Origin of the sequence: Ruminococcus sp. D54t1_190329_F1, assembly GCF_015551645.1 — a bacterium.
GTDB classification, from domain to species: Bacteria; Bacillota; Clostridia; order Lachnospirales; family Lachnospiraceae; genus Blautia_A; species Blautia_A faecis.
The window spans coordinates 1-97,945 of the sequence record NZ_JADNDC010000016.1 but is presented as its reverse complement, the minus strand read 5'-3'; the positions used below and the strand labels follow the sequence as shown (position 1 = coordinate 97,945).

108 protein-coding genes, 2 tRNA genes, 1 pseudogene and 1 riboswitch are annotated in these 97,945 nt (G+C 42.7%); of the genes and pseudogenes, 86 read left to right on the top strand and 25 right to left on the bottom strand.

Annotated features, from left to right (window positions below):
- The first annotated feature begins 240 nt into the window (after positions 1-240).
- Together I2D69_RS09350 and I2D69_RS09345 are read left to right on the top strand one after the other, a co-directional pair.
- A tRNA-Arg gene (locus I2D69_RS09350) sits at positions 241-312 on the top strand.
- Between the two features lie 52 nt (positions 313-364).
- Complete coding sequence (locus I2D69_RS09345; RefSeq protein ID WP_227199258.1) at positions 365-1,291, top strand: SH3 domain-containing protein; 927 nt, start codon at positions 365-367, stop codon at positions 1,289-1,291.
- A 203-nt stretch (positions 1,292-1,494) separates the two neighbouring features.
- Here I2D69_RS09345 and I2D69_RS09340 read toward each other — a convergent pair whose 3' ends face one another.
- Positions 1,495-2,928: a polysaccharide deacetylase family protein gene (locus I2D69_RS09340; RefSeq protein ID WP_173769527.1), complete on the bottom strand. Its 1,434-nt coding sequence runs from the start codon at positions 2,926-2,928 to the stop codon at positions 1,495-1,497.
- A gap of 411 nt (positions 2,929-3,339) precedes the next feature.
- On the opposite strand from I2D69_RS09340, the gene I2D69_RS09335 reads away from it, so the two are divergent.
- Together I2D69_RS09335 and I2D69_RS20460 are read left to right on the top strand one after the other, a co-directional pair.
- Positions 3,340-3,936, top strand: a complete 597-nt coding sequence (locus tag I2D69_RS09335; RefSeq protein WP_118581340.1) for a zinc dependent phospholipase C family protein — start codon at positions 3,340-3,342, stop codon at positions 3,934-3,936.
- Between the two features lie 344 nt (positions 3,937-4,280).
- Entirely contained in the window at positions 4,281-6,485 is a 2,205-nt protein-coding gene (locus I2D69_RS20460) for an NlpC/P60 family protein (protein WP_264294296.1), read from the top strand.
- Between the two features lie 226 nt (positions 6,486-6,711).
- Here the strand turns inward: I2D69_RS20460 and pduL are convergent, their stop codons facing one another.
- Positions 6,712-7,350, bottom strand: coding sequence for a phosphate propanoyltransferase (pduL, locus tag I2D69_RS09325; RefSeq protein ID WP_173718604.1), 639 nt, complete (start codon positions 7,348-7,350; stop codon positions 6,712-6,714).
- 130 nt (positions 7,351-7,480) lie between these two features.
- On the opposite strand from pduL, the gene I2D69_RS09320 reads away from it, so the two are divergent.
- Both I2D69_RS09320 and I2D69_RS09315 read left to right on the top strand, forming a co-directional pair.
- Positions 7,481-8,368 (top strand): leucine-rich repeat protein, encoded by an 888-nt coding sequence (locus I2D69_RS09320; RefSeq protein ID WP_173718603.1) that lies wholly within the window; start codon positions 7,481-7,483, stop codon positions 8,366-8,368.
- Entirely contained in the window at positions 8,365-9,825 is a 1,461-nt protein-coding gene (locus tag I2D69_RS09315) for a VWA-like domain-containing protein (RefSeq protein ID WP_173718602.1), read from the top strand. Before I2D69_RS09320 ends, I2D69_RS09315 begins: the two co-directional genes overlap by 4 nt.
- Here I2D69_RS09315 and I2D69_RS21005 read toward each other — a convergent pair.
- Complete coding sequence (locus I2D69_RS21005) at positions 9,785-9,991, bottom strand: DUF6783 domain-containing protein (protein ID WP_308768481.1); 207 nt, start codon at positions 9,989-9,991, stop codon at positions 9,785-9,787. The two genes, I2D69_RS09315 and I2D69_RS21005, sit on opposite strands and share 41 nt — an antisense overlap.
- Here I2D69_RS21005 and I2D69_RS21000 point away from each other — a divergent pair.
- The 4 genes from I2D69_RS21000 to I2D69_RS09300 are packed head-to-tail and all read left to right on the top strand — an operon-like array spanning position 9,923 to position 13,842.
- The gene (locus tag I2D69_RS21000; protein ID WP_308768409.1) at positions 9,923-10,081 is read left to right on the top strand and encodes a DUF6783 domain-containing protein; all 159 of its coding nucleotides are present in this window, start codon (positions 9,923-9,925) and stop codon (positions 10,079-10,081) included. The genes I2D69_RS21005 and I2D69_RS21000 overlap by 69 nt on opposite strands.
- Positions 10,078-11,589: an AAA family ATPase gene (locus I2D69_RS09310; RefSeq protein ID WP_173718601.1), complete on the top strand. Its 1,512-nt coding sequence runs from the start codon at positions 10,078-10,080 to the stop codon at positions 11,587-11,589. Before I2D69_RS21000 ends, I2D69_RS09310 begins: the two co-directional genes overlap by 4 nt.
- Positions 11,590-11,598: 9 nt before the next feature.
- Complete coding sequence (locus I2D69_RS09305) at positions 11,599-12,843, top strand: transglutaminase domain-containing protein (RefSeq protein WP_173718600.1); 1,245 nt, start codon at positions 11,599-11,601, stop codon at positions 12,841-12,843.
- 21 nt (positions 12,844-12,864) lie between these two features.
- Positions 12,865-13,842 carry a DUF4203 domain-containing protein gene (locus tag I2D69_RS09300; protein ID WP_195379802.1) on the top strand — a complete coding sequence of 326 codons (978 nt, stop codon included), beginning with the start codon at positions 12,865-12,867 and terminating at the stop codon, positions 13,840-13,842.
- A 147-nt stretch (positions 13,843-13,989) separates the two neighbouring features.
- On the opposite strand, the gene rfbD is transcribed toward I2D69_RS09300, so the two are convergent.
- From rfbD to I2D69_RS09280, 4 genes are all read right to left on the bottom strand, one after another.
- Positions 13,990-14,931, bottom strand: coding sequence for a dTDP-4-dehydrorhamnose reductase (gene rfbD, locus I2D69_RS09295; protein ID WP_173718598.1), 942 nt, complete (start codon positions 14,929-14,931; stop codon positions 13,990-13,992).
- A 14-nt stretch (positions 14,932-14,945) separates the two neighbouring features.
- Complete coding sequence (gene rfbB, locus I2D69_RS09290) at positions 14,946-15,965, bottom strand: dTDP-glucose 4,6-dehydratase (protein ID WP_021926781.1); 1,020 nt, start codon at positions 15,963-15,965, stop codon at positions 14,946-14,948.
- Positions 15,966-15,992: 27 nt separating this feature from the next.
- Positions 15,993-16,889, bottom strand: coding sequence for a glucose-1-phosphate thymidylyltransferase RfbA (rfbA, locus tag I2D69_RS09285; RefSeq protein WP_118581363.1), 897 nt, complete (start codon positions 16,887-16,889; stop codon positions 15,993-15,995).
- A gap of 195 nt (positions 16,890-17,084) precedes the next feature.
- Positions 17,085-18,281 (bottom strand): methyltransferase domain-containing protein, encoded by a 1,197-nt coding sequence (locus I2D69_RS09280; RefSeq protein WP_177969034.1) that lies wholly within the window; start codon positions 18,279-18,281, stop codon positions 17,085-17,087.
- Between the two features lie 300 nt (positions 18,282-18,581).
- On the opposite strand from I2D69_RS09280, the gene I2D69_RS09275 reads away from it, so the two are divergent.
- From I2D69_RS09275 to I2D69_RS09250, 7 genes are all read left to right on the top strand, one after another.
- Positions 18,582-19,322: a DUF3825 domain-containing protein gene (locus I2D69_RS09275; protein WP_118581369.1), complete on the top strand. Its 741-nt coding sequence runs from the start codon at positions 18,582-18,584 to the stop codon at positions 19,320-19,322.
- Between the two features lie 294 nt (positions 19,323-19,616).
- Entirely contained in the window at positions 19,617-20,342 is a 726-nt protein-coding gene (locus tag I2D69_RS09270) for a hypothetical protein (RefSeq protein WP_195379801.1), read from the top strand.
- A 331-nt stretch (positions 20,343-20,673) separates the two neighbouring features.
- Positions 20,674-20,835: a hypothetical protein gene (locus tag I2D69_RS09265; protein WP_195379800.1), complete on the top strand. Its 162-nt coding sequence runs from the start codon at positions 20,674-20,676 to the stop codon at positions 20,833-20,835.
- A 4-nt stretch (positions 20,836-20,839) separates the two neighbouring features.
- Positions 20,840-21,076 carry a hypothetical protein gene (locus I2D69_RS09260; RefSeq protein WP_173735146.1) on the top strand — a complete coding sequence of 79 codons (237 nt, stop codon included), beginning with the start codon at positions 20,840-20,842 and terminating at the stop codon, positions 21,074-21,076.
- A gap of 169 nt (positions 21,077-21,245) precedes the next feature.
- Positions 21,246-21,368, top strand: coding sequence for a hypothetical protein (locus I2D69_RS20455; RefSeq protein ID WP_255610631.1), 123 nt, complete (start codon positions 21,246-21,248; stop codon positions 21,366-21,368).
- Positions 21,365-22,933: a recombinase family protein gene (locus tag I2D69_RS09255; RefSeq protein ID WP_195379799.1), complete on the top strand. Its 1,569-nt coding sequence runs from the start codon at positions 21,365-21,367 to the stop codon at positions 22,931-22,933. Before I2D69_RS20455 ends, I2D69_RS09255 begins: the two co-directional genes overlap by 4 nt.
- Before the next feature lie 131 nt (positions 22,934-23,064).
- The gene (locus I2D69_RS09250) at positions 23,065-23,562 is read left to right on the top strand and encodes a GNAT family protein (RefSeq protein ID WP_173716238.1); all 498 of its coding nucleotides are present in this window, start codon (positions 23,065-23,067) and stop codon (positions 23,560-23,562) included.
- Positions 23,563-23,668: 106 nt separating this feature from the next.
- Here I2D69_RS09250 and I2D69_RS09245 read toward each other — a convergent pair whose 3' ends face one another.
- Together I2D69_RS09245 and I2D69_RS09240 are read right to left on the bottom strand one after the other, a co-directional pair.
- Complete coding sequence (locus I2D69_RS09245; protein ID WP_195379798.1) at positions 23,669-24,367, bottom strand: ABC transporter permease; 699 nt, start codon at positions 24,365-24,367, stop codon at positions 23,669-23,671.
- Entirely contained in the window at positions 24,360-25,127 is a 768-nt protein-coding gene (locus I2D69_RS09240; RefSeq protein WP_173718588.1) for an ABC transporter ATP-binding protein, read from the bottom strand. Before I2D69_RS09240 ends, I2D69_RS09245 begins: the two co-directional genes overlap by 8 nt.
- Before the next feature lie 146 nt (positions 25,128-25,273).
- On the opposite strand from I2D69_RS09240, the gene I2D69_RS09235 reads away from it, so the two are divergent.
- The 6 genes from I2D69_RS09235 to asd all read left to right on the top strand — a co-directional run bounded on the left by I2D69_RS09235 (position 25,274) and on the right by asd (position 31,637).
- Positions 25,274-26,308: a lysylphosphatidylglycerol synthase transmembrane domain-containing protein gene (locus I2D69_RS09235; RefSeq protein ID WP_179962534.1), complete on the top strand. Its 1,035-nt coding sequence runs from the start codon at positions 25,274-25,276 to the stop codon at positions 26,306-26,308.
- A gap of 24 nt (positions 26,309-26,332) precedes the next feature.
- Positions 26,333-26,971 carry a CDP-alcohol phosphatidyltransferase family protein gene (locus I2D69_RS09230; protein ID WP_330386377.1) on the top strand — a complete coding sequence of 213 codons (639 nt, stop codon included), beginning with the start codon at positions 26,333-26,335 and terminating at the stop codon, positions 26,969-26,971.
- Between the two features lie 177 nt (positions 26,972-27,148).
- Complete coding sequence (locus I2D69_RS09225) at positions 27,149-28,030, top strand: phosphatidylserine decarboxylase (protein ID WP_118581411.1); 882 nt, start codon at positions 27,149-27,151, stop codon at positions 28,028-28,030.
- Positions 27,999-28,658, top strand: a complete 660-nt coding sequence (locus I2D69_RS09220) for an epoxyqueuosine reductase QueH (protein WP_173716235.1) — start codon at positions 27,999-28,001, stop codon at positions 28,656-28,658. Before I2D69_RS09225 ends, I2D69_RS09220 begins: the two co-directional genes overlap by 32 nt.
- A 290-nt stretch (positions 28,659-28,948) precedes the next feature.
- Positions 28,949-30,328, top strand: coding sequence for an argininosuccinate lyase (argH, locus tag I2D69_RS09215; RefSeq protein ID WP_118581414.1), 1,380 nt, complete (start codon positions 28,949-28,951; stop codon positions 30,326-30,328).
- 223 nt (positions 30,329-30,551) lie between these two features.
- Positions 30,552-31,637 carry an aspartate-semialdehyde dehydrogenase gene (gene asd, locus I2D69_RS09210; RefSeq protein ID WP_118581417.1) on the top strand — a complete coding sequence of 362 codons (1,086 nt, stop codon included), beginning with the start codon at positions 30,552-30,554 and terminating at the stop codon, positions 31,635-31,637.
- Here the strand turns inward: asd and I2D69_RS20995 are convergent.
- Together I2D69_RS20995 and I2D69_RS20990 are read right to left on the bottom strand one after the other, a co-directional pair.
- The gene (locus tag I2D69_RS20995) at positions 31,540-31,815 is read right to left on the bottom strand and encodes a DUF6783 domain-containing protein (RefSeq protein ID WP_334286069.1); all 276 of its coding nucleotides are present in this window, start codon (positions 31,813-31,815) and stop codon (positions 31,540-31,542) included. The two genes, asd and I2D69_RS20995, sit on opposite strands and share 98 nt — an antisense overlap.
- 73 nt (positions 31,816-31,888) lie before the next feature.
- Positions 31,889-32,032: a DUF6783 domain-containing protein gene (locus tag I2D69_RS20990; protein WP_308768408.1), complete on the bottom strand. Its 144-nt coding sequence runs from the start codon at positions 32,030-32,032 to the stop codon at positions 31,889-31,891.
- Between I2D69_RS20990 and I2D69_RS20985 the strand changes: the two genes are divergently transcribed.
- The 4 genes from I2D69_RS20985 to I2D69_RS09195 all read left to right on the top strand — a co-directional run bounded on the left by I2D69_RS20985 (position 31,982) and on the right by I2D69_RS09195 (position 36,151).
- Positions 31,982-32,092, top strand: a complete 111-nt coding sequence (locus I2D69_RS20985; RefSeq protein WP_308768407.1) for a DUF6783 domain-containing protein — start codon at positions 31,982-31,984, stop codon at positions 32,090-32,092. The two genes, I2D69_RS20990 and I2D69_RS20985, sit on opposite strands and share 51 nt — an antisense overlap.
- Before the next feature lie 4 nt (positions 32,093-32,096).
- The gene (gene selD, locus I2D69_RS09205; protein WP_226855143.1) at positions 32,097-33,245 is read left to right on the top strand and encodes a selenide, water dikinase SelD; all 1,149 of its coding nucleotides are present in this window, start codon (positions 32,097-32,099) and stop codon (positions 33,243-33,245) included.
- An 88-nt stretch (positions 33,246-33,333) separates the two neighbouring features.
- Complete coding sequence (locus tag I2D69_RS09200) at positions 33,334-34,089, top strand: formate/nitrite transporter family protein (protein ID WP_118581426.1); 756 nt, start codon at positions 33,334-33,336, stop codon at positions 34,087-34,089.
- 1 nt (position 34,090) lies between these two features.
- Positions 34,091-36,151, top strand: coding sequence for a DNA topoisomerase (locus I2D69_RS09195; RefSeq protein ID WP_195379797.1), 2,061 nt, complete (start codon positions 34,091-34,093; stop codon positions 36,149-36,151).
- 707 nt (positions 36,152-36,858) lie between these two features.
- Here the strand turns inward: I2D69_RS09195 and I2D69_RS20980 are convergent.
- Positions 36,859-37,185, bottom strand: a pseudogene (locus I2D69_RS20980) (DUF6783 domain-containing protein); the annotation flags it as partial.
- Here I2D69_RS20980 and I2D69_RS20975 point away from each other — a divergent pair.
- Complete coding sequence (locus I2D69_RS20975; protein WP_306797080.1) at positions 37,123-37,284, top strand: DUF6783 domain-containing protein; 162 nt, start codon at positions 37,123-37,125, stop codon at positions 37,282-37,284. The pseudogene I2D69_RS20980 and the gene I2D69_RS20975 sit on opposite strands and share 63 nt — an antisense overlap.
- A gap of 59 nt (positions 37,285-37,343) precedes the next feature.
- Here I2D69_RS20975 and I2D69_RS09185 read toward each other — a convergent pair whose 3' ends face one another.
- A complete protein-coding gene (locus tag I2D69_RS09185; RefSeq protein WP_195379796.1) occupies positions 37,344-38,087 on the bottom strand; it encodes a TraX family protein in 744 nt (247 codons plus the stop codon).
- 271 nt (positions 38,088-38,358) lie between these two features.
- Between I2D69_RS09185 and I2D69_RS09180 the strand changes: the two genes are divergently transcribed.
- Positions 38,359-39,051 carry an iron-sulfur cluster assembly scaffold protein gene (locus tag I2D69_RS09180; RefSeq protein WP_118581434.1) on the top strand — a complete coding sequence of 231 codons (693 nt, stop codon included), beginning with the start codon at positions 38,359-38,361 and terminating at the stop codon, positions 39,049-39,051.
- Between the two features lie 27 nt (positions 39,052-39,078).
- A complete protein-coding gene (locus I2D69_RS09175; RefSeq protein ID WP_118581437.1) occupies positions 39,079-40,089 on the top strand; it encodes a GGGtGRT protein in 1,011 nt (336 codons plus the stop codon).
- 208 nt (positions 40,090-40,297) lie between these two features.
- Here I2D69_RS09175 and I2D69_RS09170 read toward each other — a convergent pair whose 3' ends face one another.
- The 3 genes from I2D69_RS09170 to I2D69_RS09160 all read right to left on the bottom strand — a co-directional run bounded on the left by I2D69_RS09170 (position 40,298) and on the right by I2D69_RS09160 (position 42,701).
- Positions 40,298-41,362 (bottom strand): tyrosine-type recombinase/integrase, encoded by a 1,065-nt coding sequence (locus I2D69_RS09170; RefSeq protein WP_173771049.1) that lies wholly within the window; start codon positions 41,360-41,362, stop codon positions 40,298-40,300.
- Between the two features lie 163 nt (positions 41,363-41,525).
- On the bottom strand, positions 41,526-41,723 hold the full coding sequence (locus tag I2D69_RS09165; protein WP_173771048.1) for a hypothetical protein: 198 nt from the start codon (positions 41,721-41,723) through the stop codon (positions 41,526-41,528).
- A 204-nt stretch (positions 41,724-41,927) separates the two neighbouring features.
- Entirely contained in the window at positions 41,928-42,701 is a 774-nt protein-coding gene (locus I2D69_RS09160) for a type II toxin-antitoxin system PemK/MazF family toxin (protein ID WP_173771047.1), read from the bottom strand.
- A 192-nt stretch (positions 42,702-42,893) separates the two neighbouring features.
- Between I2D69_RS09160 and I2D69_RS20450 the strand changes: the two genes are divergently transcribed.
- Positions 42,894-43,019 (top strand): hypothetical protein, encoded by a 126-nt coding sequence (locus I2D69_RS20450; protein ID WP_255610567.1) that lies wholly within the window; start codon positions 42,894-42,896, stop codon positions 43,017-43,019.
- Between the two features lie 14 nt (positions 43,020-43,033).
- Here I2D69_RS20450 and I2D69_RS09155 read toward each other — a convergent pair whose 3' ends face one another.
- A complete protein-coding gene (locus tag I2D69_RS09155) occupies positions 43,034-43,405 on the bottom strand; it encodes a helix-turn-helix transcriptional regulator (RefSeq protein WP_195379795.1) in 372 nt (123 codons plus the stop codon).
- A gap of 326 nt (positions 43,406-43,731) precedes the next feature.
- The gene (locus I2D69_RS09150) at positions 43,732-44,397 is read right to left on the bottom strand and encodes a DUF4145 domain-containing protein (RefSeq protein WP_173771046.1); all 666 of its coding nucleotides are present in this window, start codon (positions 44,395-44,397) and stop codon (positions 43,732-43,734) included.
- A 117-nt stretch (positions 44,398-44,514) separates the two neighbouring features.
- On the opposite strand from I2D69_RS09150, the gene I2D69_RS09145 reads away from it, so the two are divergent.
- Positions 44,515-44,676 carry a hypothetical protein gene (locus I2D69_RS09145; protein WP_173718580.1) on the top strand — a complete coding sequence of 54 codons (162 nt, stop codon included), beginning with the start codon at positions 44,515-44,517 and terminating at the stop codon, positions 44,674-44,676.
- A 51-nt stretch (positions 44,677-44,727) separates the two neighbouring features.
- Complete coding sequence (locus tag I2D69_RS09140) at positions 44,728-45,081, top strand: hypothetical protein (protein WP_173718579.1); 354 nt, start codon at positions 44,728-44,730, stop codon at positions 45,079-45,081.
- On the opposite strand, the gene I2D69_RS09135 is transcribed toward I2D69_RS09140, so the two are convergent.
- Positions 45,046-45,207 (bottom strand): hypothetical protein, encoded by a 162-nt coding sequence (locus I2D69_RS09135; RefSeq protein WP_173718578.1) that lies wholly within the window; start codon positions 45,205-45,207, stop codon positions 45,046-45,048. The genes I2D69_RS09140 and I2D69_RS09135 overlap by 36 nt on opposite strands.
- Positions 45,208-45,313: 106 nt before the next feature.
- Here I2D69_RS09135 and I2D69_RS09130 point away from each other — a divergent pair, with 106 nt between their 5' ends.
- Complete coding sequence (locus I2D69_RS09130) at positions 45,314-45,460, top strand: hypothetical protein (protein ID WP_173771043.1); 147 nt, start codon at positions 45,314-45,316, stop codon at positions 45,458-45,460.
- Between the two features lie 178 nt (positions 45,461-45,638).
- Here the strand turns inward: I2D69_RS09130 and I2D69_RS09125 are convergent, their stop codons facing one another.
- Complete coding sequence (locus tag I2D69_RS09125; protein ID WP_173771042.1) at positions 45,639-45,797, bottom strand: hypothetical protein; 159 nt, start codon at positions 45,795-45,797, stop codon at positions 45,639-45,641.
- Between the two features lie 124 nt (positions 45,798-45,921).
- Here I2D69_RS09125 and I2D69_RS09120 point away from each other — a divergent pair, with 124 nt between their 5' ends.
- The 43 genes from I2D69_RS09120 to I2D69_RS08890 all read left to right on the top strand — a co-directional run bounded on the left by I2D69_RS09120 (position 45,922) and on the right by I2D69_RS08890 (position 81,546).
- The gene (locus tag I2D69_RS09120; protein ID WP_195409008.1) at positions 45,922-46,095 is read left to right on the top strand and encodes a hypothetical protein; all 174 of its coding nucleotides are present in this window, start codon (positions 45,922-45,924) and stop codon (positions 46,093-46,095) included.
- Positions 46,096-46,218: 123 nt separating this feature from the next.
- Positions 46,219-46,422: a hypothetical protein gene (locus I2D69_RS09115; protein ID WP_173771040.1), complete on the top strand. Its 204-nt coding sequence runs from the start codon at positions 46,219-46,221 to the stop codon at positions 46,420-46,422.
- A gap of 21 nt (positions 46,423-46,443) precedes the next feature.
- Positions 46,444-46,665 carry a hypothetical protein gene (locus tag I2D69_RS09110; protein ID WP_173771039.1) on the top strand — a complete coding sequence of 74 codons (222 nt, stop codon included), beginning with the start codon at positions 46,444-46,446 and terminating at the stop codon, positions 46,663-46,665.
- Positions 46,666-46,834: 169 nt separating this feature from the next.
- Positions 46,835-47,596 carry a hypothetical protein gene (locus I2D69_RS09105; RefSeq protein WP_173771038.1) on the top strand — a complete coding sequence of 254 codons (762 nt, stop codon included), beginning with the start codon at positions 46,835-46,837 and terminating at the stop codon, positions 47,594-47,596.
- 19 nt (positions 47,597-47,615) lie between these two features.
- Complete coding sequence (locus I2D69_RS09100) at positions 47,616-48,041, top strand: hypothetical protein (protein ID WP_173771037.1); 426 nt, start codon at positions 47,616-47,618, stop codon at positions 48,039-48,041.
- Positions 48,031-48,255 (top strand): hypothetical protein, encoded by a 225-nt coding sequence (locus tag I2D69_RS09095; RefSeq protein ID WP_173771036.1) that lies wholly within the window; start codon positions 48,031-48,033, stop codon positions 48,253-48,255. The genes I2D69_RS09100 and I2D69_RS09095 overlap by 11 nt, the downstream gene beginning before the upstream one ends.
- An 18-nt stretch (positions 48,256-48,273) precedes the next feature.
- Entirely contained in the window at positions 48,274-49,080 is an 807-nt protein-coding gene (locus tag I2D69_RS09090; RefSeq protein ID WP_195379794.1) for a ParA family protein, read from the top strand.
- Positions 49,056-51,155 carry a ParB/RepB/Spo0J family partition protein gene (locus I2D69_RS09085; protein ID WP_207741805.1) on the top strand — a complete coding sequence of 700 codons (2,100 nt, stop codon included), beginning with the start codon at positions 49,056-49,058 and terminating at the stop codon, positions 51,153-51,155. Before I2D69_RS09090 ends, I2D69_RS09085 begins: the two co-directional genes overlap by 25 nt.
- Positions 51,152-51,607 carry a hypothetical protein gene (locus I2D69_RS09080; RefSeq protein WP_195379792.1) on the top strand — a complete coding sequence of 152 codons (456 nt, stop codon included), beginning with the start codon at positions 51,152-51,154 and terminating at the stop codon, positions 51,605-51,607. The genes I2D69_RS09085 and I2D69_RS09080 overlap by 4 nt, the downstream gene beginning before the upstream one ends.
- 3 nt (positions 51,608-51,610) lie before the next feature.
- Positions 51,611-51,907, top strand: coding sequence for a hypothetical protein (locus I2D69_RS09075; RefSeq protein WP_195379791.1), 297 nt, complete (start codon positions 51,611-51,613; stop codon positions 51,905-51,907).
- Positions 51,904-52,152, top strand: coding sequence for a hypothetical protein (locus I2D69_RS09070; RefSeq protein ID WP_195379790.1), 249 nt, complete (start codon positions 51,904-51,906; stop codon positions 52,150-52,152). Before I2D69_RS09075 ends, I2D69_RS09070 begins: the two co-directional genes overlap by 4 nt.
- 93 nt (positions 52,153-52,245) lie before the next feature.
- The gene (locus I2D69_RS09065; protein WP_195379789.1) at positions 52,246-52,641 is read left to right on the top strand and encodes a hypothetical protein; all 396 of its coding nucleotides are present in this window, start codon (positions 52,246-52,248) and stop codon (positions 52,639-52,641) included.
- Positions 52,642-52,644: 3 nt separating this feature from the next.
- The gene (locus I2D69_RS09060; RefSeq protein ID WP_195379788.1) at positions 52,645-52,989 is read left to right on the top strand and encodes a DUF551 domain-containing protein; all 345 of its coding nucleotides are present in this window, start codon (positions 52,645-52,647) and stop codon (positions 52,987-52,989) included.
- 34 nt (positions 52,990-53,023) lie between these two features.
- A complete protein-coding gene (locus I2D69_RS09055; RefSeq protein ID WP_195379787.1) occupies positions 53,024-53,293 on the top strand; it encodes a hypothetical protein in 270 nt (89 codons plus the stop codon).
- Entirely contained in the window at positions 53,290-53,730 is a 441-nt protein-coding gene (locus tag I2D69_RS09050; protein ID WP_195379786.1) for a YopX family protein, read from the top strand. The genes I2D69_RS09055 and I2D69_RS09050 overlap by 4 nt, the downstream gene beginning before the upstream one ends.
- Positions 53,731-53,978: 248 nt before the next feature.
- The gene (locus tag I2D69_RS09045) at positions 53,979-54,410 is read left to right on the top strand and encodes a single-stranded DNA-binding protein (protein ID WP_195379785.1); all 432 of its coding nucleotides are present in this window, start codon (positions 53,979-53,981) and stop codon (positions 54,408-54,410) included.
- Between the two features lie 34 nt (positions 54,411-54,444).
- The gene (locus tag I2D69_RS09040) at positions 54,445-54,780 is read left to right on the top strand and encodes a hypothetical protein (RefSeq protein WP_195379784.1); all 336 of its coding nucleotides are present in this window, start codon (positions 54,445-54,447) and stop codon (positions 54,778-54,780) included.
- Entirely contained in the window at positions 54,777-55,025 is a 249-nt protein-coding gene (locus I2D69_RS09035; RefSeq protein ID WP_195379783.1) for a hypothetical protein, read from the top strand. Before I2D69_RS09040 ends, I2D69_RS09035 begins: the two co-directional genes overlap by 4 nt.
- Positions 55,026-55,123: 98 nt before the next feature.
- The gene (locus I2D69_RS09030; RefSeq protein ID WP_195379782.1) at positions 55,124-55,444 is read left to right on the top strand and encodes a hypothetical protein; all 321 of its coding nucleotides are present in this window, start codon (positions 55,124-55,126) and stop codon (positions 55,442-55,444) included.
- Positions 55,416-55,841, top strand: a complete 426-nt coding sequence (locus I2D69_RS09025; RefSeq protein ID WP_195379781.1) for a DUF1492 domain-containing protein — start codon at positions 55,416-55,418, stop codon at positions 55,839-55,841. The genes I2D69_RS09030 and I2D69_RS09025 overlap by 29 nt, the downstream gene beginning before the upstream one ends.
- A gap of 107 nt (positions 55,842-55,948) precedes the next feature.
- Positions 55,949-56,020 (top strand) — tRNA-Ile (locus I2D69_RS09020).
- A gap of 162 nt (positions 56,021-56,182) precedes the next feature.
- Positions 56,183-56,545 carry an HNH endonuclease gene (locus I2D69_RS09015; RefSeq protein ID WP_233456074.1) on the top strand — a complete coding sequence of 121 codons (363 nt, stop codon included), beginning with the start codon at positions 56,183-56,185 and terminating at the stop codon, positions 56,543-56,545.
- A gap of 97 nt (positions 56,546-56,642) precedes the next feature.
- Complete coding sequence (locus I2D69_RS09010; RefSeq protein ID WP_173718553.1) at positions 56,643-57,125, top strand: phage terminase small subunit P27 family; 483 nt, start codon at positions 56,643-56,645, stop codon at positions 57,123-57,125.
- A complete protein-coding gene (locus I2D69_RS09005) occupies positions 57,122-58,888 on the top strand; it encodes a terminase TerL endonuclease subunit (protein ID WP_195379780.1) in 1,767 nt (588 codons plus the stop codon). The genes I2D69_RS09010 and I2D69_RS09005 overlap by 4 nt, the downstream gene beginning before the upstream one ends.
- Positions 58,889-58,890: 2 nt before the next feature.
- Complete coding sequence (locus I2D69_RS09000) at positions 58,891-60,147, top strand: phage portal protein (RefSeq protein WP_195379779.1); 1,257 nt, start codon at positions 58,891-58,893, stop codon at positions 60,145-60,147.
- Position 60,148: 1 nt separating this feature from the next.
- Positions 60,149-60,967 (top strand): head maturation protease, ClpP-related, encoded by an 819-nt coding sequence (locus I2D69_RS08995; RefSeq protein ID WP_173719574.1) that lies wholly within the window; start codon positions 60,149-60,151, stop codon positions 60,965-60,967.
- Positions 60,968-60,994: 27 nt separating this feature from the next.
- Positions 60,995-62,236 carry a phage major capsid protein gene (locus I2D69_RS08990; protein ID WP_347708391.1) on the top strand — a complete coding sequence of 414 codons (1,242 nt, stop codon included), beginning with the start codon at positions 60,995-60,997 and terminating at the stop codon, positions 62,234-62,236.
- Positions 62,237-62,246: 10 nt separating this feature from the next.
- Positions 62,247-62,534 (top strand): hypothetical protein, encoded by a 288-nt coding sequence (locus I2D69_RS08985; protein WP_195379778.1) that lies wholly within the window; start codon positions 62,247-62,249, stop codon positions 62,532-62,534.
- A complete protein-coding gene (locus tag I2D69_RS08980) occupies positions 62,524-62,871 on the top strand; it encodes a hypothetical protein (protein WP_195379777.1) in 348 nt (115 codons plus the stop codon). The genes I2D69_RS08985 and I2D69_RS08980 overlap by 11 nt, the downstream gene beginning before the upstream one ends.
- A complete protein-coding gene (locus I2D69_RS08975) occupies positions 62,859-63,293 on the top strand; it encodes a hypothetical protein (RefSeq protein ID WP_195379776.1) in 435 nt (144 codons plus the stop codon). The genes I2D69_RS08980 and I2D69_RS08975 overlap by 13 nt, the downstream gene beginning before the upstream one ends.
- Positions 63,290-63,637: a phage tail protein gene (locus tag I2D69_RS08970; RefSeq protein WP_173771011.1), complete on the top strand. Its 348-nt coding sequence runs from the start codon at positions 63,290-63,292 to the stop codon at positions 63,635-63,637. The genes I2D69_RS08975 and I2D69_RS08970 overlap by 4 nt, the downstream gene beginning before the upstream one ends.
- 3 nt (positions 63,638-63,640) lie before the next feature.
- Complete coding sequence (locus tag I2D69_RS08965; RefSeq protein ID WP_195379775.1) at positions 63,641-64,228, top strand: major tail protein; 588 nt, start codon at positions 63,641-63,643, stop codon at positions 64,226-64,228.
- Between the two features lie 17 nt (positions 64,229-64,245).
- On the top strand, positions 64,246-64,638 hold the full coding sequence (locus I2D69_RS08960; RefSeq protein WP_195379774.1) for a hypothetical protein: 393 nt from the start codon (positions 64,246-64,248) through the stop codon (positions 64,636-64,638).
- Positions 64,639-65,106: 468 nt separating this feature from the next.
- Entirely contained in the window at positions 65,107-71,379 is a 6,273-nt protein-coding gene (locus I2D69_RS08955) for a phage tail tape measure protein (RefSeq protein ID WP_195379773.1), read from the top strand.
- Complete coding sequence (locus I2D69_RS08950; protein ID WP_173719566.1) at positions 71,376-72,134, top strand: phage tail domain-containing protein; 759 nt, start codon at positions 71,376-71,378, stop codon at positions 72,132-72,134. The genes I2D69_RS08955 and I2D69_RS08950 overlap by 4 nt, the downstream gene beginning before the upstream one ends.
- 11 nt (positions 72,135-72,145) lie before the next feature.
- Positions 72,146-72,598 (top strand): hypothetical protein, encoded by a 453-nt coding sequence (locus I2D69_RS08945; RefSeq protein WP_173719565.1) that lies wholly within the window; start codon positions 72,146-72,148, stop codon positions 72,596-72,598.
- Between the two features lie 14 nt (positions 72,599-72,612).
- On the top strand, positions 72,613-77,262 hold the full coding sequence (locus tag I2D69_RS20970) for a phage tail spike protein (RefSeq protein ID WP_243243790.1): 4,650 nt from the start codon (positions 72,613-72,615) through the stop codon (positions 77,260-77,262).
- 12 nt (positions 77,263-77,274) lie between these two features.
- On the top strand, positions 77,275-77,535 hold the full coding sequence (locus I2D69_RS08915) for a hypothetical protein (RefSeq protein WP_173719457.1): 261 nt from the start codon (positions 77,275-77,277) through the stop codon (positions 77,533-77,535).
- A 97-nt stretch (positions 77,536-77,632) separates the two neighbouring features.
- Positions 77,633-77,890: a hypothetical protein gene (locus I2D69_RS08910; RefSeq protein ID WP_173719456.1), complete on the top strand. Its 258-nt coding sequence runs from the start codon at positions 77,633-77,635 to the stop codon at positions 77,888-77,890.
- A gap of 4 nt (positions 77,891-77,894) precedes the next feature.
- Entirely contained in the window at positions 77,895-78,248 is a 354-nt protein-coding gene (locus tag I2D69_RS08905; protein ID WP_179988308.1) for a ribonuclease, read from the top strand.
- A 15-nt stretch (positions 78,249-78,263) separates the two neighbouring features.
- The gene (locus I2D69_RS08900; protein ID WP_173719455.1) at positions 78,264-79,055 is read left to right on the top strand and encodes an N-acetylmuramoyl-L-alanine amidase; all 792 of its coding nucleotides are present in this window, start codon (positions 78,264-78,266) and stop codon (positions 79,053-79,055) included.
- A gap of 953 nt (positions 79,056-80,008) precedes the next feature.
- Entirely contained in the window at positions 80,009-80,491 is a 483-nt protein-coding gene (ybaK, locus tag I2D69_RS08895; protein WP_118581456.1) for a Cys-tRNA(Pro) deacylase, read from the top strand.
- Between the two features lie 224 nt (positions 80,492-80,715).
- On the top strand, positions 80,716-81,546 hold the full coding sequence (locus I2D69_RS08890) for a hypothetical protein (protein ID WP_173719454.1): 831 nt from the start codon (positions 80,716-80,718) through the stop codon (positions 81,544-81,546).
- A gap of 154 nt (positions 81,547-81,700) precedes the next feature.
- On the opposite strand, the gene I2D69_RS08885 is transcribed toward I2D69_RS08890, so the two are convergent.
- The gene (locus I2D69_RS08885; RefSeq protein WP_118581462.1) at positions 81,701-83,341 is read right to left on the bottom strand and encodes an ATP-binding cassette domain-containing protein; all 1,641 of its coding nucleotides are present in this window, start codon (positions 83,339-83,341) and stop codon (positions 81,701-81,703) included.
- A gap of 296 nt (positions 83,342-83,637) precedes the next feature.
- Here I2D69_RS08885 and I2D69_RS08880 point away from each other — a divergent pair, with 296 nt between their 5' ends.
- The 6 genes from I2D69_RS08880 (at position 83,638) to I2D69_RS08855 (ending at position 90,145) form a co-directional block, all read left to right on the top strand.
- A complete protein-coding gene (locus I2D69_RS08880) occupies positions 83,638-84,159 on the top strand; it encodes a shikimate kinase (RefSeq protein WP_148462237.1) in 522 nt (173 codons plus the stop codon).
- 154 nt (positions 84,160-84,313) lie between these two features.
- Positions 84,314-84,703 carry an Rrf2 family transcriptional regulator gene (locus I2D69_RS08875; RefSeq protein ID WP_195379772.1) on the top strand — a complete coding sequence of 130 codons (390 nt, stop codon included), beginning with the start codon at positions 84,314-84,316 and terminating at the stop codon, positions 84,701-84,703.
- 226 nt (positions 84,704-84,929) lie between these two features.
- Entirely contained in the window at positions 84,930-88,472 is a 3,543-nt protein-coding gene (nifJ, locus tag I2D69_RS08870) for a pyruvate:ferredoxin (flavodoxin) oxidoreductase (protein WP_195379771.1), read from the top strand.
- 337 nt (positions 88,473-88,809) lie between these two features.
- Positions 88,810-89,259, top strand: a complete 450-nt coding sequence (locus I2D69_RS08865; protein WP_237926004.1) for a hypothetical protein — start codon at positions 88,810-88,812, stop codon at positions 89,257-89,259.
- A complete protein-coding gene (locus I2D69_RS08860) occupies positions 89,250-89,498 on the top strand; it encodes a hypothetical protein (protein WP_243243789.1) in 249 nt (82 codons plus the stop codon). Before I2D69_RS08865 ends, I2D69_RS08860 begins: the two co-directional genes overlap by 10 nt.
- A gap of 122 nt (positions 89,499-89,620) precedes the next feature.
- Positions 89,621-90,145 carry a hypothetical protein gene (locus I2D69_RS08855; protein WP_195379770.1) on the top strand — a complete coding sequence of 175 codons (525 nt, stop codon included), beginning with the start codon at positions 89,621-89,623 and terminating at the stop codon, positions 90,143-90,145.
- Positions 90,146-90,357: 212 nt separating this feature from the next.
- Here the strand turns inward: I2D69_RS08855 and folK are convergent, their stop codons facing one another.
- The 4 genes from folK to folE all read right to left on the bottom strand — a co-directional run bounded on the left by folK (position 90,358) and on the right by folE (position 93,206).
- Positions 90,358-91,191: a 2-amino-4-hydroxy-6-hydroxymethyldihydropteridine diphosphokinase gene (gene folK, locus I2D69_RS08850; RefSeq protein ID WP_173716184.1), complete on the bottom strand. Its 834-nt coding sequence runs from the start codon at positions 91,189-91,191 to the stop codon at positions 90,358-90,360.
- 114 nt (positions 91,192-91,305) lie between these two features.
- Complete coding sequence (gene folP, locus I2D69_RS08845) at positions 91,306-92,115, bottom strand: dihydropteroate synthase (protein WP_195379769.1); 810 nt, start codon at positions 92,113-92,115, stop codon at positions 91,306-91,308.
- A 39-nt stretch (positions 92,116-92,154) separates the two neighbouring features.
- A complete protein-coding gene (locus I2D69_RS08840; RefSeq protein ID WP_195379768.1) occupies positions 92,155-92,652 on the bottom strand; it encodes an HD domain-containing protein in 498 nt (165 codons plus the stop codon).
- Positions 92,649-93,206 (bottom strand): GTP cyclohydrolase I FolE, encoded by a 558-nt coding sequence (folE, locus tag I2D69_RS08835; RefSeq protein ID WP_118581498.1) that lies wholly within the window; start codon positions 93,204-93,206, stop codon positions 92,649-92,651. The genes I2D69_RS08840 and folE overlap by 4 nt, the downstream gene beginning before the upstream one ends.
- Before the next feature lie 251 nt (positions 93,207-93,457).
- Positions 93,458-93,554: riboswitch (THF riboswitch) on the bottom strand.
- A gap of 133 nt (positions 93,555-93,687) precedes the next feature.
- Between folE and I2D69_RS08830 the strand changes: the two genes are divergently transcribed.
- The 3 genes from I2D69_RS08830 to I2D69_RS08820 all read left to right on the top strand — a co-directional run bounded on the left by I2D69_RS08830 (position 93,688) and on the right by I2D69_RS08820 (position 97,362).
- Positions 93,688-95,475, top strand: a complete 1,788-nt coding sequence (locus I2D69_RS08830; RefSeq protein ID WP_195379767.1) for an aminopeptidase P family protein — start codon at positions 93,688-93,690, stop codon at positions 95,473-95,475.
- A gap of 96 nt (positions 95,476-95,571) precedes the next feature.
- Positions 95,572-96,033 (top strand): 8-oxo-dGTP diphosphatase, encoded by a 462-nt coding sequence (locus tag I2D69_RS08825; protein ID WP_195379766.1) that lies wholly within the window; start codon positions 95,572-95,574, stop codon positions 96,031-96,033.
- Between the two features lie 108 nt (positions 96,034-96,141).
- The gene (locus I2D69_RS08820; protein WP_148462226.1) at positions 96,142-97,362 is read left to right on the top strand and encodes a serpin family protein; all 1,221 of its coding nucleotides are present in this window, start codon (positions 96,142-96,144) and stop codon (positions 97,360-97,362) included.
- The last annotated feature ends 583 nt before the right edge of the window (positions 97,363-97,945 follow it).

The following is a 97,945-nucleotide window of genomic DNA, read 5'->3' as shown; positions in this document are numbered from 1 at the left end:
TTTAGACATAAAATATGCTCCCTCCTAAGTGACAAGTTTTTATTATTTCACTTGTCTACCTAGAAGGGAGCATATCATCCCGACAGCCCCTTTTCAAAACTGACATAACTATTCCGTCAAAAGAAAAAACTTTACATCCAGTCGATATTGTGCTATAATTTTTTAGTCGAAGTGGTTGTATATGAGGTTGCTGTTTAAATGTTAGACAGTAACTAATGATAATGCAGCTTTCGAATTTATGCACCTGTAGCTCAGTGGATAGAGCAGTGGTTTCCGGTACCATGTGCGGGGGTTCGATTCCCTTCAGGTGTATTGCCTGGAACGATCGGGCGTTCCGGTGCGTTGTATTAAGGAGGACAAGAACTTGGATAATTTCAGAGAATGGTTATCAGATAACCTTCGCTATTTTATGCTTGGCGGAGCGATTCTGTTAATCGTGGTTGTCCTGTTTTTCGGTATCCGTGCATTTATGGGAAGCGGGAAGGGCGATTCCAGCAAGGATACAGCCGATGAGCAGGTAACAGCAGACAACGACCAGGGAAATGTTCCTTCTTCTCCGGCAAATGATGGGGAGACTGACGGGAAGAAAGACGCCAATCCCATGGAAAAAGCTAATGAAGAGATTACTTCATTGATCAAGAGCTATTACACAGCTCTGGGGGATAAAGATATTACCAAATTGCGTACATTGGTAGATAATCTTGCACCGGCAGACGAGTCTAAGATTACCAATGCCAAGTACATTGAAGGGTATGAAGCTGGTGATATCTACACGAAAAAGGGGCTTGATGACGATTCCTATGTAGTATATTCCTGTTTTTACTACATCTGTCAGGGAATTGATACAAAGGTACCTGCGCTTGCTGAGTTCTATGTGGTAAAGGACACAGACGGGAACTGGAAGATTGACGGCGCTGCTCACGATGACAGCGACGAGATAACGAAATATGAAGTTTCTTTGCGTCAGGATGACGACGTGAAGGAGCTGAAGGCCAAGGTACAGAAGCAGTATGAGGATGCACAGACTGCAGATCCTGCACTTGCTGCTTTCCTTGATGGTCTTGGTGAGGATGTCACAGGATCTGCAGAGACAGCCGATGGAACTACGCTGGTAGTGACAGAGGATTGTAATGTCCGTGCAGCAGCCAGCAGTGATGCAGAAGTGATTGGTGGATTGTCCGCTGGAACAGAAGTAGTCAAGAAAGGTGAGAGCGGAGACTGGATCCAGATTGACTATGAAGGCTCTGAGGCGTATGTTCACAGCAGTCTTCTGGAAGAGAAAACTGAATAAGTATAAAAGAGGAATTGTCATGATGGAAGTTCCTTTTTTGCGTGTTTGAAAAAATATATAGAATAAAACCAGAGTATAGTTGATGATTTCCTGAAAACGATACTCTGGTTTTTATGTAGTGCTATATTATGATACCAGTGTCAAAAGGTCAAAAAGCCGTTCGTGCTTGCACGATAAGGCGTTTGAACTTGGGACACGCCAAATCAAAACGATCCATAAGCGGTTCCGTTTTCCAATGTAATTCCCTTTGCAGCAGCCAGCTCGCTTACTGTTACCAGCTGATAGCCCTCCTGCAGCAGCTGCGGAATAAAAATTTCAGCAGCATCCACAGATTCTTTGAAAATATCATGCATTAAAATAATCTGTCCATCACTGGCGTTGTCCATTACATTCTGTACTGTGGAATCTGCATTCTGTGTTTCCCAGTCCAGAGTATCCACAGACCACAAAATCAGAGGCCTTGCTGCAGTCTCTGCTACGGTGTCATTGTAAGAACCATAAGGGGGGCGCACAACAGTGGCAATGTGCCCTGTGAGATCCTGGATCAGCTGATCTGTGCGGGAAAGCTGACTTGCAGCATCATCGGCGGAAAGCGTGGTGAGATCCGGGTGATCATAAGAGTGGTTTCCAATCTCGCATCCAAGCTCCTCCATACGCTTTACAGGTTCCTGAAAATATTCCACTTCCTGACCTGCCAGGAAAAAAGTAGCTTTTACATTGTTTGCTTCCAGACAATCCAAAAGACGGTCTGTAAAATCACTGGGTCCATCATCAAAGGTGAGGGCAATCATCCCCTTTGGCTCCGGAGAAACAGTCGGTTCCGAAGTAACGGAGGCTTCCGGTACAGGGGAGACTTCTGATGCTGCAGAAGAGGCTTCAGAAGGATCATCGACTTCGGAAGAAGCTTTTCTGGAATCTTCATTTCGATCAGAAGAAATATCAGCTTCTGCAGCCGGTGTGGAAGCACCTGTCGCAGAAGCTGTGAGATTGTCAGCATTCGAAGAATCTGATGTAGTATTCATGTAGAATACAAGATCCTGATTGGAACTATCATCTGCCGTCGTCGGTTCACCCTGTTGTGCACCGTCAGCGCCAAAGTGATAAATTTCGCCGTCTATTGTCACGTCACCAGTCTGAAGAACTCCATCTGCATTGAGGTAGTAGCGCTTGCCATCAAGCTCAAGCCATCCGGTCTGCATAACGCCTTTGTCATTGAAGTAATAGCGGTGTCCGTCTGTATCTGTGAGCCAGCCTTTATAACCTTCTCCGTTTACCATGAAATACCAGTTACTGTCAACTGGCGTCCACACCCCCTGGGAAGCTTCCGGAGAGACTTCGAAAGAAGTGTCTGAACCTGAAAGGGTATCAGGTGCCGGGGTATCTGCGGCAGGCGTTTCGGTGGGAATGACATCCTCCGGTGTGTTCTCCTCTTCTGCATCGGTATTTTCAGCTGCCGCACCACCAGATTGAATCTGGGAATCATCTGTATTTCCAGCTACGAACATGTCCGGGATCTGGGTATCTGTAATGGGTGAGTGCGAAGCGGAAGACTGGGTAAAAGAAACTCCGCATGCAAGACACATAAGAACAGCAGCTATAGCCAGCCCTTTATTCGTCCGTGGTTTATGGCCAGGCATATAATTCCTCCTTTATGTAATGATTTCATGCTGCCAGTGTGTTTCATTACTGTTCACTGGCAGCATTTCATTTTTGGGATCATGTTACGGTTCATTTCGTGACCAGCAACACGCTTTGTAATGTACAGAAATCATGGGTCTGCATGATTTTCAGCTGTACAGTAACCTAATAATACAATATATGACGAAAAAAAACAAGACCGGCTTACACGCAGGATATAATTGTGCAATTTAACGATATATTGGAAAATATTTCACAGAAAATCAGAAAATGTTTATTTGAAATTTGACAGAGATTCTGCTATATTAAGTTGTGATAACGATGATTTGAAAAGCAGATACAAAAGCTTTTTACAGTTTATTGTTTTTTATCTGTTACAATGGATAAGAACAGGAAAGAAGAGGAAGCGGTTGCGTAAAAAATCCCATATACTGGTAGCCAGATATCTGGCAGACCAGATGCCTGCCACTAAGAGTCTGCAGTCCCACAGAAAGGCGTTCTGCCTTGGAAGCATTCTTCCGGATATCAAGCCATCTTTTCTTACAAAGAAGCATGAATATTTCGGCACCTTCGAGGAAATCCAGGGTAAGATGAAAGCTCTTATTGACAATGATCCCAAAGAAAGCAAGGAGCGCGTTTACTGGCGCAGGTTTGGCGAAGTGATGCATTATATGGCAGATTATTTTACTTTTCCCCATAATAAGAACTTTACCGGGAATCTGTACGAGCATAATAAATACGAGAAGCATCTTAAGAACCATCTGAAGCGCTACATAGAGAGTGGGGCAGCAGATCGTATGGTCATTCTTCCAGTGAATTTCGGAAGCTTCAGGGAACTGGTGGAGTATATTGGAAATGCCCATGAAAGATATCTTCTTAAGGAGCGTAATATTGCAGAGGATGTTCAGTATATTCTCAGAATCTGTTCACAGGTTATTCATGGAATCCTGCAGCTGGCTGCGAAGCAGTTTGGCAGAGAGGATATTCTGATTCCGGCTGCATGCTGATAATGGGAAGAGCCAGTGCCGGGAGATCACAGCAGCTTGTCTGTGAGTACCGGGACTGGTATTTTTTTGTACAGCAGAAAAAATGAATTATTCGCTGCTGCGATAAAAACGGTATTTAGCAAGTGGGAAACGCTTTCACTTAAATCTGTACAGAAATTGTGAAGAAAAAATGAAAAATCACGAAAATACGTCTGTATATTTTGAGGATAGTTGATTTAGAAGGGTTAGTATGCTACAATAATGCATGTTAATACTTAATGCGAACTGTCTTTAAGGTAAGAATGCATACCTTTATATAGGGGAGTAAAGGGATGTTCATGAATAGAAGGGAGCATCTTTTGAATATGAAAAATAAATATCTGACAAAATGTTTATGTATTACTATGGCAGCTGCGATATCCTTTACAGGAACGGCCAGTGTTTTTGCCTCAGAAGAGACAGCCTTGTCAGAAACAGAAACAGCTGCCCGGGAAGCGGCAGCAGAGCCGATTTCATCAGAGCAGGCATCGGCAGAGACGCCTTCCGCACCTCCGGAGACAACGTCAGAGCCGGCACAGGTACCAGCAGAGTCTGTACAGACGCCATCAGAGCCCACAGAAACACCAGCTGAGCCTACACAGATCCCATCAGAGCCTACTACACCAGATCATATACCTACAGAGACACCGGCTCCAAGTGAAACACCAGATCATACATCTACAGTGACACCGGCTCCAAGTGTGACGCCAGATCATACACCTGAGGTGACACCAGAACCAAGTGCGACACCAGAACCAAGCGCGACACCAGAACCTAGTGCAACGCCGGACGATACCCCCACAGTGACACCAGAGCCTAGTGCTGCACCTGAGGTGACCCCCACTGTGACTCCTGGACTTTCAGCAGAGAGCCAGCAGAAGGTAAGTGCCCTGATCAAAGACATTGATAAAACCTTCAAGCAGGAATTAGATAAGAAAAAGAAGAAAAAAGTCAAAGCCCTGAGAAAGACCTATAACAGCTTTTCAGACCAGGAGAAGGCTGCTGTTACTAATTACAAGCTTCTTATCGATATGGAGAAGACGATCAGCCAGCTGTCCGGGGCAGCAGACGATAAAGATGCAGATAAGATTGACAGCACCACAACGCAGGCACTTAATGGAACCCCAGTCTACTATGCATCTAATCTTCATGCAGGCAAGGAATTTTATCTGAACAGCCTGCAGGAGAACTATCAGCTGTCATTTTCTGATGATTTTGCAGATGTTATGGAGCAGATTGAGACAGAGTATAAAGCTGCCAATCAACTGACAGATGTATCTGATTCCGAAGGTGGTGTTACCACATCCGCAGATACCCTTCTTGTACGCAACTGGCAGGATATACTTGCCATATATGTCTATGAGAAGAGCCTTGATGGTGCCACTTCTTTTACGCTGGATTCTTCCTGTAAGGATGATCTGGCAGCTATTTTTGCCAGGATGAATCCTGTTGTGAAGGACGAAAGTAATTCTAACAGAGTTACATATGGAAATTACCATATTAACCATTACATTAAAGAGAATAAGATCCCCAAGGATGAGAGGGGGATTTTGAAGAAATATCTTGAAACAGACTGCAAGCTTCTTTGTGCAACCGTTACAGCAGCCAAGGGCTTTGTAAGACAGAGTGTTGGCGATGACGTTTCAGAAGAGCGTGTAAACGTAATTGCAGCTGCTTATTCACTGGTTGGTAAGGTGGGATATTTCTGGGGCGGCAAATCTACTGTGATCGGAATGGACCCAAGCTGGGGCGCAGTACAGCAGGTAAGCGCAGAGGGAAGTCAGAGTACCGGTACTTTACGTGCGTATGGCCTTGACTGCAGCGGTTTTGTTACCTGGGCAGTGATCAATGGCTATGAGAATCAGGCTATGATCGCAGCTGTAGGAAGCGGTACCTCAGACCAGTGGGGCAGAGCGAACGTGGTAAGTGAGGCGGATGCCCAGCCAGGTGACCTGGTTTTTCAGAGAGGACCAGAAGCAGGAAGTGCCAACCATGTTGGTATTATCTGTGGAAAAACTGACGCAGGAGACTGGATCGTCGTACATTGTTCTTCCAGCAAGAATGGTGTTACAGTAGGAGAGGCTTATAGTGCAAGCTTTCGTTACATCCGTCAGCCATCCTTCTATCCGAACGCACAGCAGGTAGAGGAAATGAGACAGAGTGGTAAAACTATAGCCAATACCCAGTATATCACAGGAATTGACGTATCCAATAACCTTCAGGATCTGATCAAGGCGAACCTTGTTACAACAGGAGATATGGATACGGTTACCATAGATGCTTCCGGAGACGGAACTGTTTCACCGGGAAGCCTCTATGTCGCAAACAGCCTTCAGGAACTGTTTGATGCAGGACAGCATGTAAGTGTATTTAGTCAGGTGACATACGGAGATGCCGCAGAGATGGAAGCTGGCAGTAATGAGGCAGCAGGTACTGCGGGAGTTAATAAAGCCCAGACAGTAGATTTTTCCAGAATTATGGTTACCAATTCTCTTCAGGAGCTGTTGGCGGCGACAATTGGAATTCAGTGACGCAAAAGTGCTTCCACACCCGGATTCGGGCAGGAAGCACTTTTCATTTGTATAGACTGAGTGAACAGATTACAGAATTGATTTTCAGACAGGCTCCGGGAGGCTGTGACTGGCATATGCTGCTGCAAGAAAATGGAATTACTGTTCACTCTGTTCACAAAAAACACCTTGCGGAATGTCACCAGTGAACAATAATAAAATGGAGTCACAGAGTATGCCCTGACATTTAGCGGTTAATACCGGACAATACGTCTTCAATCCATTTATCCGTATTATAGTTATCATCAAAGAATTTTACGATTACCCCATAAGGCTCTTTTTCATTGGAAAAAGCATTGGCCTCATCGGTATCTACGTGCATGGCAAGGCGGTAACTCCAGTCTACACGTACTACCACATCTGCATAAATAAGAGCGCGGCCGAAGCTTTTGGTCAGGACAAAAACTTCGTCATTATCTTTGACCTTCAAAGTAACAGCATCTGCCGGAGTCATGTGAATGTGACGTTTGGCAACAATGACACCGTGATCAAGGATAAGTTCGCCCTTGGGTCCGATGAGAGTGCAGCCAGGGGAGCCGACAGTATCACCAGACTGGCGGATAAGACCGGGAAGACCGATCTTGCGGGTATCTGTAAGGGAAAGCTCAATCTGGGTTTCTTTACGAAAAGGACCTAGAATGGCCATATTCTTATACTCACCTTTAGGCCCCTTTACGGTAAGACGTTCCTGGCAGAGATACTGTCCAGGTTGGCTTAATTCCTTTATGTAATGAAGCTGGGCATCCTCTCCAAACAGGAGTTGGAAATCCTCCTGGGAAACATGAATATGCCGTGCTGAGGTTTCAATCGGTATTTTAATGCTCATGGAAATTCCTCCGATATTATATAGAGTGTGAACATCAGTACTGTTTTAACACTGCAATAGATTAAGTTTAATATTAATGAGAAAAAATAGCAAGCCTTTTTTTACAGGCACATATACAGGAGTGTATGAAATGAAAAAACATACAGACAGCGGTTTTACCTTTGATATTAAGGAAGATCATGCTGCAGTAATGGAAATTGATGGGGATCCCCAGATTGTGGAAATTCCGGAACAGATCGACGGAGTACCGGTCACAGAACTGGCTGAATATCTTTTTTCCGGGAAAAGCTGTCAGGTCATACGGATTCCCTTGGGAGTTCAGAAAATAGGCCGTTACGGTTTTTATAACTGTCGGAATCTGGAAGAGCTATGGTTTTCCAGTGATTTTACTGATCTTGGAAGTGGAGCTTTTACAGGGTGCCACAGGATCCGAAGAATGGAAGTTTTGATGAATGATGAACAATCCGGGCTGAAAGAGATCCTTTCAGAAGTTGGGGAGGAGCTGCGGGTACATTTATATGGAAAAGTGGAAGCCATGCTTTGGTTTCCGGAATATTATGAGGAAGGTGTGGAAAATACTCCTGCCAGGATATTGATGACTGAGGTGCATGGAAGCGGTCTGTATTACAGAAACTGCTTTCAGGGAAAAGTATTTCATTTTCTGGAGTATGACAAGCGTTTTGAGATGGCGAGAGCCCAGGAATCATCAGATTTCCTGAGAGAAATGGTATATGGCAGACTGAACTGGCCGACAGGGCTGACAGAACAGGCGAAAATACAGTACGAGCAGTACCTGAAGGAGCATATAGAACAGATTGCTTCTGATTTTATCCGTCAGAAAAGAGGAGAAGAGCTGGAATGGCTTCTTCACACGTATCCCCTGGAACCTGGGCAGAAAGAACTGTTTACAGGTCTGGTAAATCTGGCAGACAAAGTGAAATCTCCGGAGATTTTAAGTATGCTTATGGAGTACCAGAGACTGCATTTTCCATCGAAAAGGAGAAGTTTTGAACTATGAGTGGTTCAGAAGAGAAAAAATTGAATTCATTACATGAGGAAGATTCGTTATATAAAGCGCAGGGGGGAAAAGCTGCTTACCAGATAAGTCCGACATATGGGCAAAATACTTTGTACAAGGTAAATCCGGTACATGACGCCTGGGATCGTGCGTTGGCGGCAGAAAGCATCTGCCAGGATATTTTGTCCAGTGCCAGAAACCAGTTGTACCTGAATATGCGCTTTATGGACTGCGCATTGTCAGCACTTTTCTTTCAGGGAGATATGGGCGTTCATCCTGTTGGAACGGATGGAACTGTCCTGTACTATCAGCCGGAAGAACTGATGGAACAGTTCAGGAGAAGCCAGGAAAAGGTGAATCGAATCTATCTTCACAGCCTTTTACACTGCATTTTTCTCCACTGTTTTCCAGAGAAGGATGAAGAAGGAAATCCTGCTGTGGATGTCCAGTACTGGAATCTTGCATGTGACATTACAGTGGAAAATATCATTGACGGGCTTTATCTGAAATGTGTGCATCAGCCGGCATCTATGGTGAAGAGGCAGGCGTTGAAGCTGATACTGGAAGAGGGAAAGGTAATGACGGCTCAGAGAATTTACCGAAGGCTTCAGACTCTTCATTTGCCGGAAAATAAAATGCAGGAGCTGCGCCGTGAGTTTACTCAGGATGACCATGGTAAGTGGTATGAAAACCATCCAAACAGTCCTCAGATGTCCCAGCGGAAAAAGAACTGGGACGACATCCGCAACCGCATGCAGACAGAGATGGAAACTTTTTCAAAAGAAGCGGGAGAAGGCGGAGAAACTCTGGTAGACCAGCTGCGTGCCCAGAATCAAAATCGCTATGATTATAAAGAATTTCTGCGGAAATTTTCTGTTTTGAAAGAAGAAATGAAAGTTGATATGGACACTTTCGATTATATATTTTACAATTATGGAATGAATCTGTATGGCAATATGCCGCTGATCGAGCCCTTAGAAACGAAAGAAGAGCGGAAGGTGGAAGATTTTGTGATCGTTATTGACACTTCCATGTCCTGTAAAGGAGAGCTTGTCCGGAAGTTTCTGGAGGAAACCTACAGTGTGCTCAGTGAATCTGAGAGCTTTTTCAGGCGGATTCACGTACACATTCTTCAGTGTGACGAGAAAATCCAGTCTGATGTGGTGATTGAAAATGCCATGCAGTTGAAGGAATATATGTCCCATTTCACAGTGAAAGGAGGGGGCGGCACAGATTTTCGCCCTGCTTTTGCCTATGTGGAACAGCTTATGAGAGCGAAGAAGTTTACAAAACTTCGGGGACTGATTTATTTTACAGATGGTTATGGAATTTATCCGGCAAAAATGCCTCCGTATGAGACAGCTTTTGTATTTATGAAGGAGGATTATCAGGACATTGATGTGCCGCCATGGGCGATCAGGCTGATCCTTGATGAAGAGGATCTGGAGTCTGTTTAAAAAGTCTTTCTGTGTCAGATCTCATGTAAAGCAGGATATGTAGATTAGAGCCTGTTTGAAAAATCATTCCCGCAATCTGCACGCCCCACTTTGCGGTATATTTTGCCCGAATTCGGTTGCCGTAGCCCGCTACGGCGCCCTCATCCGGACAAAATCTCCCACAAATTGTGACGCACATCTTGCAGAAAGCCTTTTTCAAACATGCTCTAGAATAGTACAGCCAATCTGTAAAGACGAGGAGAATATAATATTATGAACATCAAGCGAGCGAAGGAAGAAATACGCAATACAATAGAAGCTTACCTTTTGAAAAATGAATACGGGGAGTATGAGATACCGGTTATGGCCCAGCGCCCTGTTTTTCTTATTGGCGCCCCTGGAATCGGCAAGACACAGATCATGGAGCAGATTTCCCGGGAATGTAAGGTGGGACTGGTTTCTTACACCATTACCCACCATACCAGACAGAGTGCAATTGGACTTCCTTTTATTTCCAGAAAGAATTTTGACGGAAAAGAGATGGCAGTTACAGAATATACCATGAGCGAGATCGTAGCATCCATCTATGAGAAAATCCAGGAATCCGGCCTTCGAGAGGGGATTTTGTTTATTGATGAGATCAATTGTGTTTCCGAGACACTGGCACCTGCCATGCTGCAGTTTCTTCAGTGTAAAACCTTTGGAAGCCACAAGATCCCGGAAGGCTGGCTGATCGTAGCTGCCGGGAATCCGCCGGAGTACAATAAATCGGTCCGTGAATTTGATGTGGTGACCATGGACCGTGTGAAGAAAATCCAGGTGGAGCCGGATTTTGACGCATGGAGAGAGTATGCTTACGCAAAAGGCGTTCACCCTGCAGTGATTTCCTATCTGAATACAAGACCGGCTAATTTTTATAAGATGGAGAGCACAGTAGATGGCAAAAATTTTGCTACTCCAAGAGGATGGGAGGATCTGTCCAGACTGATACGGGTATATGAAAAACTGGAGAAAACCGTGGATAAGGACGTGGTAGTCCAGTATATCCAGCATCCGCAGATTGCAAGAGATTTCGCCAGCTATTTGGAACTTTTCTACAAGTACCGTACGGATTATCAGATCGATGAGGTTTTAAGCGGCCATATTGATGATATTCTGGTAAAAAAGGCGGCACATGCTTCCTTTGATGAAAAGCTGAGTGTCACCGGACTTCTTCTTTCCAGACTGAACAAAGCCTTTGGAAAGGTGAAGGAAGAGGAAGAAAAGCTTGTCAGCATTTTTGATATTTTAAAAGAGGCGAAAGAGCCTCTTATGGGAGCGCAGAAGGAGCAGCCGTTGGTTTATCTGGAGGATGTAAAGAACCGCTTCCAGTCAGACTCATTGGCAAAGAAGAAAGCAGGGCTTTTGTCCAGGGAGGACCTCCATCATGACCAGCAGGTTCTGGATACCCTGGAAAAATATGTGATGGATCTGAAGAAAGAGAATGTACAGGATGGCCAGTCTGCTTTTTCCCTTCTCAGAGGCTGGTTTAATGCGGAAAAAGAAGAATATGACAATGGTTTTGACAAGGCGGCGAAGCAGCTTGAATATGCTTTTGATTTTATGGAGAGTGCTTTTGCGGGTGGACAGGAACTTGTGGTATTTATTACAGAACTGAATACCAGCAGTCCTGCAGTGGCTTTTCTTCAGGAATATTCCTGTGAAAGATATTACCGCTACAATAAGGAACTTTTATTCCGGGAAAACACCAGAGATATTCTGGAACGGATCCGGCAGCTTGGGTAAGGAGGCTGAATGAGAAAAAGAAAACCATGGAAATTTATTTTTATTCTTCTGTTTGCAGTGGCAATTTCCCTGGGAGTCTATGTTTATCAGCAGCAGTATGAGCCGGACGATTTGTTTGTAAAGGTGGGAGAGGGAATTCTGGATAACGCTCCGGAGATTTTTTCCGGAGAGCCGAAAGAAGTCCAGGAACTGCGGAAGCAGGAGGTGGCAGATACCGACACACAGGGACTGCGCCAGGAATACTATTTTAGTCAGCTGAATGAAGAAGAACAGCGGGGCTATCGGGAAATAATAGAAGGAATCCGGGCAAAAGAGAAAGAATTTTACCTTACGATCTATGAGGATGACACTGTAAATAAGGTTTACCATGCGGTGCTTATGGATCATCCGGAGCTGTTCTGGGTGCATAACCGGAAGCAGGTATATAAAACAACCTTCTCAAATGCCAATTATTGTATGTTTTCTCCTGGTTACAGTTATACGGATGAGGAAATCCAGGAGATACAGGCAGCTGCTGACAATGCCTGTCAGGAGGTAAGTGCATTGGTCTCAGAGGAGGCGGATGATTATGAAAAGGCGAAAGCAGTTTATACTTATCTGATCGATACTGCCGAATATCAGGAATCTGAGGACGACCAGAGCATGGCAGGAATCTTTTGGAGGAGGCAGGCAGTGTGTGCCGGATATGCAGGGGCTGCTCAGTATCTGCTGGAATATCTTGGAGTGCCCTGTATTTACGTGGAAGGCAGTACTGCCGGAAGTACAGAGGGACATGCCTGGAACATTATTACTTTAAATGGAAATGATTACTATTTTGATGCGACCAACGGTGACCAGCCGGAATTTCTGGAGGGCGATGCAGTCCAGCTTGCAGAACATAAGACAATCCTATATGATTATTTGTGTCCATTCCCGGAGGAGTATGAGATGACATATACACCCTCTGATGAATTTACGGTTCCGGCGTGTTCTGCAACAGATATGAATTTTTATGTGCTGAACCAGGGCTGCTTTGACAGTTATGACTATCAGGAAATTCTGGCATACTGTCAGATGAGGCTGAATAACGGGGCTGCAGTAGTGAGGTTTAAATTCTCATCACAGGAAGCTTTTGAACAGGCCAGAGCAGACTGGATCAATGGAGATGCCATTCAGGAGGCTGCAAGATATTATATGACTATATATGGAATGAGTCAGGTAGAGTATCATTATGGAATTTTGGAAAACATGAAAACTATCTATTATATGTTTTAAAAGGAAGAGGTATAAACAGATATGGTTGATATTTTAAAAAATATTATGAATATTGCATACAGAGTTCGGGATATGCAGATCGCGGGTACTTTGTCCATGGCGTTATTTGGAGTAGTGCTTGTGTTCGGAATTATGAACTGTGTACTCGGATACCGTCTTTTAAGATTCTGGATGATGATCTTTGGATTTCTCATTGGAGCAGGAATCGGATTATTTGCCATTCATCAGATCGGATTCGGGGAAAAGATGTATTATGCAGTGGGAATGATCGGGGTAGGACTGGTACTTGCCATTCTTTCTTTTGCAGTGTTTAAGGCCGGTATTTTTATTATGGGAGCAGGAATTGGGCTGACGATTACTGTATATATTATCCATCCGACTACTTCTTTCAGCTTTTTCATCTGTCTTCTGGCGGGAGTAGGTCTCGGAATGCTGGCGCTTCGCTATGAAAGAGAAGTGATCATTGTGGGAACCAGTATTCTGGGTGGTATCTTAAGTGGCTTTTCTGCTGCCAAGCTGGCAAAAATGGAGGAAATTCCTTTTGGAATTATTTTTTCCATTGGGTTCGCCCTTGTGGGAATGTTGATCCAGTTTGCCATTAATAAGCCGAAATATGACGATGATTACGATGACGAGGAAGATGAGGATCAGGGGAAAGTACCAGAAAGACGACAGAAACGGGAAGAAGCTGATCAGGAGGAAGATGAAAACGAGACAAAGCGCAGAGGGAAAAAAGAGCGTGATGATAAAAAGAATCCTTCCAGGGAGCAGTACAGAAAGTATCCGGAAGAGTATGAAGAGGATTTAGATGATGACCTGTCTGATGCGGATGATGAGGAGATTGATGAGATTCTGGATGAGTATGGTGTGGACGAGGACGATGTGATTGAGGAATATCTGGAAGATTATTATGGCGAGAACAAGAGAAAGCCGCAGAAAAGACAGAAAAGTAAAAACAAGCGGAAAAACAGTGCCAGCCCTTATCAGAAGAACAGATAGATGAAATCTATTTTGGGGACATCAGAGAGGAAAGAAGAAAGTAAATAAAAACTATGAAATCCTGGAGTCAATAATGCTTCAGGATTTTGACTTATAAAGAAAACGCAGTCAATTGATTTTGAAATTGACTGCGCTTTGTTTTGTGAATTAGAATTCGATTTCCTTTAAATATCTTGCCAGAGCATCCTGCCAGGTTGGAAGAGGGGTGAATCCATTTTCTACCAGCTTCTTTTTGTTCAGACGGCTGTTAAATGGGCGTGCTGCTTTGGAAACTCCGTATTCAGCGGTGGTAACAGGAAGAACTGTTACTTTATCCTCGGCATACTCGGTATGTCCAAGCTCAACAGCCTGACGGAAGATTTCCTTAGTGAAATCATACCAGCTGATATAACCACCCTCATTGGTTGCGTGATAGTAACCGTATTTGTCAGTGAGAATCATGTCGATCATCAGGCGGGCAAGGTCATAGGTGTAGGTTGGAGTACCGATCTGGTCGTTGACAACCTTTAAGGTATCATGCGTTTTGGCAACGTTTAACATGGTTTTGATAAAGTTCTTGCCATTTTTACCAAATACCCATGCAATACGGATAATAAAAAATTTGTCAACATTGTTATAAACTGCAAGCTCTCCGTCAAGTTTCGTCTGACCGTAAACATTCAGAGGCTTGTAGGCTTTACAGTCTGGCTCCCATGGAGTGGTGCCCTGACCGTCGAATACATAGTCTGTGGAAAGATACATCATTTTGATGCCCAGCTTTTTGCAGACTTTTGCAATATTTTCAGTACCAAGAACATTTACTTTGCGGACGATTTCCTGTTTGTCCTCATCTTCAGCTGCATCTACAGCTGTCCAGGCTGCACAGTGTACCACGCCGTCCACGCCTGCTTCTGTAATGGCTTTTTCCACAGCGGAAGCATCTGTAATGTCTACAGAAATATAAGGCATTGTGGTGACAGCAGTACTATCCTGAATTCCGCTATACTCCGGGGCAAGGTCAGAGCCTACCCCTTCGTATCCGCGTTTGTTAAGTTCGTTCATTACATCATGACCAAGCTGACCGGCCACACCTGTTACAAACAGTTTCATAAAAACAGCCCTCCTTAGCGGTTGCCGTACATTTTTTCGTAGTAATTCTGATACTCTCCGGAAATAATGGTCTCCCACCATTCCTTGTTGTCAAGATACCACTGGATGGTCTTCTTGATACCGTCTGCAAATTTGGTTTCTGGCAGCCAGCCCAGTTCGTTGTGGATCTTGGTTGGGTCGATCGCATAACGCATGTCATGACCCTTACGGTCTGTTACGTATGTGATCAGGCTCTCTGGTTTTCCAAGCTCTTTGCAGATGATCTTAACGATGTCGATGTTTTTCATTTCGTTGTGTCCGCCTACATTGTAAACCTCACCAACACGTCCTTTGTGGATGATCAGGTCGATGGCGCGGCAGTGATCCTCAACATACAGCCAGTCACGAACATTCTCACCTTTTCCATAAACAGGAAGCGGTTTGTCATTTAATGCGTTGGCGATCATAAGCGGAATCAGTTTTTCAGGGAAATGATATGGGCCGTAGTTGTTAGAGCAGCGGCTGATGGATACAGGAAGTCCATAGGTTCTGTGGTAAGCAAGTACCAGAAGGTCAGCAGAAGCCTTGGAAGAGCTGTATGGGCTGCTTGTGTGGATCGGAGTCTCCTCTGTGAAGAACAGGTCCGGTCTGTCAAGTGGCAGATCACCGTAAACCTCGTCAGTGGAAACCTGATGGTAACGTTTAATTCCGTATTTGCGGCAGGCATCCATAAGAACAGCAGTACCAATGATGTTTGTGTTCAGGAAAACTTCAGGGTTTTCGATGGAACGGTCAACGTGGCTCTCAGCCGCGAAGTTTACAACCATGTCCGGATGTTCTTCCTCAAAAAGCTTGTAAACTGCTTCACGGTCTGTGATGCTCTCTTTTACAAAACGGAAATTCGGGTTATCCATAACCGGTGCCAGAGTAGAAAGATTACCTGCATAGGTAAGGCAGTCCAGACAGATGATGCGGTAGTCCGGGTACTTTTTTAACATGTGGAAAATAAAGTTGCTTCCGATAAATCCGGCACCGCCGGTAACGATAATATTCATGATATAATTCTCCTTTGATTTTTATAATTAGTGAAGTACGTCCATATATTTGCCATCCAGTACGTCCTTCAGATACTGACCATACTGATTCTTCTTCAGCACGTTGTAAACTTCCATAACTTCTTCTCTGGAAATCCAGCCGTTTAAGTAAGCAATTTCCTCAAGGCATGCAATCTTACGGTGCTGATGGGTTTCTACTGTTTTTACAAAATTAGTTGCGTCTACAAGACTCTCATGTGTACCTGTGTCAAGCCATGTGAAGCCCTGGCCGAGAAGCTCTACATTTAACTGACCTTTTTCCAGATAAATACGGTTCAGGTCTGTGATCTCCAGCTCACCGCGGGCGCTTGGTTTCAGGTTCTTTGCATATTCAACAACTTTGTTGTCATAGAAGTAAAGACCTGTTACACAATAGTTGCTCTTCGGATGCTCTGGCTTTTCTTCGATGGAAATGGCTTTGCCTTCCTGGTCGAATTCAACGATACCGAATCGTTCCGGGTCGTCTACATAGTAGCCGAATACAGTAGCACCTTTTCCTGAGCTTGCATTCTCAACAGCGGCTTTCAGACGCTTCTTAAGACCGTGTCCTGCGAAAATGTTGTCTCCAAGAACCATGGCAACCGTGTCATTTCCAATGAACTCTTCGCCGATGATAAATGCCTGTGCAAGTCCGTCCGGGCTTGGCTGTACAGCGTAAGTAAGAGATACGCCGAACTGATGACCGTCACCAAGAAGCTCCTTGAAACGTGGGGTATCCTGTGGAGTGGAAATGATCAGGATATCACGGATCCCTGCGTTCATAAGAACGGACATTGGATAGTAGATCATTGGTTTATCATAAATTGGAAGCAGCTGCTTGGATGTGACCATAGTCAATGGGTAAAGTCTGGTACCGGATCCACCGGCTAAAATAATTCCCTTCATAATTTCGTTCTCCTTTGTTGGATTTGCTATATTGTTCCTATTATGAACAATATCTGATTTATGCTGTCAGGTGCATGATTTCGTAGTCGTTCATGAATGCTGCCGGATTTTGGGCAGCATTTGTTTGCCCTGACCTGAGTCTGTAACTACATTATAAAAGGTGACCTTACGTTACCTTCAAGACCTTTTTTACAATTATTTCAAGTTTGTTACTTTTTCACAAAGAAATACCCCTGCATCCTTGGTGATATGGAACCCATTTTCTGTTTTTTTCTTAACAAGGGCGCGAAAATCCTTGTAACGGTCTGGCAGATACTGGTTCTGATTGCCGTGGCAGGAGAGAATATAGGAAATTAAAGGCTCCGCATCGGTAACGATCAGTTCGTCTTCATAGGATTTCCAGGTAATCTTCTGAAAATAAGGGGAAAGGATATCCGTCCCGTTTTCCCTTCCAAAGCGTTCGTACAGTTTATCCGCGGAGAGGGCAATCCTTTCATCGAAGGACTGGACCAGAAGGCTGACCTCCCGCATATGTCTGGAACCGTAGGTGCTGCACAGAAAACGTCCGCCCGGCTTCAGGATTTTTGTTACATTTTTGCACACCTTTCCAATGTCGTCACAGTAAAAAAGTACATGATTGGCAATGACCAGATCAAAGGTGCCAATCCTTGGAGGAATGCTGTGACAGTCAAAAGCTTTGAAAGAAAAACGGGGATCTTCTCCGCCAATGGCGCGCCTGGCGTCACGGAGCATACCCTCGGAAATATCAGAAAGGGTAATGTGTATGTTCGCTGGCAGTTTTGATAAGTTCTGGGTCCAGAGAGCTCCGTCACCGCATCCAAGCTCCAGAATATTCATTCCCTCATGAATCTGGCACTGCTGGCAGATCCAGGGAAACCAGCCTTCCTGGTTTACAGAATAAAGACTGTGCAGGTTGATCCTGGAAGAAATGTTGGAAGCATTCTGGTACTGATTTTTCAGACTTTTTTCCATAACAGTCAGATGGATCAGGTCCAGCATACGGCTCCAGTCCACGGTATGCTCCTCAGAAATGGCCTGGGCAGTATCTTTCAGTGTTTTTTCCACAAGCTGCATCTGTTCAATCCGGTCCTGTACAAGCTTCAGCTGTACATTCAGGGCATTGAGCATAAAATGGCTGTCCGGGTCTTCGATAGTCATCTCCCGGATATCCTCCAGGGAAAATCCAAGATATTTCAGCAGCAGGATCTGCTGCAGCCTTGCAAAGTCAGTGTCAGTATAAAATCTTGCGCCGGATTCGGATACAAGAGAAGGTTTCAGAATATCGTGCTGGTCATAATAGCGGATGGTCCGCAGTGTTACTCCAGCCATCCGGGCAAACTGACCGGAAGAGTAGTAGCCGTCTTTTTTCAAAAAAACACCTCCTGGATTGCCAAATGTTATATTTTATTATAGGGAAAATTTATCTGGGGCGCAATGGAAAGTTTGAGGCAGGTTATGGTTTGTTACACTTATAAAAGAACAGCTCGCGGAATATTACTGACAGATCCTGTCGCAAAGAGGCGAACGCTTTTTCTTGTGCTTTCTTTATCTGTGTGCTACCCTTTAATCAAGGTCAGCGGGGCCGAAGATGAATCTTAAAACTGGCAGTTCTGTCAGTCTTTTTCCACAATAAAATGTAAGGAAGAGAAGAAAAAAGGACAGGAGGTTAACATGAACCTATTCGATTTTACCTACTGCGGTAATTATAACCGGCAGATCCAGAACCTGGCCAGGATATCCCCTGAAAAGTGGAGCTTTGGACAGTCCGGGGATAACGGGATCCTGAAAGGCTATCTGGAAAATACATTCCGCAGACTGTATGAGGAAGGAAAAGTACGGGAAGAGAAAGAATATGCCCTTTTTCATACAGGACTCTTTAATCAGTATTATCAGCCGATTTATGCTTATTTTGTTCCAAATGTAGTACCGGACAGACAGAAATGGTATCTGGAAGGATTTTATACAGACTACTCACTTTTGAAAATAAAAATCACGGATCTGCCGCCCAGGGCTGCCTATGTGGAAAATCCTTCCGATCTGGTGTTTGACACCAAGCTGCCGGTGGTGCCTCAGTATGAGCATATTTTTGATGATGAAGAAAATGTGCAGCGGCTTCCTTCTGCAGTGAGGGAGAGCGGTATGCGGGTACAGCTTTTTGATGGAGCCTTACAGCAGACCAGACGGATACTGGAGTCAGACTACAAGGCTGCCATTCCTCAGTATTATAACCATTCCATTCAGCTTTTAATCCCAATCTGCCTTCAGAACCCGGGAATTCCCGATCTGGCACTGGCCTGTATGAAAACTCCGGACGGAACCAAATATCTGGGACGAACCTGTCTGACTCTCCGGATGGCCTATCACAATGCCAGACTGCTTGCAAGGCTGGACGGGAGCTGGCTGAGGGCGTGAAGAAGTTAGAGAAAATGAAATACCTTCAAAGATGATCTTGGAACAGCAATCGGAAAGCAGCAGTTTTTTGCAGCGCCTTGCAGTTATGGGGCAGACTGTGAACAGGGATAAAGAGTGTGAAAGAACTGTGACTTTCTTTCGGAAAATCTGTTCAAAACATATAAAACGTGTTACAATATAAAACTATCACAGAAAGAAAATCAGAGGTAAGGCCTACATAAGACAGCAAGTCCTGGATCGATCAGAGAGGCAGGAATCAGACCTTGGATTTTTTTACAGAACACAGGAGAATGTATGAGAATCGAATTAAAAGACGAAAATCAGGAAGAACCGCAGAAAATTGACGAGAACGACATCCGTTACAAACACGAGACTGATCTGACTAAGAAAGAGAAGCGTGAACTTGAGAAAATGAAGCTTGCCAGTATGGGCTGGAAGGGAAAGCTTCAGTATATCTGGTCCTATTATAAGCCACAGATGGCAGCCATTGTGGCGGTGATCGCCATAGCCTTTTTTGTAAAAGATCTTTACGAAAATTCCAAGATCCATACAGCTCTTACGGTTATGGTAATTGACTCCTACGGAACGAAGCAGGAGGAAGCCGAAGAAAAGGTACAGGAAGTGCTGGGAATCCAGGATGATCCATATGAAATCGTCACAGTAGACGAAAGCCTGCGTACCGGTGAAGACGGAGTTGCATTGGAATCCTACAGCCAGATGGCCTTTACCACCAAAGTATCTGCCAGGGCAGTAGATGTGCTTGTTGGTTCCGAAGATTATATGGACGGTTTTGAGTTCAAAGATGAGTATTTTATGGATCTGACAGAGCTTTTGCCAGAGGATGTCTATCAGGCCTTTGGGGAGCAGGATGACAAATACAGCATTACCATTGATTCTGATGAACTGGAAGAGGAACTTGAGGTGACCTATGAGCCTGTTAAGATCGGAGTTCTCGCTAATTCAGAGAATGTAGAGAATGCAGTGAAATGGCTGACGAAACTGGCAGAAGAATTATCGTAAATAATGAAGGGAGACGTGTGAAAGGTGCCGCGTCCCCCTTCCTTTTTCTGTAAAAATGTGCCGGATTTCCTGGGCACATTTCACATTAAAGCTTTTTCAGATAATGTTTTTCAATAAAAGAGAGAACTCCGTATAGCCCCATGGCAATCAGACACAAAACCACAATAGACATCAGCACCCAGGTAAGCTTGAAGAAGTAAGTCTGCAATCTGAAAGAAAAATTATGTAAAATTTAGAAAAAATTTCGTAAAAATGTCAATAGGATATTTGACCGAAATAAGGTATCCTAAACAGACAGAAGAGATTCTAAAGGATAACAGGAGAGAAGGATATGAAGGTTTTGCTGGCCGGGAATACCGGTTATGTGACAGAAGAATTTGTAGAAGAAGCATTTCCAGAATGGCAGAAATATACTATGGCAGATGGAAAAATAGAGCAGCTTTCGGTCCCTTTACTTTCGGAAGAAACGGTAATGAAAAGTTGGAAGAGGTAGAGAAATGTCAGAAAAAATAGTGAAATACGAGTATGAATATGGCCTGTGTAAACGGATGCACTATCGTGGATTATGGTGCGTGCGTTATGAAGGTGTTCCAGGGCATTTTGAGAAAGCGGGTATGGCCTGCGCCTGTGCAGTGGATGGCTGTGATAAGGACTGTGCAGTTATGGAAAGTGCGGATGCCGTTATTGATCCGGAGTGGGAGTGGCATATGCTGGACAATCCGCCTGGAAGATAGAAAAAAATTACGGCAGAGACAGGAAGAACTGCATATTATACCATAAGGCATGAAAACCGGAGTTGATAGTATGAGTCTGGCGGAATCCTTAAATTGGGAGCAAGAAGAGCAGTACACATCCGTTTTTCCACGGTCTGTTACCAGCCGGAAAAATCAGGAAAATTTAAAATTGTCAGAGAAAAAGGAACTATTAAAGAAAATCGCAGATATTCTTGCAGAGGAAAAATGGATTACCTCAGCTGAATTGTTGGTTTTGAAGGAAAAAATAGAAAAATACGGTGGCACTTTATGACCAGGGCGGTGATCTACTGCCGGTGCAGTACAGAAGAGGAGTGCCAGAAGGATGCGCTTATAAGACAGGCGGCGGAGGCAAGAGAATGCGTCCGCCGCCTGAACTGGTCCTTAGAGGATGAATATATAGAAAGCAGGTCCGGCACCAGCACCCGGGGACGGGAACAGTACCAGCGGCTTTTTTCTGACCTTCTTAGAGATAAATTTGAGATTGTGGTGATAAAATCCCAGGACAGACTGATGCGAAACACAAAGGACTGGTATGTTTTTGTGGACCGTCTCGTGACTTGTGGCAAACGGCTGTATCTCTATCTGGAAAACCGTTTTTACAGTGCAGATGACAGTCTGATCACTGGAATCAAGGCAATTCTGGCAGAGGAATACAGCCGGGAATTAAGCCGTAAGATCAATAACGCCCACCGGAACCGGCAAAAGACTGGAAGTGCCCTGATGCTTACTTCCAATACTTATGGCTACCGGAAGCTGCCAGATAAAAGCCTGGCGATCATAGAGGAAGAGGCACAGGTGAAAAGAAAAATGTATGAGCTTTGTGCAGGAGGTCTTGGCAGCAGATGTATCGCCCGGATCCTGCGGGAGGATGGTGTGCAGAAACGAAATGGAAGCTTTTTTACCGATTCTGATATCCGCCGCATGATCCGAAATCCTGTCAATAAAGGCACTGTGGTCATGAACCGGAAACATTATGATTTTGATACCAGGCAGGTGGTAAAAAATCCACAGGAACAGTTTTATATTTATGAAAACCGGATTCCGGCAATTGTGTCAGAAGAACTGTGGAAGGCTGCCAATGAAGAAATCGACAAAAGAAAGAAACCTGTCGGAAACCAGGAGAGAACGGCCAGGTGCTTTGGAGTAAATCAGGGAAAGCATGTGTTTAGCGGAAAATTGGTCTGTGGTTTGTGCAGGGCCCCTTTTTACCGGACAACAAGAAAGGGAAAAAATCATAAAATTCATGAATGGAAATGTAAAACTTATCTGGAACAGGGGAGAAAAAAGGAGGAAAAGACAGGTGGGTGTGCCAATGTCCATCTGGAAGAGGAAAAGTTGTTTCTTCTTCTGGAAAGGTTCGGAGGAAAAGAAATCCTGCCAGATCAGGAAAGAAAGATTACGGATATTTTCAGGCAGCTTTTGAAGGAAAGTCTGGAAGAAAACCAAAAGAAGGATTTGGAAAAGTACGAACAGCTGGAACAAAAGATTAAATACCAGCAACAGCTTTTGCTGGACAAATATCTGGAAGGCCTGGTGGAAGAATCTCTTTATAAGATCAAAGAGAGGGAACTGCAAAATAAATTAAAGAACAACACCGGCAGCAGAACGTGCAGGCAGAAGAACAGGGATTTTCCGGCAGAGGAACAGGAAGAAGTGGAAAAAAGGCTTCGAGAGACAGAGCAGTTTTTAAAAGAACATCATGTGGTTCTAAAGGCCCACGTATTATGTGAGTTAAAAATGGTGGAGAAAATCCTGATTTATCCGGATCATCTGGAAGTGGTAAAGAAACAGGGAAAATGCATTATTGCGGCAGAGACCTTGGATATGCTATACTGAAAAAATCATAACTGCCCGTCATATCTGCAGTTACAGACACTATTTAGCGCCTGTTTGAAAAATCATTCCCGCAATCTGCACGCCCTGCTGTGCGGTATATTTTGTCCGAACAGGCAGAAAGGAACAGGATTATGAACATCAGAAAATCTACACTTCAGGATCTGCCACAGATACTGAACTTATATAAAATTGCCAGGGAATTTATGAAAAACAACGGAAATCCAAACCAGTGGGAGGACCGCTACCCGGAAGTTTCAACGGTAGAAAATGATATAAAAACAGGAATTTCCTATGTATGCGTGGAAAATGGGGGAATTGTGGGAACATTTGTATTTTTTACAGGAGAGGATCCTACTTACCGTGTAATCGAAAATGGTGAATGGCACAGCGATAGGGAGCCCTACGGCGTGATTCACAGAGTCGCTTCCAATGGAGTAACAAAGGGTGTGACCAGGGCTGCTTTTTCTTATGGATTGGAGAGAAGCGGATATGTGCGCATTGATACCCATGAGGATAACAAGCCCATGCAGGGCGCTTTGAAGAAATTTGGTTTCAGGGAATGCGGTGTGATCCATCTTGAAAGAGGAGCGGAGAGGATTGCCTTTGACTGTCGGAAAGAGTGGCTTTGAAAAATAAAAATAAATTTCTTTTTTGAAGAAATACGGGACTACACTTCGTTATAGAAAAGTGGAAAGAGAAGAGAACAGCATTTTGGGAAAATGTCAGAATGCGTACTCACTGGAATGTCTGACTGCCATATATGATCAGATAGCCAAGCCCCTGTCTTGCGCCGATAAATTCGCCTATGATCACCCCTACCAGGCATAGACCGATATTTACTTTCATATTTGCAAGAATAAGGGGCACGGAGGAGGGTAAAACAATTTTTAAAAGTTCTTCTTTTTTACCGCCTCCAAGTGTGCGGATCAGTTTCAGCTTTTCCTGGCTGATTTCCCCGAAGCCTGTATACAGGTTCAGAATCGATCCAAAGATAGCTACGGACATACCTGCAACAATGATGGTCCGCTGACGGGCACCCAGCCATACAATGAGAAGGGGTGCCAGGGCAGACTTGGGAAGGCTGTTCAGCACTACCAGATAAGGCTCCAGTACTTTTGCAAGTCTGGGGCATCCCCACAGCAGAATGGAAATGCCAAGACCCAGGACTACTACGAAGAGGAAACTAAGAAGAGTTTCCTTCAGGGTGGTTCCAATGTGGATGAACAGCGAGTGGTTTTTGGCCATCTCCACAAATGTATTGAAGATCATGGAGGGGCTGCTGAAGATGAAAGAGTCGATCCAGCCAGCCCTTGCCAGGACTTCCCATTGTGCCAGAAAAATAAGAAAGACCAGAAGCCTTGCGCTTACAACAAGGCGACGGTCCCTTTTCTGACGGGCAAGATATGCTTTTTGAGTGGGGGAAGGTTCATGCATTCTGATTCAACTCCTTCCAGATCAGATTAAAGTAGGATTTGAAAGCCGGGGCATTTCTCGAAGAAAGGGGCGTGCGGTCTTTCATATCCAGATCAATGGGAACGATCTTTATTACAGTGGCAGGACGCTTTGAAAGAATCAGTACCCGGTCAGCCATGCTGATGGCTTCGGAAATATCGTGAGTGACAAGAATAGCCGGCTTTCGTTGTATTTTCAGGATTTTTCCAATGTCATCACTTACGTTCAGCCGTGTCTGGTAATCAAGTGCGGAGAATGGTTCGTCGAGAAGCAGAAGATCCGGTTTTAATACAAGAGTGCGGATCAGTGCCGCCCGCTGCCGCATGCCGCCGGAGAGCTGGCTTGGACGACTGTTACGGAATTTGTCCAGCTCATAAAGCTTTAACAGTTCATCTACATAGGAAAGATTGTCTTTTGTGAGTTCACCTTTTATTTCCAGTCCAAGGAGAACATTGCGGTAGATGCTGCGCCATTCCAGAAGGTGGTCTTTTTGAAGCATATAGCCAATACGGGCGCTGTCCTTGTTCAGTGGCTTTCCATTCATAAGAATGGTTCCGCTTTCCGCATGTAAAAGCCCGCAGATCAGATTCAGCAAAGTGGACTTTCCACAACCAGAAGGACCCACGACAGCCAGGAACTCTTCTGGCATAAGATGAAAAGATATATGAGAAAGGGCAGCCGTTTCCCCGGATAAGCTATGGTAAGAAAGGCACACATCCTTTACTTCCAGAAGCGGATTCATAATCAAACCTCCATTTTCGTATAATTTATGATATGCTTTTGGGGTGGGGGGTGTTATAATGAAGTGATTTATCTATGTGCAGAGTGTAGCGAAGAGGAGTTCGCGGTTCCTGTACCGACAATTTTTTTTAGAAAGAAAATAATATTATGAGTAAAAAGCAAACGGTTTTCAACCTGTTATTTCTGGTGATCGTTTTCGGTCTTACCATGTACCTGGTTTTTCGCGGCAAGGACATCGGAGATATTATCAGTACTGCCAGGGATGCTGATGGGAGATATCTGCTTCTGAGTCTTGTGTGCGTGGTATTTTTTATTCTTGGCGAATCGGTTATCATTTTTTATATGATGAAAACACTTGGAGCCAGTGTGAAAATGACTCATTGTGCATTGTACTCCTTTGTAGGATTTTTTTTCAGCTGTATTACTCCGTCTGCATCAGGCGGACAGCCCATGCAGATCTTTTACATGAAAAAAGATAAACTGCCTATTCCGGTAACTACTCTGGTCCTGATGATCGTTACCATCACCTACAAGGCAGTTCTGGTAGTGATCGGTGTTCTGATCTGTTTTCTGGGCGGTGATTTCCTGAGAGGCTATCTTGGGGACTATATGTGGGTGTTTTATCTAGGCGTGGGTCTGAATGTGTTCTGTGTTACCTTTATGATGATACTGGTATTTGCTCCCGGTCTTGCGAAATGGATCATGGTAAAGGGTCTGAAGATCATTGAGCATGTCCGGATTCTGAAGCCCAAAAAGGCAAGGCTTGAGAGGCTGGAGGCTTCCATGGACCAGTATCACGCAACGGCAGCCTTCTGGGCCAGCCATAAGCGGATCATACTGAATGTATTTATCATTACATTTGTGCAGAGGTGTATTCTGTTCACGGTCACTTACTGGGTGTACCGCGCCCTGGGACTCCATGAGTATGGAATCCTGACCGTTACTATTTTACAGGCGGTGATTTCCGTATCTGTGGATATGCTTCCTCTTCCGGGAGGCATGGGAATCAGCGAGACATTATATATGGTGATGTTTGTGCCCGTATTTGGACCGCTTTTGCTGCCATCTATGCTGCTCAGCCGTGGGATTTCCTATTACGGACAGATGCTGATCAGTGCACTTATGACCTGTGTGGCACATCTTACCATTGGAAGGAAAAACGAAGAGATACAAAGGATGTAATTAACTGCAATGAAGGAAGAACGTTTGAAAAAGGAGAAACAGGATATGCTTGGATTTTATGATTATACGGTGGTGCTTACATACATCAGTCTCGCTGTTTCCGTATTTGGAATGACAAGAGCACTGGAGGGAGACTTCAAAGTTGCAATTTTGTGTCTGGCACTGTCCGGACTTTGTGATATGTTTGACGGGAAAATCGCCCGTACAAAGAAGAACCGTACAGAGGATGAGAAGAAATTTGGAATTCAGATCGATTCCCTGTGTGATGTGGTATGTTTTGGTGTGTTTCCGGCAATGATCTGTTATTGTCTGGGAATGAACCATATTCCGGGTGTGATCATTCTCTGCCTGTATTGTGTAGCTTCTGTAATCCGTCTGGGTTACTTTAACGTAATGGAAGAGAAGAGACAGAACGAGACCTCCGAGCTTCGTCACTATTACCAAGGTCTGCCAATCACTTCGATGGCGATCATCCTTCCGTTCCTTTATCTGCTGAGAAGAGGATGCGGGAAAAATTTCCTTCTGGTGATCCATGTGGCAGTGGTAGTAGTCGGAGTGCTGTTTATCAGTGATTTTAAGGTGAAAAAACCTCAGAATCCAATGGTGATCCTTCTGGTTGCCCTTGTGGCACTGGCGCTTTCCATGATGTTTCATCTGTTATAAAACGGATATTCACCATATATGAAAGTCAGCTGTCTGGCGCCTGTTGCGCTCCTGCAGCTGCCGGCTGCATTCGTAATCCGGGCTGTCGCCAGACGATATCCATGAATTCGCTTATGCAGGCATGGCTCATTTGTGGATGCCATCGGGAACTTTTATAGCAAATGCAGGGGAGGTATTATGAAATATATAGACAGAAAAGGCAACATCACAATAGAGGAGAACAGACAGGATAAATTTTTGCGCCATCTGTATAATGACTGGGGCGGACGTCTTTGCCTGAAGATCATAATACAGCCTTTTGTTACCAGACTGGGCGGCTGGTTTTTGAATACCAGGCTTTCTGCGAGGATGATTCCTGGATTTGTGGAGCGCAATCACATTGATCTTTCCAGCTGCACCAGACAGGAGTTTGCTTCCTATAACGACTTTTTTACCCGCAGGCTTAAAGAGGGGCAGCGGCCTGTAGCAGCGGATGACAGCGTACTGGTCAGTCCTTGTGACGGAAAGGTTACCGTGAGCCGTATTGGCAGTGATTCCAGATTTTATATAAAAGATACTCTGTATACTCTGGAACGCCTGCTGAAGAATAAAAAGCTGGCAAAGCGGTATCTTGGCGGTTATGCAGTGATCCTCAGGCTGACAGTCGATGATTATCACCATTACTGCTATGTGGCAGATGGAGAGAAATCTCCGGATGTAAAGATCCCCGGTGTTTTTCATACGGTAAATCCTGCTGCTAATGACGTATGCCAGATTTATCATGAGAATACCAGAGAGTATTGCCTGTTAAAAACAGAGCAGTTTGGAACCATTGCTATGATGGAAGTCGGAGCTATGATGGTGGGGAAAATTACCAATCTGAAACCTGGTGCCTGTGAAGTGAAAAAGGGTGAAGAAAAAGGTTATTTTGAATTCGGAGGTTCTACCATTGTCCTGCTTCTTCAGCATGGAAAGGTAAGGCTGGATTCTGATTTGATAGAGAATTCTGAAAATGGATATGAAACGATTGTAAGAATGGGTGAGAGAATTGGCAAATGTAAATTACCAAAAAGAGCTTGAAAAATTAATCGAACAGCATGAGAAAGAAGGAAAGGTTCCCAGACTTTTTCTTCATGCATGCTGTGCGCCCTGCAGCAGTTATGTCCTGGAATATCTTTCCAGGTTTTTTTCTGTTACAGTATTTTTTTATAATCCCAATATTTCTCCCAAGGAGGAATATGAGAAGCGGGTGGCAGAAATCCGCAGGCTGATCAGCGAGATGGAGTTTCTTCATCCAGTCGATCTGGTGGAAGGCGCGTATAGACCAGAGGATTTTTATGCCATGGCAAAAGGGCTGGAGGATGTACCGGAGGGAGGAGAACGGTGTTTCAAATGTTATCGGCTTCGAATGGAGGCAGCAGCAAAGCTGGCTCAGGAGGGCGGATATGATTATTTTACCACCACACTTTCCATCAGTCCTTTAAAAAATGCGGGAAAGATCAATGAGATAGGCCAGGAACTTGCACAAATCTATAAAGTGGAGCATCTTCCGTCTGATTTCAAGAAAAAGAACGGATATAAGCGGTCTATAGAACTTTCCCATGAATATGGGCTGTATCGGCAGAATTATTGCGGGTGTGTGTTTTCTAAGCGGGAGAGCATGGAGCGGGAAAAGCAGAAACAACAGAGCTGCATGGACTGTCAGTGAAACCATCTGATATTTTGCAAACAATAGTGCAGAGTCATGCACTTGCATGAATTTTGTGCATTGCAAAACGGTTTGATGCAGTAATGTATAGCGAAAATCATAATGAAAGACTCTTTGCAATTAGCAGAAAGTGTGATAAACTAGCACTTGATTGTAGTAAAGTTAGAAAGAATTTGTAAGGTTCCTATAATACTTCAAAGTGTATTTCTGTAAAATTCTTAAGCATCTTGCTTTTGGAATAAAAATATTGAAAAATTCGTGGAACTTTGCAGGAAATGAGGGAAAATATTATGGCACAGCTTTGGGGCGGACGCTTCACTAAGGAAACCGATAAACTGGTTTATAATTTTAATGCATCCATTTCATTTGACCAGAAATTTTATGAACAGGACATCCGTGGCAGCAAGGCACATGTAAAGATGCTTGCAAAACAGGGGATTCTGACAGAGAAAGAGAGAGATCAGATATTAGAAGGACTGGAGGGAATCCTGGCAGATGTGAAAGCAGGCAGACTTGCAATCACATCAGAATATGAGGATATCCACAGTTTTGTAGAGGCAAACCTGATCGACCGTATTGGTGATCCGGGTAAGAAGCTTCACACGGGAAGAAGCCGTAATGACCAGGTTGCACTGGACATGAAGCTTTATGTGCGTGATGAGATCGATGAGATTGACCAGGAAGTAAAATCACTGCTTGAGGCTCTTCAGAAGATCATGGAAGAGAATGTGCATACGTATATGCCCGGCTTTACCCATCTCCAGAAAGCCCAGCCAGTTACGCTGGCGCATCATGTGGGAGCATATTTTGAAATGTTCCGCCGTGACAGAGGACGTCTGTTTGATATCCGCAAGAGAATGAACACCTGTCCTCTTGGCGCGGGAGCTCTTGCAGGAACTACCTATCCGCTGGACAGAGAATACACCGCACAGCTTCTGGACTTTGATGAGCCAACCAGAAACAGCATGGACTCTGTATCTGACAGAGATTATGTGATTGAACTGTTGTCCGCACTTTCTACGGTTATGATGCATCTCAGCCGTTTTTCCGAGGAGATTATTCTCTGGAATTCCAATGAGTACCGTTTTGTGGAAATCGATGATGCATACAGTACCGGAAGCAGTATTATGCCTCAGAAGAAGAACCCGGATATTGCTGAGCTGGTAAGAGGAAAAACAGGACGTGTTTATGGAGCACTGACATCAATTCTTACTACCATGAAGGGAATTCCGCTGGCATACAATAAGGATATGCAGGAGGATAAGGAACTTACATTTGATGCTATTGATACTGTGAAAGGTTGTCTGGCTCTTTTTACCGGCATGATATCCACCATGCAGTTTAACAAGGCGAACATGGAAGCAAGCGCAAAGAATGGCTTTACCAATGCTACTGATGCGGCAGATTACCTGGTAAATCACGGCGTGCCTTTCCGTGATGCGCATGGAATCGTTGGGCAGTTGGTTCTAAAATGTATTGAAAAGGGAATTTCCCTGGATGAACTGTCCCTTGAAGAGTATAAAGAAATCAGTCCTGTGTTTGAACAGGATATTTATGAGGCTATCAGCATGAAGACCTGTGTGGAGAAACGTATGACTCTTGGAGCTCCCGGTCCGGATGTGATGGAGCAGGTAATTGCAGGAAATAAAAAGTATCTGGAAGCGAACTGAAAAAAGGACACATCCTGCAGAAAGCCTTTTTCAAACATGCTCTGGGCAGTTCGGTGGAAAGTAACGAAAGAATCTTGTTTTACAGGATTTTTTTGGTAAATCAGATAAATTTATTGCTTTAATATGATAAAATTTAAGAAAGTACTTGCATTTTCTCAGAACATGGTATAGTATGTCATAGAAATACACATGTACGCAGAGGAAAGAATGAGGAGAGAATATTATGAGTGAAAAGCTTAGAGTTGGTATTTTAGGTGCTACCGGAATGGTGGGTCAGAGATTTATTTCCCTGTTAGAGAATCATCCATGGTTTGAAGTTGTAACTGTTGCAGCAAGCCCGAGAAGTGCTGGAAAGACTTACGAGGACGCTGTAGGAGGCAGATGGAAAATGGATACTCCAATGCCGGAAGCAGTGAAAAAGCTTGTTGTTATGAATGTAAATGAGGTAGAGAAGGTTGCGTCAACTGTTGACTTTGTATTCTCTGCTGTAGATATGTCCAAGGACGAGATTAAAGCCATCGAGGAAGCATATGCCAAGACTGAGACACCAGTTGTTTCCAACAACAGCGCTCACAGATGGACACCTGATGTGCCGATGGTAATTCCGGAAATCAATCCAGAGCATTTCGAAGTTATCAAACATCAGAAAGAGCGTCTGGGAACAAAGAGAGGTTTCATCGCTGTTAAGCCAAACTGTTCTATTCAGAGCTATGCACCTGCACTTACTGCATGGAAAGAATTTGAGCCATATGAAGTAGTTGCTACTACATATCAGGCAATTTCCGGAGCTGGAAAAACATTTAAGGACTGGCCGGAAATGGAGCATAACATCATTCCATATATTGGTGGCGAGGAAGAAAAGAGCGAGAAAGAGCCACTTCGTATCTGGGGTAAAGTTGAGGACGGCGTGATTGTTCCGGCGAAAGAGCCTGTTATCACATGTCAGTGCGTTCGTGTGCCGATCCTGAATGGCCACACTGCAGCTGCATTTGTAAAATTCAGAAAGAAACCTACGAAAGAGCAGCTTGTAAAAGCACTTGTAGAGTTCAAGGGAGTTCCTCAGGAACTGAATCTTCCAAGCGCACCGAAGCAGTTCATTCAGTATCTTGAGGAGGATAATCGTCCACAGGTTACAGAGGATGTGAACTTCGAGAACGGAATGGGCGTATCAATCGGAAGACTTCGCGAGGATACTGTTTACGATTGGAAGTTCATTGGACTTTCCCACAACACTGTAAGAGGTGCTGCAGGTGGTGCTGTTCTTTGCGCAGAGACATTGAAGGCGCAGGGATATATCCAGGCGAAATAAATTGAAGAGTGAATAAATGCAGGGAGAATGCTGCCGGATGTGGTGGCATTCTCCCTTTTTGGGGATAGTCGGCAATCAGCACGCCCCACTTTGTGGTAGATTTCACTCGAATTCGTCTGCCGTAGCCCGTTACGGCGCATTCATCCAGTCGAAATCTCCCGCAAATTGTGACGTACATCTTGCACCTTTTTCAAGAATAGTAACAGATAAACAACTAAAATAAAAAACTGACCGTTTACGATAGGGGAGATTCATGTTAAAATAGATAGCACGTTAGAGCCTGTTTGAAAAATCATTCCCGCAATATGCACGCCCCACTTTGCGGGAGATTTCACCCGAATTCGATTGCCGTAGCCCGCTACGGCGCCCTCATCCGGGCAAAATTTCCCACAAATTGTGACGCACATCTTGCAGAAAGCCTTTTTCAAACACGCTCTAGAACTGACAGGAGGTGAGTCCATGAGCGACAGAGAGCGAATCCGCCTTACCCAGTATTCTCATACATCTGGCTGAGCGGCGAAAGTAGGTCCGGGGACCCTTGCCCAGGTTCTGGGTAAGCTGCCGAAGTTTTATGATTCGAATTTACTGGTCGGAACGGAATCTTCCGACGATGCTGCTGTATATCGTATATCTGATGATCTGGCCATGATCCAGACCGTGGATTTTTTTACACCGATCGTGGACGATCCTTATACTTTCGGACAGATCGCAGCGGCAAATGCGTTAAGTGATGTGTATGCTATGGGTGGAGAGCCTAAGCTGGCATTGAATATTGCAGCCTTTCCTAATTGTCTTGATCCGGAGATTCTGGGCGAGATTCTGCGGGGAGGTGCAGACAAGGTAATGGAGGCTGGTGCTTCTCTTGCGGGAGGACACACGATTCAGGACGATGAGCCGAAATATGGCTTGTGCGTTACCGGATTTGTAAATCCTGCCTCAATGTGGAAAAATATTGGAGCAGAGACCGGAGATGTTCTGATCCTTACCAAGCCTCTTGGAACCGGAATTCTTTCTACTGCAGTGAAAGGAGAGATGGCATCTGAGGAAGAGACTGCCTATGCAGCTTCTGTGATGGCGACTTTGAACAGGTATGCCAGAGATAAAGTGGCAGATCTGCAGATTCATGCCTGCACGGATGTAACAGGTTTTGGTCTTGCCGGACATGCCCTGGAAATGGCGAAGGGAAGTGGGAAGACCCTTTGTATTTCTCTTGGTTCCCTGCCGATTATGAAAGGAGCACTTGACTATGCTTCTATGGGATTTATTCCTGCAGGTGCATACCGCAATCGGGAATTTGCAGGGGGAGAGTGCGAGTTTTCATGGAAGAATCACAGTGGGGAAAGCAGTGAGAATTTCTGGCTGGAAAAGACCAGGTGTGAAGCTGTGGAAAATGAAACAGGCAGAAGTGAAACCATCATAAATGAAGCAGAGCTTGCTGCCCGTGAGGATATAGTATTTGACCCGCAGACTTCCGGAGGGCTTCTCCTGAGTATAGATTCTCAGGATGCGGACAGGGCAATTAGTCGACTGTCTTCTCTGTCGCTTCCCTGTGCTGTGATTGGACGGGTAATTAATTTACAAAAGAAACATCTCGTTTTTGTGAAATAGTTCCTAATTGATAAAAAATTATCAACTTCTATTGTGAAAAATACATCAAAGTGTTATAATTGTAAAAAACAATACGGAGGTGTTTTTTATGAACTATGAAGATGTGCAAAAACTTTCAAACGCAGCCAAAAACAAAATCGGGCTGCTGAACGGCAATTTCCTGAAGTACTTTCTTCGGGCTGTAATGGCTGGTTTCTTTATTGATGTGGCAGTTATTTACAGCAATGTTATAGGAAGTGTATTTTCAGGATCAGATCCTGCCTGGGGCAAGTTTCTTGGAGCTGTAGTGTTCTCCATTGCTGTTCTTCTGATCAGCCTGGTTGGCGGCGAGCTGTTTACCGGTAATAACATGGTAATGGCATTCGGCGCTTTCGACAAGAGTGTATCCTGGGGGGATGCAGGCAAGGTATGGCTGGTAAGCTACCTTGGCAATTTCGTTGGATGTGCAATTATGGCACTTCTTTTTGTAGGAGCAGGTGCATCCGGCTCAGCAGATTATTTCGCAGGCTTTATTAACAACAAGCTGACGATCCCTATGGGACAGATGTTCATGCGTGCAATTTTGTGTAACTTCTTCGTATGTCTTGGTGTACTCTGCGGAATTAAGCTGAAAAGTGAAACCGGTAAATTCCTTATGATCGTAATGTGTATCTCTGCATTCGTTTTCAGCGGATTTGAGCACTGCATTGCAAACATGGGAATTTTTGTAGTAAGCCTTGGTCTGGTAGATGGCCTTTCCGTTGGTCTCATGCTGAAGAGTATGCTGATCGTAACCATTGGAAATATGGTGGGAGGTGCTCTTTTACTGGCATGGCCATTAAGAAAGATGAGCGCAGATAAATAATATGTCAAAAGCTTTATACATAGCAGAGAAGCCCAGCGTGGCTCAGGAATTTGCGAAAGCTTTAAAATCTGGCGGACAAAGACGGGATGGCTATATCGAGTCTGATACCTGCGTGGTGACCTGGTGTGTGGGACATCTGGTCACCATGAGCTATCCTGAGAAATATGATATGAAATACAAAAGGTGGAGTTTAGATACCCTGCCTTTTTTGCCGCATGATTTTAAATACGAAGTGATACCTGGCGTGGAAAAACAGTTCCAGATCGTGAAAGGGCTTTTAAACAGACCTGATATTGATACCATTTATGTGTGTACCGACTCCGGGCGTGAAGGTGAATATATTTACCGCCTGGTAGCACAGATGGCGGGAGTGAAGGACAGGACGCAGAAGCGTGTGTGGATCGACTCCCAGACTGAAGAAGAGATTCTTCGGGGAATCCGTGAGGCAAAGGACATCTCAGAATATGATAACCTTGCCGCAGCCGCCTATCTTCGGGCAAAAGAAGATTATCTGATGGGAATTAATTTCTCACGTGTACTGACTTTGCGTTATGGAAACAGCGTAACCAATTATCTTGGAGGCAAATACCAGGCAATTTCCGTTGGACGGGTTATGACCTGTGTCCTTGGGATGGTAGTTCGCCGCGAGCGGGAAATCCGCGCATTTGTGAAAACACCTTTTTACAGAGTTGTGAGCAGCATTGCTCTTGAAGGAGAAAGCTTTGAAGGAGAGTGGAGAGCTGTAGAAGGCAGCCGCTATTTCCAGTCCCCTGTTTTATATAAAGAAAATGGTTTTAAGAAAAAAGAAGATGCCCAGAAGCTGATCTGTGAATTAAGTACACAGCAGCCTCTTATATGTACGGTGGAGAAGATTGAGCGAAAGAAGGAAAATAAGAATCCGCCTCTTCTGTTTAATCTGGCAGAGCTTCAGAATGTCTGTTCCAAACTGTTCAAGATCAGTCCGGATGAGACTCTTTCCATTGTGCAGGATCTTTATGAAAAGAAACTGGTCACATATCCCAGAACAGATGCCAGAGTTTTATCGACAGCTGTGGCAAAGGAGATTTATAAGAATATTTCCGGGCTTCGGAATTATCCTCAGGCCGGGGAAGCTGCGCAAGGTGCGTTAGAGCTTGGCGCATATAAAAATATCGCGAAGACACGTTACACCAATGACAAACAGATTACAGACCATTATGCTATTATTCCTACTGGCCAGGGACTTGGCGCACTAAAGGGACTTTCTCTGACGGCACAGCGGGTGTATGAGACGATTGTGAGACGATTTTTAAGCATTTTTTATCCACCGGCTGTTTATCAGAAGGTAAGCCTTGTGACGAAAATGGAGAATGAATCTTTCTTTTCTTCTTTTAAAGTTTTGCTTAGTGAAGGGTATCTGAAGATTGCTGCAAATTCTTTTGCAAAAAAGAGTATGGCAGAAGCTTCCGGAAAAACTCCCGAAAGTGAAGGAGAAGGTGAGGTTTCCTGCGACGAAGCTTTGTTAGCTGCATTGCAGAAACTGAAAAAGGGTGATATACTAAACATAAATGGTCTTGGTATCAAGGAAGGAGAGACATCTCCACCGAAACGATACAATTCCGGTTCTATGATCCTGGCAATGGAGAATGCAGGCCAGCTGATCGAGGATGAGGATCTTCGTTCACAGATCAAGGGAAGCGGAATTGGTACCAGCGCCACCAGAGCAGAGATTTTGAAGAAGCTGTTTAATATCAGATATCTGTCTCTGAATAAGAAAACCCAGGTGATCACACCTACCCTTCAGGGGGAAATGATTTATGATGTGGTAAACTGTTCTATCCGTCAGCTTCTGAACCCGGAACTGACTGCCAGCTGGGAGAAGGGACTTACCTATGTAGCAGAGGGATCTATTACAGAGCAGGAATATATGGATAAGCTGGAGCACTTTGTAAGGATTCGTACCAAACAGGTGGAGGACAGTCATTTTCAGTATGCGCTGAGGCAGTTTTTTGATGCAGCTGCGCAGTTTTATAAGAAGCCGGAGCGGGAAACTGCTATGAAAAAAAGGCAGAACACGCTCTGATACAGATTGGGGAATAAAGGAAATCATTCATTAAATGATATGAGTGTCAAAAGGTCTTTTGACACTCATTTGATACCCGGATTGCTACGCAGCTACGCTGCTCCCGCAATCCTCCAAATATTCGAAATCCGCTGATTTACTGCGTAAATCGCTACTTTCTCATATTTGGCGTGTCCCAAGTTCAAAAGCCTTATCGTGCAAGCACGAACAGCTTTTTGACCTTTTGACACTGGTATCATTAAATTAGATTTATATGAGGAGGATGTATTATGTTAAAAGATTTTACCATCGCAAACATGCTGGATATGACCCAGACCATCGCAGGAGAGCTTTTCCAGGGGAAAACCTATCCGTGGGAAGTTCTTCCGGAGATTGGTGATTTCATTGTGAAATTGGGAAAAACATTGGATCCAGATGAATATGACTATCTGGAGGGGGATATCTGGATTGCGAAATCTGCCAAGGTTGCACCTACCGCCTGCATTAACGGACCAGCCATCATCGGCAAGAATACAGAAGTGCGCCACTGTGCATTTATCCGCGGCAAAGCTCTTGTAGGAGAGGGCTGTGTAGTGGGAAACTCCACAGAGCTTAAGAATGTAGTCCTTTTTAACAATGTGCAGGTTCCCCATTACAATTATGTAGGAGACGCTGTACTGGGTTACAAATCCCATATGGGTGCAGGTTCCATCTGCTCCAATGTAAAGTCAGACAAGAAATTGGTTGTTGTAAAAGACGGCGAGGAGAAGATTGAGACAGGACTTAAGAAGTTTGGTGCCATGCTGGCAGATCATGTAGAAGTTGGCTGTGGTTCGGTTCTGAATCCGGGAACTGTGATTGGAAGAAACACTAACATTTATCCGCTTTCTCCAGTACGTGGATGCGTTCCGGCAAACAGCATTTATAAGAATAAAGACGAGATTGTAACAAAGAATTAGACTAGAGCGTGTTTGAAAAAGGCTTTCTGCAAGATGTGCGTCACAATTTGTGGGAGATTTCGCCCGGATGAGGGCGCCGTAGCGGGCTACGGCAACCGAATTCGGGTGAAATCTCCCGCAAAGTGGGGCGTGCAGATTGCGGGAATGATTTTTCAAACAGGCTCTAGTATAATAAAATGGCTTGGCAGAAAATGAATTCTGTCAAGCCGTTTTTTCTGGACATGTCCATAAATGATTTTTATATCATAGCTGTTCTAAATTCCAAACCACATCTTGCGGATTACGGTCAGTATAGCAATATGTACCGGATAAAAAGCATAGAAGAGGTATTTTACCCATTTCCCCTGAATAAATCCCCGTTTTTCATTGTACATATTCAAAGGAATAAAAGCAAAGCAAGCCTTCCATTCATAGATCAGCCAGCAGCTTCCAATAACTGCCTGTGCAGATTTGTGCTGATGCAGCCAGTACATGATCAGGAGAAATACAAAGCCTTTATATCCGTAATCTGCTTTGAGAAAATAGGAGACTGCAAGAAGCAACAACATGCAGAAAAGCTGCATGGAAGCATTTTTTTCAAAGTGTTCGACCAGGCAGAATGCAAGATATCCCAGAAATAAGGTGAAAAAAACGTTCTGCTTATCTGGATACAGCAGAGTGCCATTTTGTGCAAAATTCCATGGAATTTCTGAAATACAGGCGAAAATCAGAAGATTTCTTCCATATTTAAAGCGGTTATGGGTGTGAAGAAATCCTTCCACAAGCAGGAAACAGAAAATAGGGAAAGCTGCACGCCCCACGTCACGCATTACCCGGTATAGGGAATAAGTGGTGCTGCCTATTTGAAACCAGGGCGCAATGGCTGGCGGGTAGTGACGCAGAAGGAAAGAAGCGGTATGGTCGATCAGCATAATCGCCATAGCCAGCATCTTCAGGGCACTTCCGCTTAGGATTCTCAGTTTTTCGGGCATAAAAGAAGTTGAAGTTTGCAATGACATATCTATGTAAGTCCTCCTGTTCTGAATATAGAGTATTGCTGGATACTTTTGGCTATGAAAGTTCCGGGCGGCAGCTGTGATCGGAATGTTCTTATGTAGTTTATCATGAAAATAAAATTCCTACAAGACAAGTCCAATAAATGGTACCGACAATTTTTTCGTAAATTTTGCAAAATATGACTAGACGAATGAAGAATTTTGTGAGAAAATAACACTAGGTTGTTAGGTCTTTAACAACGATTAAGTAATCAACACTGAAAGGAGTCTTAAAATGATTTACACTACTGAAGTTGAAAACATGTGCCCAGTAGCTAAGGGTGCAAAACATGAGCCAGCTCCGATCCCGGAAGAAGGCCAGTGGGTCCATGCAAAGAAAATTGAAGATATCTCTGGTTTTACACATGGTGTAGGCTGGTGTGCTCCTCAGCAGGGTGCCTGTAAACTGTCCTTAAATGTTAAGAATGGTGTAATCGAGGAAGCCCTTATTGAGACAATCGGATGCTCCGGTATGACACATTCTGCAGCTATGGCAGCAGAGGTTCTTCAGGGTAAGACAATTCTTGAAGCATTAAATACAGACCTTGTCTGTGATGCAATCAATACAGCAATGAGAGAACTGTTCCTTCAGATCGTTTACGGACGTACTCAGAGTGCTTTCTCTGATGACGGTCTTGCTGTTGGTGCAGGTCTTGAGGACCTTGGTAAAGGCCTTCGTTCCCAGGTTGGTACAATGTACGCTACCAAGGAAAAAGGAGTTCGTTACCTGGAAATGGCAGAGGGCTATGTAACAGGTATTGCTCTTGACGAAGACAACGAAGTAATCGGATATCAGTTCGTTTCTCTTGGAAAAATGACTGACTTTATCAAAAAAGGTGATGATCCTAACACTGCATGGGAGAAGGCAAAAGGTCAGTATGGCCGTGTAGCTGATGCTGTTAAGATTATTGACCCAAGAAAAGAGTAAGCCACAAGCGAAAGGAGACGAACAGAAATGGCATTATTTGAAGGATATGAGAGAAGAATTGCTCAGATCAATTCTGTATTAAATAGCTATGGAATCAGCTCTATCGAAGAAGCTGAGAAAATCACAAAAGACGCTGGTCTTGATGTATATGACCAGGTTAAGAAAATTCAGCCGATCTGCTTTGAGAATGCTGCATGGGCTTACACAGTAGGTGCTGCAATCGCGATCAAGAAAGGCTGCAAGAGAGCTGCTGACGCTGCTGCAGCTATCGGAGAAGGACTTCAGGCTTTCTGTATTCCTGGATCTGTTGCTGACCACAGAAAAGTAGGTCTTGGACATGGAAATCTTGGTAAAATGCTCCTTGAGGAAGAGACAGAGTGCTTCTGCTTCTTAGCAGGACATGAGTCTTTCGCAGCTGCTGAGGGTGCTATCGGTATCGCTGAGAAAGCAAACAAAGTACGTCAGAAACCATTACGTGTTATCCTGAACGGACTTGGAAAAGATGCTGCCCAGATCATTTCCCGTATCAACGGATTCACATTTGTTGAGACAAAATACGATTACAAAGAAGCTAAATTAAACGTAATCTATGAGAAGCCATATTCAAACGGACTTCGTGCTACTGTAAAATGCTACGGTGCAGATGATGTTCAGGAAGGTGTTGCTATCATGCATCACGAGAACGTTGGTGTTTCCATCACTGGTAACTCCACTAACCCGACTCGTTTCCAGCATCCGGTTGCAGGTACATACAAGAAAGAATGTATCGAGCAGGGTAAAAAATACTTCTCCGTTGCTTCCGGCGGTGGTACAGGACGTACTCTTCACCCAGACAACATGGCAGCAGGTCCTGCTTCCTACGGTATGACAGATACTATGGGACGTATGCACTCTGATGCACAGTTCGCTGGATCCTCTTCCGTACCGGCTCACGTTGAGATGATGGGTCTTATCGGAATGGGTAACAACCCGATGGTTGGTGCTACTGTTGCTGTAGCTGTTTCTGTAGAGGAAGCTGCTAAGGCTGGTAAGTTCTAATTCCATAAAGTGTAAAAGCGTTGAAAATGCCGTAAACTCAAGAGTTTACGGCATTTTTTTAGTTTTCGGAAATTTGCTCAAAACAGTATGAAAACACATGAAAAAATGACGGTAGCTAACAAGTAGCTAACAAGTAGCTAACAGACGTAGCTAACACGTAGCTAACAATTTTACCGCGAAAAAACAGCAGGACAATGCCTGCTGCTAATCATTTTGTTATCTTTTCCATTTCTCTTTTCAAATCTTCCACAGTACGGTGGGTATAAACTTTTTCTGTGATATCAGCGATTTCATGCCCAACGATCATTTTCAAAATGTATTCATTCATATCCACATCTTTGGCTTTTGTAATAAAAGTATGTCGGGTGTCATGAGGTTTGTGATCCATTCCAAGCCTGGACATGACTTTTTTGAAGCGTCCGCGATATTTATCATATGTAAGGTGAGTGCCTTGTTGGCCGTCTGGATCATTGAAAAGATAATCGCTTCCCATATTAACTGCATTTTCGTAATTTTTACGAACTAGATCAGCAACCAGTGGATGAATTGGAACTAGACGGTTACGGCCAGCATCGGTTTTCAGTCCGCCAGTATATGTCATGTTATCCAGATCCACATCTGCAATTTTCAGAACTGCCAGCTCCTGAGGACGCCAGCCGGAATAAATCCCGATCAGGATCATATCTGCAAATGGTATTTCAGGATGCTCTATAAGAGCTGTAATTTCCTGATCAGAGAAAGGAATGCGGACGATCTTCGGACGTTCTCGTTTCACACCATCGCATAAAGCAGCATAGTTTTTATCCACAAGATCATGTTTCATAGCCCATTTGTACATGAGATTAAAGAGGCTCTTCATTCGTCCTTTGGTGCTGGATCCAACATCAGCATCCTTGATAGCTCCCTCCAGATGCTCGACTCGGATATCTTTCATTCGCATATCATAAAGGGAAGAACAGTACTTGTAGGACGCAGTGATTGTTCGGATACTGGAGGGATTACCCAGAGTTGGAAAATACTTGTCCGACCATTTTTCGTATACTTCAGAAAAAGTTATTTTATTAGAATCCAGATCGTAAGGATTTTCATTGTATTGTACCAGGGCGGTCATAGCTTCCTGCCGGGTAGCAAAATATCCGATTACTTGCCTCTTCTGTTTGATTCGTTGTCCCTCCTCATCAAATTGCCATCCGAAGGTTTTTGCAGCTACCCATGGCCGCCGTCGTTTGCCAGATAGTTTATATATAGATCCGAATCCATTTGGAAGTTTCATAACATCACCTTTCTTCTAAAAAAGAGTATAAAAAATACACCTTTGCAGGTGTAAAGAAAAGTGCTATAATAATCTTGCTATGGAATGATTATAGCAGTTTTCTTTACACTGCAAATTATTCAACAGATCGCTCTGGTGCTGGTAACACTGGGGCGATTTTTATTTAGTTCATTTCAAGTTCTTTCATCAGCTCTTCCTGAGAAACAAATTCGTGACACTCAGGATTCTTACGGATTTCATCTAATAACATTAGATCGACTTCATCAGGCTCTATTTCCTCGATTTTATTATGCCAGTACTCAGGAGCATCAACATGATTATTCAACAGAAGTTTGCTTTCACGTAATGAGGCCTGGAGCATGATAATCACATCCTTTCAAAAAATGTGCCACTCTGGCGCAGGTAACACTGAGGCGGTTTTGTTTATAACGTAAAAGACCCCGTATTTCTACGAGGTCTTCACAATAATAACTTCAATCTTCTATTAATGCCCTGTAGGCGCAATTATACAAAACAATTGTTTTGTGAAGTTATTATAATTCAGTATATGCCTCATAGTCAAGACTTATTCATCAAAAATATAAAATTCTTTTATTTTTTTATTAATGCGAGACATTGTGTTCGCTGAAAGACGGATACCGGATAAGAAATCAGCCGCCTTTTTGGGAGTATAAATACGCATTTTGCTAATTGCAGTGATTTGCTCAATTTTCGCAATACTTCCTGTTTTCATATTTTCAATTTCAAATTTATCTCTTTCTAGCAAAAAGATTGTCTTTTCAAGCTCTCCTATTTGCTCTGTGAGATTATTCAAAGCATTTGTTACTTCTGCCGTTTGTTGAGACTCTGGTATTTTTGCAAAAACCTCATAGAGTGAACGAAATTCGCTTAATTTGGTTTTGGCATCAATCAGTTGTCGGCCAAATCTAGTAGATACAAGGCTATAAAATTCAGTACCAAGTGACAAATCACGCTCATGAACTGCCTTATTTGGCTTAATGGAAGATAAAGGGACAACCATGAGAGTATTAGCATTATGAGGATTTTTTTTATCCAATACAACAGCATAGTGCAAGCCCCCTAATTCGGCACCCACGCGAAAACCAAAATTAACACGAATAATATCGCCACGTGTATACGCCAATAGTTTTGATGGATTAAATTTTTCCTCAAAACGGATGAACTCGGCATAGCTCTGCAGCCAATAAGAAATTAAATCAGCTTTCTTCAAATGTTTATTAGAGGAATCATTGATTAACGCTTCAAGTATGTTGTTCATGGATCTTATGGCCTTCTTTTTGTTTTGGATAACATCCTCTTTGGTTATAGGACGAGACAATCGACCACCTCCTTAGGGTTAGATTTTATTAAAACGCCGAAGCAAATTAATCCCTCTGTTTATCGTATAATAAGTATAAAAGATAATGCTGAACGAACAAATGTTTGTGAAATATATTGCACTTCAAATATAAATGGTGTATATTAAAAACAAACAAACGTTCGAACAAACGAGAACGGAGGGGTTATACATATGATGAAGAATGATAAAGAAGAGTACAAGGGCAAAATAATTGAGTTGGTAAACTTGATTAAAGAAGAATCCGTTCTGAGGCGGATCTACTTAATAATAATTACCATGATAGGGGCCGACCATTGAGGTTGGCTCTTTTCTTATTCTATGCCCAGGCAAGCTTTCATAAATTCTTCGATATGTTTTAACTTCTCTGGAGAAGCTTCTGCAATAGCATTCAGCATATTTCTTGCCATTTGGTTTTCTGTTTTACTGAGCTTTCCAAGATTAATGGAATAGCGGTCATCCTCATCCATCTTAGTGAACATATTGTCATCCCCGCCTTCCCCAGTTCGAAGCCAAATTTCATTTACATTGAATTCTTTACATATTAAAGAAATTACAGCATCGCTTGGTGCGTTTTTCCCTACTTCATATGCACCGATGTTTCCTCTGGCTATTTTTAACCTATCAGCAAAGGCTTGTTGAGTTAAGCCGAGCCTTTTTCGTAGAGCTTTAATTCGCTCATTCATATCCGATCCTCCTTTCTGATGAATTCATAATAGCATATTGGAAAAAGTAAATCAAGAAGAAAATGTTGGTTAATTACAAAAATGTTGTTGACAAAAGAGATTAACCAACATATAATTGAAATATACCAACAAGAGAGCGAGGTGAGAAGACATGGAAGGTAAAAAAAACACTGTCAGACCAAATGGCACTGACAGTGCAAGAGTTATACAAGTAATTGAAACAAAAAGTAATAGAGGGAAAGGAACACTGGATGATCTATCCAGACAGGTTGTACAGTATTGGAGCCTGGAAGGTCAATTGTTAGCTGAAAGAGATTCGCATACAACTAAGAACGAGCAACCGGCGGATGTTTGATCATGTATTTGACTTCTATTTGAGATAAGAAGATCTCCATATATTTTTTTAGAAGCACAAAATCATGCTCTGGGTATTTTCTTTTGTAATGAGTGTAATCATTGCCAAGGATACGGACAACATCGGCAGTATTAACAAGATCTGCTTGCTGAAGGTATGTAGCAATAGCGTTACAAAGGGATTGTTTAGCAACGGTTTCAGCGGGTTCTCCAAGTTCTTGTATTGCATAATCTTTTACCAAAATTTCAAGCGAGGAACGGAAACCTATAGCAGCTAATTCGAAATTTTGATTGTATTCAGCTTGCAATGCCTGGTTGTACATGTCAATAAAACGTTCTGATATAGCGGCTAAATTTTCGTTTTTGTATGGCTCAATTTGAGTAGAAGGATACATACAGACCATTGGAGCATCATCTGTATTTGTTCCAGGGTTTTCGCAGGCGAAAAAGAAAAATTTATGACAGGCAGTGCATTCGCAAACAGATATGAGCAAACGGCCATCATTGAAAGAATAATAATCTTTTTCTTTCACAATAGCGTCAGTTCCAAAACCACAATGCGGACAGATTGCAGGCTTTTGATATTTAAACGAAAAGGAAGAGTAGAAGGAAGATGCAGATTTAGTAATGAATTTCATAAAAACCTCCTTAGGTAAGATTTAGGCATGCCAGTACCTAATAATCTAAGAATAAGAAAAAAGAGAAAAAAAGTCAATGCTACATTTATAACCAACATGAGAAAGAGAGGCGAGAGAATGAAAGTTAAAACAATCCCAGAAATCAACATGACAGATAATCCTTTAGACAACATTATTAAAATGGCTCCTTATTTGGATGAAGGAAGTCAGCGAACTGTGTTCGGGATGATGTTGGAAGCGGTTATGAGTATAAAAGATGATGGAAAGAAAGCTGGATAAAGAAGCAACTATACTGTATTCAAACGAAAAAGAAAGCGAGGTGAGAAAGAAATGAAATTATTTGGATTTAGAATTAATGCAGGAGAAATCAAAGATGTCAGAGAAATAGAGAAAACATTAGAGAACATTGAAGAAAAGAAAAATAAAATAATAGATCTTGCAGGACAGCTTAGTACTCTGACAGAAATTAAATTCAAATATTCAGCAGATGGAAGTATTGAAAAGAAATTTGAGGTAGATGGATTTGAAATGGATAAGATCTTGGGAAATATGCGAGTAGCTCAGATGCAAATTGTAGATAGCTATAAAAGTCTGGAAGCACTTGGCATGATAGAAATTACCCCTGCTCCAAAGAACAGGGGAAAGACACTACTTGGAAAAAGCATCCAAGAGTTCTTTAGCTAGTTGCGCAATGTCGGATCTGAGTTTTTGAAGATCAGACTTGGTAGCAGGTGCGTTGCCATCATAGACGGCAGAAAGAGAAGCTTCAGTAAAGTGTTCTATAGATTTAAGCGCTTGTTTTTTATCCATGGTAGCTTGCTCCTTTCATAATACTCAGGCATGCCAGTGCCCTGTACCTAAAGAATAGGAGAGAATAAAAAGAAAGTCAAGTTTGACAGAAAGGTAGGCGAAAAATATGACCAAAGAAAAGAAAGAGCGTATCACAGTAATCGTACAGAATCTGAAACAGATGGATATTGTAAGTCTTAAGTTGATGGAGAATAACTCAGAACTCCTGAGAGCCAGAGATGCAATGGAAGTAGAAACCCAGAAAGCAGGATAACAGAAGCGAGGTGAAAAGATGGAAAGTGACCGAGACAGGAGATTTGCACTTGAAGGATTTGTAAGATATCACGATGACAGAATCTGGAAGCAGACGCAAAAGCTTGTCAGAGAAGAAAAAGAAGCAATAACCAAAATGGCAGTTACCCTTACTGCAATAAGAATAACTGCCATGCTGCTTATCTCTTGGTTTGCGCTTCATAAGTTTTCAAGACAGTAGAAGCAACTTCATGTACTGCATTGACAAGTTCATCCTTGGAAAGTTCGTCAGCGGAGGAGTGATAGATTTCGTTGATCATTTCGTGACTGAACAGATCAATGACTTCGTGAATTGTCATATAAAGAATTCCTTTCATAATACTCGGGCATGCCAGTGCCCTGTACCTAAAGAATAGGAGAAAAGAAATAAAAAGTCAATGTAATTGGAAAAGTAACAGGGAAGCGAGGTATGAGATGGGATTTATGCTTGCAGAAAAACAGAACTATGAAATATGTGAAGCAATAATTGAGATGTTCCATAAAAAAGAAATATCTGTAGAGCAATCCTATGCGATTTTAGATTATGTAAAAAGAAAAATCGCACAGGACACAAAAGTTGGTGAATTAGTCAAAATTAGCTACGAAGATTTTTTATAGCTTCAGAAACAGCCTGGAATGAAGCTACAAACAATTTCATTAGTAATTTCAATAATCGCATTAGTTTTGGCTATAGCGAAAGCTGCTGGTTAAAAGTGATGGGAAGAAAAGGATGGTGTAAAGATGGAACATATAAAAATCGTATGCAAAATACCTCATGAGATAGCACTGCAGGATGGCTTCTTGAGCAAACTCATTAGAAAAATGGAGAGACAGGTGAAAAACACCAGAAAGAGCATTCATATGACAATCGAAATCACATGGGGGCAGCAGGATCAATCAGAGGTTATTTCAAATGTACCGATTACGGATTTATCAATGGAATAATAAGAAAGCAGGATGCGAAAAATGAACACAGGAAAAATATTGACAACTGAAGCTGCTGCAATTCTCAATACATCCCCACAGTTTGTACGTGTTGCAATGCAGCAGGGCAAGCTGCCGATCGGCACAGCAATCAAGATGTCGTCTATATGGACTTATAACATTTCTGGAAAACTTCTGGCGGAATATAGCGGAAAAGATGTTGAAAAAGAGCTGGAACAGATCAGAAAAAAGAAAGTTATGTAAACTAAAGAAAAGAGCCGATGCAAGGGGTGCATCGACTCAGGTCCATATGTAATCAACCAATTACATAGTATCACTGGGCCACTAAAAAGTCAAGAATGTAAGAAAAATCAGGGGTGAAATTCCCCTGTTTAGTACTTGATAAAGATATTAAAGTTAGGAGCCTAATGGTATGGGAACACTGCGAAAAACCTGGCATTTACGGGATGAGGATATATTGTATGTGGAAGAGAACCATGATGGAAAGTATGGAGCACCCGGAAAGAAAAGACAGCCAAAGAGAAAACTAACGCCAGAAGATATATACAGGATAAATCATTGGAACAAAATTAAAAAGGCAAGACTTCTGGCAATGGAATATTTTTCTCCTGGTGATATATGGGCCACATACACATATAAACCAGAAAACCGTCCTCCAGATATACAAACAGCTCAAAAACATTTCCGAGATGCAATGGGGAAAATAAAAAAAATATATGAGAAGGCGGGAAAGAAACTTTACTGGATCCGCAATATCGAAAGAGGAACAAAAGGAGCCTGGCACATTCATTTTATTATAAATGATATTGGAACTACAGCCAGCTTAATTGAAAGGGCATGGCCGCATGGTGGAGTTTACATAACGAGAATAAAAAAGAGCAAATGCCCAGAGGAAGATTTTGGAAGGCTGGCCGCATACCTCACTAAGGATGAAAAAACCAGAGAAGTAAAACAGGATGGAACCCTTGCAAAACCAAAAATCAAAGAAGCAAGTTACAGTCATTCAAGAAATATGCCGCTTCCAGATCCTAAGAAAAAGAAACTGGTGCGCTGGCAAAAAGACATAAAAATGAAAAAAGGTTATTACATAGCAGAATTCTTTGAAGGCATTAACCCAGTAACCGGATATAAATACCGCAGGTACACCATGATCAAGTTGAATAGACGAATTTAAAGAGAAGAGGATTAGAACCATGAAGGTGAACATTTACCTGGAGACGGATAAACAGTGCCAGGCATGTATACAGAGAAAATATGGATACGTGATTGAAATCATGTATCATGGACAGATCGTGACCAGGGAAGGATTTGGATGTGTGGTAAGCACATATCATCAGTGCAACCTGCAGGCGCTTGCGGAAGCACTGTCAAGATTTCATTCTTCCAGCGAGATCTGTGTACACACGAAAGATACCTTTGTGGCATCCAGAGTTCTGAAAATATCAGATCTGGCAGCAGGTGGCTTCAAAGATACAAAGGGAAACGATATCAAGAATGCGGACGAGTGGAGAATGGTTTATGGACCTATCAACCAGCTTAAGTTGGTGGTTTCTTCGTCAGTCGGTACACATTCATATTCACAGTGGCTCCAGGAGGAGATGATAAAACGTGGAAACTGAAGAACTGTGGGGGAAAGGATGGAGTCTGCGCACAGAACAGGATCCAAGGACAATGACGTATCTTGGAACAGTAACAAAATCAGGAATACACTTTCACTATTACAGAGATGATGATGGAGAAATCTATTTCGATAATGAACCGGAAGGTGGGAAGCCTGATTGGATGGAAAGAGCAGACAGAAAATTGAGAAATAGGGCACATAAGAAAAAATAAAAAGAAAAGAGGAAGAGTATGAGAACAATCGCAGTGATTAATTTAAAGGGTGGCGTGGCCAAGACCGTTACCACCAATAGTGTTGCCTATATTCTGGCAAGCCAGGGAAATAAAGTGCTTATTGTGGATAACGATAAGCAGGGAGATGCATCAAGAGGATTGAACTGCAGAACACAGGATGGAGAAGGAATAGATCGGATCATGACTGCAAGGCACCCGGAAGACTGGATGAAAAAACTGATCAGACATACGGAATTCCATAACATGGATGTATTGCCGGCAAATATGCGTCTTTTGATGGCTAACCAGAAAGTAATGTTCGATCAGACACGACCGCAGCAGTATAGGATAAAAAATGCATTGGCATGTGTGGCTGATCAGTATGATTTCTGCATAATTGACAATGCACCGGATATCAACGTATCAACGATCAATGCTCTGACAGCCTGTGATGATGTTTTGATTCCGGTAGAAATTGATGATAACACAACGGAAGGACTTCCGGAACTGGTGAATCAGATTGGTTATACAAAAGAGGAACTGAACCCAGAATTGAAAAATTACTGGGTATTTATCACAAAATATGACAAAAACAACCTTGCACAGGCACAGGGAACAGAAATGATAGAGGCAGCAGGGTATCCAATGCTTAAGACGAAGATAAGATATTCCAGAAAAGTATCAGAGAGTACTTATGCAAGAAAACCTATCCCTTTGTATTCCGCGCGTTCTTTAGCCGCAAAAGATTATGAATGCCTGGTGAAAGAGTATCTGGTGGCAGCAGGAGTTATGATGGATAAATGGACGGAAGGGAGGGAAGCCTGATGGCATTCAATCTGGCCGACATGGTAAATAATCGTAAAAAGCCCACGGAGACTGAGAATATCAGTGATACAGTGTATCGGGATGTGTTTGAACTGGAGCCATCGAAAGAGAATTTCTATTCCACAGATCCGGAGAAACTGCAGGGATTGAAGAACTCAATTCTTTTATTCGGGGTTATGCAGGATGTTCTGATCGAGGACGTGGATGGTAAAGACAGGATCATATCAGGGCACTGTAGGACAATGTGCTGCAGGATGCTTGTGGAAGAGGGACATGAAGAGTTCCGGAAGATTAACTGTAAATATACAAAAGTGAATCTGAATACAGAAAAGTTCCCAGAAGATAAAGATGGAAAAGTGGAACAGCTGATCAATAAGCTGGGAATCATCCAGGCGAACCGGTTCCGTGAAAAAAGTGATTGGGAGAAAATGCAGGAGGCGCTTATCACAGAAGAGGTAATTAAGGAACTTCGTGATCTGGTTGACCTGCAGGGGACAACCAGAAGCATGGTACAGGCAACTCTCGGAACATCAGGGACACAGTTAGAAAGATATCATGCAATCCAGAAAAAATTAAGTCAGGAGTTCATGCAAGAGTTTCAAAATGGAAACATCAATATATCTGTGGCAAGGGAACTGACAGATCTGGATGAGAAACACCAGGATGAGGCTCTGGGGTTGTACAAAAAGAATGAAACAATTACGCTCCCAGAGGTTAAAGCTTTGAAAGAAAAACAGGAAGTAGGACGTCAGATTCCTGGACAGCTGACACTTGATGAAGCAATTGGACGAAGAAGACCTCCGGAAGATGGAACGGTAATTGATGTTGACATTCAGATCGAACGATTCTTTGAAAGCTTAAAGAAATCAACAACAGAACGAATTCAAAGGCGGGATAAGAACATGTCCATTTATATGCTCAGCATTATATACAATGATGTGCGGATCAGAAATGGATATTTGAATTATCAGGGAAAATCAAATGGAATCCTGTTTAATCCTGGTAGTGGGGATGAAAAGTTGATTACATGGCAGCAGTTGGCTGAAACACTGATAGAGAAGTATGGAAAGAAACAAAAAGCGGTGAAGCTTGCACCTATGCCAGAACCACAAAAAGAATGTCCATACTATGATGCAAACGAAGTATTTCTGCCGGACATAGCAAGGATAATAAATGTATTCCTGGAAAATGCATATAAAGGCATGGGAACAGGTAATACAAGGCGTTTCAGAGTAATGGGAACGGAGTTTGCAGCAGTGCAAAGACCGAAAGAAGATGATTTCGTATTTTGCGATGAACAGGGCGAAAAAGTCTGCTACGTATCGAGAGAACGCATGGCAGCAGAATATCAAAAACGGATAGTACCGGAAGATCCTGTTATTGAAGAATCAGATATGTCCGATTCGGACAACTGCGAACGCTGCGAAAACGCAGCGGAAAACAAGAAAATAGTGGATGAAAAGCAGCAGATAATAGAACTGATACCAGAAGCTTGGCCACCGGAGCTTAAAGATATTCCGGTTCCATCAATGATTGCAATGGATGATATTCTGCAAGATGCCGAAGAAGAGTTGAAAAACTATCTTTCAGTGGCTGATCAGGGAATTCCGGGAAGAACGATATTGAAATATCAGCTCATTGCCGGTGGACTCAGAATAATCAAGAATCTGGTGAGAGATTGTCTGGACGATGAAAATAAAGATGACGGAAAGAACGTCATGGAGCAGTTGCCACTTCCGGTGATGAGAAATAATGATCAGAGGAAAGAATGGCTGAGAAATTATAAAGCTTGGGGACTTTGGTATACAGATGAACATATTGGCGTCAGGTACTACAAATATGATTTTGCAAATGGCGCAAGACTTATTGCAGAAGAATATGATCGGGATACTGTTCATAGCCAGTGGGTATCAGATAATACAGAATCATATTACATGCATTTGATCGGAGGACCTGAACCGGAAAGAAAATCAGGAATACCTAAATGGACACAGCATGGAAGATACAATAAATTCCCAAATAGTGAAAGCGAATTGGTTGAATTCTTAAAGGAAGTACAGAGGGAAAGCAAATGAACAGGGCAGAAATGAGACGTAAGGCCAGAGAACAGGAAAAATGCAGACTCCAATTGAACTTTAAGATGCAGCTTGGCCAGGTTGCAGGACTGACAGGGCAGCAGTCAATGATTCTGCAGAATTATCTGAAAGCGAGAGAGGATGAAATAACGGAGCAGGCAACGGACGCCTGCATCCGTGAAGCTCAGGAGAAACTGGAACGGGCAGAAGACTATATAACGATCACAAATATAATCATCTCTATTTACGCGATAAAGTTTTCATGGGGATTCACGAAAGCAAATAAAAAATTCCTGGATAATTGGAAATCAGCAATGGAGTATGTGAATCGCATAGGAGTGGCGAAAGCTTATGAATATGCAAAAAGAGATATGGATATTGAAGTAGAGTTTGAAGATCTGGCCAATTATAACATTTATGAAGAACTGGGGCTTAACAGAGAAAAGGTGTAAAAGATGAAGCTAAGGATACTGAAAAAGAAATATAAAAAAATGTATGGGAAGAAACCGCCAGAACAGATGAAGAAGAGAATCATCAAGTCAATGATAAGACAATCGGAATATATAAAGATCAAGGCTATAGATCAGAATGCGAAAGAGTATTGTACACGCATAGGGACTGCTGAAATTAAAAAAGTACTACTTGCGTTGATTAAAGCTGTCCGGAAAGAAATGATAGAATATGAACGGAATACGGAGAATCTTGTTAATACAACACGAATATTGGCTGAAAGGAGAAAAATACGGAAATGAAGATTAGAACACTGAGAAATCAGCTGATAGATATGACTGAAAAAGAAGTGACTACAGTTCTCACACCAACCGGCTCATATCAGATACTGGCACACACCAAAGACAAAAAGAAAGGAACTATCCTGGGAGAATATAGCACAGAGCCAAAGGCTGTTCGTGTTCTCTGTGCCATACAGGTTGCAGCTCGGCATCCAGAAAAGATCAAAATCTTTAAAATGCCATCAGATGCAGAGGTGATACTGTGAAAGAGTATAAAAACAAAATAAACGAATTAGACGCACATAAGAAAGAAATTATAATTATGATTCGGTTTCTCAGAACAAAGTGAGGTAAGCAAGATGGTAAGTAGGATAAAAGAAAGATTGCTGCAGTATAAACAGGAACTGCAGAAACAGACGATGTACAAGGAAGGATTGCCGGGAAGTTCGCTGGATATCGTAAATAGTCTTCTGGATGATCTGGAAGAGGATGAGAAAGAAAATGGGTGGATTCCGGTAAAATATCATCAGATATCAGAAAAAGAACGTGCAGAAGAATTCCTTTCAAAAGACATACAATATATGCTTGACTGCAAAATGCCAGATGACGGACAAGAAATATTGGTTACTAACGGAGAAACAACATGGCAAGATACGTGCTTCATTGATTCCAATGGATATTATCTCGACGGCGGTTATGATTGGATTGATATTATGGCCTGGATGCCACTTCCAAAGCCGTATAAGGAGGGGTAAGGAATGAGTGACGGAATGACACTTGTACAGAATGAAGACGGTTCATTTAGTGCATACGATGATACATATGATATTGTAATACACTGCGAGACAGAAGAGGAACAGAAAAAAGCTATTAAGCGTTTAAAATCTACTAACTGGATTCCGATAGACGAGAGATTACCAGACCCGGACAAACACATTCTGGTATCGTTTTTTAACTTTTCACTACCAATGATTGGAAGATATACAGTTGACGATGATGACGGCGGAACATTCAGAGTTGGTGACGAAGACGAGAGTTTTGTTGAACATGATTTGTATGTCAATGCCTGGATGCCACTTCCGAAACCGTATAAGGAAGATTAAGGAATTTGTAATAAATGGAAGGAGATGGAGTTGATTGAAATATCCAGAAGAAATGTATATTGATAGCCAGATATTTGCAGGGGATATGGATGGTTCGGAATCAAATCTGACAGAAAAAATCGTAAAAATAAGGGCTTCTCATTTATGCTGCGTATGTGAAAAACAGATACCTAAAGGCGAAAAAATGTTAAACCAAAAAGTAATAGTAGAAGGACAAGGCTGGTGCAGTTGCTATATTTGCCTACCATGTGTTGAAAATTGGTTAGAAGAATCGGGACAAGTGGAGGATGGTGAAAACGAATGAGAGAAATACTTTTTAAGGCAAAGCGAATTGAAGACGGTAAATGGATTGAGGGGTGTTTGGTAATAGATCATTCACGGTCAAACTTATTTGAATATCGAATACAACCAGTTGAATCAGGTGTTTTATACGCACCGCCTATTAATCCAGAAACCATCTGCCAGTTCACAGGTCTGACCGACAAAAACGGAAACAAAATTTGGGAGAACGATATCTGCGATCGCAAAGAAAAATATCCAGAAATTGTAAATATGAGCAATGGAGATTGGACATTAGATTATAGTTATTTGTTTGGCAAGGAACTTGGAAGTTGTTATTGTAATCTAGGTTTCTATGTCAATGAAAGAAAATGTGTTGAAGTCAAAGGGAACATTTTCGACAATCCAGAGTTGTTACAGGAGGGATATGAAAGGGAAGATAAATACCGAACGGAGTTGTGAATACACGACTCCGTTCGGATGCAAGGCAAGAGATTTCGCAAAAGAGCTGATGCTTCAAGAAATGATTGAGGGAAGTGAGCAATATAAAGAGCTATCCGATATTTGTAAGAAACAGTGTTGCTGTGAATGTAATGAATCTTGCGGATATAGATGCAATCAAGGAATGGAGAAAATAAGCAATAAGTAGAGGTGAAGAAAGAAGAGCGCGCGATTAATTGTCCAGACTATGTGAAGGAGGAAAATAATATATGAATAAAGCTATATTAATGGGACGTTTAACAAGAGATCCAGAGGTGAGATACACCCCAGGGGAAAATTCATTTGCAATTGCCAGATACACACTGGCAGTAGATAGGAAGATCAGAAAAGATGGAGATGCAACTGCAGATTTTATTAATTGTGTAGTGTTTGGAAGATCTGCCGAGTTCGTGGAGAAATACTTCCGAAAAGGATTGAAGATTACAATCGAAGGCCGTATTCAGACCGGAAGTTATACCAACCGTGATGGACAGAAAGTTTATACGACAGAGGTTGTTGTAGAAGAACAGGAATTTGCAGAAAGCAAAGGTTCTGGATCCGGCAGCAGTCAGCAGAATGTTCCACAACAATCACCAGATGTGGGACCTGATGGTTTCATGAATATCCCGGATGGAATTGAAGAGGAACTGCCATTTAGTTAATGTCCGACTCGGACGAGACGAAAGAAGGAAAAATATGAGCGGACTTAAATTTCCAAAAGAAGAAACGAAGAAAAAAAGGATGTCCCATCCGGCCAGCATTCTCGGAAGCCGAAAAGGAAGATGTTACCTGTGCAGCAGGTATGGCCAGACCGAAGAACATCACATATTTGGTGGTCCGAATCGGACTCTATCAGAGAAATATGGATTAAAAGTAGACCTGTGCCTGGAATGCCACCAGTTTGGAGCACATGCGGTACATAAAGACCAGGCGGTAATGGATGAGCTTCACAGACTGGGACAGGAAGCCTTTGAGAACCAGATTGGCAGCAGGGAACAGTTCCGGAAGATCTTCGGGAGAAACTGGCTATGACATTATATGAGATTACAGAAAACATAACAGAAGAGCCGGAAGAGGCTGTAACCATAAAGGAAGCATCCAAAAGGCTGAACCGGACAGTCGGGAGCCTGTACGGTGCCGCAGCCGAGGGAAGACTGATAAACGGCAGATACTATCTAAGAGCAGCAGACCGGACACTCAGCAGAAACAAAGACCGGAACCTGCTCCTGGAATACGATCTGGTCCGGCAGAAGCTGCTGAAGAAGTGCAGAGGATAATCAAAATGAATGTAATCGTTGCAATGGGTGTTGGCGTGCTGATCGGAGCCTTCGGTGTGATTGCCTGGCTCCTGCATGATTAAAAACAGAGGTGTAAAATGAATAAAGAAAAATACAAGGATCCCACAGCTGAATATGCGATAGCTGAAGCTGAGAAATGGGAACGGCAGCAGAAGCAGCTGGAAGAGAAGCATGGAATCAAAAGAGGGGATGTTATTCAGATCATACAAACCAGTTATGCTTCTGGTGACGGGAAGATCATCACCAAAAAGGTGAAAGCCAGGATAAAAGCATTATATCCCCATGTAGTGCAATTACAGTTACCAAACGGCATAACCAGATCCCCTACATACTGGGAACTGGAACGACTGAAAGCAGGAGGTGGTACCGATGGACAGGAGATTGCAGGAAGAAAATGAAAAGAAAAAGGAATATTTAAAATCATATCAGAGAGCAGTCAAAAGAGAGCGGGACATCCTGGAAGAAATCAAAAGATTAAGAGCTGATAAGATGTTTCCTTCCGTAGTGAATGATGGAATGCCAAAAGGCAGCAGTCAATCAGATCTGTCGGATTACATTGCAATACTGGATGAACAGATTGAAATATTGAAAAAAGAACGTTTGAACAAGGTTCAGCAATATCGTAAGATTGAGAGCCAGATCCGCAAAATGCATTCAGAAGATGAACGGAAAGTTTTGTGTTTGCGCTATATAAAAGGCTTAAAATGGGATGATGTAGCAACAGAGATGGGCTATGGATGGACACAGGTACATAGGCTGCATTCATCAGCATTGAAGAATTTTAAGATGGTATAGAATGGTATACTTGATTCGTGTTATAACTATAATAGATTCAGATGGATGAATCAAATATCAATCGGTTGCACCCTTACTTGTCAGGCACTATGGCTTGGCAGGTATATCGGAACATAGCTCAGTGGTAGAGCAGCTGGCTTATATCCAGCGTGTCGGTGGTTCGGTTCCATCTGTTCCGACTCGGTTAGTACCGCCGATATAATGGTACAATACTGACTCATACATACTTCCACAAACGTCTGGCAGGCACGGCCGGGCGTTTTTTATTGGAGAAAAAGATGATATATAAGAGATGTGGCAGGTGCGGAAAAAGAATTCCGTCCGGCAGCAGGTGTCCCTGCATGAAACAAAGAGATAAAGAACGCTATCGGATATATGATCAGAATGCAAGAAATCAGAAAAGCAAAACATTTTATGATTCAAGGGAATGGCAGCTGACAAGATCTGATATTCTCAGTGCTTGCGGGATTGATGTGTATGTCTATATGACGGAAGGAGTAATTCTGGCAGCAGATACAGTGCATCATATTATTCCGTTAAAAGAAGCATGGGATAAACGATGCGATAAGCAGAATCTGATGCCATTACATCACGATACACATTCAAAAATTGAGCAGATGTATAAAAAAGAGAGACCAGTGATGGAAAAAAAGCTTGCAAAAATGCTTGTGGATTTTTATACACAGACGGGAGGGGCGGTCTGAAAAGTTTTCAGGAAACGCCGTCGTCCCCGCCTGCCGTATAGCTTGCGCAAAATTCTAAATACTCATAAAAAGTTGGCAAAGGAAGGAGGGAGGATGAATGGGAAGACCGAGGAAGCCGCTGACAGAGCAGCGGGGAAATCTTACTGTGATCACAATGCAGACCAGGGAAGCAGAAGAAGACAGTGTGACTACGGACAAAAATCAATTAAAACGTCCTCCTACCTGGCTGATTGATAATGTAGCAAAAAAAGAGTGGCGCAGGATTGTCAAGGAACTGGAAAAGATCAATCTGATCGGGAACCTGGATCGTAACAACCTGGGCGGTTACTGTAATGCTTTTGCTAACTATGTTAAGGCTACAGAGATATTGAAAGATCAGACTTATTACATTGATCGAGAGACCAGGAATGGCGTTATTGTGGTGAAAAATCCAATGGTTGATATTCAGCGCACATACGCAGAGGAAATGAGAAAATTTGCTTCCCTGTGTGGACTCACTATTGACGCCAGACTGAAAGCTGCAGCAGTGAAGTCTGATAAGACAAGGGAAGCTATCACAAATAAATTTGGCAATATATGACCATCAAAGAAGAACTGATAGATTACGCCAACCGTTGTCTGGCCGGGGAAGAAATATCAGGGAAAAAACATAAATGGGCTTGTATGCGCTTCCTTAGGGATTGCAAGAAAGAGGATGCAAAGAATGTACAGGCTAATGTATGGCCTTATCATTGGGATGAAGAGGAAGCATCAAAAATTGTAGACTGGTTTTCCATGCTCCGCCATTCTAAAGGTGACCTTGCAGGACAGCCGATCAGCTTGACGATATGGCAGAAATTTAATCTGTGCCAACTTTACGGATGGCGCGAAGATATTACCGGTTATAAAAGGTTCAAACAGTCTTTTATTGAGGTTGGAAGGAAAAATGCCAAGTCTCAGATGGAGGCTGGTGTAGCCCTCTATGAAATATCAGTTATGGCTACGAGAAATGAAGAAAATTACGAATATTATACTGCTGGAACCAAGAGGGATCAGTCGAAGATTATTTTGAATGAAGCTAAGCTCATGCTGAATAAATCTCCACTGAAACCTCTTTTTAAAATCACCAGGGATGCTGTAATACACAGAAAAACTGGAAGCTTCATAAAGGCATTGTCGAAAGAGGATGGCCAGAATGGAGATGGAACCAATCCGGCCGGACTGATTTTGGATGAATACCATCAGCACAAGACTACTGAGTTTTATGATCTTGGTCTTGGAGCAAACACCAAAGAGCCATTGCTGATGATTATTACAACTGCAGGGATGGATCTTACTTATCCATGTTATGTGCAGGAGTATCAATACTGCTCTAAGATACTGGATCCGGATGTGGATGTGGAGAATGAAGAGTATCTGGTGGATATCTGCGAAGTGGATCCGGAGGATTATAAGGATGATATCCGTAACCTGGAAGATGAAAACATCTGGAAAAAAGCGAATCCGATTAGGATGAGCTATAAAAATGGCGCGGATAAGATCCGTACAGCCTGGCGGGTAGCCAAAGAAATACCGGAAAAGATGACGGCATTTCTCACAAAAATGTTGAATATCTGGGTTCAGGCAAAAGAAAACGGATATATGGACATGGCAAAGTGGAAAGCCTGTCAGGTTGATAAAATCCCTATTGATACTCATGGGATGAGTGTTTATGTGGGGTTCGATATGTCAGCCAAAATAGACCTTACATCTGTTACATTCGTAATTCCCTTTCTATCAGGCGAATTTGACAAGACTGGAAAAGAAATTGTGAAATACATACTGTATTCCCACTCTTTCATTCCGAATCGGGAGAAGTTGGCTGAAAGAAAGGCAAAAGATAAAGTGGATTATGATGCCTGGGAAAGAATGGGATTTATTACAGTGACAGATACTCCGATTGTAGACCAGAATGCAGTAATGCAATATGTATTGGATACATGTGCAGAGAATGACTGGAACATAGAATGTCTGTGCTTTGACCCTGCCAATGCAAGTAAGCTGATGATGGATCTATCAAACGAAGGTTATACAGTGGAGGAAGTTTTCCAGAGCCATAAACACTTGAATGAAGCTACTCAGGGATTCCGTGAGCAGGTATATTGCGGAAATGTCCTGTACGAATATAATCCTGTATTGAATTTTGCAATGAGCAATGCAGTGATCAGAACCAACCAGGGACTGATTAAGATAGATAAAGATGCTACAACAAAAAGAATTGACCCTGTGGATTCTACCTTGTGTGGATTTAAGCTGGCAATGTATCATGAATTCGGATCCAGCTACCAGGAAGGAATAGATCAATTTTTGGAAAGTGACTGGTAACAATGAGTATATTAGACAGATTAAAAAATGCATGGAATGCAATGACGCGGCCAACGGTAGACATGGATGACGATGAGCTGAAAGAATGGCTGGGAATAACTGGTACTAAGCCAGATGTTGAGAAAGAGGTGACATATTACACCTGCTTAAAAATGCTCAGCGAAACCATAGGAAAAGTGCCGTTAAAGTACTACCAGGAAACGCCTAAAGGTCGGATCAGGGCAGAGCCGAGCAAGATAACCAGGCTTCTGACTGTGAGACCGAACACGATAATGACACCCACAACTTTGTGGACTACTACAGAGATGAACTGTCAGCATTATGGAAATGGCTATATCTGGATGCGTGGTACCTTTGAAAGAGAAAAATATGGAGGACATTACAAAGTCCTGGATCTTTGGCCAATGCAGGCAAATTGTGTGACTGTATATATGGATGATGTTGGTGTGTTTGGAGGAAAAGGGAAACTGTATTATCAGTACAATGATCCCAAGACCGGAGAACAGTATTTGTTCAGATCCAGTGAGGTTATGCACTTTAAAACCTGGTATTCCTTAAATGGAATTATGGGAAAATCTGTGCGGGAAATTCTGCAAGATACCGTGGGTGGAGCATTGGAAAGTCAGAATTTTATGAATAACCTTTATCGTCAGGGACTAAGTGCAAGCATGGCATTACAGTACGTGGGTGATTTGGAAGAGAGCAAGATAAAAGCACTGCAGAAAAAATTTGCAGATAAACTGTCAGGCCCGAAAAATGCAGGAAGGGTAATACCTGTCCCAATCGGACTACAGCTTACTCCACTGAAAATGAATCTGACTGACGCACAGTTTTTCGAATTAAAAAAGTATTCCGCACTTCAGATTGCCGGAGCATTCGGTATTAAGCCGAATCAGATCAATAATTATGAAAAATCCAGTTATTCAAACAGTGAAACCCAGCAGTTGGCTTTTTTAGTTGATACTGCTTTGTACAGACTAAAGATGTATGAAGAAGAGATCAATGCGAAAGTTCTGAGCTTGAAAGAGGAAGAAAATGGATTTTTTTATAAGTTTAATGAGAAGGCAATTTTGAGGACTGATACAAAGACACAGATGGAAATGTTAAAAGATGCTGTAAACAATGGAATATACAAGCCAAATGAAGCGAGGAGATATCTGGATATGCCGGATGATCCGGATGGCGATAAGCTCATTGTGAATGGAAATTATATTCCGCTTGAAAAAGTTGGAACACAGTACACCAAAGGAGGTGAGTAGAATGCCAGTATTACTGCTGAAAAATCAGAAAAAGAATGTAGGAAAATTGGAAATCTGCAATCAGACAGAAATCTCAGCAGATCTGAATATTTTTGGGGATATCGTATCTGATGACTGGGGAAAATGGTGTGATGATGATACCTGTCCTTCTGATATTTCAGATTTCTTGAAAAATCTGGAAGACATACAGGAGATTAACCTTCATATAAACAGTGGAGGTGGATCTGTATTTGCCGGAATTACCATTTATAACATGTTGAAACGCAATAATGCCAGGATTACCACCTATATTGATGGTATTGCGGCCAGTATTGCTTCTGTAATCGCGTGTGCCGGTGATCGGATCGTGATTCCGGCAAATGGTACCTTTATGATTCATAAACCTACAAATGGTTACTTTTTTACCAGTATGAACGCAGATCAGCTGAGAAAAGATGCAGATACTCTGGATATTTGCCAGAAAGCAATCCTGCAGACATACATGTCGAAGACCAAAGAAGGGGTTACAGAAGAGGAAATCAATAATCTGATCAACGAAGAGACCTGGATGGTCGGAAGTGATACTACTGATTATTTTGATTTTGAAGTGGAGGACAGTGTACAGGCAGCAGCTTGTACAAGTAATTACTTTGATGAGTATTCAAAGACCCCAAAAGCATTAAAGCAGCATGAAGAACCGGAAAATAAAACTCTGGATATTGACGCTATTGCAGATGCAGTTATGGAAAAAATCAAAGCAAAAGAGGCTAATCAGAGAAATCTGGAAAAAGAAAAGATAAAGGCTGAATTATTGGGAGATCTTGACCGGTATGGTGTTTGATCTCCCTTTTTGAAAGGAGAAAAAGACGTGAACAAAGAATTATTAGACCTTCTGGAGAAGATTAACGCGAAAAAAGATGGAGTTAAGAACCTTGCCAATGAAGGAAAACTGGAAGAAGCAAAAAAAGCTAAAGATGAACTGAAAGAGCTTCAGGATAAATTTGATATTCTGAAAGACTTGGACGATGGAGCAGCCGTGCCGGAGAGTAAGATTCCTGCAGGAACACCAAAAGATTCTACGGCAGAGTTTGCACAGGCTGCCAGAGCAGGGTTCCACGTACAGAATTCCATGAGTGAAGGCTCAAAAGCAGATGGAGGCTATACTGTTCCAGAGGATATCCAGACCAGAATCAACAAATACAAAGAGTCCAAGTTTTCATTAGGCCAGCTGGTCCGTAAAGAATCTGTCAAAACTGAAAAGGGTTCCAGAACATTTAAAAAGCGCTCTCAGCAGACTGGATTCACCAAAGTTGGTGAAGGCGGTAAGATTGGTGCAAAAAATACTCCACAGTTTGAGCGTATTGATTATGAAATCGGTAAATATGCAGGATATTTCCCAGTGACCAATGAGCTCCTGGCTGACAGTGATGCAAATATCGCTTCTACACTTATTGAGTGGATTGGAGATGAGGCAAGAGTAACTGAGAATAATCTAATCATGGGTCAGATTAAGACCAAAGAAGAAGTAGAATTAAACGGATTGGATGATATTAAAAAAGTTCTCAATGTTACCATCGGATCCGCATTTAAGCAGTCTTCCAGAATCATTACCAATGATGATGGATTACAGTATTTAGATACATTAAAAGATTCTACTGGAAGATACCTTCTTGCACCGGATCCAAAAGATACCATGCAGTTGCGACTTGCGGTCGGTGGTACATTCGTACCGGTTGAGGTAATCCCAAAAGGGGATTTACCAAGCACAGTGACATATGAGCAAACGGCAGATACTGATGTAAATGCCAAAAAAACTTATTACACAAAAGTGGAAGAGGTATATACAGCAGTTGATGAGCCGAAAAAACAGGACATTGCAAATTATTATGAGGCCAGTGCGACAAAGATTCCGGTTATAATCGGAGATCTGAAGGAAGGTATCTGGTACTTTGACCGTGCAAAGACTACAATCATGACTTCCAATATTGCTTCAATCGGTGACCTTAATGCATTCGCGGAAGATCTGACTATTTATCGTGCTATCGAACGAGAAGACGTTAAGATAAGGGATAAAGAGGCATTTGTAAATGCTTATCTTCTGCAGAAATGATGGTGAATAAATGCTGGAAAAAATAAAAAAACGATGTGGAATCGCAGAAGGTATTAATGTGTATAACGATGATATCAGCGTTTACATTGAAGATGCACTGGAGGATATGAAAACCTCCGGTGTGCCTCCTGATATTCTCAAGAAGGATGCGGATGATCCAAGAGTCCTTACAGCTGTGACCTTATATGTAAAGGCATATCTTGGAAATGACCGTTCAGATACTCGAATGTATCTGGATCTGTATCGAAAAAAAGTTTTTCGCATGACACTGGAAGGAAGTGACCTGGATGTGGAATAAAAGTATTTCGTTGCCGGTAAAGAAAAAAGATCCAACGATAAATGATAATGGAATCATGATGGAGGAAACATATGAATTTATCGGTGGTATTCCGGCAGACTTCCGCGACAGTACCAGGGATGATGAGGTTCTTGCGAAACAGAATGGTTATACCGCAGACCAGGTTGTTGAGATCATGGCGTGTAATTATTCTGGAGAATCATTCCTGGTGGATGAGTCTACAGGTGAAATTTATGATATAAAGCGCAGATTTCAGAAAAATAAATCCATGAAGGTGCAGCTGACTTGTCAAATGCGCGAACGCGGGAAAGAGCAGGCGGGGCAATGGCAAGGATGACGATAACAGGTTTTGAAGATGTTGAAGAGATGTTGAATAAGCTGGCAAATCCTTATGAAATGGCTGAAAAAGCAGTGAATAAGGCCGCCCCAATTGTCGAAAAAAACCTGAAAACACAGATCAGATCCGCAGCTAACAGAAGGGATAAATACGGAAAACCGTATTCAACAGGCGAACTGGAAGCTTCCATAGCTGCTACAAACGCAAGAGACAATAGTCTCGGAGTGTTTGCTGTGGTAAAACCCAATGGAACTGATAAAAATGGTCTTAGAAATGCTGAAAAAATGGGTTATCTGGAATATGGTGTAAGATCACACGGCCAGGAGCCAAGACCTGTACGCGCGGCAGCAGTAGCACAAAGCGAAAATGCAGTAATGCAGGTTATGGAAGAGGTAATTGGCGCGGAGGTGGACAAGCTATGACAATAAATCAAAAGATAATAAAAGCGTTGAAGCCTCTTGGCATTCCGGTGACATCAGATTTCTTTGGCGGTGGAAATAGCGAGTATATTACCTTTAATTATGTGAAGGATGGTGCAGAACTATTCGCGGACGATCAGCCTATAGAGGATATATCCTCAATGCAGATTCATTATTTCCTGCCATCAACTAAGGATTACCTGGAAGCAAAAAGAAAAATTCGCAGGGCGATCCTGGAAGAGGGTGGAACGTATCCTGATGTAACCGTATTGATGGAACCTGATAATAAAACAAGACACATTGTATTCGAATGTGAATTTGAAAATGATTATGATATGGAGGAATAACACATGGCACATATTGGTATGAAAAGTCCTGTAGCAGCACAGTGGGCAGAAGGAAACAAGTACACAGAAGGTTTTGTTGTTGCAAAAGCAATCAACTTCAATGGAACCCCCAATAAAAATGATGCAGAACTTTGGGCAGATGATGGAGTAGCAGAGACTGATAAAAGTATAAAAGACATGGGTACTTCTCTTGGCATTGATGATCTGTCTCTGGAGAACCAGGCAAAATTGCTTGGTCATACATATGTAAAAGCAGTAGCAGGAGATTCAGGTCAGGAAGGAACTCCTGAGAGTATTGAAGTCGGATCAGAAGACGAAGCTCCATACTTTGGAGTTGGTTTCTATAAGCGAAGAAAGAAAAATGGAGTTACCAGTTTTACAGTAATCTGGCTGTACAAAGTCCAGCATAGTGAGCCAACAGAAAATGCTGAGACAAAAGGTGAAACTACAAACTTCCAGACTGCCACCATTGAAGGTAAAGCATACCCAGTGGAAGTTAATGGTAAGATGTCAATCGGTAAAAAGCTTATTTTTGACACTGAAGCAAAAGCAAAAGCTTGGTTGTACAAACAGGCAGCAATTACTGAGTAAACATTGAGGGAGATCATATGAGCGATTTAAGACCAACAGGAGCTCCGGTCGTTATCGGTGGACAGGAATATAATATCCTGTTCACCATTGGAGCAATTGAAGCAATTCAGGAATCCTGTAATAAAGCATTGGTGGAGACTATGCCGGCAATTGCGAGGGTGGCAGATTACAAAACTGATTCAGAAGACGTAAAAACATTTTATAATGTTATTGCTGCGTTTCTTACCGTAGATACAGGTAAGGAAGTAAAAACAGAAGCTATTGACGGACTTATAAAACCAGCTGAAATGAAAAAGATAGCAATTACTCTGCTGGAGGCATATGGATTTTCCATGCCGGATCCGGACAGTGACGATGAAGATTCTGAAGACGAAGAGGAAGAAGACCCAAACCAGGAGACCGGGCTATAAACGTAGCCCGGTTACTGTATGTGGGATGTAAGGTGCTCAATTATAGTGAAAAAGAGGTGCTTGAGATGACACTTCGGAAATTTTATCTGATCTATAATGAGTATCTGGATTATAACGGATTAAGAAAAAAGGACGAAGAGTTAAATTTGGACACCATTTTCTGATTTTCTTTCACAGCTCTGTTAAATGATATTGAATTTTACAGAGCTGCGGATTATAATTAAGAAAAACAGAAAGGTGGGTAGCATATGTTATTGGTAATATTGTTTGTATTGTTATTATTTGCAATACTGATAGGGGCTCTGATAAAGAAATTTGTCAAATGGGTTACATCACCAGTGGTGTATAAAACCCACATTGAAGAAGTCCCAATATCCAAGAAATAAGTATAAATAAAAATCCATGTAAAAAGAGCATCTCGGTTTGAGGTGCTCTTTTTATGTGGATTTTTTGTTGGGAGGACTAACTATGGCAGGAAAGAAAATTGGAATTGTACTTGCACTGGACGGAGAAAGACAATTTTCACAGGGCGTATCAAATGCGAAAAAAGAAAGTGCAATGCTTAACTCTGAACTGAAAAAACTCAGCACAGAATATAAGGGAAATGCCAATTCTCTTGAATTTCTGACTAAAAAGCAGGAAAACCTGTCAAAGCAGACTGAGAGTTATCAGAAAAGGGCGGAGTCTGCGAAAAAAGGATTGGAGAATGCGCAGAAGGTATCGCAGAAAGCGGCGCAGAGATATGAAGAGCTTTCCAAGGCATTGAAAGAGGCTGAAAAAGCCCAGGAAAACATGCAGAAATCTGGAAAGGATGGTACAAAAGAGTATCAGCAGCAGTCAAAGGAAGTGGAAAGCCTTCAGAAGGCTGTTGAAAAACAGGGCTTGGAGTGCCAGAAGTGTGAAGGAAAAGTATCGGACTGGTCTAAAAAAGTTAGTGACGCCGAGAATGATATAGAAAAAAATAACCAGGCTTTAAAACAGAATGAAAAGTATCTGCAAGAAGCACAAAATGCTACGGATAAATGCGCAAAGAGCATAAACGAATATGGGAAAGAAACAACGACGGTTATCACTACTACGAAAGAGTTCGGAGAAAGCTTGAAGGAAGGTTTTGGAGAAGCTTTAGCCGCAAAGGGCCTGGAACTTGCAGGAGAAGCTATTTCAGCAATTGGTGATAAGGCAAAGGAAGCAGCAGAGTATGTGGTGGAAGTCGGAAGTTCCTTTGAAGCTGGAATGAGTGAAGTGGAGGCTATCTCTGGAGCAACCGGATCAGAGCTGGAAGCACTGGAAAATAAGGCAAAGAGCCTTGGAAGTAGTACGAAATTCTCTGCAACGGAAGCAGCCAGCGCGATGACAAATATGTCCCTGGCCGGATGGTCTGTAAACCAGACTCTTTCTGGAATTGATGGCGTTCTACAGTTGGCAGCAGCTTCCAATATGGATCTGGCAGAAGCATCACAGGTTGTAACAGATAATATCAGTACTTTTAATCTGGAAGCATCGCAGTCAACCCATATAGCAGATATGATGGCATACGCGCAGGCGAACAGTTCGACTACAGCAGCAGAGCTAGGGGAGGCATACAAGAACTGTGGCGCCAACATGAATGCCGCCGGTCAGGACATTGAGACCACAACCTCTTTCCTGGAAGCATTGGCAAACAACGGACTCCGGAGCAGTGAAGCTGGTACTTCTCTTGCTGCTATAATGAGAGATCTGACCAGCAAGATGAAAGATGGAAAGATCGCCATTGGTGATACTTCTGTTACCGTAATGGATTCTAACGGAAATTTCCGTGACATGACGGATGTATTGAAAGATGTAGAGTCTGCTACAGATGGAATGGGAGATGCCCAGAAGCAGGCGGCTCTTATGGCTACATTTACATCTGACTCCATTAAGGGCTTGAACATGCTTCTTAATACCGGCGCTGATCAGGTGGCTGGCTATGAGGAAAGCCTGAGAAATTGTTCAGGTGCGGCTTCTGATATGGCAGATACTATGCAGGATAACCTGCAGGGTAAACTGACAGAGCTTAGCTCTGCCACAGAGGGACTGGGAATTGCAGTGTATGATTACATTTCAGGTCCCTTACAGGACGGCGTGGAATTACTTACGGATGTTGTGTCTGGATTGACAGACGCGATTACGCCTCAGAAAGATGCAATGGAAGAGATGTATGATGACGTCATACAGTCTTCGCAGAAAGTAGCTGATAATGTACAGGCGATTGACGATCAGTTTACCGGAACCCTGAATTCCGTGGAAAATGTAGGCGCTCTGGCTGACAGACTGGAAGAGTTAAATAATGTTGAAGATAGAACAGCTGTCCAGAAACAGGAAATGGCATCCATCGTGGACAAACTGTCACAGTCCATTCCAGAACTGGCTGGTGCTTATGATGATGAAAATGATAAACTGAGTGTAACTAATGATGAGCTGGAAAAACTGGTAGAAAACTATCAGCAAACAGCAATCCAACAGGCGGTAATTGCAGCCACACAGGATTTAATCAATGAGTCTTTAGCGGCACAGGTACAGCTGGATAAAGCACAGGAACAGAAAAAAATCACTGAAGATAGAATGGAACTCTTGGAAAAAGAGAGAGAATTAATTGTAAAGCTCCAAGAGGAAAGACAGAAGGCCAGTGTAGATCCAAGCTATCAAGTTGATATTGATTTTCCAACAGAGAAAACAAAACTTTATACAGAGGCATTGGAAAAAGGTGCAATAACACAGGATGAATTTAATTATGCTATGGAACATCTAAGCGATAGTAGCAGCGAATTGGATTCACGTTTGGATGGTATTGATGGAAGAACAGTAGCATATGGTGATGCAACTGGAATAGCAGCTACGAGCATAGCTGATTGTGCAGAGAAAATGGAAGGATATTCTCAAGCAATTGAGGAAAATCAAAAAACAATTGATAAATGCTCGGAAGAACAGGAAAGATATGCCAAAAGTGCAGAAAACATTACAAAAGTAAAAAAGGATAATACTGAATCAACAGAAGACAATACAAAGGCACAAGAAGATAATGCTGATGCAATCCAAGCAACCGGCTTGGCGGCAGCAGGAGCTGGCACAGCCCTGGAAGGGTTCAACAAAACTATGGAACGCTCCCAGGAAGCCGCGGATGCTGCTAAGACTGCCATGCGTCAGATCCTGGATGAATACAATTCCACCATGGATTCTATCAAGGCTGATTTGCAGGATAAAATCAGTTTTGCTGATAAATTTGACGGTGGAGATGATATTACCACAGAACAGATGAATGAGAACCTGCAGTCCTGGGTGGATGGAATCCAGAACTATCAGCAGAATCTTCAGCGCCTCAAAGAAGCCACAGACGAGAGCGGGCAGGCAATCTTTTCAGCAGAATTTATCCAGGCAATCCAGGATCAGGGAACTGATGCAGCTAATATGCTCCAGCACATGGTATGGACTCTGGACAATCAGGGTGAGTACGGCGTAGAACAGTTGAAAGGCATATCCAAAAAGTGGACTGATGCCATGGATATATCAGAAGATACAGCAACTGTAATGGCAGCTAATAAGACCGCCTATGAGATGACAATGGGAGATCTTGGTTCTTCAGATATTGATTTTTCTGATTTGCGCGAGTCCATTGATAACGCCGTTGCTTCAGCAGTGGAAGGCTGGGCTGAGCTTCCAGCAGCCACCCAGGAATCCCTCATGCAGACCGTACAGATGGCGCAGGAATGTGGTGTACAGATCCCAGAGGGACTTGCAGATGGAATTGCAAGCGGTGAGATAACCCCTCAGCAGGCAATAGATCAGCTGAACGGGACTATTGAAGGAACAATCCAGGGCGTGGCAGAAATCGCCAATAAAGCGGGTATCCAGATTCCGGAAGAAATCCAGGCAGGAATTAATGCCGGTGGTACGCAGGCAGTATCCGCTATGCAGGAGCTTCTGGCACTGATCCAGCAGCAGGCAGCAGATGCACAGTCTGCAGGTGAAGATGTTGGTACTGCTGTAGGAGAAGGAACCCAGAATTCAATTAAAGATCAGCAGTCTGGCGTTGAACAGGCTGGTGGCGAGATGGCGTCCGCCGGAGCAAAGGCAGCCGAAGAGAAAAAAGGCGAATATGAAAAAGCCGGAAGCGTAGCTGCTCAGCAGTACCAGACAGGTATCAATTCTGGAAAAAGTGGTGCAATCAGTGCAGCTGGAACCATGGCAGGACAGGCGGCATCTGCTGTTAGGACCTATCAGAATAGCTTTTACACTGCGGGATATAACGCAGCTGCTGGTGTAGCACAAGGTATATCAGCAGGCCAGTCCCAGGTCATCAGCGCTTCAATAAGAATGATCAATGCAGGTATTGCCGCAGCCAAGGCAGCAGCAGAGATCCATTCTCCATCAAAGAAATTTGAGAAAGAAGTCGGCTATCAGTTACCTGCAGGTACTGCATCTGGTATAACTAAAAACACAAAGGTAGCAACTGCAGCCGCTGGAAAAATGTCAAAGGCTGTGTTGAAAAACGCCACAAGCTGGCTTAAGCAATACAATAAGAGCCATGAAGTGTCCTTGGACAATGAAAAATGGTACTGGCAGCAGATACGTGATACAGCTGTGAAAGGATCCACAGCCTATAAACAGGCAACCTCTCAACTTAATAAGCTTAACAGCAGTTCCACGATCAGCAAGGCACTGAGCAGCAGTATAAAGAACAATTTTGGCGTATCCAAAGAAAAAGTTACCGGATCCGGAGATAATCAAAAGAAAACTACTAAGGACGCAGAAACTTATAATTCTGAAGTCCTCAGTGCTGCTGAAAAACGGCTGGAAAAGTACAAGACATTACATGCTGCCTCTTTAGCCCAGGAGAAAAATTACTGGACCACCGTTCGAAAGAATTTAAAGAGCGGAACTGATGCCTGGTATGAAGCAACACAGAAGATCCAGGAACTGGACACTCAGATCTACGAGAAAAAGCAGGAGAAACAGGAAGAGGCAGCCAAAGCCAGAGAGGAAGCTGCAAAGACCCAGGCTTCAGTACAGAAATCCCTTCTGGAGACCTACCAGACCTATTATTCTATGTCCGCCAGGGCAGAGATGGAATATTGGGATATTGCCAGAAAACAGTTCACAGCCGGCACGGATGAGCGCATAGAAGCAGATAAAAAGTACCTGGAAGCCAAAGAAGATTACGAAAAAGAAAAGCTGCAGCTTGATGAAGATTACAATGATAAGCGGGAAAAGCTTGAAAAAGAACTAAATGAGACCATACAGGAACTGGAAGAAAAAAGGGACAGTGCCATAGCTGATCGGAAGAAAGACATCCTTTCATCCATGAATAACTATGATGCCTGGGATGCTTCCGGATATACTGCAGATCGTCTGATTTACAATATGAATACCCAGGTTGAGGGACTGAAACTGTGGGAAACCCAGTTGCAGGAACTGAGCGGAAAGGGACTTTCAGAGGGGCTGCTGCAGGAACTGAAAGACGCAGGACCAGAAGCAACCGCCAATATTTACAGCCTGAATCAGATGACTGCAGAGCAGCTGGATGAATTTAACAAGCTTTGGGAAGAAAAGCAGGAGATAGCAGACCGGCAGGCAAAAAAAGATACACAGGCTACGCGGGATGCTATTGACCAGCAGATAAGTGACACCAAGAAAGACTATAAGAAGCAGCTGGATGATCTGGCAGCTGAAAATGCTTCGGCTGTTGCGAAACTAAATGAGGGACTATCTACCGGCTTGCAGTCCCTGGTGGAACAGGCTGGCCAGATTGGTGAGGATATTGTAGGTAACCTGATCGCTGGCATTCAGAAAGCTGGCACAGGTGGAACTTTGCTTGACGTAAATGTAACTCCGAATGGCAGCACTGCATCTGGCACGGCCTCTTCTGGATCCGGTGGAACAGATACATCCAGCACTGCTTCTTCAAGCTCAGCTTCCTCTGGGACAACATCTGAAATTGCGCCCGCGCAAAAAGCAGAGCTGGAGGCCGTGACCGCAGGTGTAGCGGAAGAACCGGCAGAAATTACAGAAGTACAAAAGCTGATCAATGCAAGTAAAGCCCATAAGAAATCAGTATCAGATGCTGAGAAAAAGAAGCATTCGGATCTGTGGCAGTACATTGTTAAGAACTACGGCCGGAGCGTCAACGATTCCACAGTTAAAAAGATTGCGGATGCTCTTAGCGTGGAAGCCGACAAAAAGCCTACATCAGCGCAGAAAAAAGCAATTCTGGCCGCTATGAAAAAGAACGGCCTGAAGACCGGTACTCAAAACGTCATAGAGGATCAGCTGGCGTGGTTATTTGAAAATAACGCCCAGGAATATGTTCTCCGTAAGTCCGATGGCGCGATCATGCAGAACATGCTCACCGGGGACAAGGTAATTAACCCACAGGGAGCAGAAAACCTTTATAATTTTGCCATGAATCCGGATCAGTTCCTGGAATCCAGATCTTCCCTGGAGGTAGGAGCGGCTGGAGTCGAGAAACTTAACCGTTTGATCCAGCAGCAGTCAGAGCACCAGGCGAAGTTATCAGGAAGCTATCGAAGTGATAACTCCGAAATACTGAGCAAAATGGATTCCATGATGAGTACGATGGAGTCCATGATGGAGAACATGGCAAGCTCCATGAAGAACTTAAAAGTATTCATGGATAAAGATAAGCTGGTCGGAGAACTCAGGGAAGACATGAACATAAAAAATGAAATGGCAGCCACAAGATACACAAGGGGGCGTCTGAGATGAATATAAATGGCTGGGACATATCCGGAGCACAGGCCAAACAGTGGAACGTGACTCCGGGATTTTCCGATATTGAAAATGAAAGCGAATGGCAGAGGGGAAGCCCACTGCCGTTTTTCATTAATGGATCAATCGGGTGGAAGACAATACGGATCACCTTCCTGGTATACGGCTCTGATCGAAATGAGATCTTGCAGAATTGCAGCACCCTGCTTTCCCATATGATGTCCGAGTCGGTCACCTTGGAACTGGATAAGTTCGATCACAAGTTTTGCGGGTTTATGAGCAAGCATGATTTTACAGAAAACCCGCTTGCCCGTCTGAAGGTGACATCCAACAGGCTGAGCAAGCTCACCGTTGATTTTTCCTGCTATGAGTTTGCTGAACAGCCAAACGGTTCACCGTTTTCGGAGTCCGCTTCCGGGATGCTGGAGACAGTAGTTACAAATCCTGGGAACATCCGGACGCCTTGTATGGTAGAGATTACGCCAAAGGTGGGAATGGAACAGCTGACAATAACTGGAATAAACCGAAATCTAGATACAGGAGAAAACCTTCGGGTGGTAATAAGAAGCCTTACTGCTAACAGTACTGTGATTTTAGACGGAGAAAGTGGGAAGATTACAGAAAATGGGGCTAACAAAGCAGCAGATGTTGATATTTGGAGCCTGCCGATCCTTTTACCAGGGGAAACAAGGATTACCTTAGACAGCACATGGACAGACATGACTGTGAAATATAGACCAAGATTTATGTAGGAGGAAAAAACATGACAAACCAGGAAATGTTAAACGCTTATAACGGATTAAAACTTTTTCAGGAAAAAGAAGCACAGATTTATAAAGAAGATGGAAAGAAAATTTTATCTGGAAAGATAAAACTGAGCTATGCCATTAATAAAAACACGAACTTATTGCTTAACGCATTAAAACCTTATGAAGATACCCGTAAGGAGTTAATGGAAGAATACCGGGATCTTGAACAGGAGGAAAAGGCAATTGAAGAGGAAAAAAAGCGAGCTGAACAGGAAAAGAGAGCCCCCGGAAATGTGGATATCATTCTTAAAGAAGGAAAAAGTGTAAAAGAGCTCAACCAAAAGATTCAGGAACTTCTGGGACTGGAAATGGATTTTGAGGTGCATAAGGTATCCCTGGAAGAATTTGATGGGCTTGATATTGGAAGTTGGGAATTAGGCATTTTTATGTTTATGATTGAAGACTAAACGGAGGCGGCCCTATGCTTAAGATATATGATACGAACCACAATGCCATAGGGCATATTGTCAAATACAAGGATCTGAAGGTTGCGAGCGACGTTACAACTGGCGATCAGACTCTTTCTTTTACATACATGGCAAGACATCATGAAATCTGTGAAGAGTATTATATTGAGACTCAGGATGCTGAGTATGTAGTAAAAGAAAAGAGTGTAAGCACAGATGGATTCCTCTCCTTTGTTGCGGTACTGAACCTGGAAGAACTGGAGGCGAAGCCCTGGAGCTCCTTTGGCATTACGGATTCCACAATAGAAGATGCGGCCAAGCTTGCTCTGGCTGGATCCGGCTGGACGGTTGGCGAATGTACCGTAACCAAGAAAAGAAATGCAGGGATATTGCAGACAAATACGCTTGGAGTAATTCAGAAGCTGTGTACTGCATTTATGTGTGAAGTCGTTTATGATACCAAGAAAAAGACAGTATCCTTTTACGATCAGGTTGGCCAGGATAAAGGGAACTTTTTCCTCACAGGGCTTAACCTGAAACGGTTACAGAGGAAGGGCAGCACCTACGACTATTATACGAGAATTATCCCTATTGGCCAGGACGGGCTTACCATCGAGTCCGTGAACGATGGGAAGAATTACCTGGAAAATTACCAGTACACGAATAAGGTGAAGACCTACATCTGGAAAGACGAATCTTATACAGATGCTGCAGCCATGAAAGAGGATGCAGAAGCGAAGCTGAAAGATCTGTCAAAGCCGGAAGTATCATACAGTGCTGATATTATTGATCTGGCCAAACAAAGAGCTGGATACGATGATTTTTCTTTTTCCCTGGGAGATACAATCACCCTGATCGATGCCGCCACCGGGATCCGGGAAAAGCAGCGGATCATCAAGCTTACACAATATCCACAGGACCATACCAAAGATGAGTGCGAACTGGCCAATAAGCTTCCCTCATTCGAAGAGGCCAGGGAGAAGCTCCAGGCCGCCCAGGAAATTATTAACACCGTAATCAGTGATGATGGACGGTACACGGGGACTATCAATGTATCGGATATTTTGCATTTTGACGAGGGTGTATATGGCAGCAGTGCGGTGGGAAATCTGCAGGGGTTGTACAATACTCTGGACGGGAGCTTATCAGAACTGAAACTGGCGGTAGGACAGATCGAGTCAAACTATATCAAGACAGAAGAGGCTGATATTAAGTTTGCCACCATTGAAAGTCTGAAAGCACTTGAGGCAGAAACTACCAGCATTAAGTCTAAATACGCGGAATTTGAGAGTACCGTTACGGATGAACTGGCGGCTAACAAAGCGTTAATCAATGAGCTGGATGTAAAAAAGATTAACGCCGCAGACGCTGATTTGAAATACGCAAGCATTGATTTCTCCAATATTGGCATAGCGGCTATGGAGAAATTCTATTCAGAATCTGGCTTGATTAAGAATGTAGTGGTCGGCGACCAGACTATTACTGGCGAATTGGTCGGTGTAACTATCAAAGGTGATCTGATCGAGGGTAACACCATCAAGGCAGATAAGCTGGTCATTAAGGGGGAAGATGGCCTTTACTACAAGCTTAATACCAACGGATCAGGAGTAACTTCGGAGCAGACTGACTATAACAGTTTGAACGGTACTGTTATCCAGGCCAAGAGTATCACAGCAGATAAAGTGGCGGTGACCGACTTGGTAGCTTTTGGTGCTGACATCGGTGGAAACCATATCGGACACGACTGCATATATTCCGGAGCTAAGACTTCTGCGCTCAATACCACCAGAGGATTCTATCTCGGCTCAGATGGCCAGGTAGGATTTGGCGATACGAATGAGTATATTCAGTTCTATAAAGGCGATGACGGGAACTTTCACCTGAGAATTAGTGCTGGCGATATTTTGTTTGGTAAGAGTAAGAAGACTGTAGAGAGCGCAATTACTGAGATCGACACTAAGGTTAATAACGTTAAGTCCATTGTTGGAACCACATACACTTACCAGGTTGGTACTAGCATGACAGATGTTCCTACAGGGGAATGGCTAACTTCAATGCCTAACGTACCACAGGGACAGTATCTCTGGACAAAAGAGACCACCTTATATTCAGACGCAACCACCTCCGTAGGCTATATCGCTACCAGGATGGGTGTTGATGGTGCTGGTGGAGCTACCGGACCGGCTGGACCACAGGGACCCCAAGGTGAAAAAGGAGAGAAAGGTGATACTGGAGAGCAAGGACCCCAGGGTGATACCGGCGCAACTGGAGCTCAGGGCGCGAAGGGCGATACAGGAGCGCAAGGACCACAAGGCAACCAAGGTATTCCTGGTGAAAATGCGCATTATGTTAAGGTTGTCGGAAGTAATTACGATTACTCACAAGCTGGAAAAGACGAGGGGCTGTGGCTAAACGGAACCAAACTTACATCAGGAGTAACGAGAGGACATTGTCTAGCTATAATCAACCCAACCACAAATGCATTAGAAAAAGCTACATGGTACGACACGTATAGCACAGCAAGTTGTATGGACGGGATAGCGGACCTTGTGACTACTGGAAAAATAGTTTGCTTATTTACTTTCGACGCATCATCCCTTACAAGCACAGTAAGAAACTTCTTGATCGAATGTGGTTCAAAGGATACGAAAACTTGGATCGCTGCACGGCGTACCCATGTGTTTATAGGTATGCGCGGGTTAGCTAAAGGCAACGCCTATGAGTGGGACGGACTTGGTTCAGGCGCGTTGAAGGAACTTATCGCTTATTACACTTCTTCTGGAATTGTATTAAACGGTAACGTTGGTGATACCGGCGCAACAGGTCCACAGGGACCTCAAGGTAACCAAGGAATACAAGGTGTGAAAGGTGATACTGGTGCGACTGGACCACAAGGCCCCCAAGGTAACCAAGGAATACAAGGAGTAAAGGGTGATATGGGTGCCACTGGCCCAATCGGACCACAAGGACCCCAGGGTAACCAGGGGCCGACCGGACCTCAGGGACCAACTGGTGCCACGGGACCGACCGGTGCCACTGGTGCTACGGGGCCTCAAGGTCCTAAAGGCGATGGACTTGACGTCAAAGACACTAGAAGCACAAATCAAACGCCGCTTTGGTATATACAAAATTTCCCGATGACCACAGTAAATGAGTTGAAATTAGCAAATACGATTGGTCTAACTGGTGAAAACTTCTGTCTTTTAATAACATGCGTGCCATGGCGAGATGCTTCCGGCGGATATCCTAAGCAGACTGCAAAGATTGATGGTCGTGAATTATGGCGAATCGGTATTAGTGATACGCAATGGAGTACATGGAATGACGCATACACCCTTGCAAATTCTGTTGATATGGGTATAGCCGCTTGGTGTTATAACAACGATCGTACTTATATTAATGGCGGACGATTGTACGCTGGTTCGGTTACCGCTGTTCAAATGGCTGCTAATTCTATAACAACTGAAAAAATTGCGGCTGGTTCGGTTACCGCTGATAAAATTGACGTTGTCAGTTTGTTTGCAAAAGACATCGAGGCATCCGGTTCTATATCTGGTGTTAAAATAGTTGCTAGAGAGATTACTGCAAATCAGTCATACTCTATATTTAACGGCACAAACAGTCAGAAAATCTTATATTTTGATGGATCGTCTATCAAATTAGGAAAAATGGGAACTGGAACATCTATACAAGGTGGCGCCGGATTCGAGTTTTTTGATAAGACGGTCACGATGTATGGTGATCTGAGTTTATACAGTGGCGATATTACCACTCCTGGCAATGTGCAGGGAAAAACAATAACTGCGACTGCAGACATGAATACTAATACCATATATGCATCTAATTGGTTTAGATCGCGCGGTACTACAGGATGGTATAGTGAGGATTATGGTGGTGGCTGGTATATGACGGATTCCGATTGGATTCGGGCATATAACGGAAAAGGTATAACCACCAATGGCAATATGTCCATTGGTGGTTATATTCAGAGTAACAACATAATAAATACAACATATGAGTATCAGTCCAATAGAGGTTCGGTAGACTGGCGCTTTGGTGCGGCAACAGGTACAGGTGATGAAAATTTCTTTAGCTTTTATAAAGCTAACAATGGAATGATTCCACTGGCAATTGATGGAAATTTCGGAAACATTTACGTTGGGTTCAATGTGGGAGGTTCAGGTTCGAAGACTGCTGTAGGAGTTTATCTTGGCGCTGAAGTGGCTGGAAGTAGAGCTTTTATCTATCACGGAGATTCATACGCTGGGTCAATTTGGATTCAAACCAGACTTGATGGTTCATGGAAATGGTTTAGTCTCGGAAGAGCATGTAGTGCAGCTCTTTCTGATATTCGACTAAAAGACGATATAAGAGACACCGAAGTACAAGACGCAACAAAAGTTATTGAAGCAATGCAAATTCGTTCTTTTGAAAGAAAAGATTCTCATAAAAAATACAAGATTGGCTTTATAGCAGACGAACTCGAACAGCTTGACCCTAACCTTGTCGATGGAGGCGGAGAAGTTGACGGACATCCATATTATAAATCTGTCAATAATTTGCAGTTGCTTGCGTATGTTGTAAAAGCAATGCAAGAGCTGAGTTCTAAAGTGGATCGGCTCGAAAGAGAAAACGAAGAACTTAGAAGAAAACTTTATTCATAGGAGGATAATATCATGGCATTAACAACATCTAAATCTATCAACTTATCAGGACAGTCCGTTATCAACGGAGTAACAGTGGAGACCTACACCGCATCTTGCAGTGAGGCTAACCCAAAAACTATGTATATTCAGCAGTCTACCACTAACCAGGAGTTACGGAAAGAGAACCGTACGCAGTGCCGTAAAGACCGTGACGAGTTCGAGGAGCTTGCATATGCTATGCAGGACGAGATGATAGCAAACAAAGGACAGGTTGACAGTACAGAAGAGTGATTGGAGAAGAAAATAAATATGAGAATTAGAGCGAGACCATACTAGGTCTTATTTTTTTACAAAATTGCGCCGGCGCAATGCTGGAGAAAGGACATATATGGAAGTAATTATTTCTTCTACAATATCGGCAGCAGTAACGCTGATAGTGTGTCTGATCAGCAATCATAGCCAGAATGAAAAGACGAGGGCGCTCATGGAATACAAGCTGGAAGAGCTTACAAAAAGAGTGGATAAGCACAACAACACCATAGAGCGAACTTATAATCTGGAACAGAGGATGGCTGTATCAGAAGAACAGATTCGGGTAGCAAATCATAGAATTGCAGATTTGGAACATGATCATAAGGAGGATTAACTGTATGAACATTAATGTAAATGAAATTATGAACTATGTAACCTATGCTCTGATCGCATTTGGCTTGATGGCCTTTGTGGTGTCTCTTATTGTGCAGGCAATAAAAGACCTACCGTGGTTCAAAAAATTACCAACCAGTGCAGTTGCTCTTATCACATCCTTTATTGTATGCACTGCTACAATGGTTGCTTTTTGCGAATATTTTAAAATTGTGATTGAATGGTACTATGTGTTTGCTGCAATTATTGCATCATTCGTGATTTATATGGTAGCAACTGGAGGCTGGGAAAGAGTAAAGACAATCTGGGATAAGACAAAGTACAAAAAAATGAGGGCGAGTGATCGCTCTCATTTTTGAAAGGAGAACTTTGACATGAAATATTTTATCTGTGTAGGTCACGCGAACTATGGCGGTGGCGTCATCTCATCTGCAGATGGTACTAGCAAGGGTGGTGTGAATGAATATAAATACAACAAAGAACTGGCGCCCTATGTGTGCAAATGGCTTAAGGTAGCAGGACATGAGGCAACCTTGTGTATTGCTCCGGAAGGTCAGCTGCATTCCCTGAATGATGAAATCAAGTATTTCATTGAAGAAGAGAATAAACAGAACTATGATCTGTCAGTCCAGCTTCATCTGAATGCCTTTAATGGAGAGGCATATGGCTGCGAAGCATACTGTTACAATGCAAATGGTCTTCCGGAAGCCCAGCGGATCAGTGCGAAGCTCGGCACTGTCTGGCATGACAGAGGAGCTGAAGAACGTCCCGGACTGTACTGGACCAGAAAGACCAAGGCAAAAGCTGTCCTGGTAGAATCTTTCTTCTGTGATAACAAGGACGATTATGCCAAAGCGAAAAAACTTGGTATGGATGCTCACGGAAAGCTGATCGCAGAGGGCATTCTGGGAAAAACGATCACAATTGCGCCGGCGCAACCGAAAGCAAAGTATTACATCCAGGCTGGAGCCTACGGAACAAAAGAAAATGCAGATGTGATGGTGAAAGTACTTAAGAAAAAGGGGTTTTCAGCAAGTATCCGCAAAGTAGCCGGCTCCGTCCCATACCGTGTCCAGGTCGGCACATACAGAACAAAGAAGGCTGCCAATAAGGTGGTAAAGAAACTGAAGGCAGTAGACTTCCAGGTATTGGTGAAGAGCCTGTAATGTCGAAATTCGTCGTACTATCTCGCACGATAGTGCGTGACAGATGGGAAAGAATCTGGTACATTAAATATATCCCTCAAATAAGAAAAAGTCCTTACAATCATGCAGCTGCCCGCAGAAGAGTGAGGGCTTTTCTTCTTATATAAAATAACATGGTTGAAGCTGTATAGAATAATACAAAAATGAATACGTAACATACTGGTAGCTAACAAAAATCGCGAAAACCCATTAAAATAAGGCACTACAGTTTCTGTAGAGGAAGCTGCTAAGGCTGGTAAGTTCTAATAATTGAATAAACTATAATTGCTATATAGCAATAAAATTGGGCACTCTGTACAAAATACAGGGTGCTCATTTTTTATCCATAAAGTTAACATGCAGGCTCTGCCTGCGTCATGCCCACACAAACAATTTCGCGTGGGCAAAATGAGAGTGGAATTCTGAATGCATATATATAATGATACCAGTGTCAAAAGGTCAAAAAAGCTGTTCGTGCTTGCACGATAAGGCTTTTGAGCTTGGGACACGCCAAATATGAGAAAGTAGCGATTTACGCAGTAAATCAGCGGATTTCGAATATTTGGAGGATTGCGGGAGCAGCGTAGCTGCGTAGCAATCCGGGTATCAAATGAGTGTCAAAAGACCTTTTGACACTCATATCATATAATGTGGATGCTAAAATCTGACTTCTATTCACAGAAATTTTCACAAACCCATCAAATCTCCCTCACAATTTCATCACAGATTTCAGGTATATTAATAATCAAACAAAGGCGATAACCTTTTTAATCGTATAGATCATATTTTCTTTTTCATACTTGCCAGGACTTTTTGATAAGTCCTGGCCCTCCTTTTTTTCTGGAACAAAATCAGCCCGACAGATTCCATTGACGAAAACATAATTCTATGGTAAAACTTTACTATGCCAATACATTACAGGAGGTTGACCCGAAATGGCAAAAGAAGCAAAGACAAATGCAATGCGAATGCTGGACAGACAGAAGGTAAAGTATGAAACACTTGCCTATGAATGTGACGAATTTATTGACGGAATCCATTGTGCAGACATTACAGGTGCACCATATGAACAGTCCTTTAAGACACTTGTTATGGAAGGGAAAAGCGGCGGATATTATGTATTTGTAGTCCCGATTGAGAAAGAAGTGGATCGTAAGGCAGCTGCCAAAGCAGTAGGAGAGAAGGCAGTTGATATGATCCATGTGAAAGATATTACGAAGATCACAGGTTATGTTCGCGGTGGCTGTAGCCCTATTGGAATGAAGAAACCTTTTCCCACTGTTTTTGACGCTTCAGCAGGAAATTTTCAAGAAATTTATGTAAGCGGGGGGAGAATCGGTCTGACCTTGAAAGTGCCAGTTGCGGATCTTTTGAAAGTGACAGGCGGCAAACTGGCTGCAATCACAGCAGAAGAGTAAGAAACATATATTTTACAGAAAACAAAGCGAAATATGCTAAAATACTTATAAAGAAAACACTGCATGCTGCTATATGCCAAATGCCTTTTTCAAACACACTCTGGCACAGTCAGCAGTGCGAATCAGAAACAAATGATAAAGTGTTCCTGATAAGGGGTCGGTAAGCAAAAGCCACCAGCAAATGTATTATATTAAGCTCGCAAGACGAGCAGCAAGGAGGATTTATGAGAGAAGGAAAGAAGTTTAAGAAACTATTGATCGGGGTCGCAGCGGCTGCTATGACCATGCTTTGTACCTTGCCGGTATCAGCGGCAACCAAATCGTTTAAACCAATCACAGTAAAAGCAGGCAGATGTATTCATTTATTGAATACCAATATTCAGTCAAATGCGATTACGAATTACAGTTACCGCATTCAGCCGCAGAGTTCCGGTACCAGATATGATATTGTATATGCATATGGCGGAGAAGCAGAAGCTTTGAAGGGCGCCAGAACAGATTCCGGCCAGATCATTAACAACACATACATTAAGAGCAGCACCTCTTCCAATCAGGGAATGATCGCCTGCCTTAAGGTTACATCAGGTTCTGTGAAGCTTAGCGTGAAAATTACCTCACCGAATGCCAAGAGCAAGATTACAGCAGCATACCAGAGCTCCAGCCATAGTCCACTGAAGAACACAAGGACCATCAAGAAAGGTCAGTGGATCAAGATGACAAGAACCGGAAGCAATCTTTCTACTTTACCATTAATTGTTGCGGCTAAAAAGGGTGCTAACATTAATCGCAGATTAAACACAACCTCTTATGAAAATTACAGCTTCAAGTCCAAGTATGTGGCATTCAGACGCTACACCAATAAGAAGGGCGGCAAACTCTATAAGAGAAAATATCTGACTACCAATGGAAGCACCAAGTATCATTTTATGCTGATTCCACAGAGCTCTGCCGGAAGATCTTATACAGGTGTTCTGACCACGAAGAAAGGCAATGTAACTTATTACTATCCGTCTGATTATATCAAGGTAAGCGGATATGCAGGAAACAGTAAATAAACCCTGAACCCATTTTCAAACATGCTCTAGAAAAGCAAACAGCAATATCTGCGAAAAGCTCCTCCTGTCAGTTGATTTGACAGGAGGAGCTTTTTAAGAATGTGTTTGGAAAATTTGCGTCGTATATCTTGCGGAAAGACTTTTCAAACGCGTTTTAATTATCTTGAGCGTCTTCTTCAGTAATCTCAAAGACATGGCGCTTTTTAGCCATCTCATCACTTGCAAGATATTCGTCATAAGTAGTGATCTTGTCAATCATAGTACCATTTGGAAGAATTTCCATAATACGGTTTGCAGTTGTCTGAACAAACTGATGATCATGAGAGGTGAAAAGAATTACCCCCGGGAATTTGATCAGACCATTGTTCAATGCAGTGATGGACTCCATATCCAGATGGTTAGTAGGCTCATCCAGAATCAGGATGTTGGCACCGGAAATCATCATTTTGGAAAGAAGGCAGCGAACCTTCTCACCACCGGAAAGTACGCGGACACGTTTCACACCATCCTCACCAGGGAAGAGCATACGTCCAAGGAAACCACGTACATAAGTGGCGTCCTTGATCTCAGAATACTGTGTCAGCCAGTCTGTGATCGTAAGGTCGTTATCGAATTCCTGAGTATTGTCTTTGGGAAAATAAGCCTGGGTGGTAGTGATTCCCCATTTGTAATTACCTTCATCCGGTTCCATTTCTCCAGTAATGATCTTGAAGAAAGTAGTGATCGCCTGCTCATTGGCACCAACGAAAGCAACCTTGTCCTCACGTCCAAGAGTGAAGGAAATGTTATCCAGAACCTTCACGCCATCAATGGTTTTGGAAAGATTTTCGACCATGAGAACTTCATTTCCAATTTCACGGTTCGGGCGGAAATCAATGTATGGATATTTACGGCTGGAAGGACGCATGTCATCCAGCTGGATTTTCTCAAGGGCTCTCTTACGGGAGGTTGCCTGCTTGGACTTGGAAGCGTTAGCACTGAATCGGGAAATAAATTCCTGGAGCTCTTTAATTTTCTCTTCTTTTTTCTTATTTGCTTCTTTCATCTGCTTGATCAGAAGCTGGCTGGATTCATACCAGAAATCATAGTTACCAGCGTACAGCTGAATTTTGCCATAATCAATATCAGCAGTCTGTGTACAAACCTTGTTCAGGAAGTAACGGTCATGGGATACCACGATAACAGTATTATCAAAATTGATCAGGAATTCTTCAAGCCACTCAATCGCGGGAAGATCCAGATGGTTGGTAGGCTCATCCAGCAGCAGAATGTCAGGATTTCCGAAAAGTGCCTGTGCAAGAAGAACCTTGACCTTCATGCTACCGGTCAGGTCAGCCATCTGTGCATAGTGGAATTCAGTGTCAATTCCAAGACCGTTCAGAAGAGTAGCAGCATCGGATTCTGCTTCCCATCCGTTCATCTCTGCGAATTCACCTTCAAGCTCACTGGCACGGATTCCGTCTTCGTCGGTAAAATCCTCCTTGGCGTAAATGGCTTCCTTCTCTTTCATGATCTCATAGAGACGAAGGTTACCCATAATTACAGTGTCGAGAACTGTATAGGCATCATATTTGAAGTGATCCTGCTGTAAAAAAGAGAGACGCTGTCCTGGTGTGATCACAATGTCGCCCTTGGTAGGCTCCAGCTGACCGGAAAGAATCTTCAGAAATGTAGATTTTCCTGCACCGTTGGCGCCAATAAGTCCGTAGCAGTTTCCTTCTGTAAATTTGATATTAACATCTTCGAAAAGAGCTTTCTTTCCAACTCGCAAAGTAATATTGTTTGCTGAAATCATATTTTCCTCCTATATTAAAACGTTATCCTTATAAATGCACATATAATAATAAGTATAGCCGATTTTCATTTTATCGTAAACTGGCAAATTTGCAACAATTATTTCTTGTTTAAAGGCTGTTTTACAGCAGAAACATGGAGAAAACTTACAAAACCCAAAAACCTTAGACTTTACAAAAAAAAAAGCCGCTGTTATAATGGCTGAATATAATGCCAGAATGAATAAAAGCTCCGGAAGTTTTTTCTAAAAGGTGGTGTACGGTGCTGCTTCCCTGGCATTCAACTGGAGGAAAAATTATGCCGAAGAAACAGATATATCTTACCGGTTTTATGGGAACCGGTAAAAGTATGATCCTGAATTGCCTGCATGAGGTATGCGGTTTTGACAAAATTGAGATGGATGAGCAGATTGTTCAGGAACAGGGAATGAGCATTCCAGAAATTTTTGAAAAAAAAGGGGAAGAATATTTTCGGAATCTGGAGACCGAACTTGTAAAAAAAATTTCTGCCATGGATAATATCGTAGTATCGTGTGGCGGAGGAACTGTAATGCGTCAGTGCAATGTAGATGAGATGAAGAAGAATGGAACAATTGTTCTTTTGACAGCAGAACCAGAGACTGTTTACGAAAGAGTGAAAGGCAGCCACAACAGACCTCTTCTGGAAAAAAATATGAATCCGGAATACATAAAAGAATTGATGGAGGCAAGGCGTCCCAAGTATGAAGCTGCTGCAGACTTTGTTATAAAAACAGACAATCGGACAGCGGAAGAAATCTGCCTGGAAATAAATAAACGTCTAAAAACAGTCGATAACTAAAAATAGTGTGAAATTAATGTTAAAAAAATTAAAAAACTATTGAAATAGAAGTTGAAAATTGCTATAATTTGAACATACTGGGAGGGGAAGAGAAGAAAAGGGACATAATATAAGAATCAGTATGATTTGTGTCCAGTAAGGAGAAGGTACAGACATGTTTATTACAAGAGAGTGCGATTACGCAGCAAGAGTTCTTCGGGCACTGTCAGGGGAAACTCGCCTTAGCGTTAATGAAATCTGCGAGAAGGAATCCATTACCGCTCCCTTTGCCTATAAGATACTAAAGAAACTTCAGAAAGCCGGTATTGTGAAAGGATATCGCGGAGTCCATGGTGGATATGCCATGAATAAATCACTTGGTGAACTGACTCTGTTTGACGTATATAAGGCTATTGACCCGGATTTGTTCATTATAGAATGTATGGCTTCAGGTTATGAGTGTCCAACAGATGGAAAAGGAGATCATCTTCCTTGCTACATGCACAGAGAACTCTGTGAGATTCAGCAGGGGGTGTGGGAACTGCTTAAGAGAAAATCCCTTTAGGAAGTTCTCATGCCGGAAATGTAATATGCTAAAAAGCTGGTCAGACTCCATAAAGGAGTATCTGGCTGGCTTTTTTTATGCTTACTGGTAATCTTTGTATGTGATAATATACAAAAATCAAAATAGACATCATTGGAAGATTATGCTATAATGTCATATGGACTTTTAGACACATTGTGTCTAGAAATATTATTTTCATCATACCTTTAAGGAGGAAAAACAAACTATGGCAAGAAAGATGAAAACCATGGATGGTAACCATGCAGCCGCTCATGCATCATACGCTTTTTCTGATGTAGCTGCAATTTACCCGATCACCCCTTCATCTGTTATGGCTGAGGCTACAGACGAGTGGGCAACCCAGGGAAGAAAGAACATCTTTGGACAGGAAGTACAGGTAACAGAGATGCAGTCTGAGGCTGGTGCTGCTGGTGCAGTACACGGATCTCTTGCAGCTGGTGCCCTTACTACTACCTATACAGCATCCCAGGGTCTGTTACTGATGATCCCGAACCTTTACAAGATCGCTGGTGAGCAGCTTCCGGGTGTATTCAACGTATCCGCTCGTGCACTTGCTTCCCACGCACTTTCCATTTTCGGAGATCATTCCGATGTTATGGCCTGTCGTCAGACTGGTTGCGCAATGCTGTGTGAGTCTTCCGTACAGGAAGTTATGGACCTTACTCCGGTAGCACATCTTGCAGCAATCAAGGGAAAAGTTCCGTTCATTAACTTCTTCGACGGATTCCGTACATCTCACGAGATCCAGAAGATTGAGACATGGGACTATGAAGACCTGAAAGATATGGCAGATATGGACGCTATTCAGGCATTCCGTGATCACGCACTGAATCCGAACCATCCATGTCAGAGAGGCTCCGCTCAGAACCCGGATATCTTCTTCCAGGCAAGAGAGGCATGTAACCCATACTACGATGCTCTTCCGGCAGTCGTACAGGAGTACATGGACAAAGTTAACGCTAAGATCGGTACTGATTACAAGCTGTTCAACTACTATGGAGCAGCAGATGCAGAGCACGTTATCGTAGCTATGGGTTCTGTAAATGATACCATCGAGGAGACAATCGACTACTTAATGGCAGCTGGCAGAAAAGTTGGTGTTGTTAAAGTTCGTCTTTACAGACCATTCTGCGCACAGGCTCTTATCGATGCTATTCCTGAGACAGTTAAACAGATCACAGTTCTGGACAGAACAAAAGAGCCAGGAGCTCAGGGCGAGCCTCTGTATCTTGATGTTGTTGCTGCACTTAAGAACAGCAAATTTGACGGCGTTAAGATCTTCACCGGACGTTACGGACTTGGTTCCAAGGACACAACACCGGCTCAGATCGTAGCTGTTTATGACAATACTGAGAAAGAGAAATTTACTCTTGGTATCGTTGATGATGTTACAAACCTTTCCCTTGAGACAGGCGCTCCGCTTGTAACTACTCCAGAGGGAACAACAAACTGTAAGTTCTGGGGACTTGGTGCTGATGGTACTGTAGGTGCTAACAAGAACTCCATCAAGATCATCGGTGACAATACAGATATGTACGCTCAGGCATACTTTGATTATGACTCCAAGAAGTCCGGTGGTGTTACAATGTCCCACCTTCGTTTTGGTAAGAAACCGATCAAATCTACCTACCTGATCCACAAAGCAAACTTTGTAGCATGCCACAATCCGTCCTATGTGAACAAATATAACATGGTACAGGAACTGGTTGACGGCGGTACATTCCTTCTGAACTGTGCATGGGATATGGAAGGTCTTGAGAAACATCTTCCAGGACAGGTTAAGGCATTCATCGCTAACCACGGTATCAAATTCTACACCATCGACGGTGTTAAGATCGGTATCGAGACTGGCATGGGACCAACACGTATCAATACAATCCTTCAGTCCGCATTCTTCAAACTTACCGGAATCATTCCGGAGGAGCAGGCTATCGAGCTTATGAAAGCTGCTGCGAAAGCAACATACGGACGTAAAGGTGATGATGTTGTTCAGAAGAACTGGGCAGCTATCGATGCTGGTGCTAAGCAGGTTGTTGAGATTCAGGTTCCAGAGAGCTGGAAAGATGCTGCAGACGAGGGTCTTCATATGACTCACGCTACAGAAGGACGTCAGGAAGTTGTTGATTTCGTTAACAACATCCAGGCTAAGGTTAATGCTCAGGAAGGTAATACACTGCCTGTATCTGCATTTAAAGATTATGTTGACGGTACTACACCATCCGGTGCTGCTGCATACGAGAAACGTGGTATCGCTGTAAATATCCCTGTATGGAATCCGGAGAACTGTATCCAGTGTAACAGATGTGCTTATGTCTGCCCGCACGCAGTTATCCGTCCGGTAGCTCTTACAGCTGAAGAGGCTGCAAATGCTCCAGAGGGAATCAAGACATTACCAATGACTGGTATGAAAGATGAGTATCAGTTCACAATGACTGTATCCGCTCTTGACTGTACAGGATGTGGTTCCTGTGCGAACGTCTGCCCAGGCAAGAAAGGTGCTAAGGCACTTGCTATGGAAAACCTTGAAGTAAACATGGGAGAGCAGAAATACTTCGATTACGGTGTAACTCTTCCGGTTAAAGAAGACGTTATCGCTAAATTCAAAGAGACAACTGTTAAGGGAAGCCAGTTCAAACAGCCGCTTCTTGAGTTCTCAGGAGCTTGTGCTGGATGTGGTGAGACACCTTACGCAAAACTGATCACCCAGCTGTTTGGTGACAGAATGTACATTGCAAACGCTACAGGATGCTCCTCTATCTGGGGTAACTCCTCACCTTCTACACCATATACCGTAAATGCTAAGGGACAGGGTCCTGCATGGGGCAACTCCTTATTTGAGGATAATGCTGAGTTCGGTTATGGTATGCTTCTTGCTCAGAAAGCTATCCGTGATGGCCTGAAAGCAAAAATTGAAGATGTTGTAGCTAACGGTGACAATGCAGACGTTAAAGCTGCTGGTCAGGAATGGCTGGATACTTTCGCATGCGGTGCTACCAACGGCGCAGCAACAGAGAAACTGGTTGCAGCTCTTGAGGCTTGCGGATGCGACAAAGCAAAAGACATTCTTACACAGAAAGACTTCCTTGCTAAGAAATCCCAGTGGATCTTCGGTGGTGACGGATGGGCTTACGATATCGGATTCGGTGGTGTTGACCATGTTCTCGCAAGCGGACGTGACATCAACGTTATGGTATTCGATACAGAGGTTTACTCCAACACAGGCGGACAGTCTTCCAAGTCTACACCTACAGGTGCGATCGCACAGTTCGCAGCTGGCGGTAAAGAGACCAAGAAGAAAGATATGGCTTCTATCGCAATGAGCTATGGTTATGTATATGTTGCTCAGATATCTATGGGAGCTGACTTCAACCAGGCTATCAAAGCAATTGCAGAGGCAGAGGCTTATCCGGGACCATCACTTATCATCGCATACGCTCCATGTATCAACCATGGTATCAAGAAAGGTATGTCAAAAGCTCAGACAGAGGAAGAGCTTGCTGTTAAGTGTGGATACTGGCACAACTTCCGCTTCAACCCAGCTGCTGAGGGAAGCAAGTTTAGCCTTGATTCCAAAGCACCGGATATGACAGATTATCAGGAATTCCTGAACGGTGAGGTTCGTTACAACTCCTTACAGCGTCAGAATCCAGAGAAAGCTGCCAGACTGTTCGCTAAGAACCAGTCCGAGGCTAAGGCAAGATACGAGTATCTGCAGAAGCTGATCACTCTGTACGGAACAGAGGAATAAGAATTACCCGCGGCAAGTCCGCATTATAAATATATAATATAAACATGTAATATAAACATGTAATGTTTATTATGTCGTAGCGTAAAGTGAGCCTGCGATACTGCCTAAAAAGGGTGGTATCACAGGCTTTTCTTGTGTGGATTAAATTCTGGGTGGCTACGGTGACTGACGTAGGCGCAGCAGATGAAAAATCAGACAAGTCAATATGGCGGTTACTTAATATTCGATGTACCCGATCGGTTCAGTTACTGTCAGAAGTGCTAGTGCAAATAGGAAAGCATTCACGTATAATGAAAATAACAAAAAACACGATAATAACAAGAAGGGAGATGTTTTTATGAACAAAAAAATGAGACTGTGGGTGGCTGGAACAGTTGGAGTCTTAATGACAGGCCTGATGAGCGTGAATGCTTATGCACTTGAAGAAAAGGATGTTATTGGAACCTGGTATGTAAATGAGCTTTCCATGGGTGGAGACATTTTGTTTCATCCAGGAGTAATGGGAATGGAAGTGACCGTGGATATTAAAGAAGGCGGTCAGATGGAAACCATAACGTCCTACAGTGGGGAAGAACCAGAGGCAGATCAATCAGAGTGGAAAATAGAAAATGATAAATTGTTGATGACTTATAGCGATCAAACGGTAGAATGTGAGTATGCTGATGGCAAAATAACGATAACTGCAGATGGAACGACAATGATCCAGCGGAAGCCTACTGCTATGATTTTTCAATATATTATGATTGGGATGAGTATCAATCAGAGTATGATTATTCATTGGATATAAATATTGCCAGGGACTTGATTGCGCAAACAGACGAAGTTAGTTATTACCTTGGTCTTGGAATGTCCCTGTGGTATACCGGTACGGAGGAGTATATTGAGGGAAGAAACTGTCCGGTATTTGTTATAGGGACAGATCATGAGGAACATTTTACAAAAGAAAAATATTATGCGGCAGGAGATAATGTGGTTTATTATTACGATCCGTTAGGCGATGCGTGGCTTTTGCTGGGAGCTGGCTGACAGACGGATTTTGGTATATGCTGACAGAAGATTCATCAGGGTGTGCAGATTGCAGGAATGATTTTTTAAACAGGCTTTCGTATATAACAGAGATTGATTAATTGGGGAAAGAGGAAACAGACATGAATGATTTTTTAACAGAAAAGAATAAAAAAACAGGAGTGTTAGGAAAACTGAAATGGGTTCTTTGTGGCTTCTGTATACTTTTTACTCTGGGAGCTATTGGCGCAGCAGAGAAATATATTGGTGAAGGATGCTGGGGAATGGCAGCAACGGAGATTATACTGGGATTGTTATTTTTGTATCCCACCTTCCGGGAAATCCAGAAAGCATTGAAGAAGAAAAAAGCCAGAGAAATAGCCTGTTGGTTTGAATCTTATGCCCAGAGCACGCTCTCATTTGAGAAGTTTGAGACTGAGATGGGAAAAGATGCTGTAAGGAAACTGGAAAAAATGATTGCCAAAGGGTATATTCGAAATATTCAGATAGACAGAGAAGAAAATTATATATTGATTACTGCACCAAACAGACGTGTGAATGAGAAGATTTATATTACAGTTACCTGTCCCAGCTGCGGTGCAAAGAATCAGATAATAAAAGGCCGCCTGTGCAACTGTGAATATTGCGGACAGCGTCTTACTTCCTGACAGCAGATGCGAATTATTACACAAGGGGCTGCCTGTTTTCCGGCAGCCCCAATGTTAGATTGTCACTTGTTAAGTTGGTTGAACCGCTGTATACGGAACCGTACGGTGGCGTGATAGCACGGATTACGAATGCGGTCGACAGCTGTGGGAGCGTCATAGGCGCGGAACAGCTGACTTTCATATGTGATGTAGCCGGTAGGCGACATGTTCGTTTAGCGGCAAAGAAGAATATTTAAAAGCTGTGAAATTGTCTGATTTAGTACAGGATGCCTGAGGTAAGGAGCAATCTGGTTCATAGGAGCCAGCACAAAGTCACGATTCTGCATATCCGGATGGGGGATGTGAAGATCTGCAGTATCAATGATTTCCTGATCATAAAAGAGAATATCCAGATCCAGAGTACGAGGACCCCAGTGAATAATACGTTCCCGGTTTGCCTCCTGTTCCAGCTGATGAAGACGTTCCAGCAATTCTTCCGGTGAAAGAAGGGTACGCATTTTCAAAACTCCATTCAGAAATTCATCCTGATCGGTAACACCATAAGGTTCTGTTACAAGATAATCAGAAACGGCCTCTATCCGGCATCCTTTTGTTTTTTTCAAACCACGTATCCCATTGTCGATGAACAGCTTTTTATCTCCCATATTAGAGCCAAAAGCAATGTATGCAGTATGCCATTTTCTTGTGATTTCCACAGATACGGTTTTCAGTGGAAGACCAACAGGAGCCCAGGGCTTTTCAATTTTCAGTGTGATCTGTTCCAGATCGGAAAGAGAGTCGAGCAGCATCTCTGCAAGATTTTCTGCAAGTGCTTCCAGAAGCTTAAAAGTATGTTTTCTGGTGAAATCTGTAATCATGTGGCTGACTTCTCCGTAATTGATAGAAGCAGACAGATCATCCGTTAACCCGGCCTGACGTGTGTGGGTAAAGAGGGTGGCAGAAATAACAAATTTTTGTCCAAGTACATTTTCTTCCGGATAGACACCATGGTTGGCAAAAATTTCCAGTTCTTTAATTTCTATTTTATCAAATCTGGTTTCATCCATAACAGTTGTTCCTTTCTGTTGACTATTTACAATTTTGAGGAATTTGAATGCAGTCGCTTCGCGACTGCGTTCATGAGCAAGTAGCAAAGCGGATTGCGAATGTCCTCTTTACTCTCAATTATAACCCAAAATTGCTTCTGTCATCTGGATCACGCGTCTGTTTTCCTTGACATCATGAACACGCACAAAAGAACAGCCCTTTATCACACCAATTACACTGGTAGCCAGTGTTCCCTCTACACGCTGGTCTACAGGCAGATCAAGTGCCAGTCCGATCATCGACTTGCGTGAGGTGCCAAGAAGAACCGGAAAGCCCAGATTCTTAAAAAGTTCCAGATGATTCATAGTTTCCAGATTCATCTCAAATGTTTTTCCAAATCCAACCCCTGGATCGAGAATGATTTTCTCATCTTTGATTCCTGCTTTTCTTGCAAGATTGACACATTCCTGTGTCTCAGAAAGCATATCAATGAGAAAATTGTTATATTCTGTATTGGACTTATTGTGCATGAGACAGCATGCAACATCATATTTGGCAATTACAGCTCCCATTTCAGAATCATATTTTAATCCCCAGATATCGTTGACCAGATCTGCACCGGCCTGAATCGCACTTTCTGCCACGCTGCTTTTGAAGGTATCTACAGAAATGGGAATGTCAAAACGTTTTCTGACCGCTTCGATAACGGGCAAAACTCTCTGAGCTTCTTCCTCTGCACTGACCGGCGTGTGTCCGGGACGCGTAGACTCCCCGCCAATATCGATAATATCCGCACCATCCGCGATCATGGCTTCTGTATGCCGCAAAGCTTCATCTAAATGATTCCATTTCCCGCCATCGGAAAAAGAATCAGGAGTAATATTTAAAATTCCCATTATATAAGTGTGATTTTGTGTATCAAAAAAACGATTTCCAATTTTCATAAATAGAAACCATCCTTTCTGTTAGATTTTTTAGAAGGCTTAATATTCAATTGTCAGATTTTTTTTCTCAGAAGGCCAGTAACATTCTGAAGCTGCTGAACATGAAAAACAATTTCTGGACTTTTTATCAGCCTTATATAGCAGCATAGCCAACACATTATCAGATCCATCCGTCCTGTGCTGACTGATCGCAGATAATATTTCCTCTTTTTCCTGCTCTGTAAAATGCAGATCTGCCAGAATCTTTCCGGCTATTTCAGCTCCTGCAATGTCATGAGAAATACCCGACAGATATTGCTGCGCACGGCCAATGTCATGAAGAAGAGCAGTGGCATAAATGATTTCCCTGGACAGATTAAGCTTGTTTTCCAGAGAATAAATATACATCAGCCTGGCAACATCCAGAAAGTGTTCCGGCGTATGTCTGCAGAAAATACGATCTTTTTCAAGCTCCTGTATTTTCTCACAGTGCTTTTGATAAAGGGGATGCTGCCAGATTAAAGAAATACGGTTTGTTTCAGAAAAAGAACTGCTCATTTTCCAACCATGGAAAGGAACATTTTCTGCAGCTCCTTATCTTCTTTGAAGGCTCCGCGGGTTACAGTCGTAATTGTTTTGCTTCCTGGCTTTTTAACGCCTCGCATGGTCATGCAGGTGTGTTCTGCTTCCAGCATAACCATAATTCCCTTCGGAGAGAGGGCACGCTCCAGAGCGTCCGCAATCTGTACTGTGAGGCGTTCCTGGATCTGCGGTCTTCTGGCATAAACCTCTACCGTACGTGCCAGCTTGCTTAATCCTGTGACTTTTCCATCGGGAATATAAGCCAGGTGCGCCTTACCATAAAAAGGCATCAGATGATGCTCGCACATAGAGTAAAAAGTAATATCTTTTTCCAATACGATCTCATTGTTTTCTACTGGAAACTGCTTCAGTAAATGGTGATCTGCTTCCTGATCGAGACCACCGTAAATTTCCTCGCACATACGTGCAATTCTGTCGGGAGTATCAATCAGTCCCTCCCGGGTAATATCCTCACCGATTCCTTCCAGAAGCAGGCGGATGGCCTGTTCTACTTTTTGTTTGTCAACCATTAAAAATAACCTCCTTTGTATTTGATTGCGGAGACTATCCTTTTTTGATAAAACCGGGGAAGGATTTTCGAATTCGAATATCTGCCTGCTTAATACGCAAAAAAGGATATCTCCAATTGTGATAGAATGTATGTCGAAAACATTCCCTTGAGCCTGTTAAAAAACGTTTCCACAAATCGCAACGTGCATCTTGCAGAAAGTCTCTTTCGGGCAGGCTCTGACACAATATGAGATATCCCTCTTATAGTGCTTGCAACGGGTGCGGATAATATACCGTAAGACGTGCTTTTCGTTTCAGTGACAACTCCCCATTCACCGAACACTTGACGCATAAAATCCTATTTTGCATATCATTCATTTCGAAAGTTAGTATATCACGTCTTTTGGGAATAGAAAAGTGTTTTTTCTTAAACAGGTTGCGAAAGGGTAACGTGGATATTATAATAGGAATAGACAAAATTCACTGGAAGGAGTCAGTTTTATGACAGTTAAAGAACGAATCACCGCACTTCGGGAAGTAATGGCAGAGAAGAAAATAGATGCTTATCTTGTTCCCACAGATGATTTTCATGCATCTGAATATGTAGGAGAATACTTTAAGTGCAGAAAATATATTACAGGTTTTACCGGATCTGCCGGCAGAGCAGTCATCATGCAGGATATGGCTGGATTGTGGACAGATGGAAGATATTTCATCCAGGCGGCCGCACAGCTGGAGGGAACGGGTGTAGAGCTTTTTAAAATGGGAGAACCAGATGTTCCCACTGTGCACCAGTTTCTGGAAGAAAAATTAGGCGAGGGAATGTGCCTTGGTTTTGACGGAAGAACCGTCAGCGCCGAAGAAGCAGATGAACTGACCGAACTTCTTGCAAAAAAAGGAGCCACTCTTCAGACGGATTCTGATCTGGTAGGAGAAATCTGGGAAGATCGTCCGGCACTTTCCTGTGAACCGGTTATGGAACTGGATGTAAAATGGGCAGGCGAATCCCGTGCTGACAAATGTGCAAGAATCCGTAAATCAATGGAAGAGAAAGGTGCAGATGGATTTGTACTGACTTCTCTGGATGACATTGCATGGCTGCTGAATATTCGTGGCGGCGATGTACATTGCTGTCCGGTTGTTCTCTCTTATCTGATAATGACAAAAACAGAAATCAGGCTGTTTGCAAATGAAAAAGCATTTTCGGCTTCAATTCTGGACGCATTATCTAAGGATGGCGTAACCATTCTGCCCTATGACAGCATTTATGAATATGTAAAAACATTTGAGAAAGACATGACAGTTCTTCTTTGTAAAAAGAAAGCCAACTGTCGTCTGGTAAACAGTATTCCGAAGGAAGTAACGATTCTGGATGAAGCCAACCTGACTTTTCTTCCAAAATCAATTAAAAATCCAGTAGAAGTAGAAAATGAACGTATCGCTCATATCAAAGACGGAGTTGCGCTTACCAAATTCATCTGCTGGCTAAAGAAAAATGTTGGCAAAATTACAATGACAGAGTTAAGCGCAGGAGAGAAGCTGTACAGCTTCCGTGCCCAGCAGGAGAATTTTATCGACAACAGCTTTGACCCCATTATTTCTTATGGCATTCATGCTGCAATCAACCATTATTCTGCAACACCAGAGACAGATATTGCCATTGAGCCTGGCAATTTCCTTCTGGCAGACACAGGCGGACACTATTACGAAGGTACTACAGATACCACCCGCACAATTGTTATGGGCTCTGTGAATGACGAGCAGAAGAAATATTTTACCGCTGTTTTACGTGGCATGCTGAACCTTGGAAATGCCAAATTCCGTTATGGATGTACTGGTGTAAATCTGGATTATCTGGCGCGTGGTCCGTTATGGGAAATGGGACAGGATTTTAATCATGGAACAGGACATGGAGTTGGTTATCTTCTGAATGTTCATGAAGGACCAAACAGCTTCCGCTGGAGAATTATTCAGGGAGATAATGCAGTACTGGAAGAGGGTATGATCACATCAGATGAGCCTGGATACTATGTGGAAAACCAATATGGAATCCGCCACGAAAACCTGCTTGTATGCAAAAAAGCAGAGAAAACCTCATTTGGCCAGTTTATGTGCTTTGAACATCTGACTATGGTACCGTTTGATCTGGATGCTGTTGTTCCCGAGCTGATGACTGTGCAGGAACGGGCACTTCTTAATAATTATCATACACAGGTATATAAAAAGATTTCTCCATATCTGGAAGAAGAGGAAAAAGAATGGCTGAAAGAAGCTACACGCGAAATCTGATTTAAAACAGTAAACAGGGGCATGTATAAAACTGATATGCATCGCCCCTGTTTTATATTTCACAGAAAAAAGCAGCGCCTGCGGGAAGGAGAATAAATGACAATAACTACTTTATGCTATATCGAAAACGATGACAAATATCTGATGCTTCACAGAGTAAAAAAGCAAAATGACATAAATAAAGGCAAATGGATTGGTGTAGGTGGACATACAGAAGATCAGGAATCCCCTGAAGAATGTCTTCTGCGTGAAGTAAAAGAAGAAACAGGACTCACACTTACTTCCTACAAATTTCGTGGCCTGGTAACCTTTATAAACAGCGAATGTGAATCTGAGCTTATGTGTGTATTTACAGCCGATGGATATACCGGGGAACTGATTGAATGCAATGAAGGCGAACTATGCTGGGTTGATAAGAAAATAGTGCCAGAGCTTCCTACATGGGAAGGTGATAAAGTTTTTCTGAACCTGCTTCTTTCAGAGGAAAAACGTTTTTTCTCTGTTAAACTACAATATGAGGGAGAGCTGCTTGTAAATACGGAAATTCGCTTATACTAAATGAAAATTAATATAACAGAAAGAAGAAACAAATATGTTAAAATAAAACAAAAACTTGCAGAAAACCTTTGCTAAAAGGACTTTATCGACCGTACAAGGAGGTTATACATGAATAAAATAAAACTTTTTGCTGGAGCACTGACGTTCATGACAACCATGGCTCCTCCAATCCATGCATATGCTGCCACAGCCAGTCACGCAGAATTAAATGCAGCTGAAAAGAACATTGATCTTGATAAATCAGTTAATCTGCAGAATTCTATTAACCTTACAGATGAAATAGCCAAAGAAAATCAGGATTCCAATATAATGTTCAGCCCCACAAGCCTTAACTTCGCCCTTGGCATGATTGCAGAAGGTGCCAAGGGCGAAACGAAAAACGCATTAAATGAATATTTAGGAACCGATGATTTTGCAGCATATGCCAGAAAGTATATGAATGTAATTAAAAGCTATAATACAGAAGACGAAAATTATGGTTATACATCGAAATTAAAAATTGCAGATGCTTTATGGGTAAATCGGGGACTGACTCTGCAGGACCAATTTCAAAAAAATGCAGAAGATAATTTTGAAGCAGAGGCGGAAATTCTTGATTTTTCTGATAAAGAAAACACATGCAATACTATTAATGCATGGTGCAATGAAAATACAGATGGGCTGATTCCGGAAATTATGAAACCTGACATGCTTAATGAAAACAGTGAATTGTGTCTCACCAATTCATTGTATTTTGAATCCGGATGGTCCCAGGATCCATGGGATGTTTCTGACGAAAAAGAAAAATTCGGCGATAACGAAGAAACAAAGTACATGACAAGCATCGGTGATAATTACTATGAAAATGATGCGGCAACAGCATTTGAAAAATACTATGCAAATAATCTGAGCTTCATTGGAATTTTGCCGAAAGCAGAAGGAGATTTTACTCTTGATGAGCTGGATATTGAAGGTCTTCTGGAATCAGAACCGGAATACGATGAAGTTAACTGTAAAATGCCTAAGCTGAATTTTGAAACAACCGCTGAGTTAAGTGATATCCTCAGTAGAATAGGACTTGAGAATGTTTTTTCGGACGATGCTGATTTTTCAGGCATTGCAGATAAAGCGGTCCATGTCAGTTCTGTTTTACAGAAAACAAAGCTGGAACTAGACGAAAATGGAACTAAAGCTGCCGCTGTGACTGCAGTGACAATGGAGTGCATGTCTGCAATGGATACGGATCCGATTATAAAAGATGTTGAGTTGACACGGCCATTTGCATTTCTGATCTACGACAGTGCAAATGAGGAAGTGCTGTTTATGGGAAAAGTTCTAACGGTACAGTGACAGAAATTCTTCCATTATGAAAACAATTTAATTAAAAAATGAAAGAAAATATATTTGATGTATATTATGGCGTACTTGTTATGATAGGACTTTTCAAATTGAGTGTTTTATTGGGCTGCAATATGGAGATTGCTGCGAAAAAATCTAAAAGATTTTTGTAAGATTTTGTAAAAAGTGCTTGACGATTCCTTGCAATAGTGGTATAGTAAATAAGCTGTCGCAAGGAATTGCTTCTGAAATGCTGAAAAATAAAACAGTTTTCAGAAAATTTAAATTAACTGTTGACAAATGACTGAACTTATGATAAAGTAACCAAGTCGCTTGAACAGAACGACAGAAACAAACAGCTTTAGACAGGATTTTGAAAATCTTAAAAACTTTTGAAAAAAGTGCTTGACAAGATTTGAAAGATATGATAAAGTAAACAAGCTGTCGCAAAGAGATGACAGACAAACAACCTTGATAACTAAACAGTGAAACACATACGATTCTCGAAAATTCTTAACGAATCATCATTCAAAAGAATGAACTTTTTATAACAGTAATGACGAGAGATAACTAAGCTAGTTGGTTGTCTTGAGTG

Excerpts from the sequence above, each read along its gene's own strand:
- I2D69_RS09340 (WP_173769527.1), bottom strand. The coding sequence starts at position 2,928 with ATGCCTGGCCATAAACCACGGACGAATAAAGGGCTGGCTATAGCTGCT.
- I2D69_RS20460 (WP_264294296.1), top strand. The coding sequence starts at position 4,281 with ATGAAAAATAAATATCTGACAAAATGTTTATGTATTACTATGGCAGCT.
- pduL (WP_173718604.1), bottom strand. The coding sequence starts at position 7,350 with ATGAGCATTAAAATACCGATTGAAACCTCAGCACGGCATATTCATGTT.
- I2D69_RS09320 (WP_173718603.1), top strand. The coding sequence starts at position 7,481 with ATGAAAAAACATACAGACAGCGGTTTTACCTTTGATATTAAGGAAGAT.
- I2D69_RS09315 (WP_173718602.1), top strand. The coding sequence starts at position 8,365 with ATGAGTGGTTCAGAAGAGAAAAAATTGAATTCATTACATGAGGAAGAT.
- I2D69_RS09310 (WP_173718601.1), top strand. The coding sequence starts at position 10,078 with ATGAACATCAAGCGAGCGAAGGAAGAAATACGCAATACAATAGAAGCT.
- I2D69_RS09305 (WP_173718600.1), top strand. The coding sequence starts at position 11,599 with ATGAGAAAAAGAAAACCATGGAAATTTATTTTTATTCTTCTGTTTGCA.
- I2D69_RS09300 (WP_195379802.1), top strand. The coding sequence starts at position 12,865 with ATGGTTGATATTTTAAAAAATATTATGAATATTGCATACAGAGTTCGG.
- rfbD (WP_173718598.1), bottom strand. The coding sequence starts at position 14,931 with ATGAAACTGTTTGTAACAGGTGTGGCCGGTCAGCTTGGTCATGATGTA.
- rfbB (WP_021926781.1), bottom strand. The coding sequence starts at position 15,965 with ATGAATATTATCGTTACCGGCGGTGCCGGATTTATCGGAAGCAACTTT.
- rfbA (WP_118581363.1), bottom strand. The coding sequence starts at position 16,889 with ATGAAGGGAATTATTTTAGCCGGTGGATCCGGTACCAGACTTTACCCA.
- I2D69_RS09275 (WP_118581369.1), top strand. The coding sequence starts at position 18,582 with ATGAACCTATTCGATTTTACCTACTGCGGTAATTATAACCGGCAGATC.
- I2D69_RS09270 (WP_195379801.1), top strand. The coding sequence starts at position 19,617 with ATGAGAATCGAATTAAAAGACGAAAATCAGGAAGAACCGCAGAAAATT.
- I2D69_RS09265 (WP_195379800.1), top strand. The coding sequence starts at position 20,674 with ATGAAGGTTTTGCTGGCCGGGAATACCGGTTATGTGACAGAAGAATTT.
- I2D69_RS09260 (WP_173735146.1), top strand. The coding sequence starts at position 20,840 with ATGTCAGAAAAAATAGTGAAATACGAGTATGAATATGGCCTGTGTAAA.
- I2D69_RS09255 (WP_195379799.1), top strand. The coding sequence starts at position 21,365 with ATGACCAGGGCGGTGATCTACTGCCGGTGCAGTACAGAAGAGGAGTGC.
- I2D69_RS09250 (WP_173716238.1), top strand. The coding sequence starts at position 23,065 with ATGAACATCAGAAAATCTACACTTCAGGATCTGCCACAGATACTGAAC.
- I2D69_RS09245 (WP_195379798.1), bottom strand. The coding sequence starts at position 24,367 with ATGCATGAACCTTCCCCCACTCAAAAAGCATATCTTGCCCGTCAGAAA.
- I2D69_RS09240 (WP_173718588.1), bottom strand. The coding sequence starts at position 25,127 with ATGAATCCGCTTCTGGAAGTAAAGGATGTGTGCCTTTCTTACCATAGC.
- I2D69_RS09235 (WP_179962534.1), top strand. The coding sequence starts at position 25,274 with ATGAGTAAAAAGCAAACGGTTTTCAACCTGTTATTTCTGGTGATCGTT.
- I2D69_RS09225 (WP_118581411.1), top strand. The coding sequence starts at position 27,149 with ATGAAATATATAGACAGAAAAGGCAACATCACAATAGAGGAGAACAGA.
- argH (WP_118581414.1), top strand. The coding sequence starts at position 28,949 with ATGGCACAGCTTTGGGGCGGACGCTTCACTAAGGAAACCGATAAACTG.
- asd (WP_118581417.1), top strand. The coding sequence starts at position 30,552 with ATGAGTGAAAAGCTTAGAGTTGGTATTTTAGGTGCTACCGGAATGGTG.
- I2D69_RS20995 (WP_334286069.1), bottom strand. The coding sequence starts at position 31,815 with ATGTACGTCACAATTTGCGGGAGATTTCGACTGGATGAATGCGCCGTA.
- I2D69_RS09200 (WP_118581426.1), top strand. The coding sequence starts at position 33,334 with ATGAACTATGAAGATGTGCAAAAACTTTCAAACGCAGCCAAAAACAAA.
- I2D69_RS09195 (WP_195379797.1), top strand. The coding sequence starts at position 34,091 with ATGTCAAAAGCTTTATACATAGCAGAGAAGCCCAGCGTGGCTCAGGAA.
- I2D69_RS20975 (WP_306797080.1), top strand. The coding sequence starts at position 37,123 with ATGTGCGTCACAATTTGTGGGAGATTTCGCCCGGATGAGGGCGCCGTA.
- I2D69_RS09185 (WP_195379796.1), bottom strand. The coding sequence starts at position 38,087 with ATGTCATTGCAAACTTCAACTTCTTTTATGCCCGAAAAACTGAGAATC.
- I2D69_RS09180 (WP_118581434.1), top strand. The coding sequence starts at position 38,359 with ATGATTTACACTACTGAAGTTGAAAACATGTGCCCAGTAGCTAAGGGT.
- I2D69_RS09175 (WP_118581437.1), top strand. The coding sequence starts at position 39,079 with ATGGCATTATTTGAAGGATATGAGAGAAGAATTGCTCAGATCAATTCT.
- I2D69_RS09170 (WP_173771049.1), bottom strand. The coding sequence starts at position 41,362 with ATGAAACTTCCAAATGGATTCGGATCTATATATAAACTATCTGGCAAA.
- I2D69_RS09165 (WP_173771048.1), bottom strand. The coding sequence starts at position 41,723 with ATGCTCCAGGCCTCATTACGTGAAAGCAAACTTCTGTTGAATAATCAT.
- I2D69_RS20450 (WP_255610567.1), top strand. The coding sequence starts at position 42,894 with ATGATGAAGAATGATAAAGAAGAGTACAAGGGCAAAATAATTGAGTTG.
- I2D69_RS09155 (WP_195379795.1), bottom strand. The coding sequence starts at position 43,405 with ATGAATGAGCGAATTAAAGCTCTACGAAAAAGGCTCGGCTTAACTCAA.
- I2D69_RS09150 (WP_173771046.1), bottom strand. The coding sequence starts at position 44,397 with ATGAAATTCATTACTAAATCTGCATCTTCCTTCTACTCTTCCTTTTCG.
- I2D69_RS09145 (WP_173718580.1), top strand. The coding sequence starts at position 44,515 with ATGAAAGTTAAAACAATCCCAGAAATCAACATGACAGATAATCCTTTA.
- I2D69_RS09140 (WP_173718579.1), top strand. The coding sequence starts at position 44,728 with ATGAAATTATTTGGATTTAGAATTAATGCAGGAGAAATCAAAGATGTC.
- I2D69_RS09135 (WP_173718578.1), bottom strand. The coding sequence starts at position 45,207 with ATGGATAAAAAACAAGCGCTTAAATCTATAGAACACTTTACTGAAGCT.
- I2D69_RS09130 (WP_173771043.1), top strand. The coding sequence starts at position 45,314 with ATGACCAAAGAAAAGAAAGAGCGTATCACAGTAATCGTACAGAATCTG.
- I2D69_RS09125 (WP_173771042.1), bottom strand. The coding sequence starts at position 45,797 with ATGACAATTCACGAAGTCATTGATCTGTTCAGTCACGAAATGATCAAC.
- I2D69_RS09120 (WP_195409008.1), top strand. The coding sequence starts at position 45,922 with ATGCTTGCAGAAAAACAGAACTATGAAATATGTGAAGCAATAATTGAG.
- I2D69_RS09115 (WP_173771040.1), top strand. The coding sequence starts at position 46,219 with ATGGAACATATAAAAATCGTATGCAAAATACCTCATGAGATAGCACTG.
- I2D69_RS09110 (WP_173771039.1), top strand. The coding sequence starts at position 46,444 with ATGAACACAGGAAAAATATTGACAACTGAAGCTGCTGCAATTCTCAAT.
- I2D69_RS09105 (WP_173771038.1), top strand. The coding sequence starts at position 46,835 with ATGGGAACACTGCGAAAAACCTGGCATTTACGGGATGAGGATATATTG.
- I2D69_RS09100 (WP_173771037.1), top strand. The coding sequence starts at position 47,616 with ATGAAGGTGAACATTTACCTGGAGACGGATAAACAGTGCCAGGCATGT.
- I2D69_RS09090 (WP_195379794.1), top strand. The coding sequence starts at position 48,274 with ATGAGAACAATCGCAGTGATTAATTTAAAGGGTGGCGTGGCCAAGACC.
- I2D69_RS09085 (WP_207741805.1), top strand. The coding sequence starts at position 49,056 with ATGGACGGAAGGGAGGGAAGCCTGATGGCATTCAATCTGGCCGACATG.
- I2D69_RS09080 (WP_195379792.1), top strand. The coding sequence starts at position 51,152 with ATGAACAGGGCAGAAATGAGACGTAAGGCCAGAGAACAGGAAAAATGC.
- I2D69_RS09075 (WP_195379791.1), top strand. The coding sequence starts at position 51,611 with ATGAAGCTAAGGATACTGAAAAAGAAATATAAAAAAATGTATGGGAAG.
- I2D69_RS09070 (WP_195379790.1), top strand. The coding sequence starts at position 51,904 with ATGAAGATTAGAACACTGAGAAATCAGCTGATAGATATGACTGAAAAA.
- I2D69_RS09065 (WP_195379789.1), top strand. The coding sequence starts at position 52,246 with ATGGTAAGTAGGATAAAAGAAAGATTGCTGCAGTATAAACAGGAACTG.
- I2D69_RS09060 (WP_195379788.1), top strand. The coding sequence starts at position 52,645 with ATGAGTGACGGAATGACACTTGTACAGAATGAAGACGGTTCATTTAGT.
- I2D69_RS09050 (WP_195379786.1), top strand. The coding sequence starts at position 53,290 with ATGAGAGAAATACTTTTTAAGGCAAAGCGAATTGAAGACGGTAAATGG.
- I2D69_RS09045 (WP_195379785.1), top strand. The coding sequence starts at position 53,979 with ATGAATAAAGCTATATTAATGGGACGTTTAACAAGAGATCCAGAGGTG.
- I2D69_RS09040 (WP_195379784.1), top strand. The coding sequence starts at position 54,445 with ATGAGCGGACTTAAATTTCCAAAAGAAGAAACGAAGAAAAAAAGGATG.
- I2D69_RS09035 (WP_195379783.1), top strand. The coding sequence starts at position 54,777 with ATGACATTATATGAGATTACAGAAAACATAACAGAAGAGCCGGAAGAG.
- I2D69_RS09030 (WP_195379782.1), top strand. The coding sequence starts at position 55,124 with ATGAATAAAGAAAAATACAAGGATCCCACAGCTGAATATGCGATAGCT.
- I2D69_RS09025 (WP_195379781.1), top strand. The coding sequence starts at position 55,416 with ATGGACAGGAGATTGCAGGAAGAAAATGAAAAGAAAAAGGAATATTTA.
- I2D69_RS09015 (WP_233456074.1), top strand. The coding sequence starts at position 56,183 with ATGAAACAAAGAGATAAAGAACGCTATCGGATATATGATCAGAATGCA.
- I2D69_RS09010 (WP_173718553.1), top strand. The coding sequence starts at position 56,643 with ATGGGAAGACCGAGGAAGCCGCTGACAGAGCAGCGGGGAAATCTTACT.
- I2D69_RS09005 (WP_195379780.1), top strand. The coding sequence starts at position 57,122 with ATGACCATCAAAGAAGAACTGATAGATTACGCCAACCGTTGTCTGGCC.
- I2D69_RS09000 (WP_195379779.1), top strand. The coding sequence starts at position 58,891 with ATGAGTATATTAGACAGATTAAAAAATGCATGGAATGCAATGACGCGG.
- I2D69_RS08995 (WP_173719574.1), top strand. The coding sequence starts at position 60,149 with ATGCCAGTATTACTGCTGAAAAATCAGAAAAAGAATGTAGGAAAATTG.
- I2D69_RS08985 (WP_195379778.1), top strand. The coding sequence starts at position 62,247 with ATGCTGGAAAAAATAAAAAAACGATGTGGAATCGCAGAAGGTATTAAT.
- I2D69_RS08980 (WP_195379777.1), top strand. The coding sequence starts at position 62,524 with ATGTGGAATAAAAGTATTTCGTTGCCGGTAAAGAAAAAAGATCCAACG.
- I2D69_RS08975 (WP_195379776.1), top strand. The coding sequence starts at position 62,859 with ATGGCAAGGATGACGATAACAGGTTTTGAAGATGTTGAAGAGATGTTG.
- I2D69_RS08970 (WP_173771011.1), top strand. The coding sequence starts at position 63,290 with ATGACAATAAATCAAAAGATAATAAAAGCGTTGAAGCCTCTTGGCATT.
- I2D69_RS08965 (WP_195379775.1), top strand. The coding sequence starts at position 63,641 with ATGGCACATATTGGTATGAAAAGTCCTGTAGCAGCACAGTGGGCAGAA.
- I2D69_RS08960 (WP_195379774.1), top strand. The coding sequence starts at position 64,246 with ATGAGCGATTTAAGACCAACAGGAGCTCCGGTCGTTATCGGTGGACAG.
- I2D69_RS08955 (WP_195379773.1), top strand. The coding sequence starts at position 65,107 with ATGGCAGGAAAGAAAATTGGAATTGTACTTGCACTGGACGGAGAAAGA.
- I2D69_RS08950 (WP_173719566.1), top strand. The coding sequence starts at position 71,376 with ATGAATATAAATGGCTGGGACATATCCGGAGCACAGGCCAAACAGTGG.
- I2D69_RS08945 (WP_173719565.1), top strand. The coding sequence starts at position 72,146 with ATGACAAACCAGGAAATGTTAAACGCTTATAACGGATTAAAACTTTTT.
- I2D69_RS20970 (WP_243243790.1), top strand. The coding sequence starts at position 72,613 with ATGCTTAAGATATATGATACGAACCACAATGCCATAGGGCATATTGTC.
- I2D69_RS08915 (WP_173719457.1), top strand. The coding sequence starts at position 77,275 with ATGGCATTAACAACATCTAAATCTATCAACTTATCAGGACAGTCCGTT.
- I2D69_RS08910 (WP_173719456.1), top strand. The coding sequence starts at position 77,633 with ATGGAAGTAATTATTTCTTCTACAATATCGGCAGCAGTAACGCTGATA.
- I2D69_RS08905 (WP_179988308.1), top strand. The coding sequence starts at position 77,895 with ATGAACATTAATGTAAATGAAATTATGAACTATGTAACCTATGCTCTG.
- I2D69_RS08900 (WP_173719455.1), top strand. The coding sequence starts at position 78,264 with ATGAAATATTTTATCTGTGTAGGTCACGCGAACTATGGCGGTGGCGTC.
- ybaK (WP_118581456.1), top strand. The coding sequence starts at position 80,009 with ATGGCAAAAGAAGCAAAGACAAATGCAATGCGAATGCTGGACAGACAG.
- I2D69_RS08890 (WP_173719454.1), top strand. The coding sequence starts at position 80,716 with ATGAGAGAAGGAAAGAAGTTTAAGAAACTATTGATCGGGGTCGCAGCG.
- I2D69_RS08885 (WP_118581462.1), bottom strand. The coding sequence starts at position 83,341 with ATGATTTCAGCAAACAATATTACTTTGCGAGTTGGAAAGAAAGCTCTT.
- I2D69_RS08880 (WP_148462237.1), top strand. The coding sequence starts at position 83,638 with ATGCCGAAGAAACAGATATATCTTACCGGTTTTATGGGAACCGGTAAA.
- I2D69_RS08875 (WP_195379772.1), top strand. The coding sequence starts at position 84,314 with ATGTTTATTACAAGAGAGTGCGATTACGCAGCAAGAGTTCTTCGGGCA.
- nifJ (WP_195379771.1), top strand. The coding sequence starts at position 84,930 with ATGGCAAGAAAGATGAAAACCATGGATGGTAACCATGCAGCCGCTCAT.
- I2D69_RS08865 (WP_237926004.1), top strand. The coding sequence starts at position 88,810 with ATGAACAAAAAAATGAGACTGTGGGTGGCTGGAACAGTTGGAGTCTTA.
- I2D69_RS08855 (WP_195379770.1), top strand. The coding sequence starts at position 89,621 with ATGAATGATTTTTTAACAGAAAAGAATAAAAAAACAGGAGTGTTAGGA.
- folK (WP_173716184.1), bottom strand. The coding sequence starts at position 91,191 with ATGGATGAAACCAGATTTGATAAAATAGAAATTAAAGAACTGGAAATT.
- folP (WP_195379769.1), bottom strand. The coding sequence starts at position 92,115 with ATGAAAATTGGAAATCGTTTTTTTGATACACAAAATCACACTTATATA.
- I2D69_RS08840 (WP_195379768.1), bottom strand. The coding sequence starts at position 92,652 with ATGAGCAGTTCTTTTTCTGAAACAAACCGTATTTCTTTAATCTGGCAG.
- folE (WP_118581498.1), bottom strand. The coding sequence starts at position 93,206 with ATGGTTGACAAACAAAAAGTAGAACAGGCCATCCGCCTGCTTCTGGAA.
- I2D69_RS08830 (WP_195379767.1), top strand. The coding sequence starts at position 93,688 with ATGACAGTTAAAGAACGAATCACCGCACTTCGGGAAGTAATGGCAGAG.
- I2D69_RS08825 (WP_195379766.1), top strand. The coding sequence starts at position 95,572 with ATGACAATAACTACTTTATGCTATATCGAAAACGATGACAAATATCTG.
- I2D69_RS08820 (WP_148462226.1), top strand. The coding sequence starts at position 96,142 with ATGAATAAAATAAAACTTTTTGCTGGAGCACTGACGTTCATGACAACC.